Origin of the sequence: Halobacterium yunchengense, assembly GCF_037031165.1 — an archaeon.
Classification (GTDB): domain Archaea; phylum Halobacteriota; class Halobacteria; order Halobacteriales; family Halobacteriaceae; genus Halobacterium; species Halobacterium yunchengense.
Window position 1 is genome coordinate 831,283 of the sequence record NZ_JAYEZL010000001.1, and the last position, 106,843, is coordinate 938,125.

121 protein-coding genes and 1 tRNA gene (2 of these 122 running past the window's edge) are annotated in these 106,843 nt (G+C 71.7%); 65 read left to right on the top strand and 57 right to left on the bottom strand.

Features of this window, described 5'->3' with window-relative positions:
• Positions 1–319 carry the 3' portion of a hypothetical protein gene (locus U5911_RS04210; RefSeq protein WP_336035531.1) on the top strand. It extends 38 nt beyond the left edge of the window, so the window shows 319 of its 357 coding nt (coding positions 39–357); the start codon falls outside the window, past its left edge; the stop codon is at positions 317–319.
• A 20-nt stretch (positions 320–339) separates the two neighbouring features.
• Here the strand turns inward: U5911_RS04210 and hisG are convergent, their stop codons facing one another.
• Positions 340–1,188, bottom strand: a complete 849-nt coding sequence (gene hisG / locus U5911_RS04215) for an ATP phosphoribosyltransferase (RefSeq protein ID WP_336035532.1) — start codon at positions 1,186–1,188, stop codon at positions 340–342.
• Positions 1,189–1,357: 169 nt separating this feature from the next.
• Here hisG and U5911_RS04220 point away from each other — a divergent pair, with 169 nt between their 5' ends.
• The 4 genes from U5911_RS04220 (at position 1,358) to U5911_RS04235 (ending at position 6,089) form a co-directional block, all read left to right on the top strand.
• Entirely contained in the window at positions 1,358–2,647 is a 1,290-nt protein-coding gene (locus U5911_RS04220) for an amidohydrolase (RefSeq protein ID WP_336035534.1), read from the top strand.
• 88 nt (positions 2,648–2,735) lie between these two features.
• The gene (locus U5911_RS04225) at positions 2,736–3,764 is read left to right on the top strand and encodes a hypothetical protein (RefSeq protein ID WP_336035536.1); all 1,029 of its coding nucleotides are present in this window, start codon (positions 2,736–2,738) and stop codon (positions 3,762–3,764) included.
• Positions 3,765–4,244: 480 nt separating this feature from the next.
• Positions 4,245–5,528, top strand: coding sequence for an adenosylhomocysteinase (locus U5911_RS04230; RefSeq protein ID WP_336035537.1), 1,284 nt, complete (start codon positions 4,245–4,247; stop codon positions 5,526–5,528).
• 111 nt (positions 5,529–5,639) lie between these two features.
• Positions 5,640–6,089, top strand: a complete 450-nt coding sequence (locus U5911_RS04235; protein ID WP_336035539.1) for a DUF7979 domain-containing protein — start codon at positions 5,640–5,642, stop codon at positions 6,087–6,089.
• 8 nt (positions 6,090–6,097) lie between these two features.
• Here the strand turns inward: U5911_RS04235 and U5911_RS04240 are convergent, their stop codons facing one another.
• A complete protein-coding gene (locus U5911_RS04240) occupies positions 6,098–6,520 on the bottom strand; it encodes a dCTP deaminase/dUTPase family protein (protein ID WP_336035541.1) in 423 nt (140 codons plus the stop codon).
• A 38-nt stretch (positions 6,521–6,558) separates the two neighbouring features.
• Positions 6,559–7,362 carry a formate/nitrite transporter family protein gene (locus U5911_RS04245; RefSeq protein WP_336035542.1) on the bottom strand — a complete coding sequence of 268 codons (804 nt, stop codon included), beginning with the start codon at positions 7,360–7,362 and terminating at the stop codon, positions 6,559–6,561.
• 111 nt (positions 7,363–7,473) lie between these two features.
• On the opposite strand from U5911_RS04245, the gene hjc reads away from it, so the two are divergent.
• A complete protein-coding gene (gene hjc, locus U5911_RS04250) occupies positions 7,474–7,899 on the top strand; it encodes a Holliday junction resolvase Hjc (protein WP_336035543.1) in 426 nt (141 codons plus the stop codon).
• 58 nt (positions 7,900–7,957) lie between these two features.
• On the opposite strand, the gene U5911_RS04255 is transcribed toward hjc, so the two are convergent.
• Entirely contained in the window at positions 7,958–8,557 is a 600-nt protein-coding gene (locus U5911_RS04255) for an SWIM zinc finger family protein (RefSeq protein WP_336035544.1), read from the bottom strand.
• 154 nt (positions 8,558–8,711) lie between these two features.
• On the opposite strand from U5911_RS04255, the gene U5911_RS04260 reads away from it, so the two are divergent.
• Entirely contained in the window at positions 8,712–8,924 is a 213-nt protein-coding gene (locus U5911_RS04260; protein ID WP_336035545.1) for a DUF7472 family protein, read from the top strand.
• A gap of 22 nt (positions 8,925–8,946) precedes the next feature.
• Here the strand turns inward: U5911_RS04260 and priL are convergent, their stop codons facing one another.
• A complete protein-coding gene (gene priL, locus U5911_RS04265) occupies positions 8,947–10,029 on the bottom strand; it encodes a DNA primase regulatory subunit PriL (RefSeq protein WP_336035547.1) in 1,083 nt (360 codons plus the stop codon).
• Between the two features lie 119 nt (positions 10,030–10,148).
• On the opposite strand from priL, the gene U5911_RS04270 reads away from it, so the two are divergent.
• The 3 genes from U5911_RS04270 to U5911_RS04280 all read left to right on the top strand — a co-directional run bounded on the left by U5911_RS04270 (position 10,149) and on the right by U5911_RS04280 (position 12,036).
• Positions 10,149–10,775: a protein sorting system archaetidylserine decarboxylase gene (locus U5911_RS04270; protein WP_336035549.1), complete on the top strand. Its 627-nt coding sequence runs from the start codon at positions 10,149–10,151 to the stop codon at positions 10,773–10,775.
• 30 nt (positions 10,776–10,805) lie between these two features.
• Positions 10,806–11,486, top strand: coding sequence for an HD domain-containing protein (locus tag U5911_RS04275; protein ID WP_336035552.1), 681 nt, complete (start codon positions 10,806–10,808; stop codon positions 11,484–11,486).
• Positions 11,487–11,595: 109 nt separating this feature from the next.
• Positions 11,596–12,036, top strand: a complete 441-nt coding sequence (locus U5911_RS04280) for a universal stress protein (RefSeq protein ID WP_336035553.1) — start codon at positions 11,596–11,598, stop codon at positions 12,034–12,036.
• 42 nt (positions 12,037–12,078) lie between these two features.
• Here U5911_RS04280 and U5911_RS04285 read toward each other — a convergent pair whose 3' ends face one another.
• The 4 genes from U5911_RS04285 to U5911_RS04300 all read right to left on the bottom strand — a co-directional run bounded on the left by U5911_RS04285 (position 12,079) and on the right by U5911_RS04300 (position 16,592).
• A complete protein-coding gene (locus U5911_RS04285; protein WP_336035555.1) occupies positions 12,079–12,822 on the bottom strand; it encodes a DNA polymerase sliding clamp in 744 nt (247 codons plus the stop codon).
• 195 nt (positions 12,823–13,017) lie between these two features.
• Positions 13,018–14,235 carry a M20 family metallopeptidase gene (locus U5911_RS04290; RefSeq protein WP_336035557.1) on the bottom strand — a complete coding sequence of 406 codons (1,218 nt, stop codon included), beginning with the start codon at positions 14,233–14,235 and terminating at the stop codon, positions 13,018–13,020.
• Positions 14,235–15,638, bottom strand: coding sequence for an APC family permease (locus tag U5911_RS04295; protein WP_336035559.1), 1,404 nt, complete (start codon positions 15,636–15,638; stop codon positions 14,235–14,237). Before U5911_RS04295 ends, U5911_RS04290 begins: the two co-directional genes overlap by 1 nt.
• Positions 15,639–15,872: 234 nt before the next feature.
• On the bottom strand, positions 15,873–16,592 hold the full coding sequence (locus U5911_RS04300; RefSeq protein ID WP_336035561.1) for a helix-turn-helix domain-containing protein: 720 nt from the start codon (positions 16,590–16,592) through the stop codon (positions 15,873–15,875).
• Positions 16,593–16,781: 189 nt separating this feature from the next.
• Between U5911_RS04300 and U5911_RS04305 the strand changes: the two genes are divergently transcribed.
• From U5911_RS04305 to U5911_RS04320, 4 genes are all read left to right on the top strand, one after another.
• Positions 16,782–17,816 (top strand): N-acetyltransferase DgcN family protein, encoded by a 1,035-nt coding sequence (locus U5911_RS04305; RefSeq protein ID WP_336035563.1) that lies wholly within the window; start codon positions 16,782–16,784, stop codon positions 17,814–17,816.
• 173 nt (positions 17,817–17,989) lie between these two features.
• The gene (locus U5911_RS04310) at positions 17,990–19,519 is read left to right on the top strand and encodes a DUF4382 domain-containing protein (RefSeq protein ID WP_336035565.1); all 1,530 of its coding nucleotides are present in this window, start codon (positions 17,990–17,992) and stop codon (positions 19,517–19,519) included.
• Positions 19,520–19,652: 133 nt separating this feature from the next.
• Positions 19,653–20,297 carry an SOUL family heme-binding protein gene (locus U5911_RS04315; protein ID WP_336035566.1) on the top strand — a complete coding sequence of 215 codons (645 nt, stop codon included), beginning with the start codon at positions 19,653–19,655 and terminating at the stop codon, positions 20,295–20,297.
• A 70-nt stretch (positions 20,298–20,367) separates the two neighbouring features.
• Positions 20,368–21,147 (top strand): 23S rRNA (uridine(2552)-2'-O)-methyltransferase, encoded by a 780-nt coding sequence (locus U5911_RS04320; RefSeq protein ID WP_336035568.1) that lies wholly within the window; start codon positions 20,368–20,370, stop codon positions 21,145–21,147.
• Positions 21,148–21,155: 8 nt separating this feature from the next.
• On the opposite strand, the gene U5911_RS04325 is transcribed toward U5911_RS04320, so the two are convergent.
• The 3 genes from U5911_RS04325 to tatC (U5911_RS04335) form a co-directional block, all read right to left on the bottom strand.
• Positions 21,156–21,869 carry a queuosine precursor transporter gene (locus tag U5911_RS04325; protein WP_336035570.1) on the bottom strand — a complete coding sequence of 238 codons (714 nt, stop codon included), beginning with the start codon at positions 21,867–21,869 and terminating at the stop codon, positions 21,156–21,158.
• The gene (locus tag U5911_RS04330) at positions 21,859–22,044 is read right to left on the bottom strand and encodes a CopG family transcriptional regulator (protein ID WP_336035572.1); all 186 of its coding nucleotides are present in this window, start codon (positions 22,042–22,044) and stop codon (positions 21,859–21,861) included. The genes U5911_RS04325 and U5911_RS04330 overlap by 11 nt, the downstream gene beginning before the upstream one ends.
• 88 nt (positions 22,045–22,132) lie before the next feature.
• The gene (tatC, locus tag U5911_RS04335; protein ID WP_336035574.1) at positions 22,133–24,331 is read right to left on the bottom strand and encodes a Sec-independent protein translocase TatC; all 2,199 of its coding nucleotides are present in this window, start codon (positions 24,329–24,331) and stop codon (positions 22,133–22,135) included.
• A 92-nt stretch (positions 24,332–24,423) separates the two neighbouring features.
• Here tatC (U5911_RS04335) and tatC (U5911_RS04340) point away from each other — a divergent pair, with 92 nt between their 5' ends.
• The gene (gene tatC, locus U5911_RS04340) at positions 24,424–25,716 is read left to right on the top strand and encodes a twin-arginine translocase subunit TatC (RefSeq protein WP_336035576.1); all 1,293 of its coding nucleotides are present in this window, start codon (positions 24,424–24,426) and stop codon (positions 25,714–25,716) included.
• Between the two features lie 386 nt (positions 25,717–26,102).
• Here tatC (U5911_RS04340) and U5911_RS04345 read toward each other — a convergent pair whose 3' ends face one another.
• Positions 26,103–27,386: a cytochrome P450 gene (locus U5911_RS04345; RefSeq protein ID WP_336035577.1), complete on the bottom strand. Its 1,284-nt coding sequence runs from the start codon at positions 27,384–27,386 to the stop codon at positions 26,103–26,105.
• A gap of 87 nt (positions 27,387–27,473) precedes the next feature.
• On the opposite strand from U5911_RS04345, the gene U5911_RS04350 reads away from it, so the two are divergent.
• From U5911_RS04350 to U5911_RS04360, 3 genes are all read left to right on the top strand, one after another.
• Positions 27,474–28,136: a helix-turn-helix domain-containing protein gene (locus U5911_RS04350; protein ID WP_336035578.1), complete on the top strand. Its 663-nt coding sequence runs from the start codon at positions 27,474–27,476 to the stop codon at positions 28,134–28,136.
• 78 nt (positions 28,137–28,214) lie between these two features.
• The gene (locus tag U5911_RS04355; RefSeq protein ID WP_336035579.1) at positions 28,215–30,236 is read left to right on the top strand and encodes an endonuclease MutS2; all 2,022 of its coding nucleotides are present in this window, start codon (positions 28,215–28,217) and stop codon (positions 30,234–30,236) included.
• An 83-nt stretch (positions 30,237–30,319) separates the two neighbouring features.
• Positions 30,320–31,444, top strand: a complete 1,125-nt coding sequence (locus U5911_RS04360; protein WP_336035580.1) for an ORC1-type DNA replication protein — start codon at positions 30,320–30,322, stop codon at positions 31,442–31,444.
• A gap of 17 nt (positions 31,445–31,461) precedes the next feature.
• Here the strand turns inward: U5911_RS04360 and U5911_RS04365 are convergent, their stop codons facing one another.
• A complete protein-coding gene (locus U5911_RS04365) occupies positions 31,462–31,977 on the bottom strand; it encodes a DUF7504 family protein (protein WP_336035582.1) in 516 nt (171 codons plus the stop codon).
• A 157-nt stretch (positions 31,978–32,134) separates the two neighbouring features.
• On the opposite strand from U5911_RS04365, the gene rpiA reads away from it, so the two are divergent.
• Positions 32,135–32,809 carry a ribose-5-phosphate isomerase RpiA gene (gene rpiA, locus U5911_RS04370; RefSeq protein ID WP_336035584.1) on the top strand — a complete coding sequence of 225 codons (675 nt, stop codon included), beginning with the start codon at positions 32,135–32,137 and terminating at the stop codon, positions 32,807–32,809.
• A gap of 103 nt (positions 32,810–32,912) precedes the next feature.
• On the opposite strand, the gene U5911_RS04375 is transcribed toward rpiA, so the two are convergent.
• Entirely contained in the window at positions 32,913–33,080 is a 168-nt protein-coding gene (locus U5911_RS04375) for a DUF1931 family protein (protein WP_336035586.1), read from the bottom strand.
• Positions 33,081–33,326: 246 nt separating this feature from the next.
• Here U5911_RS04375 and U5911_RS04380 point away from each other — a divergent pair, with 246 nt between their 5' ends.
• Together U5911_RS04380 and U5911_RS04385 are read left to right on the top strand one after the other, a co-directional pair.
• Positions 33,327–33,476 carry a DUF7563 family protein gene (locus tag U5911_RS04380; RefSeq protein ID WP_336035588.1) on the top strand — a complete coding sequence of 50 codons (150 nt, stop codon included), beginning with the start codon at positions 33,327–33,329 and terminating at the stop codon, positions 33,474–33,476.
• 38 nt (positions 33,477–33,514) lie between these two features.
• Positions 33,515–33,787 carry a GIY-YIG nuclease family protein gene (locus U5911_RS04385; protein WP_336035590.1) on the top strand — a complete coding sequence of 91 codons (273 nt, stop codon included), beginning with the start codon at positions 33,515–33,517 and terminating at the stop codon, positions 33,785–33,787.
• Positions 33,788–33,800: 13 nt separating this feature from the next.
• Here the strand turns inward: U5911_RS04385 and U5911_RS04390 are convergent, their stop codons facing one another.
• Together U5911_RS04390 and U5911_RS04395 are read right to left on the bottom strand one after the other, a co-directional pair.
• Positions 33,801–33,983, bottom strand: a complete 183-nt coding sequence (locus U5911_RS04390; RefSeq protein ID WP_336035592.1) for a hypothetical protein — start codon at positions 33,981–33,983, stop codon at positions 33,801–33,803.
• Between the two features lie 97 nt (positions 33,984–34,080).
• Entirely contained in the window at positions 34,081–34,659 is a 579-nt protein-coding gene (locus U5911_RS04395) for an NADPH-dependent FMN reductase (protein WP_336035594.1), read from the bottom strand.
• 135 nt (positions 34,660–34,794) lie between these two features.
• Here U5911_RS04395 and U5911_RS04400 point away from each other — a divergent pair, with 135 nt between their 5' ends.
• Positions 34,795–36,165 (top strand): phosphoglucomutase/phosphomannomutase family protein, encoded by a 1,371-nt coding sequence (locus U5911_RS04400; protein ID WP_336035596.1) that lies wholly within the window; start codon positions 34,795–34,797, stop codon positions 36,163–36,165.
• A gap of 4 nt (positions 36,166–36,169) precedes the next feature.
• On the opposite strand, the gene U5911_RS04405 is transcribed toward U5911_RS04400, so the two are convergent.
• From U5911_RS04405 to U5911_RS04415, 3 genes are all read right to left on the bottom strand, one after another.
• Positions 36,170–36,634, bottom strand: a complete 465-nt coding sequence (locus U5911_RS04405; RefSeq protein WP_336035598.1) for a GNAT family N-acetyltransferase — start codon at positions 36,632–36,634, stop codon at positions 36,170–36,172.
• Between the two features lies 1 nt (position 36,635).
• Positions 36,636–36,833, bottom strand: coding sequence for a ubiquitin-like small modifier protein SAMP2 (gene samp2 / locus U5911_RS04410; RefSeq protein ID WP_336035600.1), 198 nt, complete (start codon positions 36,831–36,833; stop codon positions 36,636–36,638).
• Positions 36,834–36,899: 66 nt separating this feature from the next.
• The gene (locus U5911_RS04415) at positions 36,900–37,988 is read right to left on the bottom strand and encodes a bactofilin family protein (RefSeq protein WP_336035602.1); all 1,089 of its coding nucleotides are present in this window, start codon (positions 37,986–37,988) and stop codon (positions 36,900–36,902) included.
• 149 nt (positions 37,989–38,137) lie between these two features.
• On the opposite strand from U5911_RS04415, the gene U5911_RS04420 reads away from it, so the two are divergent.
• Positions 38,138–39,109: a replication factor C small subunit gene (locus U5911_RS04420; RefSeq protein WP_336035604.1), complete on the top strand. Its 972-nt coding sequence runs from the start codon at positions 38,138–38,140 to the stop codon at positions 39,107–39,109.
• A gap of 52 nt (positions 39,110–39,161) precedes the next feature.
• Entirely contained in the window at positions 39,162–39,500 is a 339-nt protein-coding gene (locus tag U5911_RS04425; RefSeq protein WP_336035605.1) for a hypothetical protein, read from the top strand.
• A 3-nt stretch (positions 39,501–39,503) separates the two neighbouring features.
• Here U5911_RS04425 and U5911_RS04430 read toward each other — a convergent pair whose 3' ends face one another.
• Entirely contained in the window at positions 39,504–40,004 is a 501-nt protein-coding gene (locus tag U5911_RS04430; RefSeq protein WP_336035606.1) for a TspO/MBR family protein, read from the bottom strand.
• Between the two features lie 40 nt (positions 40,005–40,044).
• Between U5911_RS04430 and U5911_RS04435 the strand changes: the two genes are divergently transcribed.
• A complete protein-coding gene (locus tag U5911_RS04435; RefSeq protein WP_336035607.1) occupies positions 40,045–40,497 on the top strand; it encodes a hypothetical protein in 453 nt (150 codons plus the stop codon).
• 76 nt (positions 40,498–40,573) lie between these two features.
• Here the strand turns inward: U5911_RS04435 and U5911_RS04440 are convergent, their stop codons facing one another.
• Both U5911_RS04440 and U5911_RS04445 read right to left on the bottom strand, forming a co-directional pair.
• Complete coding sequence (locus tag U5911_RS04440; protein ID WP_336035609.1) at positions 40,574–41,557, bottom strand: glutathione S-transferase family protein; 984 nt, start codon at positions 41,555–41,557, stop codon at positions 40,574–40,576.
• Positions 41,558–41,646: 89 nt separating this feature from the next.
• On the bottom strand, positions 41,647–42,966 hold the full coding sequence (locus tag U5911_RS04445) for an outer membrane protein assembly factor BamB family protein (RefSeq protein ID WP_336035611.1): 1,320 nt from the start codon (positions 42,964–42,966) through the stop codon (positions 41,647–41,649).
• 136 nt (positions 42,967–43,102) lie between these two features.
• On the opposite strand from U5911_RS04445, the gene alaS reads away from it, so the two are divergent.
• Both alaS and U5911_RS04455 read left to right on the top strand, forming a co-directional pair.
• Positions 43,103–45,880, top strand: a complete 2,778-nt coding sequence (gene alaS / locus U5911_RS04450) for an alanine--tRNA ligase (protein ID WP_336035612.1) — start codon at positions 43,103–43,105, stop codon at positions 45,878–45,880.
• Between the two features lie 103 nt (positions 45,881–45,983).
• Positions 45,984–46,265, top strand: a complete 282-nt coding sequence (locus U5911_RS04455) for a hypothetical protein (RefSeq protein WP_336035614.1) — start codon at positions 45,984–45,986, stop codon at positions 46,263–46,265.
• Between the two features lie 12 nt (positions 46,266–46,277).
• Here the strand turns inward: U5911_RS04455 and U5911_RS04460 are convergent, their stop codons facing one another.
• The gene (locus tag U5911_RS04460; RefSeq protein WP_336035615.1) at positions 46,278–47,504 is read right to left on the bottom strand and encodes an HD domain-containing protein; all 1,227 of its coding nucleotides are present in this window, start codon (positions 47,502–47,504) and stop codon (positions 46,278–46,280) included.
• 228 nt (positions 47,505–47,732) lie between these two features.
• On the opposite strand from U5911_RS04460, the gene U5911_RS04465 reads away from it, so the two are divergent.
• The 4 genes from U5911_RS04465 (at position 47,733) to U5911_RS04480 (ending at position 51,749) form a co-directional block, all read left to right on the top strand.
• Complete coding sequence (locus U5911_RS04465) at positions 47,733–48,473, top strand: type 1 glutamine amidotransferase (RefSeq protein WP_336035617.1); 741 nt, start codon at positions 47,733–47,735, stop codon at positions 48,471–48,473.
• Between the two features lie 148 nt (positions 48,474–48,621).
• Positions 48,622–49,782, top strand: coding sequence for an acyl-CoA dehydrogenase family protein (locus U5911_RS04470; RefSeq protein WP_336035618.1), 1,161 nt, complete (start codon positions 48,622–48,624; stop codon positions 49,780–49,782).
• Positions 49,783–49,900: 118 nt separating this feature from the next.
• Complete coding sequence (locus tag U5911_RS04475) at positions 49,901–50,818, top strand: phosphotransferase family protein (protein WP_336035620.1); 918 nt, start codon at positions 49,901–49,903, stop codon at positions 50,816–50,818.
• Positions 50,819–50,870: 52 nt separating this feature from the next.
• Positions 50,871–51,749 (top strand): hypothetical protein, encoded by an 879-nt coding sequence (locus tag U5911_RS04480; RefSeq protein ID WP_336035622.1) that lies wholly within the window; start codon positions 50,871–50,873, stop codon positions 51,747–51,749.
• Positions 51,750–51,782: 33 nt separating this feature from the next.
• Here the strand turns inward: U5911_RS04480 and U5911_RS04485 are convergent, their stop codons facing one another.
• Entirely contained in the window at positions 51,783–52,154 is a 372-nt protein-coding gene (locus tag U5911_RS04485) for a thiol-disulfide oxidoreductase DCC family protein (RefSeq protein ID WP_336035624.1), read from the bottom strand.
• An 81-nt stretch (positions 52,155–52,235) separates the two neighbouring features.
• Entirely contained in the window at positions 52,236–52,766 is a 531-nt protein-coding gene (locus tag U5911_RS04490; protein WP_336035626.1) for a cupin domain-containing protein, read from the bottom strand.
• 120 nt (positions 52,767–52,886) lie between these two features.
• Between U5911_RS04490 and U5911_RS04495 the strand changes: the two genes are divergently transcribed.
• Positions 52,887–53,213: a 4Fe-4S dicluster domain-containing protein gene (locus U5911_RS04495; protein ID WP_336035627.1), complete on the top strand. Its 327-nt coding sequence runs from the start codon at positions 52,887–52,889 to the stop codon at positions 53,211–53,213.
• 97 nt (positions 53,214–53,310) lie between these two features.
• On the opposite strand, the gene U5911_RS04500 is transcribed toward U5911_RS04495, so the two are convergent.
• Both U5911_RS04500 and U5911_RS04505 read right to left on the bottom strand, forming a co-directional pair.
• Positions 53,311–53,472 carry a DUF6757 family protein gene (locus U5911_RS04500; RefSeq protein WP_201293081.1) on the bottom strand — a complete coding sequence of 54 codons (162 nt, stop codon included), beginning with the start codon at positions 53,470–53,472 and terminating at the stop codon, positions 53,311–53,313.
• A gap of 85 nt (positions 53,473–53,557) precedes the next feature.
• Positions 53,558–54,358: a PHP domain-containing protein gene (locus tag U5911_RS04505; RefSeq protein ID WP_336035631.1), complete on the bottom strand. Its 801-nt coding sequence runs from the start codon at positions 54,356–54,358 to the stop codon at positions 53,558–53,560.
• A gap of 209 nt (positions 54,359–54,567) precedes the next feature.
• Between U5911_RS04505 and U5911_RS04510 the strand changes: the two genes are divergently transcribed.
• Together U5911_RS04510 and U5911_RS04515 are read left to right on the top strand one after the other, a co-directional pair.
• Positions 54,568–54,852, top strand: coding sequence for a DUF5789 family protein (locus U5911_RS04510; protein ID WP_336035633.1), 285 nt, complete (start codon positions 54,568–54,570; stop codon positions 54,850–54,852).
• Between the two features lie 65 nt (positions 54,853–54,917).
• Positions 54,918–55,091 (top strand): DUF5786 family protein, encoded by a 174-nt coding sequence (locus U5911_RS04515; protein WP_336035635.1) that lies wholly within the window; start codon positions 54,918–54,920, stop codon positions 55,089–55,091.
• Here U5911_RS04515 and U5911_RS04520 read toward each other — a convergent pair.
• The 3 genes from U5911_RS04520 to U5911_RS04530 form a co-directional block, all read right to left on the bottom strand.
• Complete coding sequence (locus tag U5911_RS04520; protein ID WP_336035636.1) at positions 55,079–55,801, bottom strand: DUF7530 family protein; 723 nt, start codon at positions 55,799–55,801, stop codon at positions 55,079–55,081. The genes U5911_RS04515 and U5911_RS04520 overlap by 13 nt on opposite strands.
• Entirely contained in the window at positions 55,794–56,714 is a 921-nt protein-coding gene (locus U5911_RS04525; RefSeq protein ID WP_336035638.1) for an NAD(P)H-binding protein, read from the bottom strand. Before U5911_RS04525 ends, U5911_RS04520 begins: the two co-directional genes overlap by 8 nt.
• A gap of 93 nt (positions 56,715–56,807) precedes the next feature.
• On the bottom strand, positions 56,808–57,677 hold the full coding sequence (locus U5911_RS04530; RefSeq protein ID WP_336035640.1) for a YkgJ family cysteine cluster protein: 870 nt from the start codon (positions 57,675–57,677) through the stop codon (positions 56,808–56,810).
• Positions 57,678–57,736: 59 nt separating this feature from the next.
• Between U5911_RS04530 and U5911_RS04535 the strand changes: the two genes are divergently transcribed.
• From U5911_RS04535 to U5911_RS04545, 3 genes are all read left to right on the top strand, one after another.
• Positions 57,737–57,937 carry a DUF7561 family protein gene (locus tag U5911_RS04535; protein ID WP_336035642.1) on the top strand — a complete coding sequence of 67 codons (201 nt, stop codon included), beginning with the start codon at positions 57,737–57,739 and terminating at the stop codon, positions 57,935–57,937.
• 65 nt (positions 57,938–58,002) lie between these two features.
• Positions 58,003–58,611 carry an urea carboxylase-associated family protein gene (locus tag U5911_RS04540; RefSeq protein ID WP_336035644.1) on the top strand — a complete coding sequence of 203 codons (609 nt, stop codon included), beginning with the start codon at positions 58,003–58,005 and terminating at the stop codon, positions 58,609–58,611.
• Between the two features lie 90 nt (positions 58,612–58,701).
• On the top strand, positions 58,702–60,573 hold the full coding sequence (locus U5911_RS04545; RefSeq protein WP_336035646.1) for an ATP-dependent DNA helicase: 1,872 nt from the start codon (positions 58,702–58,704) through the stop codon (positions 60,571–60,573).
• Between the two features lie 123 nt (positions 60,574–60,696).
• Here the strand turns inward: U5911_RS04545 and U5911_RS04550 are convergent, their stop codons facing one another.
• Positions 60,697–61,776 (bottom strand): class I SAM-dependent methyltransferase, encoded by a 1,080-nt coding sequence (locus U5911_RS04550; protein WP_336035648.1) that lies wholly within the window; start codon positions 61,774–61,776, stop codon positions 60,697–60,699.
• A gap of 1 nt (position 61,777) precedes the next feature.
• Positions 61,778–62,878: a 60S ribosomal export protein NMD3 gene (locus U5911_RS04555; protein ID WP_336035650.1), complete on the bottom strand. Its 1,101-nt coding sequence runs from the start codon at positions 62,876–62,878 to the stop codon at positions 61,778–61,780.
• Positions 62,879–63,212: 334 nt separating this feature from the next.
• Between U5911_RS04555 and radA the strand changes: the two genes are divergently transcribed.
• On the top strand, positions 63,213–64,244 hold the full coding sequence (radA, locus tag U5911_RS04560; RefSeq protein WP_336035652.1) for a DNA repair and recombination protein RadA: 1,032 nt from the start codon (positions 63,213–63,215) through the stop codon (positions 64,242–64,244).
• Positions 64,245–64,280: 36 nt separating this feature from the next.
• On the opposite strand, the gene U5911_RS04565 is transcribed toward radA, so the two are convergent.
• From U5911_RS04565 to U5911_RS04585, 5 genes are all read right to left on the bottom strand, one after another.
• The gene (locus U5911_RS04565; protein WP_336035654.1) at positions 64,281–65,003 is read right to left on the bottom strand and encodes a hypothetical protein; all 723 of its coding nucleotides are present in this window, start codon (positions 65,001–65,003) and stop codon (positions 64,281–64,283) included.
• A 68-nt stretch (positions 65,004–65,071) separates the two neighbouring features.
• Positions 65,072–65,491, bottom strand: coding sequence for an iron-sulfur cluster assembly scaffold protein (locus tag U5911_RS04570; protein ID WP_336035656.1), 420 nt, complete (start codon positions 65,489–65,491; stop codon positions 65,072–65,074).
• Between the two features lie 69 nt (positions 65,492–65,560).
• Positions 65,561–66,805, bottom strand: a complete 1,245-nt coding sequence (locus tag U5911_RS04575) for a cysteine desulfurase (protein WP_336035658.1) — start codon at positions 66,803–66,805, stop codon at positions 65,561–65,563.
• Between the two features lie 94 nt (positions 66,806–66,899).
• Positions 66,900–67,190 carry a DUF424 domain-containing protein gene (locus U5911_RS04580; RefSeq protein WP_336035660.1) on the bottom strand — a complete coding sequence of 97 codons (291 nt, stop codon included), beginning with the start codon at positions 67,188–67,190 and terminating at the stop codon, positions 66,900–66,902.
• Positions 67,191–67,952 (bottom strand): tetratricopeptide repeat protein, encoded by a 762-nt coding sequence (locus U5911_RS04585; protein ID WP_336035662.1) that lies wholly within the window; start codon positions 67,950–67,952, stop codon positions 67,191–67,193.
• 54 nt (positions 67,953–68,006) lie between these two features.
• Here U5911_RS04585 and thpR point away from each other — a divergent pair, with 54 nt between their 5' ends.
• From thpR to ftsY, 6 genes are all read left to right on the top strand, one after another.
• Entirely contained in the window at positions 68,007–68,564 is a 558-nt protein-coding gene (thpR, locus tag U5911_RS04590; protein WP_336035663.1) for an RNA 2',3'-cyclic phosphodiesterase, read from the top strand.
• 124 nt (positions 68,565–68,688) lie between these two features.
• Complete coding sequence (locus tag U5911_RS04595) at positions 68,689–68,841, top strand: 50S ribosomal protein L39e (protein ID WP_059057931.1); 153 nt, start codon at positions 68,689–68,691, stop codon at positions 68,839–68,841.
• Positions 68,841–69,119, top strand: coding sequence for a 50S ribosomal protein L31e (locus tag U5911_RS04600; RefSeq protein WP_336035666.1), 279 nt, complete (start codon positions 68,841–68,843; stop codon positions 69,117–69,119). The genes U5911_RS04595 and U5911_RS04600 overlap by 1 nt, the downstream gene beginning before the upstream one ends.
• Before the next feature lie 3 nt (positions 69,120–69,122).
• Complete coding sequence (locus U5911_RS04605) at positions 69,123–69,788, top strand: translation initiation factor IF-6 (RefSeq protein WP_336035667.1); 666 nt, start codon at positions 69,123–69,125, stop codon at positions 69,786–69,788.
• 197 nt (positions 69,789–69,985) lie between these two features.
• Positions 69,986–70,459 carry a prefoldin subunit alpha gene (gene pfdA / locus U5911_RS04610; RefSeq protein ID WP_336035668.1) on the top strand — a complete coding sequence of 158 codons (474 nt, stop codon included), beginning with the start codon at positions 69,986–69,988 and terminating at the stop codon, positions 70,457–70,459.
• Between the two features lie 4 nt (positions 70,460–70,463).
• On the top strand, positions 70,464–71,585 hold the full coding sequence (gene ftsY, locus U5911_RS04615; protein ID WP_336035670.1) for a signal recognition particle-docking protein FtsY: 1,122 nt from the start codon (positions 70,464–70,466) through the stop codon (positions 71,583–71,585).
• Between the two features lie 29 nt (positions 71,586–71,614).
• Here the strand turns inward: ftsY and U5911_RS04620 are convergent, their stop codons facing one another.
• Complete coding sequence (locus U5911_RS04620) at positions 71,615–72,046, bottom strand: JAB/MPN domain protein-containing protein (protein ID WP_336035672.1); 432 nt, start codon at positions 72,044–72,046, stop codon at positions 71,615–71,617.
• Between the two features lie 193 nt (positions 72,047–72,239).
• Here U5911_RS04620 and U5911_RS04625 point away from each other — a divergent pair, with 193 nt between their 5' ends.
• The 6 genes from U5911_RS04625 to U5911_RS04650 all read left to right on the top strand — a co-directional run bounded on the left by U5911_RS04625 (position 72,240) and on the right by U5911_RS04650 (position 78,215).
• Complete coding sequence (locus tag U5911_RS04625; RefSeq protein ID WP_336035674.1) at positions 72,240–73,628, top strand: signal recognition particle protein Srp54; 1,389 nt, start codon at positions 72,240–72,242, stop codon at positions 73,626–73,628.
• Between the two features lie 87 nt (positions 73,629–73,715).
• Positions 73,716–74,642 (top strand): hypothetical protein, encoded by a 927-nt coding sequence (locus U5911_RS04630; protein ID WP_336035676.1) that lies wholly within the window; start codon positions 73,716–73,718, stop codon positions 74,640–74,642.
• A gap of 93 nt (positions 74,643–74,735) precedes the next feature.
• Positions 74,736–75,308 (top strand): magnesium transporter, encoded by a 573-nt coding sequence (locus tag U5911_RS04635; RefSeq protein WP_336035678.1) that lies wholly within the window; start codon positions 74,736–74,738, stop codon positions 75,306–75,308.
• A complete protein-coding gene (locus U5911_RS04640; protein WP_336035680.1) occupies positions 75,309–75,866 on the top strand; it encodes a magnesium transporter in 558 nt (185 codons plus the stop codon). It begins immediately after the preceding gene.
• A 41-nt stretch (positions 75,867–75,907) separates the two neighbouring features.
• On the top strand, positions 75,908–76,861 hold the full coding sequence (locus U5911_RS04645; protein ID WP_336035682.1) for a hypothetical protein: 954 nt from the start codon (positions 75,908–75,910) through the stop codon (positions 76,859–76,861).
• Between the two features lie 100 nt (positions 76,862–76,961).
• A complete protein-coding gene (locus tag U5911_RS04650; RefSeq protein WP_336035684.1) occupies positions 76,962–78,215 on the top strand; it encodes an MgtC/SapB family protein in 1,254 nt (417 codons plus the stop codon).
• A gap of 21 nt (positions 78,216–78,236) precedes the next feature.
• Here the strand turns inward: U5911_RS04650 and U5911_RS04655 are convergent, their stop codons facing one another.
• Together U5911_RS04655 and U5911_RS04660 are read right to left on the bottom strand one after the other, a co-directional pair.
• Entirely contained in the window at positions 78,237–78,671 is a 435-nt protein-coding gene (locus U5911_RS04655) for an RNA-binding domain-containing protein (RefSeq protein ID WP_336035686.1), read from the bottom strand.
• A complete protein-coding gene (locus U5911_RS04660) occupies positions 78,664–79,281 on the bottom strand; it encodes an AAA family ATPase (RefSeq protein ID WP_336035687.1) in 618 nt (205 codons plus the stop codon). Before U5911_RS04660 ends, U5911_RS04655 begins: the two co-directional genes overlap by 8 nt.
• Before the next feature lie 102 nt (positions 79,282–79,383).
• On the opposite strand from U5911_RS04660, the gene U5911_RS04665 reads away from it, so the two are divergent.
• Positions 79,384–79,458: transfer RNA gene (locus tag U5911_RS04665), tRNA-Arg, on the top strand.
• 411 nt (positions 79,459–79,869) lie between these two features.
• Here the strand turns inward: U5911_RS04665 and U5911_RS04670 are convergent.
• Positions 79,870–80,019: a hypothetical protein gene (locus tag U5911_RS04670; RefSeq protein WP_336035689.1), complete on the bottom strand. Its 150-nt coding sequence runs from the start codon at positions 80,017–80,019 to the stop codon at positions 79,870–79,872.
• A gap of 214 nt (positions 80,020–80,233) precedes the next feature.
• Entirely contained in the window at positions 80,234–81,346 is a 1,113-nt protein-coding gene (locus U5911_RS04675) for an aminopeptidase (RefSeq protein WP_336035691.1), read from the bottom strand.
• Between the two features lie 103 nt (positions 81,347–81,449).
• Between U5911_RS04675 and U5911_RS04680 the strand changes: the two genes are divergently transcribed.
• Positions 81,450–82,472: a threonine aldolase family protein gene (locus tag U5911_RS04680; protein ID WP_336035693.1), complete on the top strand. Its 1,023-nt coding sequence runs from the start codon at positions 81,450–81,452 to the stop codon at positions 82,470–82,472.
• A gap of 7 nt (positions 82,473–82,479) precedes the next feature.
• On the opposite strand, the gene U5911_RS04685 is transcribed toward U5911_RS04680, so the two are convergent.
• Positions 82,480–82,611, bottom strand: a complete 132-nt coding sequence (locus U5911_RS04685; RefSeq protein ID WP_336035694.1) for a DUF7859 family protein — start codon at positions 82,609–82,611, stop codon at positions 82,480–82,482.
• A gap of 170 nt (positions 82,612–82,781) precedes the next feature.
• Between U5911_RS04685 and U5911_RS04690 the strand changes: the two genes are divergently transcribed.
• Positions 82,782–83,429 (top strand): ArsR/SmtB family transcription factor, encoded by a 648-nt coding sequence (locus U5911_RS04690; protein ID WP_336035695.1) that lies wholly within the window; start codon positions 82,782–82,784, stop codon positions 83,427–83,429.
• A 116-nt stretch (positions 83,430–83,545) separates the two neighbouring features.
• Here U5911_RS04690 and U5911_RS04695 read toward each other — a convergent pair whose 3' ends face one another.
• Together U5911_RS04695 and U5911_RS04700 are read right to left on the bottom strand one after the other, a co-directional pair.
• Positions 83,546–84,058, bottom strand: coding sequence for a metallophosphoesterase (locus U5911_RS04695; protein WP_336035696.1), 513 nt, complete (start codon positions 84,056–84,058; stop codon positions 83,546–83,548).
• A 43-nt stretch (positions 84,059–84,101) separates the two neighbouring features.
• The gene (locus U5911_RS04700; RefSeq protein WP_336035699.1) at positions 84,102–84,488 is read right to left on the bottom strand and encodes a hypothetical protein; all 387 of its coding nucleotides are present in this window, start codon (positions 84,486–84,488) and stop codon (positions 84,102–84,104) included.
• Positions 84,489–84,604: 116 nt separating this feature from the next.
• On the opposite strand from U5911_RS04700, the gene U5911_RS04705 reads away from it, so the two are divergent.
• The 3 genes from U5911_RS04705 to U5911_RS04715 all read left to right on the top strand — a co-directional run bounded on the left by U5911_RS04705 (position 84,605) and on the right by U5911_RS04715 (position 86,970).
• Positions 84,605–85,579, top strand: a complete 975-nt coding sequence (locus U5911_RS04705) for a cation diffusion facilitator family transporter (protein ID WP_336035701.1) — start codon at positions 84,605–84,607, stop codon at positions 85,577–85,579.
• 155 nt (positions 85,580–85,734) lie between these two features.
• Positions 85,735–86,274 (top strand): DNA starvation/stationary phase protection protein DpsA, encoded by a 540-nt coding sequence (gene dpsA, locus U5911_RS04710; RefSeq protein WP_336035702.1) that lies wholly within the window; start codon positions 85,735–85,737, stop codon positions 86,272–86,274.
• A 423-nt stretch (positions 86,275–86,697) separates the two neighbouring features.
• Entirely contained in the window at positions 86,698–86,970 is a 273-nt protein-coding gene (locus U5911_RS04715) for a DUF7553 family protein (RefSeq protein WP_336035704.1), read from the top strand.
• 48 nt (positions 86,971–87,018) lie between these two features.
• Here the strand turns inward: U5911_RS04715 and U5911_RS04720 are convergent, their stop codons facing one another.
• Both U5911_RS04720 and U5911_RS04725 read right to left on the bottom strand, forming a co-directional pair.
• Positions 87,019–87,648: a rubrerythrin family protein gene (locus U5911_RS04720; RefSeq protein ID WP_336035706.1), complete on the bottom strand. Its 630-nt coding sequence runs from the start codon at positions 87,646–87,648 to the stop codon at positions 87,019–87,021.
• A gap of 218 nt (positions 87,649–87,866) precedes the next feature.
• Complete coding sequence (locus U5911_RS04725; protein ID WP_336035707.1) at positions 87,867–88,727, bottom strand: sulfurtransferase; 861 nt, start codon at positions 88,725–88,727, stop codon at positions 87,867–87,869.
• Between the two features lie 210 nt (positions 88,728–88,937).
• Between U5911_RS04725 and U5911_RS04730 the strand changes: the two genes are divergently transcribed.
• Positions 88,938–89,720, top strand: a complete 783-nt coding sequence (locus U5911_RS04730) for a sulfurtransferase (RefSeq protein ID WP_336035708.1) — start codon at positions 88,938–88,940, stop codon at positions 89,718–89,720.
• A 26-nt stretch (positions 89,721–89,746) separates the two neighbouring features.
• On the opposite strand, the gene U5911_RS04735 is transcribed toward U5911_RS04730, so the two are convergent.
• Complete coding sequence (locus U5911_RS04735; RefSeq protein ID WP_336035709.1) at positions 89,747–90,775, bottom strand: AI-2E family transporter; 1,029 nt, start codon at positions 90,773–90,775, stop codon at positions 89,747–89,749.
• Positions 90,776–90,976: 201 nt separating this feature from the next.
• Here U5911_RS04735 and U5911_RS04740 point away from each other — a divergent pair, with 201 nt between their 5' ends.
• The 3 genes from U5911_RS04740 to U5911_RS04750 are packed head-to-tail and all read left to right on the top strand — an operon-like array spanning position 90,977 to position 94,975.
• Positions 90,977–92,035, top strand: coding sequence for a thiamine ABC transporter substrate-binding protein (locus U5911_RS04740; RefSeq protein ID WP_336035711.1), 1,059 nt, complete (start codon positions 90,977–90,979; stop codon positions 92,033–92,035).
• Positions 91,996–93,918, top strand: a complete 1,923-nt coding sequence (locus tag U5911_RS04745) for an ABC transporter permease (RefSeq protein ID WP_336035713.1) — start codon at positions 91,996–91,998, stop codon at positions 93,916–93,918. The genes U5911_RS04740 and U5911_RS04745 overlap by 40 nt, the downstream gene beginning before the upstream one ends.
• Positions 93,919–93,955: 37 nt before the next feature.
• Positions 93,956–94,975: an ABC transporter ATP-binding protein gene (locus U5911_RS04750; protein ID WP_336035715.1), complete on the top strand. Its 1,020-nt coding sequence runs from the start codon at positions 93,956–93,958 to the stop codon at positions 94,973–94,975.
• 18 nt (positions 94,976–94,993) lie between these two features.
• On the opposite strand, the gene U5911_RS04755 is transcribed toward U5911_RS04750, so the two are convergent.
• Positions 94,994–95,671: a class I SAM-dependent methyltransferase gene (locus U5911_RS04755; RefSeq protein WP_336035717.1), complete on the bottom strand. Its 678-nt coding sequence runs from the start codon at positions 95,669–95,671 to the stop codon at positions 94,994–94,996.
• Between the two features lie 236 nt (positions 95,672–95,907).
• Between U5911_RS04755 and U5911_RS04760 the strand changes: the two genes are divergently transcribed.
• Both U5911_RS04760 and U5911_RS04765 read left to right on the top strand, forming a co-directional pair.
• Positions 95,908–96,345: a DUF2391 family protein gene (locus U5911_RS04760; protein ID WP_336035719.1), complete on the top strand. Its 438-nt coding sequence runs from the start codon at positions 95,908–95,910 to the stop codon at positions 96,343–96,345.
• Positions 96,346–96,515: 170 nt separating this feature from the next.
• The gene (locus tag U5911_RS04765) at positions 96,516–97,094 is read left to right on the top strand and encodes a DUF7090 family protein (RefSeq protein ID WP_336035721.1); all 579 of its coding nucleotides are present in this window, start codon (positions 96,516–96,518) and stop codon (positions 97,092–97,094) included.
• A 71-nt stretch (positions 97,095–97,165) separates the two neighbouring features.
• Here the strand turns inward: U5911_RS04765 and U5911_RS04770 are convergent, their stop codons facing one another.
• The 5 genes from U5911_RS04770 to U5911_RS04790 all read right to left on the bottom strand — a co-directional run bounded on the left by U5911_RS04770 (position 97,166) and on the right by U5911_RS04790 (position 101,672).
• Positions 97,166–97,957 (bottom strand): DUF7089 family protein, encoded by a 792-nt coding sequence (locus U5911_RS04770; RefSeq protein ID WP_336035723.1) that lies wholly within the window; start codon positions 97,955–97,957, stop codon positions 97,166–97,168.
• A 196-nt stretch (positions 97,958–98,153) separates the two neighbouring features.
• Entirely contained in the window at positions 98,154–99,662 is a 1,509-nt protein-coding gene (locus tag U5911_RS04775) for an MATE family efflux transporter (RefSeq protein ID WP_336035724.1), read from the bottom strand.
• A 172-nt stretch (positions 99,663–99,834) separates the two neighbouring features.
• Complete coding sequence (locus tag U5911_RS04780; RefSeq protein ID WP_336035726.1) at positions 99,835–100,629, bottom strand: OapC/ArvC family zinc-ribbon domain-containing protein; 795 nt, start codon at positions 100,627–100,629, stop codon at positions 99,835–99,837.
• Positions 100,629–101,021 carry a DUF2073 domain-containing protein gene (locus U5911_RS04785; protein ID WP_336035728.1) on the bottom strand — a complete coding sequence of 131 codons (393 nt, stop codon included), beginning with the start codon at positions 101,019–101,021 and terminating at the stop codon, positions 100,629–100,631. The genes U5911_RS04780 and U5911_RS04785 overlap by 1 nt, the downstream gene beginning before the upstream one ends.
• A gap of 6 nt (positions 101,022–101,027) precedes the next feature.
• Positions 101,028–101,672: an Era-like GTP-binding protein gene (locus tag U5911_RS04790; protein WP_336035730.1), complete on the bottom strand. Its 645-nt coding sequence runs from the start codon at positions 101,670–101,672 to the stop codon at positions 101,028–101,030.
• 1,414 nt (positions 101,673–103,086) lie between these two features.
• Here U5911_RS04790 and U5911_RS04795 point away from each other — a divergent pair.
• Positions 103,087–104,565: a Cdc6/Cdc18 family protein gene (locus U5911_RS04795; RefSeq protein WP_336035732.1), complete on the top strand. Its 1,479-nt coding sequence runs from the start codon at positions 103,087–103,089 to the stop codon at positions 104,563–104,565.
• Positions 104,566–104,718: 153 nt separating this feature from the next.
• On the opposite strand, the gene U5911_RS04800 is transcribed toward U5911_RS04795, so the two are convergent.
• Positions 104,719–105,276 (bottom strand): DoxX family protein, encoded by a 558-nt coding sequence (locus U5911_RS04800; protein ID WP_336035733.1) that lies wholly within the window; start codon positions 105,274–105,276, stop codon positions 104,719–104,721.
• Between the two features lie 198 nt (positions 105,277–105,474).
• On the opposite strand from U5911_RS04800, the gene U5911_RS04805 reads away from it, so the two are divergent.
• Together U5911_RS04805 and U5911_RS04810 are read left to right on the top strand one after the other, a co-directional pair.
• Complete coding sequence (locus U5911_RS04805; protein WP_336035735.1) at positions 105,475–105,849, top strand: helix-turn-helix domain-containing protein; 375 nt, start codon at positions 105,475–105,477, stop codon at positions 105,847–105,849.
• Positions 105,846–106,118: a DUF7521 family protein gene (locus tag U5911_RS04810; RefSeq protein ID WP_336035737.1), complete on the top strand. Its 273-nt coding sequence runs from the start codon at positions 105,846–105,848 to the stop codon at positions 106,116–106,118. Before U5911_RS04805 ends, U5911_RS04810 begins: the two co-directional genes overlap by 4 nt.
• A 222-nt stretch (positions 106,119–106,340) precedes the next feature.
• Here U5911_RS04810 and U5911_RS04815 read toward each other — a convergent pair whose 3' ends face one another.
• Positions 106,341–106,843 carry the 3' portion of a S26 family signal peptidase gene (locus U5911_RS04815; protein ID WP_336035739.1) on the bottom strand. 292 nt of this gene lie beyond the right edge of the window, so the window shows 503 of its 795 coding nt (coding positions 293–795); its start codon lies beyond the right edge, outside the window; the stop codon is at positions 106,341–106,343.

The following is a 106,843-nucleotide window of genomic DNA, read 5'->3' on the forward strand; positions in this document are numbered from 1 at the left end:
CCTCACGCTCGCGGCCGCCGCGCTCGCGTACGCCGCCGCCCTCGTCAAGCCGCCCGGTCCCGACGTCGCGGCGGTGTTCGGCATCGCGGCGGTCCTCCTGCTGTCGGCGTACTACGTCTTCGGCGGTCCGCGGCGGCTCGCCGGCGCGTGGGCGTCGCCGACCGTCGCCGCCGTCCTCGCGCTCGCGAGCGCGACCGGCCACGAGCTGCGGCTCGCCGCCATCGCGCTCGCCGCGCTCAGCGTCCTCGGGTTCGTCGCCTACCCCGTCACCGCGGCCGCCGCGCGGCTCGGCGAGCGCGCCGGCGACTACCTCCGGTAGCGGCGCCGCGGACCCGACGGCTACTCCACGAGGCGCTCGATCTCCGTGACGAGGATGCCCGAGGCGCCCTCGGCCTTCAGGTCGTTGACGGCCTCGAAGACGTCGCGCTCCGCGACGACCGCGTGCACCGCCACCATCCCGGGTTCGTCGACGTCGAGGACGGTCGGGCCGCCCAGCCCCGGAATCACGTCCTCGACGGCGTCGAGGTTCTCCTCGGGCGCGTTCAGCATCAGGTAGCGTTTGCCGTCGGCGTCCAGCACCGACCGCAGCGCCGTCCGCACCTGCTCGACCTTCGGGTCCTCGAGGACGTCCTCGCGGCCGAACAGCCGCACGGAGCTCTCCAGCACCTCGTCGACGACCGCGAGCCGGTTCACGCGCAGCGTCGTCCCCGTGGACGTGATGTCGACGATGGCGTCCGCCATCTCCACGTGCGGCGTGAGTTCGGTCGCCCCCGTCACCTCCACGACCTCCGGCGACACCGACGCCTCGGCGAAGTACTCGCGGGTGATCCGCGGGAACTCGGTCGCGACCGTCTTCCCCTCGAGGTCCGCGGGCTCGGTGATGTCGCCGTCCTCGGGCGCCGCGAGCACGAGCCGGCACTTCCCGTAGTCGAGGTCCAGGAGGTCCGCGACGCCGTCCGCGCCGGACTCGCGCACCTGGTCGAGACCCGTGACACCGAGGTCCGCCGCGCCGTCCGCGACGTACTCCGGGATGTCCGCCGCTCGCGCGTACAGCACCGTGATCTCGGGGTCGACGGTGTCCGCGTACAGCTGGCGCTCGGCGCCGTTCTCGACGCCGATGCCCGCGCGGTCGAGGAGTTCCAGCGTCGGGTCGTGCAGGCGGCCCTTGTTGGGCACGGCAATGCGCATACCCGGCCCCTACGTCGGGTGGCGGGAACTAGGTTTTCCCTCGCGAACGCAGCCGACACACGGGGCTGGCGGCGCGCCCGCGCCCCCGTGGTCCTCGAAGACGTCCGCGAGGCGGAACACGAGCGCCGAACCCGACAGACATACGAGGGCGTCAGTCGAAGCCGCCCGCATGAGTACGCTGCGAGTCGCCGGCGGCCGCCTCCTGCACCCGGACCGCTCGGTGACCGAGGGCGACGTGCTGGTCGACCAGGGCGACGGCGAGATTCTCGCGGTGGGCGACGTGCCGGAGGGCGACGAGGTGCTGGACGCCGAGGGGTGTCTGGTGGTGCCGGGGCTCGTGAACGCGCACTGCCACGCGGCGATGACGCTGCTGCGGGGGTACGCCGACGACAAGCCGCTGGACGCGTGGCTGCGGGAGGACATCTGGCCGGCGGAGGGGGAGCTCACCGCCGACGACGTGCGCGCCGGCGCCGAGCTCGCGCTCGTCGAGATGATCCGGTCGGGGACGACGGCGTTCGCGGACATGTACTTCCACGTCCCCGAGATCGCGGCGGCGGTCGGCGAGGCCGGCCTGCGGGCGCGCCTCGGGCACGGCGTCGTGACGGTCGGGAAAGACGACGGGGACGCGTACCGGGACAACGAGGAGAGCGTCGAGGTGGCGCGCGAACTCGACGGCGCCGCGGACGGCCGCGTCCGGACCGCGTACATGCCCCACAGCCTCACGACGGTCGGCGAGGAGTACCTCCGCGAGTTCGTCGGCGAGGCCCGCGAGCACGGGATTCCGCTGCACTTCCACGCGAACGAGACCCGCGACGAGGTCGACCCCCTCGTCGAGGAGCGCGGCGAGCGCCCCCTGGCGTACGCCGACGACCTCGGGATGCTCACCGAGGCCGACTTCGTCGCGCACGGCGTCCACACCGACGCGACCGAACACGGCCTGCTCGCCGAGCGCGGGACGAGCGTCGTCCACTGCCCGGCGTCGAACATGAAGCTCGCGTCCGGGATGGCGCCCGTCCAGGCGATGCGCGAGGCGGGCGTGAACGTCGCGCTCGGGACGGACGGCGCGGCGTCGAACAACGACCTCGACCTCTTCGACGAGCTCCGGGACGCCGCGATGCTCGGGAAGCTCGCCGCGGACGACGCGTCGGCGGTGCCCGCGGCGGCCGCCGTCGAGATGGCGACCGCCGGCGGCGCGCGAGCGCTCGGGTTCGACTCCGGGCGCATCGAGGCGGGCGCGAACGCGGACCTCGCGGTCGTCGACTTCTCGGCGCCCCACCTCACGCCCGTCCACGACCACGTCTCGAACCTCGCGTACGCGGCGACCGGCCAGGACGTCCGGCACACGGTCTGCGACGGCGACGTGCTCATGCGCGACCGCGAGGTCCTGCCCCTCGACGAGGCGGCGGTCCGCGAGCGCGCCGCGTCCCGGGCGGCCGCGGTCGCCGAGCGCGCGGACTGACCGCCGCGGCGGTGCGGCGGCCGCCGGCAGTCGCTGCCCGATTCTGCCCGTTCACTTATCACGGAGGACTGGTAACTAACCGGTCGCAATGCGGCAGCCAGGGCACACGCTCCTGGTCGCTGCGCTCGCGGTCGCGGTCCTCGCAGCCGTCCCGGGTGGGGCAGTGGCTGCGGGCGACCTCGCCGTGAGCGGCGACCAGACAGACGACGGTACCGTCACGGTCACCGTGACGGAGAACGAGTCCGCGGTGGCGAACGCGTCCGTCACCGTCGAAGCACTGAACAACTCGACGTACGCCGGCGAGGGCGACCACTCGACCGGCGAGAACGGCACAGTCGAGCTCCCCGCCCCCGAGCAGAACGTCTCGGTGTCGGTGACCGCCGAGGCGGGCAACTCGACGGCGGAGACGACACTCGACCTCGTCGCGCCGAGTGACGACGAGGCCGACCTCGCGGTGGACGTCGCGCAGGCCGACGACGGCACCGGCACGGTGGCGGTGACGAACGCCAGCGGCGCCGGCGTCGCGAACGCCTCGGTGTCGGTGACCGCGCAGGACAACGCCTCCTACGCGGGCGAGGGCGACTACGAGACCGGCGAGAACGGCACGGTCGGCCTCCCCGCCCCCGAGCAGAACGTCACCGTCGACGTCGTCGCCGAGGCGGGCAACCGGACCGCGTCCACGACGGCGACGCTGACCGCCGTGAACGACACGGACAGCGACGAGGACGCCTCCTTCGGCGAGCGCGTCTCCGCGTTCGTCCACCAGCTGCAGGCCGAGGGCAACGTGAGCGGCCAGGCGGTCGCCGCGTTCGTCGTCGACAACAACCCCGGTGCGGACGAACGCCCCGACCACGTCGACCCCGGTCCGCCCGAGGACGACGAGGACGAGGGTGACGACCGCGGGCCCGACGGCGACCGCGGCAACGGGAACGGCGCCGACGCCAGCGACGACGGCGACGGCGGCGACGAGAGCGGCGAGGCCGGGAACGGTCCCGGCGGCAGCGGGAACGGCGGCAACGGCGCCGGCGGCAACGGCAACGCTGGCGGCAACGGTAACGCCGGCAACGGCGCCGGCGGCAACGGTAACGCCGGCGGCAACGGCGGCGGTCCGCCGTAGCGCCGTTTCGCGACTCGCCCGCGCGGTCGACGATTCGGTCGCTTTCTCGCGGTCGACGATTCGGTCGCTTTCTCGCGGTCGACGGTTCAGTCGCTTTCTCGCGGTCGACGCGGGGCGGCGGTCCGCCGCCGTGGCGTCCCGGGTCCGTCCTCGCGCAGTGACGGGTCCGACGCCCGAGTAGTCAGTTTCCGGCCACCGGACTTTTTCTGGTGGCCGCCGTGCGTCAGCGTGCAGGTCGGCGACCTGCTGCGGCGACGAGCCGGACCGACGGCAGCGACCGTCCCACCGGACACAGCGACGAGTCGGTTCGCCCGCCGCGGTGGCGAGCTCGCGACCCACACGCCGGCGCGCTGCGGGGCGTCCGCGACGGCGCCCACAGGCCATCGGACCCCTCCTCGAATCGCCGTCGTGGGCCGCGCCGCGGGCCGATCAGTGACCGGCTTCGGTAGGGTTTTGAGTCCAGTCGCCCTCGCCCCGGGTATGACAACCGCGTCGCCGATCAGCGACCACCTCGAGGCGGTGGAGTCCGCCCGGGAGTCCGGTCGGAAGAAGATCGACTGGGCGTTCGAGCACATGCCGATCCTGGCGTCGCTGCGCGCCGACTTCGAGGCCGACCAGCCCCTGGACGGCGAGACGGTCGGGATGGCGCTGCACGTCGAGGCGAAGACGGCCGCGCTCGTCGAGACGATGGCGGCGGCCGGCGCCGAGGTCGCCATCACGGGCTGTAACCCCCTGTCGACCCACGACGACGTCTCGGCCGCGCTGGACGCCCACGACGACATCACGAGCTACGCGAAACACGGCGTCGACGACGACGCCTACTACGAGGCCATCGACGCCGTGCTCGCCCACGAGCCGACCGTCACCGTCGACGACGGCGGCGACCTCGTGTTCCGCGTCCACGAGCACTACCCCGAGCTCGTCGACGGCATCGTCGGCGGCACCGAGGAGACCACGACCGGCGTCCACCGCCTCCGCGCGATGGACGACGACGGCGCCCTCGAGTACCCCGTCATCGCGGTCAACGACACGCCGATGAAGCGGCTGTTCGACAACGTCCACGGCACCGGCGAGTCCTCGCTTTCCTCCATCGCGATGACCACGAACCTCTCGTGGGCGGGCAAGGACGTCGTCGTCGCGGGCTACGGCCAGTGCGGGAAGGGCGTCGCGAAGAAGGCCAGCGGCCAGAACGCGAACGTCATCGTCACCGAGATCGACCCGCGGCGCGCGCTCGAGGCCCACATGGAGGGCTACGACGTCATGTCGATGGACGAGGCCGCGGCAATCGGCGACGTCTTCATCACCACCACGGGCAACCGCGACGTCATCGTCGAGGAGCACTTCGAGCGGATGCAGGACGGCGTCGTGCTGGCGAACGCCGGCCACTTCGACATCGAGATCGACCTCGAGGCGCTCGCCGAACTCGCCGACGGCGAGCGCGAGGTCCGCGACGGCGTCCGCGAGTACCGGCTCCCCTCCGGCGAGCGCGTCAACGTCCTCGCCGAGGGCCGCCTCGTCAACCTCGCCACGCCCGTCAGCCTCGGCCACCCCGTCGAGGTCATGGACCAGTCGTTCGGCGTGCAGGCGGTGTCCGTCCGCGAACTCGTCGAGAACGGCGACGACTACGACGCCGGCGTCCACGAGGTCCCCGACCACCTCGACCGCACGCTCGCCGAGATCAAACTCGACGCCGAGGGCATCGAACTCGACACCCTCACCGAGGAGCAGGCCGAGTACATGGACTCCTGGCGGCACGGCACGTAACACACGCGCGTTTTGCGCTGCGGGCGGCCTGCGGCCGCCCTCGGCTCGCGGATGCTCGTTGCGGCTGGAGATGCAGACAAAGCACTTACACGTCCCCTGTCACGACCAGGTATGCCGAAGACAGTCGCCGTCCGCGTCTCGGTCGTCGTCGGCGCCCTGTTGCTCGTCGTCGGCGGTGGTATCTACGCGTACGGCGCGTACGACGCGGCGACGTACGACCGCGAGGCCGGCATCGACGTCGAGCCCGCGCCGGACGCCGACGGGACTGCGACGAACGTCTCCGACCTCCCCCGAGACCAGCAGGCGCTGTTCCTGCTCGCCGTCGACCCCGGCGAGTTCGGCGGCTACGAGACGCCGGACGAGCACCTCCAGGGCGTCGCGTCGGAGATACCGAACCGCGTCCGATACGACGAGGAGACCTACGAAGTCGGAACGTCGCACAGCGACGCCGTCGTCGGAGCGCTGCCGCAACTGCTGGGGGCGGTCGTCGCTGCGGCTGGCGGGGCGACGCTGCTCGGCGCAGCGGCGGCCTCGGTCCTGCGGCGGCTCCGTCGCTCGTAGCGCGCAGCCTACCGGCCGAGCAGCGTCGAGATTCTGGCGTTCGCCTTGAGTTTCACGCCGCCGTCCGCGACCGTCAGCGGCATCGGCCCGAGTTCGGTCGTGGCGACGGAGGGGTGGGAGGCGCCGCGTTCGCGGAGTTCGCGGCGCGTCTGCACGCGCAGCGGCGCGCCCTCGGTGAGCGTCTCGTTGTACTCGACGAGGTACGTGCCGCCGGTGAGCGTCCACCACTCGTAGTCGTCGCCGGGGTTCCGGCAACTGGACGCGAGCGGCCGCAGGTCCGCGGGCTCGAGTTCGCCGCCGCCGAAGTCCACGCGGCCCGGCGACTCCACCGCGGAGACGTCCGCGACAGTGAGGTCGACGCCGTACTCGTGGACCTGGGTGTCCTCGTGGACGATGCCGTCGACGCGGTCGAGGAGGTCGCGACCGGACATGCGGGGGCGTACGGCGACCAGCGGAAAACGACTGGCGGCTAGTCGCCGCCGCGGACGACGTGCCCGTACTTGAGGAGCGAGACGAACACGACGCCGCCGAGGACGTTCCCGGCGGTCGACCACACGAGGAAGCGAGCGTACGCGCTGGGCTCGACGACGCCAGTGAACACGCCCATCAGGACCTCGACGCTGCCGGCGACGCAGTGCGGGAGGTGCGTGAACCCGATGGTGGCCGCGACCAGCCACACGAAGAGCGCGCGGCTCACCGTCTCCTGGGCGGCCGCGACCAGCCAGGACAGCAGCCCCATCAGCCAGCCCGCGAGCACCGCTCCGGCGAACAGCACGGACGAGTCGTGGGCGACCAGGGGCGTCGCGACGGCCTCGAAGGCGGCCGCGTCGGCGATGCCGTACGCGGGCGCGACGACCACCGCGATGCCGGCGAACGCGGCGGCGCCGGCGACGTTCGCGCCGAACACGACCCCCCAGAGGCGGAGCAGCGACCGGACGGACGCGCGGCCGTCGAGCACGGGCAGCACCGCGAGCGTCGTGTGCTCGGTGAACAGCTCCGAGCGCCCGATGACGACGAACAGGAACCCGACGGCGTACGCGTTCGCGAGCGCGAGTTCGAGCGTGGGCTCGCCCCACACGCCCGCGGCGAGCGTGGCCACGACCGCCATCAGCAGCGGCCCGAACCCGATGTCGAGGCCGGCCGAGAGCCCGGAGAGCGCGAGGCCGTCCGCCGGTCGCTCGAGTTCGTTGACGCCCTCCTGGAGCTGGCTGGCGAGGATCCCCGTCGAGGGCGTCTGTCCGTCGGCGCCGGTCGCGTCGGTGGCGTCGCCCATGGAGGGAGTGACGTGACTGCGCGCAAAAGGTCCGGTGGCGGCGCCGTGGCGCAAGCCTCCTATCCCCCCGCCGCGTACGGCCGGACATGACCGCCGGCACGGGGGACGAGCATGTCTAACTCGAACGCGAAGGGCAACAGGCGGGAGCGCGAGCTCGTGAACGCGCTCGACGAGCGCGGGTTCGCGGTGATGCGCGCGCCCGCCTCGGGGAGCGCGACGGAACGGGAGCTCCCCGACGTGCTCGCGGGCGACGGCGACGCGTTCTACGCCATCGAGGCGAAGTCCAGCGCCGGCGACCCCATCTACCTCGACGGCGAGGAGGTCGAGGCGCTCGTGTACTTCGCGCGGAACTTCGGCGCGAAGCCCCGCATCGGCGTGCGCTTCGACCGCGAGGACTGGTACTTCTTCCACCCCGCGGACCTCCACACGACCGACGCCGGCAGCTACCGCGTGAAAAAAGAGCGCGCGCTCGCGGACGGCACCGACATCGAGGAGCTCACGGGCGGCCCCGCGAAGACCGGACTGGACGACTACTGATTCTGGCGGCGCGGCGACTACCGAGTATTGGCGGCGCGGCGACGCCCGTCGCGCCGGCTCACTGGCGGCGCGCGAGCCGGCCGCGCGGGAACGAGTACCGGCGCAGGTCACGCGGCGACACGTCCGCCGGGTCGACGCCGCGCGGCAGCGGGTAGAGGACGTCCACGACGCGGTCCCCGGGGTCGTAGTCGCGGTTCGAGTAGTGGTCGGCGACCGTCCAGCCGCGCTCGGGGACCTCGACCTCGTCGGCTCGGTCGTCGGTGGATTCGACGACGACCACCAGGCTGTCGGTCTCGCGGTCGACGACGGTCTCGCCGGGGTCGAGTTCGCAGTCCTCGCAGTAGACGGGGTCGGCGTCGTCGCTGTCGGCGAACAGCGAGCGGCCGCAGGCGTTGCAGGTCGCCTCGCGCTCGCCGGGCGCGGGGACGTTGCCGAGGGTCACCTCGATGGCGACCCTGCGGAGGTGCTTGCAGCGGACGCCGCGGAAGCGGTGGTCCGGGCACGTGCAGCGACCGGCGTCGAGGTCCACGTCGTAGACGTGGCCCGAGGGCGACCACACCTCGTAGGCGGCGTCGCCGACCTTCCGCACGCGCATCGCCTCGCGGCGGGCGCGGCGGCTCCGGCCGTTCGGACGGCCGTCGGTCCTGGAGGGACTCATACCACGCGATAGGGCGCCAGCGACCCTAAACCCCGCAAATTCCGTGGACACTTCCGCGTGCGGTACGTAGTAGCGTGGACGGAGTCCGGTGCCGGAGACGGCCGGTCACGGTGGCTTCGAAGCGCTTTTGCCCGGGCCGGCGAAAGCCCGGGGTATGTCTGAAGGGCTCGACGCCCGCCTCGAAGCGGGGATCGCGATCTTCGCGACGCTCGTGTTCATCGCAATCCTCGTCGTCGCCGGCACGATGAGCGACGGGTTCGGCGAGACGAGCGGTCTCGCCGTCGTGGGCGGCGTCGTCGCGTTCATTCTCCTGATGGGCGTCGTCGGCTACTGGCTGTCCGGCAAGCAGGGCGACGGCGACGACTAGGCCTCCGCGTCGGTCCCGGCGACTACGCCTCCGCGTCGGTCTCCTCGTCCTCGCGCTCCCGCCAGTCGTCGAGGTCGTCCTCGTCGGCGTCGTCGAGTTTCGCCTCGTAGTACGACAGCGGGTGGTTGATCGCGTCGCAGAGGTCGTCGGGGTTCGTGCAGTCGCCGTAGGCCTTCATCGTCGCGCAGGACGGCGCCGTGTACTCCGTGGGGCTGGACTCGCCGCGGATGTGGTCGGTCTGGTACCGGGTCATCTCCTCGCCGAACCCCGGGTTCACCTTGTAGAGCTCGACGATCTCGTCCGTGGAGAGGCCGACGTTCGCGAGGAACGCCGTGATGGCGAACCGGCTGTGGTGGGGGAGGTGTTCGCCGCGCTGCACCTGGTCTAAGAGGTGCTGCATGCACGGCGGGAACAGCTCGGGGACGACGGTGTCGATCTCGCGCGTGAGGTCCATGTCCGCGAGCACGTCCCGGACCGCGGTCGCCGGGGCCTCCATCGCCTCGGCGATCTCGTCGGGGACGTCCAGCGGCAGGCCCTCGGCGACGCGGTCCCGGACGGCCTGCTGGAGGAGGAGGTCCAGCTCCGGCTCGGAGACCGGGACGCGGCCGTCGTCGAGCGCGCGGTTCACCAGCCGCCAGTCGTCGCCGCGCAGCGACGACGACAGCTGGAGGTACGTGGAGACGTCCACGTCGTAGCCGCCGGGCGTCTCGCGGACGTCGTCGCTGAGGTCGAACTCCCGGAGGAGGTCGCGCCGCGAGAGGCTGGCGTCGTCGCCGACGGACTTCAGCTCGGTGTCGTCGGTCTCGTCGGCCGTGAACCGGTCGTAGGCCGCCCGGGCCTCGGCGTCCGCGTACTTCCGCACGAGCACGTGCTCGTCGACGACGGACACGAGCACGCGCGCCACCGGGTACGAGAGCAGTTCCACGCGGTCCGACCGCGCGCGCCCGCCGACGTCGCCGTCCGTGAGCGCGCCGACGACGCGCTCGCGGGCGCGCTCGACGACCGCGTCGTCCTCGGCGACCACGTCCGCGAGGTCGACGCCCGCGGCCTGGACGGCCTGCCGGGCGTCGCCGAGGAACGGGTAGCGTGCGTGGCGCGCGTTCATCGCGTACACCGTTGCGAGCGGACGCCGATAAACGCCCCGGCTCCCGGCCGGACGCGAGCGAGCGGCGGCCCGCGCCGCCGACCGAAGGGCTATCAGTCCCTCGCACCGACGAGTCGAGTATGTTCGCGCGCGGCGCCTGGAAGTGGACGTACGCCCTGCCGCCGGCGGTGGTCGGCGCGGCGCTGCTGTTCGTCTCGTCGCTGTGGGGCGTGCTCGGGTTCGCGCTCGCGGCGTTCGTCGTGTGGTTCCACCGCGACCCCGAGCGGACGCCCGCCGGCCGCGGCGCCGTCTCGCCGGCCGACGGCAAGGTATCGGTGGTCCGCGAGGACCCGGACGGCCGCGTGCGCGTCGGCGTGTTCATGAACGTCCACGACGTGCACGTGAACCGCGCGCCCCTCGACGGGACCGTCGAGGCCGTCGACCACCGCCCGGGCGGCCACCGGCCGGCCTTCGACAAGGAGTCCGAGCACAACGAGCGCGTGCGGATCGACTGCGGCGACCACGAGGTCGTCCTCATCGCCGGCGCGTTCGCGCGCCGCATCCACCCGTACGTCGAGGCCGGCGACGAGCTCGCGCGCGGCGACCGCATCGGCCACGTCTCCTTCGGGAGCCGCGCCGACCTCGTCCTCCCCCGGGAGTACGACCGCGGGGACGTCCTCGTCGCGGGCGGCGACTCGGTGACCGCCGGCGAGACGGTGCTGGCGCGCCGGGACGGCGGCGACGCGACCCCGACCGGCGGCGCGTGACATTTGTACCGCCGGCCTAGACGCTCGGGTATGACCGCCAGCGACGGCTCGTCGTTCGACCGCGTGGCCGCCGAGGTGGCCGCGCACTTCGACGGGGACAGTTCGGGCCACGACCTCCAGCACGCGTGGCGCGTGAACCGCCTCGGCGTCCGCATCGCCGACGCAGAGGGCGCGGACTCGCGCGTCGTCGGCGTCGCGGCGGTCGTCCACGACCTCCACCGCGTGCGCGGCGACGGGTTCACGCACCCCGAGGAGACGATTCCCGAGATCCGCGAGATTCTCGCGGACGCGGACGTCCCAGCGGGCATCCGCGACCCGGTCTGTCACTGCGTGGCCGTCCACGAGGAGTACGGCTTCGAGGACGACCCGGCGGCCGCCGAGACCCTGGAAGCGGAGGTGCTCCAGGACGCGGACAACCTCGACGCGATCGGTGCGGTCGGCGTCGCACGCGCGTTCCAGTTCGGCGGCGCGCACGGCAACCTCCTCTGGGACCCCGACCGCCCGCTGCCCGACCGCGACGACGCCTACCGGAAGGACGGCCACGACGACCACGACGGGCCCGCGAGCACGTACCACCACTTCCACGCGAAGCTGTTGCGCCTCCGCGAGAACATGAACACCGAGACGGGACGCGAGATCGCCGCGGCGCGTCACGCCATCCTCGAGGAGTTCGCGGAGCGCTTCGAGCGGGAGTGGTACGGCGAAGCCTGAGGCGCCAGGAGCCCGCCGAACGGGCTAGCGCGCCCGGACCGGCCGGGAGCCCGACGCGAGCGCGTTCGGTTCGTGGTACCACCCCACGCAGTTATCGGGGTCCCGGTCGATGGTTCGAGGGATGTACGCGACCATCCTCGTCCCCACGGACGGCAGCGAGGGCGCGGCGGGCGCCGTCACGGTGGCGGTCGCGCTCGCCGACCGCTTCGACGCGGCCGTCCACGCGCTGTTCGTCGTCGACGAGCGGTTCGTCGCCGACGACTACGACCTCGCCGTCGAGGACGCCGAGCGACGCGCCGAGCGCGCGCTGGACCGCGCCGGCGGACTCGGCGCCGACGCCGGCGTCGACGTCGAGAAGCACCTCCGGCGGGGACTCCCCCACGAGGAGATCATCGAGGCCGCCGACGCTTACGGCGCGGACCTCGTGGTCGTGGGGAAACACGGCCGCACCGGCCTCGACCGGTTCCTCCACGTCGGCAGCACCACCGAGCGCGTCGTCCGCGCGTCCCCGACGCAGGTCCTGACCGTGCCGCTGTCCGACGAGGCGTAGGAGGCCGCCGCAGGCGACTCCCCGCAGCGCAAAACGTTGGTTTCAGTCGGACTGGATGCGGGGCGCGAGCATGTACGTGACCCGGCCCTGGGCTTCGGCGATGTCGAAGTGGACCTTGACGGGGTACTCCTCGCCGAGTTCGAGTTCGACCTCGGCGTCCTTCGGGATGGCCTTGTTCATGTCCTTGAGGTAGTCGAGGCTGAACAGGCTGTGGGCGTCGCCCGCCTCCAGGTCGATGAGGTCGTCGCGGGTGAGTTCGAGGTGGACGTCGTCGGTGTCGCCCTCGGCGTCGACGTAGAACAGCTCGTCGGCGGCGTCGACGCCGAGCGCGATGTGGTCGGAGACCATGTCGGCGGCGCGGACGGCGCGGTCGATGTCGGCGCCCTCGACGACGACGTGCGCGGGGAGGTCGAGGTCGGGGATGTCGGGCTCCTGGCGGATGGAGTCCGGGTCGATGAGCGCGAGCGTGTACTCGAGGCCGTCGATCTGGATGTGGAGCTTCCGGGTCTCCTCGTCGAGTTCGAGCTGGACGAGCTGGTCGGTGTCGGCCATGCCGGCGATGTCCTCGAGCCGGGAGAGGTTCACGCCGATGACGCCGCCGTCCGCCTCGTAGGACTCGAACGCGGCGGCACCGAGGTCGAGGTCGACCATGCCGACGTTGGCGGGGTCGACGGCGCGGATGGAGAGGCCGTCCTCGTCGAGGTGGATCTTGCACTCGTCCACCAGCACGCTCACGGAGTCGAGCGTTTCCCGGAGCGTGTCGGCGCTCACAATCGCCTTGAACATATGCCGTTCGCTACGAAATCCGGGAATAAAAAGCCCCACGTTCCGCGTGCGCGCGTAAATCGCCGGACGTCGGCGGGGCGGCCGCGAGGCGGGCCGGGGGCGGCCCGCGGCGTCGTGTCACTTCCGAACGAAGTTCGCGGTGCCGGCGGCGCGAGCGCGCCGGGGCCGGTGGCGGGAGCGTGCACCCGAGCGCGGTCACTCGCCGAGGTACTGGTGGAGGCCGTCGGCCACGACGCGAGCCGTCTCGACGACGTCGTCGGTGTAGACGAACTCGCCGGCCGAGTGGATGTTCTCGCCGTCCGGGCCGACGATGACGGTGGGGAGGCCGGCGCGGTCGCCGAGGTAGTTGAAGTCGCCGACGCTCGCGAAGTAGCCGTAGTCGGGAGGGCGGCCGGCGACGCCGTCGACGGCGTCCGCGAGGGCGGTGACGAGCGGGTGATCCTCGTCGGTGACGTAGGGGCCGTACCTGATGTCGTCGCTCGGGGCCTCGCGGAACCCGACGTCGACGCGGCTGTCGAGGTCGAGGGCGTCGATGGCGGCCTCGGCCTGTTCGCGGACGACGTCCTCGGTCTCGCCGGGGACGACGTGGCGGTCGACCATGAGGTTCGCGGACTCCGGGACGGAGAGGGTCTGGCTGCCGCCCTCGATGCGGAGCGGGCAGACGGAGCCGTCGCCGAGTTTCGGGTGGCTGTCGACGTCGAGGTCGGCGAGCGCGCTCGCGACCTTCCCGGCGTCGACGACGGCGTTGGTTCCCTTCCAGGGCTGCGAGCCGTGGGCGGCGCGCCCGGTGACGTCGATGTCGTAGAGGAAGCGGCCGCGTGCCCCCAGGAGGAGGGCGGGATTGGTGACGTCCTCCTGGGCGAGGATGGGGCCGGGTTCGGTGACGACGGCGGCGTCGCAGTCGTCCGTGTAGCCGTCCCGGACGAGGCGGTCGGTGCCGAGGCCGTACGGGCCCTCCTCGTCGACGACGCACGCGAAGAGCACGTCGCCGGCGAGGTCGTCGCGGGCGGCGAGTTCCTTCGTCGCGACCATCGCGGCGGCGAGGCCGCCCTTCATGTCGCAGGCGCCCTGGCCGTAGAGCCGGCCGTCCTCGATGCGGCCCGAGCAGGGGTCTTCCTCCCAGGCGTCGACGAGTTTGACGGTGTCGACGTGGGCGTTCAGCACGACGGTGGGCGCGTCGGGGTCGTCGCCCTCGACGCGCGCGAGGACGTTCCGGCCCTCGTAGCCAGTGATGTCGGGTTCGCTGACCTCGTGGTAGACGGGGTCGAGGTCGTGGCCGTCGAGCCAGTCGTAGACGAACTCGACGGCGTCCGCCTCCTCGAAGTACGGGGAGGGGATGCGGACGAGGTCCTGGAGCAGTTCGATCGTCTCGTCGCCGTCGACCGCCTCGGAGACCGGTGGCTGGTGGGTCATCAGTCTTGAACGGGGGATTCGCGGATGTCTGGGTCGTACTCGTCGGTCGGGACGCCCGGCAGGGTGTCGAGGATGGCGCGCACGTCGGTGCCGCGTTGTTCGCCGAGGTACCAGTAGACGGCGAAGACGGCGAGGCCGACAGCCAGCCAGGGGACGTAGACCCGGAGTGACCCGCGCCACGCCTGCGTGAGGAGCGCGAACGACCCGAGGGAGGCGACCGCGACGGAGACGTAGATCCAGGCGCCGGGGTCGAAGGCGGCGTGCTTGATGAGGTGGGGTTTGGCGTAGTAGATGTAGCCGACGGTGAGCGAGACCGTGAGGTACGCGACGAGGTAGCTGAACGTCGCGATGGCGATGGCCTGGCTGAGGCCGGTGCTCCAGAAGGTGAGCGCGCTCGCGACGACGTACAGCGTGAGCAGCGAGAAGTGCGGGGTGCCGAAGCGCTCGCTGACCGCCGCGAACCGCTTCGGGAACACCTCGTCCCACGCCCACGAGTACGGCATCTTGATGCCGGCTGCCATGACGGCGTGGACGGACGACGCGGTGGCGAGCAGGCCGCCGAAGGCGACGACCGCCGTGGCGTTGAACGGGAGGAACTCGCCGGCCGCGGTCGCGAGCGGGCGCGCCGAGTCCGCGAGCACCGTGTAGTCGGCGACGACGCCGTAGATGACGGCGGCGGTCCACATGTAGAGGACGATGAGGAACGCAGTCCCGCCGATCATCGCCAGCGGGAGGTTCCGGCTCGGGTTCTTCACTTCCGCGCCGAGCTGGCCGGCGACGGCGATGCCGATGTACGCGTAGAACAGGGGGACGGCGGCCGCGAGGAGGCCGTCGAAGCCGCCCGTGAAGAACGGCGTGTAGTTGTCCGCGCTCACGCTGAACGACCCGGGGACGACGAGGACGAGGATGGCGACGACGAGCAGGCCGAAGATGACGTTCTGCGAGATGCTGTACTGGCGGACGCCGACGAGGTTCACGAGGAACAGCACGGTGAGCAGGCCGAAGCCCGCGAGCGCGGGGTCGACGCCGGGGTAGAAGACGTTGAGGTAGCTCCCGAACCCGATCGCGAGCACGGCGTCGGCCGCCATGTACCCGAGCCACTTCGACCACGTGACGACGAACCCCGGGAGGCGGCTGTCGAACGTCCGCGTGATGTAGCTGTACGAGCCGGCGGCGCCGGGGAAGATGGTGGCGACCCACGAGTAGTTCATCGCGATGGTCATCGCGAGGACGCCGGACAGCGCCACCACGAGGATGACGCTCGGGCCGGTGGTCGAGCTGGCTGTGCCGAGCGTGACGAACAGTCCCGCGCCGAGGGTGCCGGCGACGACCGTGCTGATGGCGCCGAGCGGCCCCATGTCGCGGGAGAGGCTGTTCTCCGACTTCGATGCTGTCGACGACATGTGTGACCAGTGCTCAAGATGGGGGTTAACGCACCCCCCTATCATGTGTGGGGGTGGCCCGTGGCGGTCGCTTTCCGCCGGATTGAGCTGTCCAGCCACCGGTCACGCACCGCCAGCACTCACTCGGACGCGGCCCCTCGTAGACATTCACTCGGTGCGAGGCCCCTCGTAGACATTCACTCGGTGCGAGGCCCCTCGTAGACATTCACTCGGTGCGAGGCCCCTCGTGGACGTTCACTCGGTGCGCGGCTCCTCGTGGGCGGCGAGGAGTTTCGCCTCCGCCTTCCGGAGGTGTTCGAGCAGCGTCGTCTTCGAGATGTCGAGGTCGGCGGCGAGTTCGGACGCGGACACCTCGCGGGGCCACGTGTAGTAGCCGCTGTCGCGGGCGTGCCGGAAGACTTCCCGCTGGCGCTCGGAGAGGTCGCTCCGCGCGAACATCCCCGTTCCGAGCCCGGCGTCGAGGCTCGCGATGTGGTCGACGCGGATCTCGGCGTCCTCCTCGGCGGCGACCTCGTCGAGGGCGTCGTGGATGCGCTCGCGGTCCTCGTGGCAGACGACCGTCCAGTACTCCCGGCCGTCGTACATCCGCACCGGTTCGTCGGGGATGAACCCCCGGGAGACCAGCGCGTCGTTGATGCTGTTCTCGAGGACGTACTCGACGACGATACTCCGCGTGGCGCTCCCCGTCTCCTTGTCGACCTCGAGGTGTGCGGGCTGGTCGACGCCCCAGACGTCGTGGGTGAGCGGCGAGTCCTCGATCCGGTCCAGGAGCGCCTCGAGTTCCGGCGTGGAGTCCGCGTACGCGGTGAACCGGCCCTGTGCGCGACCGTCGACGTCGTGGACGCCGTGGCCGAGCAAGCCGCCGGCTCCGGCGTCCGTGACCTGGAGCGTCCAGCAGTCCGGATGCCAGATGTCGAGTGTGAGCCGCGAGCCGCGTCGGTCGCCTCCTGACACGTGTGCCGCCTCTACCCCCTGTATGCCAGTCGCTACCATAAGCCTGACCTCCTGGCCGTCCGCGACGGAGACCGGACGTCAGGGGGAGTCGAGACACCGACGACGGAAACCGGACTGCCGACCAGGGAAACCGGACCGCCTATGATGGGGAGGGGTGCTTTCCCCCAGTGGCCGCGAGCCACGTACACGATGGACGACAGCGAACCGACCGAGCGGCGACCCGCGGTCGTGCTCGCCGAGGGCGCGTTCGGCGACCCCGCCGGGAAGACAGCGAACGGCGTCGCCCTGGACGGCACGCGCTTCGACGTCCGGGCCGTGGTGGACTCCACTCGCGCCGGCTCGTCCGCCCGGGACGTGCTCGGCCGCGGCCCCGACGTCCCCGTGGTGGCGTCGGTCGCGGACGCACTCGACGCCAGCCCGACAGTCGACGCGCTCGTCGTCGGCGTCGCGCCCGCCGGCGGCGAACTCCCCGAGTCGTGGACCGACGAGATCGCGACCGCGATCCGACGCGGCTGCGACGTCGTCTCCGGCCTGCACACGTTCCTCTCGGAGGACCCCGAGTGGCGCTCGCTCGCCGACGAGTGCGGCGTCAGCCTCGTGGACGTCCGCAAACCCCCCGAGGAGCGCTTCCGGGTCGCCGACGGCAGCGCCGAGGACGTGGACGCGACGGTCGTGCTCACGGCGGGCACCGACTGCGCGGTCGGCAAGCGCACGACCACCGTCGAACTCTACCGGGCCGCCCGCGACGCCGGCCTCGACGCCGGCTGGGTGGCGACCGGCCAGACCGGCCTGATGATCGGCGCGGACGCGGGCGCCGTGATCGACCGCGTGCCGGCGGACTTCGCGGCGGGCGCCGTCGAGTCCCTCGTCGTCGAGGTCGCCGCGGACCACGACTACGTGTTCGTCGAGGGGCAGGCCGCGCTCACCCACCGCGCGTACGCCGGCGTCACGCTCTCGCTCCTGCACGGCGCCAGCCCCGACGCCGTCGTGCTCGTCGACGACCCCGGACGGGCGCGCCGCGACGACTTCGACCAGTGGCCGGTCGACGGCGTCGCGGCCGAACTCGCGGCGATCGACGCCCTCTCGGCGGCGCCCGTCGCCGCCGTGTCGACCTGGGGCGACGAGCGCGAGGTCGCGAGCCTGCCGGCGGCGAACGTCCGCGAGGACGGCGGCCCGGAGCGGCTCCTCGCCGCAGTTCGCGGACGGCTCGAGCGCGAGGAGTGACGCGCGAGGGGTCCGCCGACGCGGACCGCGGCCTCCGGCGGGGGGCGCGTTCGAGCCCAGCGACCGGACGGGTGAACACGGCTTAATCCGGCTTAATCCGGCGCGTGACGGCGCGAAACCGCGTTCACGGCTTCCCCCTTTTAGGTGAGCCCGGGTGCTGGCCTCGCCTGCACATGAGCCGCACCGTAGCCAGCCTGCTCGTGGCGTCGCTCGTGGTGCTCGCCGGGTGCGCCGGCGGCATCAGCGGACAGTCGCCCACGCAGGCCGAGACCGCAGACAGCGGCACAGTCCAGTTCTACGTCAGCGACCAGCCGAACGCCATCGACCAGTTCGAGCACCTGAACGTCACCGTGACGAAGGTCGGGTTCGCGCAGTCCGGCGACGCGGACGCGAACGCGAGTGCGAACGCGTCCGGGAGCTGGGAGGCCGAGTCCGAGAGCGAGGGCGACCTCCGGCTCGACGTCGACGGCGACGTCACCGCCGGCGAGAACGCCACGGTGACGCTGACCCACGACGGCGAGGCCGCCGCGAACGTCACGCTCGACGTCGAGGCCGGCGACGCGGAGACGACCGTGACCACGGACGCGAACGGCACCGCCACAGTCGCCGTGCCGGCCGACGCGGAGGCGGTCTCGGTGGCCGCCAGCACCGGCGCGGACAACGAGTACGGCGAGGGCGAAGCCGAACTCGAGTACGAGTCCGACGGCGAGTCCGACGGCGAGTCCGACGGCGAGTCCGACGGCGAGGACACCGAGTGGGTGGAACACGAGGTCGACGAGCGCACGGTCGACCTGACCGAGCTGCGGGGCGCGAACGCGACGCTGCTCGGGAACCTCACGGTGTCCGAGGGCGAGTACGAGCAGGTGTTCGTCCGCGTCGACGAGGTCGGGGGCACGCTGCAGTCGGGCGAACAGGTGAACGTGAAGCTGCCCAGCGAGAAGCTCCACCTGAACGAGGCGTTCAGCGTGGACTCGGAGTCGAGCGTGGAGTTCGTCTTCGACATCACGGTGTTCGAGGCCGGCGACAGCGGGAAGTACGTCCTGAAGCCGGTCGCCAGCGAGTCCGGCACTGACGTCCCCATCGAGCGCGTGGACACCGAGGCCGAGGTCGAGGGCGACCTGCGCGCCAGCGTCGTCGGCGACGTCACCGCCGGCGAGAACGCGACAGTGCGGGTGACCCAGGACGGCGAACCGGTCGCGAACACGACCGCCGAGGTCGAGGTCGGCGGCGCGGAGACGACCGTGACCACGGACGCGAACGGCACCGCCACCGTCGCCGTGCCGGAGAGCGCCGGCGAGTTCGAACTCGAGGTCGAGACCGGCGCGGACAGCGAGTACGGCGAGGCCGAGGGCGAACTCGAGCTCGAACTCGGCGAGTCCGACGGCGACGACTCGGACAGCGACAGCGCCGACGAGTCCGACGGCGGCGACGCCGAGGCGGACGCGGAGGCCGACCTCGCGGTCGCGCTCGACGGGGCGCTGACCGCCGGCGAGAACGCGACGGTGATCGTGACCGACGGCGACGGCGACGCGGTCGCGAACGCCGCCGTCGAAGTCGACGGCGAGGCCGTCGGCGAGACGAACGCCGACGGCGAACTGACCTTCGAGGTGCCCGCCGACGTCGACGCGGGCAGCGACCTCGCGGTGACCGCCGACGGCGAGACGGTGACCGTGGACGCCTCGACCGTCGCCGCGGCGAACTGACGAGCGCTGACTGCCGCGGCCGTCCGCCCGCCACCGCGGGGCGGCCGAACGGCCGCGTCGCTCGCAACCGACGACCGCGACTTCTGCTCGCCACCGGCGAGTCCTTATCCCGTTCGCGGCCGTCAGTTCGCGTATGCGTACCACCACGAGGCTCGCGGCGTGGACGGTCGGCGTCGGCGCCGCGGCACTGGCGGCGGCGGCCGCGTACGCGACGTACGCCTCCCGGCAGGCCGAGCGCGTCGACTACGAGCGCGTGCTGACGCTGGACGGCGTCGAGCTCCGGCGCTACCCGCCTGCCGTGCTCGTGGAGACGACCGCGGCGACGCCGAGAGGGGCGTTCTCGCGGCTGTTCGCGTACATCTCGGGCGAGAACGAGGGGCGCCGCGACCTGTCGATGACCGCGCCCGTCCGCGTCGACGGCGCGACCGTGCCGATGACCGCGCCCGTCCGCGTCGGCCGCGGCGAGTCCGAGCGCGGCGAGTCCGTGGGCGTGACGATGGCCTTCTACCTCCCCGCGGAGTACACCGCGGAGACCGCGCCCGAGCCGACGGACCCCGACGTCGAACTGGTAGCGGAGCCGGCGCGCACGCTCGCCGTCCGGACGTTCTCCTGGCGGCCGACCGAGGCCCGCGTCGCCGCCCAGCGGCGCCGCCTGCTCGACGCGCTCGCCGACCGCGGCGTCGAGACCGCGGGCGAGCCGTTCTTCCTCGGGTACGACGCGCCCGGCACGCTGCCGTTCCTGCGCACGAACGAGGTCGCCGTCGCGGTCGCGGACTGACCGCGCCGGCGGCGCGCGCGCACAGCGACGGGACTTTCCGTACTCGCCGCTTCAGTGCCGACAACCGACCATGGGGAACCGCAAGGACCACTACTACAACAAGTCCAAGCAGGAGGGGTACCGGTCGCGGGCCGCGTACAAGCTCCAGCAGATCGACGACCGGTTCGACGTCCTGCAGCCCGGGTCGACGGTCGTCGACCTGGGCGCGGCGCCCGGCGGCTGGCTGCAGGTCGCCGCCGAGGCGGTCGGCGCTCGCGGGAAGGTCGTGGGCGTGGACTTCCAGCGCGTCGACGACCTCGAGGGCGTCGACGCGGGCGTGGAGACGATCCGCGGCGACATGACCGAGGCGGCGACCAGGGACGCCATCGTGCGCGCGGCGGCGCCGGGCGGCGTGGACGTCGTGGTGTCGGACATGGCGCCGAACATGACCGGCGAGTACAACCTCGACCACGCGCGCTCGGTCCACCTCGCGCGGACGGCGCTGGACACCGCCCGCGAGGTGCTGCGCGACGGCGGCCACTTCGTCGTGAAGGTCTTCGACGGCCGGGACTTCGCGGACTTCCGCGCGGACGTCGAGGACGAGTTCGCGTTCGTGCAGACGTACACGCCGGACGCCTCCCGGGACTCCTCCTCGGAGGTGTACGTCGTCGCGAAAGAGCGCGTCGACGCTCCCGTCGACGAGGGCGAGACGCTGTCGGTGGACGTCGTCGGCGTCGGCGAGGAGGGCGACGGCATCGCGAAGGTCGAGGGGTACACGCTGTTCGTGCCGGACGCCGCCGAGGGCGAGACGGTCGACGTCGAGGTGACGGACGTGAAGCCGAACTTCGGGTTCGCCGAGCGCCGGGACTGACTCCGGGGTCAGTCGGTCGCGGCGACGGCGGGCGCGTCGCCGCCGGCGAGCGCGCGCCGCACCGCGTACACGAACGGCGTGTCGAGGACGGCGATGGCGAGCTTGAGCGCGTACTGGCCGACGATGAGCGAGAGGATCTGCTCGGTGCCGTAGACGGGGCCGACGCCGAGCACCGAGGGGGCGACGGCGAACGCGACGGTGACGAAGATGACGGTGTCGACGGCCTGACTGCTCGCCGTGGAGCCGACGTTGCGCAGCCAGAGGTACGCGCCGCCGGTGCGCTCGCGGATGGCGTGGAACGCGATGACGTCCCAGTGCTGGCTGACGACGTACGCGAGCAGGCTGCCGGCGACGATGTTCGCGCTCGACCACAGCACCCGGGAGAACGCGTCCTGGCCGACCTCGGAGAACGGCGCGATGGGCGCCTCGATGGTGGTGTACACGAGCGCGAGCATCACGAGCGTCATCGCGAACCCGACGTTGACGAGCGTCCGGGCGGCCCGCCGGCCGTACAGCTCGGAGTAGCAGTCCGACGCGAAGAACGTCAGCGCGTACGCCAGCGCCGCGCCCGGCAGCACGAGCGAGCTCCCCGTGAACGGGAGGCCGAAGGGGATCTGGAACACGAGGAGCTTCGAGGCCGTCAGCTGGGCGGTGACGAGTGCGGTGACGAACAGCCCGACGAGCGCCACCTGGCCGGCGGCGAGGCGGTCGCTACTCGGCATCCTCGCCCTCGTCGAGGCGGCCGTGGCGCTCGTCGATGTCGTCGAGCACGTCGAGGGTCTTCCGGACGGACGCCCGGATGGCGTCGCTGCGGTTCACGAACTTCCCGTCGTCGCCGACGTGGTCGTCGAGGTCGTCGAGCAGCTCCTGGGGCATCTCGACGCTGATCTTGGGCATACCGCGAGAATACTCCGCGATTATCTTAAGGGGTTCGCGTCGCGGCCGGCGGACAGCGGCGCAGCCCCCCGGCGCCGCCCGCGGCGACCTACCCCCGTGACGCCGTCCGGGTCGACCCGCCGCCGCGCCGCCCGCCGAGCGTGAGCACGGTGAGGACGGCGAGCCCGACGAAGTACATCACGACCATCGGGAGCGCGATGACGAGCATCGTGTAGAGGCTGTCCGGCGTGACGAGCGCGCCGAACACGAACGTCGAGATGACGGGGACGCGCCACCGCCGCCGCATCGTGTCGTAGGAGACGATGCCGCCGAGGTGGAACAGCACCATCGTCACGGGGATGTCCACGAGCAGGCCGATGCCCACGGTCAGCAGGAACACCGTCCACGCGAAGTTGCTGACGGTGTAACTGATCTCCATGCCGGCGCTGAGCGCGTCGTACACGAGGTAGGAGATGACCTCGGGCGCGACGACGGCGTACCCGAGCCAGCTCCCGACCAGGAGGCCGCCGACGAGGCCGCCGCCCCAGACGACGATGGCGCGCCGGTCGCCGGTCACCCAGCCGCGGCTCGTCAGCGCCGGCCACAGGTAGTACAGCGCCACGGGGAGGACGCCGACGGCCGCCAGCACCACCGAGATCTTCACCTGGAAGACGAGCGCCTCGACGGGGTGTAGCGTGATCGGCCACTCGACGGCGCCCGCCGGCTGGACGTCCTGGGGGATGCGCGCGATGAAGTCGTCGCGGAGGTCGCCGAACCCGCCGTAGTACAGCCACCCGAAGATGCCGACCATCAGCACCATGAACGAGCCGACGATGCGGAACGCCCGCGACCGCAGGCTCGCGAGGATGAACCGGATGTCGTAGTAGTAGCCGCCGATGTCCTCCTCGGTGGTCTCCTCTTCCGTGAACGCGTCCATCATCCCGGCGGCCGTCGACTGCACGGTGTCCGAGGGGTCCGCGCTCTCGTCCCCCTCGGCGTCGTCGCCCTCGCCGGACGACTCGAGGGACTCCTGCACGTCGTCGTAGCGGTCGAGGATCGCCTGCGCCTTCGCGTCGTCGTCGGCGTCGAGCGCGCGCCCCGCCGCGGCGACGGCCTCGTCCTCGCTCATCGCCGCGAACTTCTCCGGCGGCGCCGCGCGGACGCCCGAGGCGTCGAGCACGTCGAGGTCGATGGCGGCCGGGTCGGTGGGCTGGCCGACGCCGGCGGCGGCGACCTTCGTCGCGGCGCGGTCGATGGCGACGTACACGTAGTAGAGGAGCGCCGCGACGAGCGCCAGCGCCGCGGCGGCGGCGCCGAGCAGGAGGGTGCCGGTCGCCGGGTCGACGCCGACCGCCTCGGCGACGGTCGGCACGCGCACCGACGACCCGATGGCGTCCAGCCCGGCGTTGAACGCCTCGACGCCGCCGTACTGGCCGAACGCGTAGCCCGCCGCGAACCCGACGACGCCGACGCCGAGCACGCGGTTCCAGCGCTCGGCGAACACGCCGCGGACGTCGACGTGCTCGCGGCCGCGTTTCATCGTCACGACGGCCTTCGCGAGGTACAGCGACAGCCCGTAGAGGACGAGCAGGGGGGACGCCCACAGGATCTGCGTGAACGGGTCCGGCGGCGAGAAGAACGCGCCGAACGCGAAGATGCCGACGACCGCGTACTTCCACTTGTCCCGGAACGTCTCGTAGGGGACGATGCCCGAGTACGAGAGCGCGGAGACGACCAGCGGCAGCTGGGCGGCGAGCGCGAACGACAGCGCGAGGAAGAGGATGAACTCCGTCCACTGCACGACGCCGTACTTCGGCGCGAGCCCCGCGCCGACCGCGTTCCCCGCGAGGAAGTCGAACATCAGGGGGAAGAACAGGAAGTACGCGTAGCCGACGCCGAGCGCCCCCAGCCCCACGCAGACGACGCCGACGACGGCGACGTGCAGCCGCCGCACCGACACGTCCGGGATGATGTCGCGGTCCTCCAGGGGCTGTCTGGCGTGGTAGAGCAGGACGGGAATCGCAGTGACCGCTCCCGCGAACAGGCCGATCTTCACCTGCATGAGGATGACGTCGAACGGCGTCTGCGCGATGACCTGCGCGGTCTCCTCGAGCAGGTCGCGCTCGAGCGTCGGCCAGACGTACAGCCGCATCGCGAAGATGCCGCCGACGAGGCCGACGACGAACGCGATGAAGACGTGCTGGAGCTTCGACTGCGCGGTCCGCAGCATCACTCCGACGGTCTGCCGCCCCGAGTCGATGGCGCGAGCCGTCCCGGGGTCGATCATGCCGTCGTCGGAGCTACTCATTGGGCCCGGCTAGCCCGCTCGCGATTATCAATCTTCCCGTCCACCGCCAAAAGAAAGCCTATAACGGACGGGTCGCCAAGGCACGGACAGGAATGGCCGACGAATCGGACGGCGGACGCGAACGCCCGGAGTGGAGTGACCTCGCGTCGGCCGTCCGTCGAGTGGACGCGGACGACGACGGCGCCGCCGCGGCGACGCCGGACGACGAACCGCACGACGAGCCCGCCGTGGGCGACGAACCCGAGGACGGGCCGACGCCCGCGGTCAGACGCGTCTCCGGCGCCGAACCCGCCGAGGCCGACGAGGGGTTCGACCGCCCCGAGCCCGCCGAATCGGACGGCGAGCACCCCGACTCCCCCGAGCGCGTCGACTGGGACGCCCTCGAGTCCGCGGTCCGGCGCGTCGAGACCGCCAGCGGCGCGGGCGGCTGGGACGACGACGACCTCGCGGTCGGCGGCGACCTCGTCGGCGAACAGGCGACCGACCCACAGCTGCTCGCCGACGAGGACCACCAGGCCGACGAACCCGCCGGGGACGGCGAGTCCGTCGAGGCCGACGCGCCGTCCAGCCACGACCCCGACGACGCCCTCGACCCCCGCGAGAACTCCGTCGTCGACGCGGAGGAGACGCCCGAGCCGCCGGACGACGGCCTCGGCATGAGCGCGCCCGAGTCCGACGTCGAGCAGCCGCTGGCCGTCCACGTCGAGGAGATGGTCAAGCGGCTCGCCGTCGTCATCGCCGTCGCCGGCCTCGTCAGCGCCGCCGTCTTCCCCGTCACGGAGGCGCTGATCACCACCATCTGGAACTACGTGCTGCCGGGCGCCGAGGCCGTCGACCCCCGCGTCTACCACCCGCTCGAGCTCATCATCACCCAGCTGAAGGTCGCGAGCCTCGCCGGCCTCGTCGTCGCGCTGCCCGTGTTCGTCTACCAGTCGTACGCGTTCATGCGGCCCGGGCTCTACCGGAACGAGCGCCGCTACTACCTCGCCGCCGTCCCGACGAGCCTCGTCCTCGCCGTCCTCGGCGTCCTCTTCGCGTACCTGCTCGTGCTCCCGTACACGATGGACTACTTCCAGGGGTACACGCAGGACACCGCCGACGTCGCGTTCGCGCTCGGCACCACCTTCAACCTCATCCTCATGGTGATGGGGTACCTCGCCATCGTCTTCCAGATCCCCCTGTTCATCATGCTCGCCATCATGCTCGGCGTCACCACCCGGGCGTGGATGGAGGACCGCCGCCTCCTCTTCTGGGCGGCGTTCGCCGGCATCTCCTTCACGTTCGGCGCCATCGACCCCACGGGCGTCGTCCCCATCATCGTCGCGCTCACCATGATCGCGCTCTTCGAGGGGACGCTCGCGCTGCTCCGGTGGACGGGCAACTGAAACCCACGTTTTGCGCTGCGGGCGGCCTCCGGCCGCCCTCGGCAAAACTTGGGGAGAAAGCGCCGTCGCACCCCCTACGGGGGTGCTCGGCGCCCGCGCCTCCGGCGCGGTGAACCGCTGCCTTCGGGTCCTTCGGACCGCACAGGCCGCGGATGCTCGTCGTCGTTCGCTCGACGGGAGCACGACTCGCGAAGGCCAAGTGCGAGCGGTTGAACCACCGACTGCGAGGCGAGCGAAAGCGATACCGGCTGGCGGCGTCGCGGCGCTGGCCGTGGCCGCGTTCGCGGTGTCGACCGTCGGGTACGGCGTCACGGCGTGGAGAGCGGCGGTGGCGGTCGCCGGTGTCGGTTCGCGTCCGCGGAAGCCCTCGTCGACGGGAGTTCCGTCTAGCGCTCGCGGACGCGCACCTCGACCGGGCCGCCGGGGCGGAGCGTGAGGCCGGGCGCCGGGTCGAAGTCCGTGTCGTCGGTGGCCTCGAAGCGGTAGTCGGCGAGCAGTTCGGCGAGCGCGACGCGGAGTTCCTGCAGCGCGAACCGGCGGCCGATGCACTGGCGCTGCCCGCCGCCGAACGGGAAGTACGCGAACTCCGGGCGGTCGTCGGTATCGTCACCGATGAAGCGCTCGGGACGGTAGGCTTCGGGGTCGTCCCACCAGCGGTCGTCGCGGTGGACGACCCACTGCGGCAGGCCGACCAGCGATCCCTCGGGGACGCGGTAGCCGCCGAGTTCGGTGGGCTCGGCGGCTTCTCGCATCAGCATGTGGACCGGCGGGTAGAGCCGGAGCGCTTCGTCGACGGCGGCGCGGAGGGAATCGGCGTCCGCGGGGTCGTCGGCCGCGTCGAGCGCGTCGCGGACGCGCGCCTGCTCGCCGGGGTTCGTCGCGAGGCAGTGGACGGCAGCGGTGAGCGCGGTGCTGGTGGTCTCGTGGCCGGCGAGCAGCAGCGTCACGAGTTCGTCGCGGAGTTCCTCGCGCCCGAGGTCGGAGTCGAGGATGGCGGCGAGCACGTCGCTGGCGTCGTCGGCGCCGGTGTCCGCGAGGTCGTACGCGACGCCTTCGAGGTCCGTGACCGCCCGCTTGTAGCGCCGGTGGCTCGGCAGGGGGACCCAGTCCGGGACGTAGAACGGGATGCCCTCGTCGTGCGCGAACCGCGCCGCGATGGCGTCCGCGGCGGCCGCGATGGTGTCGTGGTCGTCCGCTACGTCGACGTCGAAGAACGCGTCCGCGAGCACCGACAGCGTCAGCGTCGTCGCGGCGTCGAAGGCGTCGACGGTGTCGCCGTCGCGCCAGTCGCCGGCGACCTGTCGCGTGGCGGCGCGCATCGCTGGCTCGGCGGCTTCGACGCGGCGCGCGTAGAACGCCGGCTGGAGCGCCTGCCGGCGGCGCCGCCACGTCTCGCCGTCCGCAATCAGGGAGCCGTCGCCGAGCAGGCCGCCGAGTTCGCGGCGCTGGAAGTCGCCCTTCGGGAACGCGTCGGCGTCGTCGACGAGCACGCGCTCGATTTCCGCCGGGTGCGCGACGAGCACGCCCGAGTTCCCGGGCATCGACAGCCCGACGACGTCGCCGTGGTCGCCGACGGAGCGTTCGAGGAAGGCGAGCGGGTCGCGGGAGAACGCGAGCGCGTGCCCCAGCACGGGGAGGCCATCTGGTGTCGGTGGCGCTGGCGTAGACATGACGATTCGAGGTTGGTGCGGCGGACGGGTGGACGCACGGCCGAGCGAGCACGGCAATTCAAGTAGTGGGGCGCGAACACTGACGCGATGAAGTACGCTCGCGTGACCGTGCAGGCGCCACCCGAGGCCGCGTCGGCGGTCCACCGCGCAGCGATGGACGAGGGCGCGCTCGGCGACGCCTACCTCCTGTTCGGCGGCATCGAGGAGCGCGAACCGACGCAGTTCTACGCCGTGGAGGGCGACCGCGACCCGCTCGTCGCGGCGCTGGACGGCCGCGACGCCGTCTCCTACCACGACGTCGCGGGCGTGGACGACGACTACGTGTACGTCTACACGCAGGAGACGGCGACCGAGGCGAACCGCCGCCTGCGCGCGACGTTCACGCGGGACTCGCTGGTGACGACGCTGCCCGTGGTGTACCGCGCGGACGGCACGGCGTCGTTCACGGTCGTGGGCGCGGCCGACGACCTGGCGGACGCCGTCGAGGACGCACGGACGGTCGCCGATCTCGAAATCACTCGGTACGGCGACTACGACCCCCGGCAGACCGAGTACGCGGCGGCGATCACGGACCGCCAGCGCGAGGTCGTCGAGGCCGCCGTCGACCTCGGGTACTACGACGTGCCGAAGACCGCCAGCCAGGCCGACGTCGCCGACGCGCTGGACTGCGCGGCGTCGACGGCCGCCGAACACCTCCGGAAGGCGGAGGCGGCGCTGGCGCGGGCGGCGGTCCGGACGCGCCTCGGGTAGGCATCCGGGAGTGGCGGGGAGGGCGGTGCGGTCGCGGTCCGCGTAAGACCTTAGGCGCGGGCGACGTAAGGCCGGCCGATGGACCTAGAGGCGATTCCGGGCGTCGGCGCGAAGACGGCGGAGGCGCTGCGGTCGCTGGACGACCCGGAGGCGGCCCTGGAGCGCGGGGACGTCGCGGCCGTCGCGGGCGCGCCGGGCGTCACCGAGGGCCGGGCGGCCCGCATCGTCCGCGGCGCGATCCGGGCGCGCCACGACGACGACGGCGAGTTCCTCGCGACGGACCGCGCCGAGCAGGTGTACGAGCGCGTGCTCGGGCTCCTCCAGGCGCGCGCCGTCACCGACTACGCGACCCAGCGGCTGCGGACGTTCTACCCGAGCGCGGCCGACTCGCGCATCGCCGAGGTCAACGAGTTCGTCGAGCGCGCCGTCGAGCGCGACCCGAGCGAGGACGTACTGGACGCCCTCGAGGGAGTGACACCCCTCTCGCGGCCGGAGAGCCTCGCGGTCCGCGACCGCTGTCTCGCGACGACGGACGCGGAGACGTACGCCGAGGCGAGGGAGGCGTTCCCAGAGCTCTCCGTGGAGGTCGTCGAGGACGCGCGGGGGCTGGCGGACCTCGCGCGCGGCTACTCGACCGTGGTGGCACTCGACGAGGCGTTCACGGGCGTCGAGGTCGACGGCGACGTGCGCGTGGAGCCGGACGCCCTCGACCGGCCCGGGGAGGTCGTCCCGGAGCGCGTGCTCTCTTTTTTCGCGACGAACCGCGACCGCGTCAGGGCGGCCGTCGCGGTCCACGAGGCCGCCGGCCTCGAGACCGACGTCGACCTCGCGGAGCTGGACGACGCGCTCGCGCAGCTGGCCGCGGACGGCTCGGTGGCGGGCGACGAGGAGCTCGACCGGCTGTCCACCGCCGTCGACGACCTCGACGCCGCCGTCTCGACCGCCGAGTCCGTGGCGAACGACCGGCTCCGCGAGGCGATCCAGGAGCAGGACGTCACCATCGAGGGCGCGGACCTCCTGAGCCTCGTGGAGCGCGGCGCGGGCGTCGACAGCCTCCTCTCCCGGGAGCTCGCCGACGAGTACGAGGCCGCCGTCGACGCCGCCCGCGACCACCTCGTGGACGCCCTCGACCTGCGGGACGGCGAGGCGTCGCTGGCGCGCCGGGCGTTCGGCGACCAGCCGACGTTCCCCGTCGAGCACGACCGGGAGGCCGTCTCGCGGCTTCGCGAGGAGCTGTCGGCGGCGCGGGACCGCCGCGGCGCCCAGCGCAAGCGCGACCTCGCGGCGACGCTCGCTGACCTCCGGGAGCCGACCGAGGGGCTCGTCGAGCGCGCGCTCGAACTCGACGTCGAGCTGGCTGTCGCGCGGTTCGCCGAGGACTTCGAGTGCACGCTCGCGGCGCGCGGCGGCCGCGGCTTCGAGATCGAGGGCGGGCGCTCCCCCGTCCTCGACGTCCCCTTCGACGAGGTGGAGCCGGTCGACTACGGCGTGGACGGCGTCGCGCTGCTGTCGGGCGTGAACTCCGGCGGGAAGACGAGCACGCTCGACCTCGTCGCGGTCGTCGTCGTGCTCGCGCACATGGGGCTGCCCGTGCCGGCCGAGTCAGCCAGGGTGCCCGCGGTGTCGGAGCTGCACTACTACGCGAAGTCCCAGGGGACCCTGGACGCGGGCGCGTTCGAGGCGACGCTGCGGGACTTCGCCGGTCTGACCGAGCGCGTGGCCGAGCGCGGCGAGGCCGCGGCGAGCGCGGGCGGGCCGGCGGGGAAGCTCGTGCTCGTCGACGAACTGGAGTCCATCACGGAGCCGGGCGCGTCCGCGAAGATCGTCGCCGGCATCCTCGAGGAGCTCCACGACGCGGGCGCGTCCGGCGTGTTCGTCTCCCACCTCGCGGGCGAGATCGAAGAGCAATGCGGGTTCGACGTCACCGTCGACGGCATCCGGGCGCTCGGCCTGGCGGACGGCGAACTCGTCGTGGAGCGCTCCCCGGTCAAAGACCACCTCGCGCGCTCGACGCCGGAGCTCATCGTCGAGAAGCTGGCGACCGGGGACGCCGCCGAGTCGCGGGCGGCGTTCTACGGCCGGCTGCTGGAGAAGTTCTAGATTCCCGGCGTAGACCCACTGAGCGGCGATTTCTGCGGCGCGATGGCGAACCATTAAGTGCCTGCCGGAGCGTGGTGAAAGTGATGAGCGACGACCCCGAGGAGGGGATGCTGGGGTGGGACGAGACGGTGTTCCGGGACGAACACGTCTTCGAGATCGACTACGTCCCGGAGGTGTTCCGGCACCGCGAGTCCCAGCTCCAGACGCTGCAGTACGCGCTCCGGCCGGCCGTCCGCGGGTCGCGGCCGCTGAACGTGATGGTCCGGGGGCCGCCGGGCACCGGGAAGACCACCGCCGTCCAGAAGCTGTTCGGCGAGCTCCGCGGCCAGCGCGGCGTCAGGACGGTGCGCGTGAACTGCCAGGTCGACTCGACGCGGTACGCCGTCTTCTCCCGGGTCTTCGAGGAGATCTTCGAGTACGAGCCGCCCTCGTCGGGCATCTCGTTCAAGAAGCTGTTCGGGCAGGTCGCCGAGCGCATCGCCGACGAGGAGGAGGTCCTCGTGGTGGCCCTCGACGACGTGAACTACCTGTTCTACGAGGGCGAGGCCTCGGACACGCTGTACTCGCTGCTGCGCGCCCACGAGACCCACGCGGGCGCGAAGGTCGGCGTCATCGTGGTGTCCTCGGACCTCGACCTCGACGTCATCGAGAACCTCGACGGCCGCGTGCAGTCGGTCTTCCGGCCGGAGGAGGCGTACTTCCCGGCGTACGACCGCTCGGAGATCGCGGACATCCTCCGGGACCGCATCGAGGTCGGGTTCCGGGAGGGCGCGGTGCCGACGACGGTCCTCGACAGGGTCGCCGAGCTCACCGACGAGGCGGGCGACCTGCGCGTCGGCATCGACCTGCTGCGGCGGGCGGGCCTGCACGCGGAGTCGCGCGCGAGCAAGACCGTTGAGCTGGACGACGTCGACGCCGTCTACGAGGAGGCCAAGCACATCCACCTCTCGCGGAACCTCCGCGCGCTCTCGGAGACCGAGCGCGCGCTCGTGGAGACGGTCGCCGAGTACGGCGGCGGGCAGGCCGGTGACGTCTACGACGCGTTCAACGACCGCACCGACCTCGGGTACACGCGGTACACGGAGCTGGTGAACAAGCTCGACAAGCTCGGGCTCATCGACGCCGAGTACGAGCAGCTCGAGGGCAGGGGGCGGTCGCGGACCATCCGGCTGGCGTACGACCCCGAGGCGGTCAAGGACCGCCTGTAGCGGCGGGCCGCGGCGCGTCAGTCGACGGCCACCGCGTCGTCGAAGAGGCCGAGCAGCGAGTCGAGGACGGCGTCGTCGTGGGCGGCGGGGTCGGCGTGGCAGTGGACGGCCCCGTCGGCGGCGCGCACGCGCCCACAGAGCACCTGGAGGAACCGGTAGACGCGCGGCGGATCGCTGTACTGGAGCAGCGTCGTCAGCGAGTCGACGCAGACCGCGGGTTCGGCGTCGTCCGGCAGGCCCTCAAGGAACTCGGAGACGGCGATGCCGACGCCCGTGAGGTCGCGGGGGTCCGCGACGGTGCGGACGCTGTCCTGGTGCGGGCTGGTCGTCACGAACCACGTGGGCGGCGTGGACTCGCGGGCGGCGAGCCAGCGGTCGGGCGGGTGTCGCAGCGACACCGCCAGCGCCGCGTCCGCCCCCGAGAGCAGGTCCGCGCAGGCGGCTGGCTCCCCCTCCGACACCCCCGGTGCGAGCACGAGCGTGACGCCCCCCGGGTCGCCGCGCTCGTCGGTCGTGCGTACGCGCTCCGGCATACCAGCGGGGACGCCGCACACGTCGATAGTTATTGGTCAGCTAATTGCCGTAAGTGGTCGCCTACTGGTCGCGGCCGCGTCGGCGGCGCGAGCCGGCGGTCGCGCCCGGCCGCCGGCAGGCGGTGGTTTTTGGTCGGTGGGGGGCGACGCGCCGAGTATGAAAGACCCGGGCGGACGCGAGGACGCGAAGCGGCGAGCGGGCGAGGCGGCGGCCGAGGCGGTCGAGGACGGGACGGTGGTCGGGCTCGGCACGGGGAGCACGGCCGCCCACGCCATCCGCGCCCTCGGCGAGCGCGGCGTCGACGTCGAGGGCGTGCCGACGTCCTACCAGTCCCTCCAGCTCGCCATCGACGCCGGCGTGCCGCTGACGTCCCTCGCGGAGGCGAGCGTGGACGTCGCCATCGACGGCGCCGACCAGGTGGCGGGCGGCGACCTCGTGAAGGGCGGCGGCGCGGCGCACGCCCGCGAGAAGTACGTGGACGCCAGCGCCGACCGGTTCGTCGTCGTCGCCGACCCCTCGAAGGAGGCGGACGCGCTGGACCACCCCGTCCCGGTGGAGGTGCTGCCGGACGCCGAGCCGGTGGTCGCCGAGCGCGTGCGCGGCCTCGGCGGCGACCCGGCGCTGCGGGCCGCCGAGCGCAAGGACGGCCCCGTGGTGACGGACAACGGCAACCTCGTCCTGGACTGCGCGTTCGGCCGCGTCGACGACCCCGGGGGGCTGGCGGCGTCGCTGTCCGGGATTCCGGGCGTCGTCGAGCACGGCCTCTTCGTGGGACTCGCGGACGCCGTCTACGTCGGCACGGCCGACGGCGTTCGGGTCACGGAACTGTAGCGCTGGCGGCGCTCACGGGCGGACTACTGGCGGCGGCGCGCCGGGCGGCCTCGCGGCTACGGGACGTGGCGCCGCGATAAAACAGCGGGGTCGAGAGACCGGTTTACAGGTCGCGCGGCTGGACGGTCTTGCGACCGTTGGCTTCGGCGCGCCGCGCGGCGTCCTCCAGGAGCTCGGACACTTCGTCGTCGAGCGCCTCGTAGAAGTCGGAGGCAACGTTCTTGTCGTCGAGTTCTTCCTTCACAGCGGCCTTGACGATGAGGTCTGCCATACGAACGGCTTTTTTCCGGCCCTCCTTATAAGGCTTCCCATACTCTGCGGGCGTAGCGGCCGGTCACGGGGCGCTGAGCGGGGAACACGGGAGAATACCGAGGCAAGGTCGTGGAGCGAGCGACCGGCACACGGGGACCCCGAACGGAGATTCGAGTTCGGCGAAATTTTGTTCGAAATTGGGAAAACTCCTTTATTCGCGTGTGGCGTACGTTGCCACACTGGCGCGCCGCGCCAGACAACCCCCATGCCCCGCTGTGACCACTGCGACGCGCACGTCTCCGACCAGTTCGCGCGCGTGTTCGCCGACGAGGACGGTCGCCTGCACGCGTGCCCGAACTGCGCGGCGAACGTCGGCATCGCCGAGGTGTCGAAGGACCGCGCACGCCGAGCCTGACCGAAACGCAGTCCCTTCTCCGCGCCGTCGTCCCGGACGTGCACTACGCGTACGTGGTCGCGTGCAGCGACGACACCTACTACACGGGCTACACCACGGACGTCGCGCGCCGCGTCGCCGAACACGACGCCGGCGACGGCGCGAAGTACACGCGCGGCCGCACTCCCGTCGAGCTGGCGTACGTCGAGCGGTTCGCGTCGCAGTCCGCCGCGATGCGCCGCGAGTACGAACTCAAGCAGCTGCGCCGCGACGAGAAGGAGCGGCTCGTCGCGTCCCAGGACGACCCGTGGGAACGCGCGGACGGCGACTGACGCGACGAGCGAATCAACCGGCGTCGAACAACAGCACCGCCAGCGAGAGCGCCACCGCGACGGCCAGCAGCGGTCGCCAGTCCCCGGTCTGTCCGGCGTGGTAGGCGGCCGCCGCCGCGGCGACGACGCCGACCGCGTAGCCGCCGACCCGGACGCTGTCGGCGACGTCGAACGAGAGTGGAGGCGTTCTCGTCATCACTCGACTTGCTCGAGTGCGTCGGCGTAAACGTGTCGGTCGTCTGTTGGGGCGGTGGCTGTCGGCGGCGGCCCCTCTGGCTGTCGGCGGCGGCCCCTCAGTCGTCGGCGCTCGCGCACGACGCGCCGTCGGCGACCTGTCGGCGGCGCGCGGCCGCGACGACCGCTTCGCCGACGCGGTCGACGCGCTCCGCGACGGCCTCGTCGACGAGGCCGTCGCCGTCGAACTTCGCCGAGGCGTCCAGCACGCCGGCCTGCTCGGGGACGACGTCGGCGTGGACGCCGCGCATCGTCACGCGCATGTGGTCGAGCGTCGACGCGATGGTGCCGCCGCCCGCGACCACCACGAGGCCGACCACGGTGTCCTCGTACTCGTCGAAGCCGCAGTAGTCGTGGAAGTTCCGGAACGTCGACGAGTAGCTGCCGTGGTAGTTCGGCGACCCGACGACGACGCCGTCGGCGCGGCGGACGCGCGCCAGCAGGGACTCGGCGTCGCCGCACTCGCCGGCGTCACGGTCGGGGTGGTACAGCGGGAGGTCGACGCGCCCGAGGTCGATCAGGTCGGTGGCGGCGCCCGCGCGCCCGGCGGCGGCGAGCGCGCGCTCGACGGTGCGTTTCGTGTAGCTGCCGTCGCGGCGACTGCCCGAGACGCCGACGACGAGCGGGCGGGGACTCATTGCCGCCTAGAGGGCGGCCACGGGATAAATCCGCGCCGGTCGCCGACGGAATCACCGCTACTCGGTTTCCGTACGCACGCCGAGGAGTCGACGGCTTCCGCAGGGGTTTTGCCGCGACGCGGCGACGACTCCCCCATGGACGCCATCTCCTTCGGGACCGACGGCTGGCGCGCCACGCTGGACACGTTCACGAGCGACCGCGTGCGCGCCGTCGCGCAGGCGACCGCGGACTACCTCGAGGCGGAGGGCCGCGGCGGCGGGACGGTCGCGGTCGGGTACGACGCCCGCGAGTCCTCGCCGGGATTCGCGGACGACGTCGCAGACGTGCTCGCGCGCAACGGCTTCGACGTCCTGCTGCCCGAGCGCGACTGCCCGACGCCGCTGGTCGCGTACGCGACGCGCGAGCGCGGCCTCGCCGGCGCCGTCGTCGTCACCGCCTCGCACAACCCGCCGGAGTACAACGGCGTGAAGTTCCTGCCGCCGGACGGCGCGCCGGCGCTGCCCGAGGTCACGCGAGCCATCGAGGCGAACCTCCGCGAGCCGGTCGACGCCGAGCGCACCGGCGACGTCCGCGAGGTCGACCTCGTGACCGCGCACGCCCAGCACTGCCGCGACCTCGTGGACGCGGACCTCTCCGGGCTGACCGTGGTGTACGACGCGATGCACGGCAGCGGCCGCGGCGTCACGGACGCGCTCCTCGAGGCCGCCGGCGCCGAGGTGGTCCGGGAGCGCTGCGAGCGCGACCCCGAGTTCGGCGGCGCGTCGCCGGAGCCCGACGAGGCGAACCTCCGGGGGCTGGCGGAGGCCGTCGACGAGCACGGCGCGGACCTCGGCGTCGCGAACGACGGCGACGCCGACCGCCTCGCGGTCGTCACGCCCGATCGCGGCGTCCTCGACGGCAACGAGTGCTACGTCCTGCTGTTCGACTACCTCCTCGAGCGCGACACGGGGCCGGCGGTCAGGACCGTCTCGACGACGTTCCTCGTGGACCGCGTCGCGGACGCCCACGGCTGCGAGGTCGTGGAGACGCCGGTCGGCTCGAAGTGGGTCGCGGCGGCCATCGCCGAGCACGACGCGCTGTTCGGCGGCGAGGAGTCCGGCGGCTACATGATGCGCGGCCACGTCCGGAACAAGGACGGCGTCCTGATGGCGCTGGTCGCCGCCGCCGCGGCGAGCGAGCGCCCGGTCGACGACCGCCTGGACGCCGTCGAGGCCGAGTTCGGCGCGGTCCACCAGGACAAGGTGAGCGTGGACTGCCCGGACGACCGCAAGTCCGCCGTCCTCGACGAGCTCGCCGACCGGCTCCCCGAGGCGGTGGCCGGCGTCGCCGTCGACCGCGTGAACGACGCCGACGGCTTCAAGATCCTGCTCGCGGACGGCTCGTGGCTGCTCGTGCGCCCGTCCGGCACGGAGCCGAAGCTGCGCGTCTACGCGGAGGCCGACAGCCCCGGGCGCGTCGAGGCGCTGCTGGTGGCGGGGCGGGACCTCGTCGAGCCGCTCGTCTGACTCCCTACTCGGCCGCCTCGAACCGCTCGTCCGGCTCCCGCGTCTCGCCGAGCACGCCCCGGTAGCGGTCGCCGCGGCGCTCGCAGTCGAAGCCCAGCGACTCGTAGAACGGCTCGACGGAGCGGTCGAACGCGGCGGTCAGGGGCCGCCACTCGCTGGCGGCGTGGGCGATCAGCGCCGACCCGATGCCCTGCGCGCGGCGGCGGCGCCGCACCGCGACGGCCTCGACGTGCGCGCCGCGCTCGCGCGGCACGGCGACGAGCGCGCCGACGACGCGGTTGTCGACGTCCGCGACCACGACCGTGCCGCCCGCGATGCGGCGCTCGGCGGTGTCCGCGCCCAGTTCGAGGTTCGCGCCGTCCAGGACGCGCATCACGCCGAGGTGGTCGCGGGCCGTCGCGGGACGCACGGTGACCTCCGCTGGCGGGTTCGCGTCGACGGCCGGTTCGTCCGCGGCGTCGGCCGGCACGCTACCCGCCCCGGATGAGCCGCAGGACGCGGACGTGTTCGGCGTCGACCGGCTGGTCCTCCGGCACGGGCGTGCCGTCCACCATCACCGACACCTCGTGCGGGCTGAGGCCGACCGCCCCCAGCAGGTCGGCGTACGTCTCGTCCGTGACCTCGAACTCGTGGGTGTCCTCCCCGACCACCTCGACGGTCACGCGCATGCGCCGGCGTAGACGGCGGCCGGCCTTAGGCGGCGCGGTCCGGCGCCGCAGCGACGCAACCGACCGTCAGGCGGCGTCCGCGCCGCCGCCGGTCTCGTTCCGGCCGCCGTCCGCGTCGCCGCCGCGGCGCCCGCGCACCCACGCGTAGGCGGCGGTGCCGACGCCGCCGAGGCCGACGAGCAACACGAGGAACTCCACGAGGCCGCCGACGACGGGAACGCGACCGAGGAGGTAGACGGCCGCGATGCCCACGGCGAGCGCGAGCAGTCGGCCCTCGCGGTCGGCCACCGAGAGCAGCCACGCGCCGACCGCGTACTCGCCCCAGACGAACGCCAGCAGGACGAGCAGGACGTACAGGAAGACGCCGAGGACGCCGAGCGGGATGCCGACGATGGTGACGAACAGCGCGACGAGCGCGACGGGGACGCCGAACAGGACGAGGAGGCCGACGCCGAGCGAGCGCGCCGGCGACTCCCGGAGGCCGTCGGCGACGGTCCGCGAGACCCCGGGGAACGCGACGAGGAGGACGGCGCCGACGACGAACGTCAGCAGGAAGCTGTACAGCGTGAACACCCAGTCGGCGACCTGCGCGAACCCGGGGACCGGCGACACGGAGATGCTCGGGTCCTCGCGGAGTTCGCCGTCGACGGTCGCGCCGTCGGCGGCGGTGAGGTCGCCGTCGTAGACGAAGTCGCCGCCGACGCGCGCGGTGTCGGCCAGCGAGATGCTGCCCGCGCCGACGCGCGCGGTGCCGTCGACGGTGCCGGCCAGGGCGAACGACCCGGCGCCCGCCTCGAGGTCGCCGCGCACGACGCCGGATTCGGCGACGTCGACGGTGCCGGCGGCGACGCGCACGTCGCCCTCGACGGTGCCGGCGACCCGGACCGAGCCGGCGGCGCCCTCCACGGACCCGGTGACGGTGCCGGTCTCGGCGACGTCGACGCTGCCGGCGAACGCCTGCAGGTCGCCGTCGACGGTGCCGCGGACGACGACGCTGCCGCCGGTCGCCTGGAGGCCGTCGACGGTCTCGCCCTCCTCGACGACGACGGTGCCGCCGACGCGCTCGTCGGCGGCCGCCGTGCCGACGAGAACCGGCGTCGCCAGGAGGACGACGACTGCGAGCAGGACTGCGCTGCGGGAACCACTGCGGAGCATGGTCGACGTGACAGCGGCCGAACGCTTAACTCTGGGTGTGACAGGCGAGCGCATCGCCGTCCCGGGCGGCCGCCAGGAGCCGGGCCGCCGCCGCGCGGCGGTCCCGCCGTCTCGCGGAGTTTAAGTCCGGGTAGCGTCTGTCGGTAACTATGGCAGACGCCGCGGGCGGCCGGCAGGAAATCTGGGTGGAGAAGTACCGACCGGACCGACTGGCCGACGTCGTCGGACACGAGTCCATCACGGAGCGCCTGGAGAGCTACGTCGCCCGCGACGACCTCCCCCACCTGCTATTCGCGGGGCCGGCGGGCACCGGGAAGACGACCGCGGCCGTCGCCATCGCGAAGGAGCTGTACGGCGACGACTGGCAGGAGAACTTCATGGAGCTGAACGCCAGCGACGAGCGCGGCATCGACGTGGTTCGGGACCGCATCAAGAACTTCGCGCGCACGTCGTTCGGCGGCTACGACTACCGCGTCATCTTCCTCGACGAGGCGGACGCGCTCACCGACGACGCCCAGTCGGCGCTCCGCCGGACGATGGAGCAGTTCTCCGAGAACACGCGGTTCGTCCTCTCCTGTAACTACTCCTCGAAGATCATCGACCCCATCCAGTCCCGCTGTGCGGTGTTCCGGTTCTCGCCCATCGACGACGACGCGGTCGCCGCCCACCTCGCGGACATCGCCGACCGGGAGGGCGTCGAGTACACCGAGGCCGGCGTCGACGCGCTCGTGTACGCCGCGGACGGCGACATGCGGCGCGCCATCAACGCCCTGCAGGCGGCGTCGGCGACCGGCGACGTCGTCGACGAGGAGACCGTCTACGCCATCACGGCGACCGCGCGCCCCGAGGAGATCGAGGAGATGGTGACGGAGGCCCTCGACGGGGACTTCACGGCGGCGCGGTCGACGCTGGACGACCTCGTCTCCCACCGCGGCCTCGCCGGCAGCGACATCATCGACCAGGTCCACCGCTCGGTCTGGAGCTTCGACGTCGACGACGAGGCCGCGGTGCGCCTGCTGGACCGCCTCGGCGAGGCGGACTACCGCATCGCCGAGGGCGCCAACGAGCGCGTGCAGCTCGAGGCGCTGCTGGCGTCCGTGGCGCTGCAGGCCGGCGAGTAGGCCGCCCGGCGCGAAGGACAGGGTTCTTCCGGGCCGCCGCGAAGCGTGGGGTATGGCAGACCTCACCGAGTTCCAGGAGAAGGCCGTCGAGACGGTGTCGACGCTCGACGACGTGCCGATGGCGGTGCTGTACCACTCGCCGACCGGCCCGGAGATGTTCCTCCAGAACGACCACCGCGACCGCGGGGACTTCTCGCCGCACGTCGGCCTGCTGGCGGCGTACGTCTACCAGCTCGCCGACGAGATGGACGCGACGACGAACGACGTGTTGCGCGCGGCCGACGAGCAGCTCCGCGAGTGGGGCGAGCGGGGCGTCGGCGTCAGCGCCGAGCACCGCGGCAGCGCGGCGGCGGACAGCGAGGCTGGCGGCGCCGACGCCGAGGACGCCTGACGGTCAGTTCAGCGTCCAGAACGCGTAGTTGAGGTACGCGGCGAACGACACCCACGCGAGGTAGGGGACGAGCAGCGCCGCGGCGGCGCGGCGGACGCGCGCGAACGCCCCGATCGTCGCCGCGATGAGCGCCCACAGCACGGCGATGACGGCGAGCCCGCCCTCGATGTCCTGGCCGCCGAAGAACACGAGCGTCCACGAGACGTTGAGGACGTACTGCGCGACGAACAGGCCGAGGGCGAGCGTCCGCGCGCGGCCGCGGCCGTCCCGGAGCACGAGGTAGGCGGCGACGCCGAGCAGCGTGAACAAGAGCGTCCACACCGGTCCGAACACCCAGTTCGGCGGCGCGAGTTCGGGCCGCGCGAGCGTCTCGTACCACGACCCCGAGCCCGTGGCGGTGACGAGGGCTGGCGACGCGCCCACGACGTTACAGGCGACGACGGCCACCGCGAGCCCCGGCAGGTCGCTGCGCGAGAACCCGCTCGTCGTGCGGCGTGTTGACATCCACCTCGGAGTTTAGGGCTCCGGGACCATAACGTCCCGCATGACCGAGGAGACCGAGTCCCCCGCGGACCGGCGCGGCGCGGGGCGCGCTCGACCGGCCACCGTCTCGCTGTACCTGCTCGGCGCGCTGGGGCTCGGCGTCACCGCGCTGTTCGGCGGCGGGGCGCTGCTCGTCGACCCGACCGGCGAGTCGCTGCGGTTGCCCCTCGAGTGGCTCGACGGCACCCCGTTCTCGGACTACGCCGTCCCCGGGCTCGTCCTGTTCGGCGTGCTCGGCGTGGGGTCGTTCGCCGTCGCCGCCGGCGTCGTGCTCGGCCGGTCGTGGGCGTGGCCGGCGAGCGTCGGCCTCGGCGTCGCCCTGAGCGGCTGGATCGTCGTCCAGGTCCTGCTCGTCCGGCAGGTCACGTGGCTACAGGCCGTCTACGGCGGCCTCGGGCTGCTGCTCGTCGGGCTCGCGCTCACGGCGTCGTTCCGCGCGGCGGTCGCGCGGTGAGCCGCCAGTCGGCAGGCGGACGGCGAGTCACTCGTCGGCAGTCGCGCGGTGACGCGAGACCCGCCGTCGCACCGCGTCACTGCCGCAGCGCCTCGGGCGGCCCGCCGGGGAGGTCGTCGCGGTCGTGTGGCGCGAAGAACTCGGGGTTCGGGCCGGTCGGGACCAGGCGCCCGGGGTTCAGGTCGCCGTGGCTGCGGTAGTAGTGCTGCTTGACGTGGTCCATGTGGAGGGTGTCCGCGACGCCCGGAAGTTGACAGAGCTCGCGGAGGTACGGCCAGAGGTGCTCGTAGTCCGCGACCCGGCGGCGGTTGCACTTGAAGTGCGTGTGGTAGACCTCGTCGAAGCGGTACAGCGTCGTGAACATCGCGACGTCGGCCTCCGTGAGGGCGTCGCCGGCGAGGTAGCGCTGGTCGGCCAGGCGGTCGTCGTAGCGCTCGAGCGCCGCGAACAGGTCGTCGACGGCGTCCTCGTACGCGCGCTGGGTCGCCGCGAACCCGGCGCGGTAGACGCCGTTGTTGATGGGGTCGTAGATGTCGTCGATGACGCGGTCGACCTCCTCCCGGTAGCCCTCGGGGTAGAGGTCGACGTCCCGGGCGGCGAGGTCGTCGAACGCGACGTCGAGCATGCGCACGATCTCCTCGCTCTCGTTGTTCACGATGGTGTCCGCGACAGTGTCGTAGAGGACGGGTACCGTGACGCGGCCGGTGTAGTCGGGGTCGGCGTGCGCGTACACCTCGCGGAGGTAGTCGCTGCCGTGGACGTGGTCGGGCGTACAGCCGGGTTTCTCGGGCGCGAACGCCCAGCCCTGGTCGAAGCGCACGGGGTCGACGACGCTCACCGACACCGCGTCCTCGAGGCCCTTCAGGGCGCGCGTGAGGAGGGTGCGGTGGGCCCACGGACACGCGTAGGAGACGTAGAGGTGGTAGCGCCCGGGCTCGACGGACTCGTCCTCGTCCACCCAGTCGCGGAACGCCGTCGTCTCGCGCTCGAACTCGCCGCCCTCGCCGTGCTCGATCTGTTCGACGTCGGTCCGCCACTCGCCGTCCACCATGCGGCCCATGCCGGGACAGACGCGCGCCGGACGCTTACGGCTTGAGGGAAGCGGCCGTCCTCGCTGCGGCTCGAGGGAAGCGGCCGTCCTCGCTGCCACTACACGTACGCGCGGACGGAGTTGTCGTACGGCGCGCCGGGTTCCTCCTTGATGCAGACGCCCGCGTACATGACGTCGTCGACGACGACTGGCGCGCCGTACGCGCCGTGGTAGACGCCAACCGGGAGGTCGAAGACGACGTCGCCGGAGGCGGCGTCGAGCGCGAACAGCGGCTCGCCGCCGACGTAGAGGGTGCCGTCGGCGAGCGCCATCCCAGACATCTGGGTGCGGTCGTTGGCGGCGCGCCACTCCTGCTCGCCGTCCGCGTCGAACGCGACGATGTCGGCGGCGGTGAGCACGAACAGCCGGCCGTCGCCGTACGTCGGTCGCGTGTAGATGCGGTGCTCGACGGTGCGCGTCCACGCCGTCCCGCCGTCGGGCGTGAGCGCGTACACGGTGCCGTCGCGGCTCGCGAGGTGGACGCGGCCGTCCGCGACCACGGGCGCGACGGGCAGCGAGCCGTCCGTGTCGAACGTCCAGTCCACGTCGCCGGTCTCCGTGTCGAGGGCGTACAGCGTCCCCGCCGTCGAGCCGTCGCTGGCGACGCGCGTCGCGGCGACGTAGACGGTGCCGTCGACGGCCGTCGGCGCGCCCGTGACGTAGCTGCCGGGCGCGTCCGGCACGTCGAAGCGCCAGCCCCGCTCGCCGCTGTCGGGCGCGAGCACCTGCACGAACCCCGTGTCCGCCTCGGTCTGGCCGGCGACGTAGAGGCGGTCGTCCCCGAGCGCGACCGTCGACGTCGCCGGCACGGCCGTCGACCACCGCTGGCCGCCGTCGGCGGGGTCGAGCGCCCGCACCGACCCGGGCGCGCCGCTGTTCACGCCGCTTGCCTCCTTCGCGACCGCGTACAGGGTGTCGTCGTGGTGGGTCGGCGCGAAGTGGTGGGTCATGCCGCCGAGGTCGCGGCGCCAGCGCTGCTCGCCGGACTCGGCGTCGAACGCCCACGTGTAGCGGTTGCTCCCGACGAACACGCGGCCGTCCGCGACCGCGGGCTCGCGGAGCGTGTAGATGCCGGAGACGTCCGAGTTCCAGACGACGCTCGGGTCGTCGGCGGGCCCGGCGGCGTCCGGGTTGTACCCGCTGTGGCCGGGGTCGTAGCCGTACGTCGCCCACGCGGCCTCGCCGGACAGCGAGATGTCGGGCTGGCTCGTCGTCTCGGTGGCGGGGTCGCCGGTCGACTCCTCGCGGGTGGTCGCGGCGCCGCTCGGGGCCGCCGTCGTGCGCTCGGAGTCCGCGGGGGCGGCACAGCCGGCCGTCGCCGCGACGGCCGACCCGAGGCCGGCGAGGAGGGCGCGGCGGGAGAGGCGCCGTTGCTCCATCACGTCGGGGTTACGCGGGACGGGACGTAAGGTTGACGCACCTCGTCGGGGCCGCGGTCCAGCGGCCGAGGACGGCGTTCCGCGCCGCGAGCGCGCCCCGGAACTGTTTTACTCGTCGGTCGGCCATCTACTGGCAATGAGCGACCTCGAGTCGGAGTACCGCCTCGACTACTTCGAGGAGGAGGGATTCGAGCGCAAGGAGTGCGTGGACTGCGGCGCGCACTTCTGGACGCGCGACCACGACCGCGAGACGTGCGGCGAACCGCCCTGCGAGGACTACCAGTTCATCGACGACCCCGGCTTCGACGACGAGTACACCTTAGAGGAGATGCGGGAGGTGTTCCTATCGTTCTTCGAGGAGCACGGCCACGAGCGCCTCGACCCCTACCCCGTGGCGGCGAACCGGTGGCGCGACGACGTGCTGTTGACGCAGGCGTCGATCTACGACTTCCAGCCCCACGTCACCTCCGGCGAGTCGCCGCCGCCCGCGAACCCGCTCGCCGTGAGCCAGCCCTGCATCCGGATGCAGGACATCGACAACGTCGGGAAGACCGGTCGGCACACGATGGCCTTCGAGATGATGGGCCACCACGCGTTCAACGCCGACCCCGGCACGGACTACGCCTACGAGGGCGAGGTGTACTGGAAGGACGAGACCGTCGAGTACTGCGAGGGCCTCCTGGAGTCCGTGGGCGTCGACCTCACCGAGGTGACGTTCATCGAGGACCCCTGGGTGGGCGGCGGCAACGCCGGCCCGGCGTTCGAGGTCATCTACAAGGGCCTCGAGGTGGCGACGCTCGTCTTCATGAGCCTCGAGCAGGACCCCGACGGCGAGTACGAGATGAAAGACGGGAACACGTACTCGCGGATGGACCGCCGCGTGGTGGACACGGGCTACGGCCTGGAGCGCTGGACGTGGATGAGCCAGGGGACGGCCACGGTCTACGAGGCCATCTACCCCGAGATGATCGAGTTCCTCCGGGAGCAGGCCGGCGTCGACTACACCGAGGCCGAAGAGCAGATCGTCCACCGCGCGGCGAAGCTCGCCGGCAACCTCGACATCGACGAGGCCGAGGACGTCGAGGCCGCCCGGGACAACATCGCGGAGCAGGTCGGCGTGGAGACCGAGCGCCTCGTCGACCTCGTCGAGCCCCTGGAGTCCATCTACGCCATCGCGGACCACTCGCGGACGATGGCGTACATGTTCGGCGACGGCATCGTGCCGTCGAACGTCGGCACCGGCTACCTCGCGCGCATGGTGCTACGGCGCACGAAGCGCCTCGTCGACGAGGTCGGCGCGGACGTCCCCCTGGACGAACTCGTGGACATGCAGGCCGAGCGCCTCGGCTACGAGAACCGCGACACCATCCGGAGCATCGTCCGCAGCGAGGTCGAGAAGTACGCCGAGACCCTCGAGCGCGGCGGCCGGCGCGTCCGCCAGCTCGCCGAGGAGTACGCCGAGCGCGGCGAGCCGATCCCCGCCGACGAGCTCATCGAGCTGTACGACTCCCACGGCATCCAGCCGGACATGGTCGCGGACATCGCCGCGGAGGTCGGCGCCGAGGTGCAGGCGCCCGACGACTTCTACTCGCTGGTGGCACAGCGCCACGACACGGGCGGCGCGGTCGCCGACGAAGCGCGCGCGGACGAGCGCCTCGAGGACCTCCCGGAGACGGAGGGGCTGTACTACGACGACCCCTACCGGGGCGAGTTCGAGGCCGTCGTGCTCGACGTCTTCGAGCGCGAGGCTGACGGCGACGCCGTCTACGACGTGGTCCTCGACCAGACGATGTTCTACCCCGAGGGCGGCGGCCAGCCCGCCGACCGCGGGACGCTCTCCACGGACGACCAGACCGTCGACGTGGTCGACGTCCAGGAGCGCGACGGCGTCGTCCTCCACCGCACCACCGAGAACCCCGGGAAGGGCGAGTTCGTGCGCGGCCAGGTGGACATGGACCGCCGCGAGCGCCTGATGGCCCACCACACCGCGACGCACGTCGTCGTCCACGCCGCCCGCGAGGTGCTCGGCGAGCACGTCCGGCAGGCGGGCGCCCAGAAGGGCGTCGAGAGCTCGCGCATCGACGTCACGCACTACGAGCGCCTCGACCGCGAGACGGTCAAGCGCATCGAGCGCGTCGCCAACGAGATCGTCCGCGAGAACACGAGCGTCCAGCGCGAGTGGCCAGACCGCCACGAGGCCCAGGAGAAGTACGGCTTCGACCTCTACCAGGGCGGCATCCCGACGGGCGAGAAGATCCGGCTGGTCCACGTCGCCGAGGACGTCCAGGCCTGCGGCGGCACGCACGTCAACCGCACCGGCGAGATCGGCGCCATCAAGATCCTGAACGCGGAGCGCGTACAGGACGGCGTCGAGCGGTTCACGTTCGCCGCCGGCGAGGCCGCCGTCGAGCACGTCCAGGAGCTCGAGGACGACCTGCTGGCGGCCGCGGACGTCTTCGACGTCACGCCCGGGGAGGTCCCCGCGACCGCCGAGCGGTTCTTCACGGAGTGGAAAGAGCGCGGGAAGACCATCGAGGACCTGAAAGAACAGCTCGCGGCGGCCCGCGCGGCCGGCGGCGCGGCCGGCGAGGAGTTCGACGTCGCCGGCACGACCGCGGTCGTCCAGCGCGTCGACGGCGACATGGACGAGCTCCAGGCGACCGCGAACGCGCTCGTCGACGAGGGGAAGATCGCCGTCGTCGGCTCCGGCGCCGACGGCGCGCAGTTCGTCGTCGCCGTCCCCGACGGCGTCCCCGTGAACGCGGGCGAGGTCGTCGGCGAACTGGCGGGCCGCGTCGGCGGCGGCGGCGGTGGCCCGCCGGACTTCGCGCAGGGCGGCGGCCCCGACGCCGACGCGCTCGACGATGCGCTCGACGACGCGCCCGACATCCTCCGGGAAGTCGCGAGCGCCTGACGGCCGGGCACGCGGCGTCGCGGCCGACCACCGGTGTCCGGACGCGACCGACCCGGCACGGCGGGGAAACGGAGATGTACCTCGCCGTGGTAGTCTCCTCTTCATGCCGGACGACGACCACTCCGAGTCCGAGGAGAACCTCTCGACGGTCGGGTCGGGCGCCGTCGACGCGCTGTTCGACGACATCGAGGCGACGATCGAGGAGTTCGACGAATTCGCCGACGAACTCGAGAACGTGCGGCGGCGCGTCGCGGCCAACGACGGCGAGACGTCCGGGCACGTCCGCAACCGCGTCGCCCAGGACGCCGACCAGCTCGCCGCGGAGGCCGAGGCCGCGACCGAACGGCTCAGGGAGGCGTTACAGAACCTGGAACGGACGGTCTGAGCGCGGCCGGCCTCACTCCGTCGGGTCGCCGACGTCCGCGAGGCCGAGCACGCGCTCGGCGGCGGCGGCGACCGCGGGGACGTGCTCGGCGGGCGCGTAGACGCCGAACCGCCACTGGACGCGCTGGGACGCCTGCATCCCCCGGACGAGTGGCGACTGCTCGGCGAGCGGCCTGACGTCCCCGGCGGCGGACTGCGTGCGACTGCCCGGGGCGCTCCGGGACTCCGTGTTGACGGCGACGCGCACCGACGACTCGGGCATCGAGGGGTGGCCGGGGTTGTCGACGACGACGGCGCGCTCGGGGACGCCCGCTCGCTCCGCGATTCCGGTCTCGAACTCGCGGACCGTCGCGTAGTCGGCGTCGACGACGTCGTCGGGGACGTCGCCGCGTTCCGCCCAGACGGCGCGCTTGTAGAGGTCGCGGTCGGTGACGCGGCGCGCGGTGTCGGCGGTGGCGTCGTGTTCGCGGAGCGCGCCGAGGAGTTCGGCGTCGGTCATGCGCGCGAACGCCTCGGGGTCGACGGCCGCGGTCGCGAGGAAGCGCTCGCCGGCGCGGTCGAGCATCGCGCCGGCGATGCGGGAGACGTGGTGGCGGTAGACGGTCGCGTTCATCAGGGCGCGGCCGACGAGCAGCGACTCGGCGGTGGCGACGTTGCCCGCCGCGAGCACGAGGTCGTCGCCGCGGAACGTGAGCGCGCGCAGCAGGCGGCCGTAGTCGATGGTGCCGTAGGGGACGCCGGTGTGGTGGGCGTCCCGGACGAGGTAGTCCATGCGGTCGACGTCCAGTTCGCCCGCGACGAGCTGGCCGAGCTTGCCGTCGCCGGCGACGGTGGCGGCGACGCGCTCGGGGTCGAGGCCGTGGTCGCGGAGGACGTCGCCGATCTCGCCGTCCACGAGGAGGTGCGCGACGTCGTCGTGGTGGCGGCCGAGGTGGCGCTGGATGATGCCCTCGGTCTGGTGGCCGTAGGGGCCGTGGCCGACGTCGTGGAGGAGCGCGGCGGCGCGGACGGTGTCGGCGCGCGCGCCGGTGACGCCGAGGTACTCGAGCGCGCGGTCGGCGAGGTGGTAGACGCCCAGGGAGTGCTCGAAGCGCGTGTGGTTCGCCGACGGGTAGACGAGGCGGACGGTCGAGAGCTGTTTGACGTGGCGGAGCCGCTGGACGGGCGACGTGTCCAGGAGGGCCTCCGCGACGCCGTCGACCTCGACCCAGTCGTGGACGCTGTCCTTGATTGCGCGCATCCCACCGGCGTGAGGAGCGAGGCCACCAAAGGTGGTTCGGAGGCGTCGCGAACTCTTGCAGGTGTCCGTACGCTTAAGCTGCTCCGTGGCAAAGTGTAGCATGCAGCGCACAGCTCGGGAGACCGTGGACGGGAAAGTCGGAGACGGCAGTCATCCCCGTCTCCGCTGTCACGACACCGCCTGTCGCCTGCGTAACGACCTTTTACTTCCGGCAGCTACGTGGCACCGATGAGCCGGCCGCGCGTCGCACTCCTGAACGCCGCACACGACCCCGCGGACACCACGCGGAACTTCCGCCGCGAACTCGACGCCGACCTCGCGGAGTACCACGTCCAGCGCGGCGAGTTCCCCGCGCCCGTCGGCGACGCCGACGGGAGCGCAGCGACCGGCGGCCCGCCGACCGAGCGGTGCGAGTTCGACGGCGTCGTCGTCACGGGGTCGCGGTCGTCGGTGTACTGGGACGACGACTGGATCCCGCGCCTCCTCGAGTACGTCGCGGACTGCCACGACGCGGGCGTCCCCGTGCTCGGCGTCTGTTTCGGCCACCAGGCGCTCGCGGCCGCGCTCGGCGGCCGCGTCGACGACATGGGCGAGTACGAGATCGGCTACCGCGAGGTCGAGCGCACCGCCGACGACCCGGTCTTCGAGGGCGTCGGCGAGACGTTCACGGCGTTCACCACCCACTCCGACGCCGTCGTCGACCTCCCCGAGGGGGCCGACCTGCTCGCGGAGAACGACTACGGCGTCCACGCGTTCCGCGTCGACCAGTCGGTCGGCGTCCAGTTCCACCCCGAGTACGACCGCGAGACCGCCGAACGCATCACGCGGGAGAAAGACGAGCTGTCGCCGGCGCGCGAGGCGGCCGTCCTCGACGGCATCACGGCCGAGAACTACGACGCCGCCTGCGAGGCGAAGCGGCTGTTCGAGAACTTCACGTCCTCGCTGGGCGAGCCACGGGCCGCCGACTGACCGCAGCTCTCCGTCGGGCCGGCCGCGATTTCGACTGCCACCGTCGCGCAGCACGGCCGCGAGTGCGACCGCCGGGGTCGCCGCGGTCGGCCGCGACGCGTTTGCGGGACTAGGAGGCTTTTTGACCGCTGCTCCCCGAGTACCGCGCATGCTCGACTACGTGGCGCTGGAGGCGGACCTCTCCTCGGAGGAGAAGCTCATCCGGGACACGGCCCGGGAGTTCGTCGCGGAGAACGTCCAGCCCGACATCGCCGAACACTACCTCGACGGCACGTTCCCCACCGACCTCATCCCCGAGATGGGTGACCTCGGCTTCTACGCCCCGAACCTCGAGGGGTACGGCCTCCCGAACGTCAGCGAGACCGCCTACGGCCTCCTGATGCAGGAACTGGAGGCCTGCGACTCCGGCCTGCGCTCGATGGCCAGCGTCCAGGGCGCCCTCGTCATGTACCCCATCCACGCCTACGGCAGCGACGACCAGAAGGACCGCTGGCTGCCCGAGCTGGGCGCCGGCGACGCCGTCGGCTGCTTCGGCCTCACCGAGCCCGAGCACGGCTCGAACCCCTCCGCGATGGAGACCCGCGCCGAGCCCGACGGCGACGAGTACGTCCTGAACGGCTCGAAGACCTGGATCACGAACTCCCCCATCGCGGACGTCGCCGTCGTCTGGGCCCGGGACACCGGCGAGGACGGCACCGTCCGGGGCTTCCTCGTCGAGACCGACCGCGACGGCGTCACTACCAACAAGATCGACGAGAAGCTCAGCCTCCGCGCGTCCATCACGGGCGAGATCAGCCTCCAGAACGTCCGCGTCCCCCAGGAGAACCGCCTGCCCGGCGTCGAGGGCATGAAGGGGCCGCTGTCCTGTCTCACCCAGGCCCGCTACGGCATCGCGTGGGGCGCGGTCGGCGCCGCCCGCGACTGCTTCGAGACCGCCCGCGACTACGCCACCGACCGCGAGCAGTTCGGCCGGCCCATCGGCGGCTTCCAGTTGCAACAACGGAAGCTCGCGGAGATGGCCACCCAGATCACCACCAGCCAGCTGCTCGCCCACCGGCTCGCCGAACTCAAGGAGGACGGCCGGCTGCGCCCCCAGCACGTCTCGATGGCCAAGCGCAACAACGTCCGCATGGCCCGCGACCAGGCCCGCGTCGCCCGCGAGATGCTCGGCGGCAACGGCATCACCACCGACTACTCGCCGATGCGCCACATGGCGAACATGGAGACCGTCTACACCTACGAGGGCACCCACGACATCCACACCCTCATCCTCGGCGAGGACCTCACCGGCATCCCCGCCTACGAGTAGGCGGTCCCCGAACACTTACGGGCGGTCGGCCGCATCGTCGACGCACGTTCTCGCGGCCGTAGCCGCAGCACCGCGCTGTGGGACGGCCGGCCGCCGCACGTGACGCGGCGGAACACCCATGCGACGAGCACTCGACGAACGGCTGGCCGCACAGTTCGACAGCTACCGCGCCGATCGGCGACTCCACGACGTCCCCCCGCACGAGGTCTGGGCGGTGGTCGTGGACGGCGAACGCGCGGTCTGCAAGTACGACACCGGCGCGACCGGGAACGCGGGCCTGGAGGGGCGCGTGCTGGCGTTCGTCGGCGACCACACGACGGTGCCGGTCCCGCGCGTCCTCGCGGTCGGCGGCGACTACTTCGTGGCGGCGTGGCAGTCGGACGCGCCCGGCGCCGACGGCGACGTCCGCGACCCGGACGCGGCCTGGGCGCGCGCTGCGGGCCGCGGGCTCGCGACACTCCACGCGGAGACGGCCGCGCACCTGGACGGGTTCGGACCGCTCGCGTTCGACGGCGGTACGCCGACGGCGCCCCACGACGACTGGCACGCCGGCGCTGTCGCGAACGTCCGCGCGCGCCGCGAGCGGCTGGCGGACTTCGGCCACGGGGACGTCGCGGACGCCGTCGTGGACGCGCTCCGCGAGCGGCCGTCGGTCGTCGGCGGCGCCGGCGACGCGGTGCTGTGTCACGGCTGGTGGACGCCCGACCACGTCGCCGTCCGCGACGGCGAGGCAGCGTGCGTCCTGGACTTCGAGCACGCCGTCGCCGCGCCCGGCGAGTGGGACGCCTGGCGGACCGCGCTGCCCGCGTTCGGCGGCTGGGAGACGCCGGCGGCGCGCGCGTTCCGCGAGAGCTACGAGTCGGTGCGCTCGCTCCCTGGGGGCGTCGCGGGCCGCCGCTCGCTGTACGAGGCGCTGCACGGCGTCTACTTCCTCGAGTCGCTGCACGTCCAGGACCAGCACGACGCCGAGGCGACCGCCGACCGCGCGGCCCTGCTCCGCGAGTCGGTCTTCGACGCGCTCGACGACCTCGCCTGACGGGCGGGGGAGCCCGACAAGACACTTACCGGTCTCGGCGGAACCACGACGCATGGTCTCCCGCAGGGTCGTCCTCCGGACGGCCGGCGCGGCCACGCTCGCGGCGGTCGCCGGCTGCTCGAGCAGCGGCGACGACGGTCCAGCGACGACCGAACGTACCGATGCAGGGGACACCGAGCAGACAACCGACGACGGACCAGCGGCGAGCATCCTCGCCGCCGAGCAGGTGACGCCCTCGTCGGTGCCGGACGGCGCGCGTCTCGGCGTCGCGACGCCGGAACTACACGAGTTGATCGCTGACGCCGCGAGCGCCGACGAGCGCGTCGACCTCGAACCGAGCGGGAACGCCGATCCCGACGTGACGCTCGCGCTCGGGCAGTTCGAGTGCGTCGAGTTCCGTGGCGAGACGTACGAGCCGACGGCGTCGTTCGCTCGCGCCGAGTCCACCGAGGAGTTCTCCCTCGAACCCGTCGACGACGGCGACGTCGACGAGGGCGACGAGGTCGTGACGTACGAATCGCTGAGCGATACCGAGCAGGCGGTCGCCGACCGCCTGCGCAACGAATCGATCACCGTCGGTCCCCACGAGCAGGGCAGGCCAGACGGCGTCAGTGGCGTCGTGGCACCCGAGTATCTCCGCGTCGGGAACGACACGTACCAGCCGCGCATCGTCATCGGCGACCACCCGCCGCATCACGCGCTCCGACTGGACAGCGCGGAGCCGCCTGCCGACGCGCAGGTCGTCGTCCTCGCGGACCGTCGGCCGGAGCTGGCTTGGAAGGACACGCTCACGTCGGCACTGCCGGACGGGAGCGCCGAACTACCCGACACCACGAGCGGCGAGAGTCTCCGTACGTACGTGGCGGACGTCGACTACCTCGCCGGCGTCGCGGCGGTCGCCGAAGTCGGCGTCGTCGAAGAGGTCGCTTGACGACCTGGTATCCGGGGAGTGTCGGCGGTCGCCCTACCGCTTCGCCGGCGGGTCGTCGCGGACGATGTTCCCGAGGAGCACGCGGTTGTCGGCGCCCCAGCGGTACGTGCGTTCGCGGAGGCGCTCGTAGCCCGGCACGCGGCGGAGCGCGTCGAAGACGGGTTCGAGTTCCGGGAAGTCGACGACGAGCGTGCGTTCGATGGCCTCGCCGGCGGAGTAGACGGCGTCGTCGGTGAGCAGGTGCGCCGAGCGCTCGTAGTCCTCGGGGAGTCGGGCGAGCTGGTCGGGCGAGAGCTCGTGGAACCCCACGAGCTCGACGTCGCCGTGCCGCGCCGCGAAGTTCGCACACCACGTGCAGAAGCCGCACTCGTCGTCGAAGACGAGCCGCGGCGGATGCTCGGCCATACGCCCCGTTTGACGGGCGAGCACAAGAAAGGCGTCGACTCCGGCGTCGGGCGGCCTGGCGGGCGCCGCGGCACCGCCGCCCTACTCGAAGCGCCCCGTGACCGCGCCGCAGGCCTCGCAGACGGTGCGGATCTCCGAGCGGTCGTCGGCGAGTTCGAGGTCCTGGGTGGTGGGCTCGCCGCAGGCCTCGCACTCGCGGAGGATCTCGGTGTCGCCGGCGTCCTGGGGGGCGCCGACGGCGAGCGCGCGGACGCGCTCGCTGCCCTCGTTGACGCCGCGCTGGAACTCCCCGGGCGCGAACCGCGCGAGCTCGCCGGCGCTCACCTCGCGCTCGCCGTCCTCGAGGCGGGCATCGACGTCGCCGTCGTTCCGGGGCGTCTCCGACGCCTCCCAGTCGACGTCGAGCGTGTGGAACGTGACGGTGCCGTCGACCACGTAGAACACCTCCTCCTGGTCGGCGTGGGCGTGGACGCCGTACGCGAAGCTGTCGCCGGGGTCGAGTTCGTAGTAGTTCAACGCGAGGTTCGCGGCGCCGAGCGCGTCCGTCAGCGGCAGGCTCAGGTCGGCCGGCCCCATCCGGGAGTCGAGGTCGTCGAGGCGTACCGTTCGCATACGCGGTGGGAGGCGCGGCCGCCGCTTAAGCCTGCCCGTCGCCGGGACGGCGCGACCGCCGCGTCCGCCGTCCGTCCCGGACCCGGGGACTTGATACCGCCGGACGACGGAGCCTCACGCATGGCGATCGACCCGCAGTTCGACGCGAACCGCGAGCAGGCGGACACCCACGAGGGCCACGACGTCTGGGGCCCGGTGGACGAACCCGAGAAACTGGGCATCCACGGCACGCACGTCGCCGTCGACTTCGACATCTGCATCGCCGACGGCGCCTGCGTCGAGGACTGTCCCGTCGACGTCTTCGAGTGGGTCGACACCCCCGGCCACCCCGAGTCCGAACTCAAAGCCGACCCCGCCAACGAGAGCCAGTGCATCGACTGCATGCTCTGCGTCGACGTCTGCCCCGTCGACGCCATCGACGTCGACGCGGGCCGCGCCGGCGACTGACCGGGCGGCGCGGTCGCTGTGCGCGCGGCGTCGCGGAGAACGGAGGGCGGTGGTTCGCTGGCGGGGACTGGCGCGTCGACGGCCCGGGGTGCGACCGCTACGACCGTTCGATCTCGAGTTGCTCTCGGAGCTGCTGGAGCGCCTCGCTGTCCGAGAGTTCGTCGAGCCGCTCCTGGAAGTGCTCCTCGCAGACGGCGACCTTCAGCCCGCCCTTCTCGACGGTGAGGTCGGCGTCCCGGTCGCAGTAGTGACACTGCATACGGCCTCGTTGCACCTCGGGCTACCTGAACCTCACGGCATCGGCACGCGGTCGCGTCGGGTCCACGGCCCGTGGCGCCGGCCGGTCAGAGCCGCCGGCGGACCGCGTCCCAGTCGTCGGCCCCGAGGCCCGCGGTCCCGAGCGTTCGGCCGTGGGCGTCGCTGCCGCCCGTGGGGAGGAGGTCGTAGTCCTCGATGGCGGCGTCGACGAGCGCGTCGCCGTCCGCGGACGGGTCGCCGCCGACGGGGCGGTCGTAGGGGTAGTGGCGTTCGACGGCGTCGAGGTCGCTGCAGCGGGCGAGCGCGGCCGCAGGGTCTGCGTACCGCAGGGGGTGTGCGAGGCCGACGAGGCCGCAGGCGTCCCGGAGGAGGTCGACGCCCGTCTCGAAGTCGGGGACGTCGCGCGCGACGAAGCACGGCCCGCCGTCGCCGATGAGGTCGGCGAACACGGCGTCGATCGTCTCGTAGTCGGTGTCCGGGTGGTCGACGACGCTGCGCGCGACGTGGGGGCGGCCGAGGCCCTCGCGCGGTTCGAGGTCGAGGTCGACGCCGAGTTCGGCCTCGACGTTCTCGATGATGCGGCGGCCGCGCTCGACGCGGTCGCGCTGGACGCGCTCGCACTCGGCGGCGAGCGCGTCGGTCCGCTCGACGCCGTACCCGAGGAGGTCGACGCGCTGGTCGCCGGCGTCGACGCGGAGTTCGACGCCGTGGACGACCGTGACGCCGTCCAGTTCCGCGACCGGCCGGTCGAGGCCGGGGTGGAGGCGGTCGTGGTCGGTGACGGCGACCGCGCGAACGCCCGCCGACCGGGCGGCGTCGGGGACCTCCTCGAGGACGAGCGTGCCGTCGGAGTTGGTGGTGTGGACGTGGAGGTCCGCGTAGACCATACTGGTGGCGCGCGGCGCCGCCACCTAAACGCCGCGGTCCGCAAGCGACGCCGCGGTCCGCGAGCGGCCGGTCGCCGGGACGTCCGGCGGCGGCGTTCGGGTGGCGGCCCCGTGCGAAGGTGTGACGAGGGCACGTCCTTAATGAATTTTAATTCTTCACAATCGTTCATGGGAAACGTACTTGTGTGCGAGCGTGGTTCGTGACGGTGATGACACTCCGTGAGACCGCCGACCTGCTCGCGTCCCAGAACTACCCGCTGACCGCCGACGAGCTCGCCGACGCCGTCGGCGACCAGGAGCTTGACCACCCGGACGGCGCGGAGTCCCTCGAGGCGGTCATCGAGCGCTGCGGCGAACAGCGCTTCGAGTCCGTCGAGGACGCCACGTTCGCGGTGTACGGCGCGCTCGGCGCCGGCGCGGTCGGCCGCGTCGGGTACAGCGACCGCGACCCCACGCCGATGGGCGTCGACGGCCCCCGCCAGGTTTCGTTCTGACGGCGAATCGCGTGAACATCCGTTACATTCTTAACCACCTACCGCAAAGCTTGGGTGTGGTTGCCATGTCAATGGGTGCCTATGACGAGGACGAGCACGAGCGCCGCGAAGCGAAGAACAACAGCGTCGAGGTGAGCGACGACGACACGCGCACGACCTACGAGGGGTCCGTCGAGTTCGACTCCGGCGACTCCACCGAGGAGCTACTCGACAAGTTCCAGCAGATTCAGTCCAACTGACGCCCCCGTTCTACCGCGACCAGTGACGCCGCAGTGACGACCACCACGGCCGCCACGTGGCCGGCGACCGCGACGGCCAGCGGCGGGTGCGTCCAGACGAACGGCAACAGCACGGACTGCAGGGCGCCGAACGCCAGCGTCCGCCGGTCGACTGCGCGGACGGTCGCCGCCGTCTCCGCGTCGAACTCGTAGGCCAGCGACCGCCACAGCGACACCACCGACGCCCACCAGCAGGTGCCGACGCGGTAGCAGACGTCCCAGAGCACGAGCAGCGCGAACGCCGCCGGCACCAGCGGCGGCCGCTCCCCCAGCAGGGCCGCGAACAGCGTCGCGCCGTCCCGCGGGTCGTAGACGAACACGTACGTCAACAGCACCACGTACGCGACGACGCCCAGCACCACCTCGATGCTGGACGCGAACAGCAGCCGCCGGTACCGCACCGGCACGCCCGGCTTCCGGGCCTGCGCGCCGATGGAGAGCATGAACGCGCTCCCCGCTGCGGCGACGAGGACCGCCGCCGTCCCCGGCAGCACCGCCCCCGGGAGGCCGTAGGCGGCCGCGAGCGCGAGCAGCGCCGCCTCGAACCCGAGGAACTGGACGGCGACCGCGAACCGGTCGCTGACGTCGACGCCCGGAATCGCGCCGACGAGGCTCTCGTACACCCACGCCTCGCCGTAGACGTCGCGCTGGCCGCCGACAGCGTCACCCATCCGCCGCCTCCGGCGCGGCGACCGGTTCGCCGTACTCGCGGAGCGCGCGCCGCGCCGCCTCGTCGAACGGCGTCAGCTCGATCGGGAGGACGTCCCGGATGCTGTCGTCGCTCACCACGACGGGGTTCTTCAGGCCGTAGATGAGGGGGTGGACGACCGACCGCGGCACGTCGGTCACGAGGTCCACCCAGTACGTCGACAGCTTCGGGGTGAGCACCGGCACCGGCACCACGTAGAGGCGCTTGCCCGCGAGGGCGGCGACGCGCTCGAGCATCGCCTGGTAGGAGAGCACGTCCGGGCCGCCGACCTCGTAGGTCTCGCCCGCCGTCTCGGGGTGGTCGAGCACGCCGACGAGGTACGCCACGACGTCCGCGACGGCGATGGGCTGGCAGGGCGTGCGCACCCACTTCGGCGCCACCATCACGGGGAGCTTGTCCACGAGCTGGTAGACGACGTCGAAGCTCGCGCTGCCGGCGCCGACCACGACCGCCGCGCGCAACACGGTGAGGGCGAAGTCGGCGTCCGCGAGCACGGCCTCGACCTCGCGGCGCGACGCCAGGTGGGCGGAGAGGTCGTCGCCCGTCTCCCCCAGCCCGCCGAGGTAGACGACGCGGCCGACGCCGGCGGCGTCCGCGGCGTCGGCGAAGTGCCGCGCCGCGCGCCGGTCGCGCTCCGCGAACCCCTGGCCGGCGCCCATCGAGTGCACGAGGTAGTAGGCGGCGTCGACGCCGTCGAAGACGCCCGACAGCGACGCCTCGTGGAGCAGGTCGCCCTCGACGGCCTCGACGCCCTCTGGCGGGTCGTAGCGGTCGGCGTCCCTGACGAGCGCCCGCACGTCGTGGCCGGCCGCCACCAGTTCGGGGACGAGGCGGCTGCCGACGAACCCGGTCGCGCCGGTGACGAGTACGCGCATGGGAAGAACGTGGACGCGTAGCCGGTTAACTGTCGACCCCTGCGGCGGCGCGACCGGTCAGCCCTCGGCTGCGTCCCAGCCCGGCGCGACCGGTCAGTCCTCGCCTGCGTCCCAGCCCGGCGTGGACGGCGCGCCGCGGTCGGCCTCGACGCTCTCGCCGAGCGCCGGGTCCGGGTCGTCGCTGGCGGCCCGCGACGCCCACTCCCGGACGGCGGCGCCCACCCAGGAGTCCGCGTCCAGCGCCGTCTCGAAGTACTGCTCGCGCTTCGTCGGCTCGACAGCGGTCGTCCCTGGCGCGCTCGCGGCGGCGACGGCGACGAAGCGCGCGCGGTCCTCGTCGGTGAGACTGCCGTCGACCAGGCGGTCGAGGACGCCGTCCGCGAGGTCGTCGGGGTCCGGGTACGCGAACACCTTCTCGCCGACCGCCTGCGGGCCGAACAGCAGTCCGGACAGGTCCCCGGGGGGGTCGCCGTCGAGGAGGCGGTCGCCGCCGACGTGGCGCTCGACGCGCTCGCACTCCGTGTCGACGCCGAGCGCGAGGTTGTGGCCGGGGTACTCCGCGCACTCCTCGGGGTAGACGTCGCTGTCGTGGACCCGGCACTGCAGGGTCTCGGGGTCGAGGAACGCACAGGCCGGCAGCCAGTGCGGGTCGGCGTCGAACGGCGCGACGGGCTTCGGCGGCTTCCGGAGGCCCACGAAGAACGCCGGCTTCCCCGCGACGGCGGCGACGTCGCGGCCGTCCACCTCGACGCTCGGGCCCGCCTCGGCTTCCCAGAGGCGAGGAGTCAGGGCGTCCCCGAGCTCGGCCTCGAGGAAGCCCCGGACGTCCTCGCGCGTCAGCGGCACGAGGTTGTACGTGTCGTCGAGGGGCTGCTGGGGGCCGCGGCGCTCGTGCTCGGGGACGTCCGCGAGCGCGCGCCAGTCCACGCAACAGCCCGCGCAGCCCTCGCAGTCGACCTCCATGCGCGCGAGTTCGGCACGCGAGCCGAAAGCGTTTGCCCGCTCGACCCGAAGCGGGGGGCATGAGCGAGCGCTGCGAGGGCTGCGGCGACGACGTGCGCGTCGCCGGCGGCATCGGCGACATCTGGACGCTGGACCCCACCCACACCGGCGGCATGACCCTCGAGTTCGTCGACGACTCGGAGTTCTTCCTCTGTTTCGACTGCATCGACGCGCTCCCGGACGACCCCCGGGCGGCGGACGTGGCGGCGCTCGGCGAGTGACGGCCAGGCCGGCGGTCCGGCCGCGAACCCTTTATTCGCCGGCGGTCCGTGGGACAGACCGAGTCATGCTAACGCAACGCATTCCGGAGAAGCGCGGCCTGGCCTTCGAAGTCGCGGCCGGCGACGCCTTCGAGGTCGTCGACCCGGAGGGCCAGCAGGTCGCCGACCTGGTCGCGTTCGACGCCGGCGACCCGACCGTCCGGTTCTCGACGAAGTACAGCTACCGGCGCAACGGCAAGGTGCGCGTCACTGACGGCGACACCCTCTACGCGACCGACGGCGGCGAGATCCTCTCCATCACGGCAGACGACTGCGGCGTCCACGACCTCCTGTACGCGCCCTGCAACGAGTGGGTGCTCGAGGACTACTACGACCAGCCCGGCGAGAACGGCTGCCGGGAGAACCTCGGCGAGGCCATCGCGCCCCTCGGCGTCGACGAGTCCCTCGTCCTCGACACGCTCAACGTCTTCATGAAGTCGACCATCGCCGAGCAGACGTACGTCGACATCCGCGAGCCGCCGTCCGAGCCCGGCGACACCGTGCGGTTCCGCGCCGAACGCGACTGCTACGTGGCGGTGTCCTCGTGTGCCGGCGAGTCCGTCGTGAACGCCGGCGAGACCAACCCAATCGACGTCCGCGTCCCCGACGGCACCGTCCTGCACAAGAACTTCTGACGCGCGCCGGCCAGCGCGCCCGCGGCGGCCGCCGCCCCGCGCCGACCGCGAGCGGTGGGGTTAACCCACCGGCGCGCCTGCGGTCGGACAGTGAACCCCGAGCGCATCCACGCCGAGTTCCCCGCCCCGGAGTACCGGGGCGCACAGGAACAGGCGCTCGCGGACGTCCGGGACGCCTTCCAGGCGGGCAACGACGTGGTGCTGGTGCGCGCGCCCACCGGCAGCGGGAAGAGCCTGATCGCGCGCGCCATCATGGGCTGCGCGCGGCAGGTCGAGGAGGCCGACCCCGTGGACGCGACCGGCGCGTACTACACCACGCCGCAGGTCAGCCAGCTCGACGACGTCGCGGAGGACGACCTGCTCGAGGACCTCAAGCTCATCCGCGGGAAGTCCAACTACACGTGCATCCTCCCGGGCGAGGAGTCGACGCCGGTCGACCGCGCGCCCTGCTCGCGCGAGCGCGGCTACGACTGCGCCGTCAAGCACCGCTGCCCGTACTTCTCGGACCGCGCCATCGCGTCCGCCCGGGAGCACGCCGCGATGACGCTGGCGTACTTCATGCGCACCGCCGGCTCGGAGGTGTTCCGGAAGCGCGACGTCTGCGTCGTCGACGAGGCCCACGGGCTCGCGGAGTGGGCGGAGATGTACGCCACCATCGACCTGGACGACCGCACGGTCCCGGTCTGGGAGGACGTCCGCGTCCCCGACCTCGACGGCGACGTCGACGCGACCGCGGACTTCGCCGAACACCTCGCCCGGGTCTGCGAGGGCGCGAAAGACGACCTGCTCGGCCGGGACGAACTCACGCCCGAGGAGGCCGCCAGGCGGGACCGCCTCCAGGAGCTGATCTCGGAGCTCCAGTGGTTCCTCGAGGACTACGAGGACCCCGAGTCGGGGACGACGTGGGTCGTCGACGCCGACGGGAACGGCGTGACCATCAAGCCGATGGACCCCGAGCGGTACCTGAAACACACGGTCTGGGACCGCGCGAACAAACACGCGCTCCTGTCCGCGACCATCCTGAACAAGGAGGCGTTCTGCCGGAGCGTCGGCCTCGACCCGTCGAACGTCGCGCTCGTCGACGTCGAGCACACGTTCCCCGTCGAGCACCGGCCGCTGTACGACGTCACCCGGGGGAAGATGACCTACGAGCACCGCGAGACGACGCTGCCGAAGATCGCGGAGACGGTAGTGCGCGTGATGGCCGAACACCCCTCGGAGAAGGGCATCGTGCACGCTCACTCCTACGACATCGCCGAGTCGCTCGCGAGTCGCCTCGAGGACTACGGGGTCGGCGACCGCGTGCGCACCCACGACTCCGACACCAGGGACGCGGAACTGGAGCGCTGGAAGGAAAGCGGCGACCCCGAGGTGTTCGTCGCGGTGAAGATGGAGGAGGCGCTCGACCTCGCGTACGACCTCGGGCGCTGGCAGGTGCTCTGCAAGGCGCCGTTCCTGAACACGAACGACTCCCGGGTGGCGGCGCGCCTCGCGGACGGCCAGTGGTCGTGGTACTACCGGACCGCCCTGCAGACCGTCATCCAGGCCTGCGGTCGCGTGGTGCGGGCGCCCGACGACCGCGGCGCCACGTACGTCGCCGACACTAGCATCCTCGACCTCTTCGAGCGCGCGCGCTCCGACATGCCGCCGTGGTTCGCCGAGCAGGTCGACCGCATGACGACGCCCGACCTCCCCGCTGTCGACGCGGCCGCCGCGCTCGGCGACACGACCGGCGGCGTCGAACAGGTCGACACACCGGCCGCCGCGGGCGGCGGCGCAGCGAACGGCGGTACAGGCGACGGCGGCGCAGCGAGCGGCGGCGGCGCGACCGACTCGGGCGGGACCAGCGGCACGAGCGGCGGTGCGTCGACGACTGCCCGGGACGGCGACGGGCGCAGCGAGCGCGAGGACGCTCGCCGCGAGCGGTCGAGCCCGGTCGCGGACGTCTGGGACGCCGAGTAGGGCTACGCGTACGAGGCGGCGTACGCGAGCCCGGAGAACAGCATCAGGCCGACGAGGAACAGCGCCAGCACCTGTTCGCGGTCCATACTCGCCTCGAGGGCCCGCCGCGCAAAAGGCGTATCGCTACTCGACGCGCGCGTCCAGCACGACGTGGTCGACGCCGGCGCTGTGGGACTTCACGACGCGGCGGTCCGCGACGGTCACGGCGCGGCCGGCGCGCTCGCAGCCGGCGCGCAGCCGCGACTCCGGGCGCTCCCAGCGTTCGGCCTCGGGGACGGCGCTGTGGACGTGGACCACGCCGCCGGGGACGAGCGCGTCCAGCGCCGCGTCGAGGTAGCCCGGGCCGCCCGCGGCCGGCTCCGCGTCGTCGACGGGGCCGCCGCCGAGCGCGTCGTAGTACCCCATGACGACGCGGTCGGCGGTCGCGTCGACGTCCCGGCAGTCGCCGAGCACGCAGTCCAGGTCGTCGGCGACGCCGTTCAGTTGGGCGTTCTCCGCGAGGAAGCGGAACGCCTCGGGGTTCTTCTCGACGGCCGTGACGCTCGCGCCGGCGCGCGCCATCGGGACCGCGAAGTAGCCGACGCCCGCGAACATGTCGAGCACGCGCTCGCCCTCGTCGACGACCTCGCCCATGCGGGCGCGCTCGGCCTTGTTCCCGGGCGCGAACATCACGCGCGAGAGGTCCAGCGCGTACCGCGTGCCGTGCTCGGTGTGGACCGTCTCGGTGTCGCCCGCGCCGGCGACGACGGAGACGTCGGGTTCGCGGTGCTCGCCGCTGACGCCGCCGCGCGCGAGCACGGTGTCCGCCTCGCCGTGGAGGTCCAGCAGCGCCTCGCCGACTTCGGCGCGTCGCGGGCAGTCCGTGAAGTCCGCGAGGACCACGGTGCCGACGACCGCCCACGACGACGGCGCGTGCTCGAGTTCGTCGCCGGTCCAGCCGCGCTCGCGCAGCAGGTCCGCGAGGCCGGGCGCGCGCAGTTCCGGGTCGGCCTGCTCGACGACTCTGCGGTAGTCGGTCACCGCCGGTTCGGCCGTGACGGGGAGTTCCAGCGTCTCCGCGTCGTGCTCGCGAACCCGGCGGTCGTCGTCGTAGACGCCCTCGGCTTCGAGGGCGGCGATCCGCGTCTCGGACTCGCGCTTCGGGACGACCACCGCGAGCGCTTCGGCCGCGCCGTCAGTCGGAGCGGCGTCGTCGGCGGGCATCTCAGGCCTCGGGGAGGACGTGCAGGCCGGCGCGGGATTTCAGCGCCGGGACCGTGCTGGCGTCGTCGTCCACGTAGTCCGGGCGGGGCACCGTCTTCGACTCGTAGGTCTCCGGGTCGAGCACCTGGATGGAGTGCTCGTCCTCGACGGTGACGACGGTCGCATCGGTGGCGTCCTCGCGCGTGCCGAGCTTCCGGGCGTCCGGCGAGTCGCCGTCCTCGTAGCTCGCCTCGTAGGGGTCGCCGGTCGTCACGCGCACGCCCTTGAGATTGCCGTGGACGGACCGCACCAGCACGGGGCCGCCGTCGTCGTCCGCGAGGTCGATGACGTCGCCCGGCCGGAACGCCGGCAGGCGGACGGCGTACGTCACGCGGTACACCTCGTTGCCGTCCTCGTCCTCCGTGACGAGCTTCTCGTGGTCCTCGAAGCTGCCGCCGAACTCCTCGACGAGCTTCCGGGCGAGCTTCAGGCCGATCTTGTTCGTGGAGAGTTTGAGGTCGATGCCGGACTCCGCGGGCGAGACGTCCGTCACGAACGCGTTCCGGTCGCCCGTCTCCTCCATCTCCGCGACGATGCGGTGGGCGAGTTCGGTGGCGCGCTCGGTCTCCTCGCTGGAGGGGTCGCGGCCCTCGGCGCGGACCTGCACGATGGACGCGAAGGAGTCGCCCGCGATGCGGCCACAGCGCGTGCACGTCTGCCGGCTGATCTTCACCGGGACGGTGACCTCCGCGGTGCGGGGTTCGCCGCGCACGACGCCCGAGAACCGGCAGTGCATCCGGATGGTGTTCTCGTCGACCTGCTCGGGGCGGACCTGCCAGTCGACGTCCTCGGCGTCGACGTGGACACCGAGCGCCTCGCTGGTCGCCTCGACGGCGACGTCCGTGTAGTCGTCGGCGTCGACGTCCACCCAGCGGTTGCCGCGGTGGACGGCGCCGCAGCGCGCGCACACCCGCACCTCGACGCGGTCGGGCGCGTCCACGAACGCGAAGTCCTCGAAGTAGCAGGCGTCGCACAGCGACCGCTCGCGGCGCGTGCCCCCGCCGTCGCCGTCCGCGTCGACGGGGTCGCCGCAGCGCGGACAGAACGTGCCTGCCTCGGTCATACACCGCGGTAGACCGCCGAGCATGTTAAGCACCGCGTCACGGGCCGGACACTGCTCCGGGACCGCCGGTCGTCGCAGTCCCGCGGCCGACGCGGCACCGGTCCACGACTGCGTCGCGGTGTCGGCCCACGGAGTCCGCAACTGCGTCGCGGTGTCGCCCCACCGCCCTCTCGCGACACCGGGCCACGGCCGTCTCACGGCACCGCCCACCGGCCCTCTCGTGGAACCACCCACGGCCGTCTCGCGGCACCGTCCCGCGGACTGCCGCCCCAGTTTCACTTTCACTACGGTGTTTACGAGGGTTTATGGGGTGGAGGGGACAAGCCAGGTGTACATGCCCGAAGCAGACCTCGAGGAACTCCCCGGCGTGGGGCCCGCGACCGCCGAGAAGCTCCGAGAGAACGGATTCGAGTCGTTCCAGAGCATCGCCGTCGCGTCGGCCGGCGAGCTCTCGAACACCGCCGACATCGGCGACAGCACCGCCGCGGACGTCATCCAGGGCGCCCGCGAGGCCGCCGACGTCGGCGGCTTCGAGACCGGCGCGGCCGTCCTCGAGCGCCGCGAACAGATCGGGAAGCTCACGTGGAACGTCCCCGAGATCGACGAGATGCTCGGCGGCGGCGTCGAGACCCAGTCCATCACGGAGGTGTACGGCGAGTTCGGCGCCGGCAAGTCCCAGGTCACCCACCAGCTCGCGGTGACCGTCCAGCTCCCCGGCGAGCAGGGCGGCCTCCACGGGCGCGCCGTCTTCATCGACTCCGAGGACACGTTCCGGCCCGAGCGCATCGACGACATGGTGCGCGGCCTCAGCGACGAACAGATCCAGGCCGCGATGGACGACCGCGAGATCGAGGGCAGCCCCGACGACGAGGAGGCCATGGAGGCGCTCGTCCAGGACTTCCTCGACAAGATCCACGTCGCGAAGGGGTTCAACTCCAACCACCAGATGCTGCTCGCGGAGAAGGCCCAGGACATCGCCAGCGAGTACGAGGACGACGACTACCCCGTCCGCCTGCTGTGCGTCGACTCGCTGACCGCGCACTTCCGCGCGGAGTACGTCGGCCGCGGCGAGCTCGCGGACCGCCAGCAGAAGCTCAACAAGCACCTCCACGACCTCGACAAGGTCGGCAACCTCTACAACGCCGCCGTCGTCGTCACCAACCAGGTGCAGTCCAACCCGGACTCGTTCTTCGGCGACCCCACCAAGCCCATCGGCGGCAACATCCTCGGTCACAAGTCCACGTTCCGCATCTACCTGAAGAAGTCCAAGCAGGACAAGCGCATCGTGAAGCTCGTCGACGCGCCGAACCTCGCCGACGGCGAGGCCGTCATGCGCGTCGAGGGCCGCGGGCTCAAGCCCGAGTAGGCGCGGCCGCGACCGGCGGCGGCGCGCGACCCGCCGTCACGGGTCGTTCGGGACGTTCTCGTCCGGCCCGTACACGACCACGTCCGGCGGCGAACCGCCGTGAACGCCGAGTTTCGCGCCGGCGTCCGTGAGGACGAGCGTCCGGTTCGTCCAGTCGCCCTCGATGCCCTGGACTTCGACCCGGTAGACGCCAGCGCCCTCGAGGTCCGTCACCTCGAACGGCGCCGTGTCCTCCCTGGCGACCGTCGTGTCCACGACGCGCTCACCCTCGTGGGTCACGCGGAACGAGTACTCCACGGGTTCGGGAATCCGCTTGTCCAGGACCAGCGCGCCGCTGGCGTCGTCGCCCGCGCGGTAGGTCGTGACGCTCGGGTCCTGGTAGTTCATCGTCACGACGGTGTCGTTGCCGAGCGCGCCGTCCACGGTGAACGACTCGTGCATCGTCTCGCCGCCCGGGTCGGGCAGCGACGTGTTCACGGTGACCGTGTACTCGCCGCTCTCGTCGAAGGACGCGACGTCGACGTACGTGCCGGTGCCGTCGCCGGACAGCTGGACGTCCTCGACGACGTCGCCGTCGCGGCTCACGGTGAGCGTGCCGTTGTAGGGCGCGCCGCCCGTGTGCGAGTAGAACGCGAGGTCGTGCGTGCCGGACGCTTCGGTCGTGTCCCGGGGCGAACTCCCGCCGCCGGGGAGCGCCGAACACCCGGCGAACAGTACCATCGCTGCCAGGGCGGCTGCGAGCAGTCGCTTGGAGGGCATGCGGGCTGTGCGTCGCTAGCACGCGCCAAAACAGTTTCGCCGGTCGTGGCCGCCGCGTCCCGCCGCCGTCAGTCCTCGGTGGACGTCCGGTCGACGTCCGCCTCGCCCTCGTAGATCTTCGCGCCGTCCTGGACGACCTTCTCCGCGAGCACCGCGCACTTGATGCGCATCGGCGTCACCTCGACGCCGAGCAGGTCGAGGACGTCCTCGCGGTCCAGGGCCTTCACCTCCTCGAGGGTCATCCCCGGGAGCTCCTGGGTGAGCATGCTCGCGGACGCCTGGCTGATGGCACAGCCCTCGCCGCGGAACGCCACGCGCTCGACGGTCTCGCCGTCCGCGGCGAGTTCCACGTCGAAGGCCAGTTCGTCGCCACAGGAGGGGTTGTAGCCCTCGTGGGTGAACGTGGGGTCCGGCAGCTCACCGGTGTTCCGGGGGTTGCGGTAGTGGTCGAGGATCTGCTGTCGGTACATGTCCGAGCCCATGCTCATGTTGGCTCTCGGTAGGGCGGACGCGCAGAAAAGCGTTCCGCGGCGGGCGAACGCTGCGCTCCGAGACGGCTACGCGAAGATCTCGCGGGCGGCGTCCAGCGAGTCGACGAGCGCGTCCACCTCGTCCACCGTGTTGTAGAGGTAGAAGGACGCGCGGACGCTCGCCGCGACGTCGAGTTTCTGGTGGAGCGGCTGCGTGCAGTGGTCGCCCGCGCGGATGGCGACGCCGTGGTCGTTGAGGATGGACGCGACGTCGTGGGCGTGGATGCCGTCGACGTTGAACGCGACGACGCCGCCGCGGTCGTCCGCGGGCGGCCCGTAGATCTCGACGTCGTCGAACTCGCCGAGGCGCTCGCAGGCGTACTCGGTGAGGCGCTCCTCGTGGGCCTGGATCGCGTCCATGCCGACGTCGTCGAGGTAGTCCGCGGCTTCCGCGAGCGCGATGCCCTGCGCGATGAGCGGCGTGCCGGCCTCGAACTTCCACGGGAGGTCGTTCCACGTCGTCTCCTCGAAGGTCACGCGCTTGATCATGTCGCCGCCGTAGAGGAACGGCTCCATCGCCTCCAGGATCTCCCGCTTGCCGTACAGGCAGCCGATACCCGTCGGGCCCGCCATCTTGTGCCCGGAGAACACGTAGAAGTCCACGTCGAGGTCCTTCACGTCGACGGGGCGGTTCGGCACTGCCTGCGCGCCGTCGCCGAGGATCAGGGCGCCGTTGTCGTGGGCGAGGTCGGCGAGTTCGCGCATCGGCGTGACGGTGCCGAGGACGTTCGACGCGTGCACCATCGACACCATCGCCGCGTCCTCGTCGATGAGTTCGGCGGCGTGGTCCACGTCGAGGTAGCCGTCGTCGTCCACGCGGACGTACCGCACCTCCGCGCCCGTCCGCTCGGCGATCTGCTGCCACGTGACGAACGACGAGTGGTGCTCCATCTCCGAGAGCACCACCGCGTCGCCCTCCTCGAGTTCGTTCAGCCCCCACGCGTACGCCACGAGGTTGATGGCCTCCGTCGTGTTCTTCGTGAAGACCAGCTCCTCGCGGCCGTCCGCGCCCACGAAGTCGGCGAGGCGGTCGTGGGCCTCCTCGTACGCGATCGAGGCCTCCTGGCTCAGCTGGTGGATGCCGCGGTGGACGTTCGCATTGTACCCCCGGTAGTAGTCGCCGAACACCTGAATGACGGACTCCGGCGTCTGCGTGGTCGCCGCGTTGTCGAGGTAGACCAGCGGCGTGCCGTCGCCGACCTCCCGGTCGAGGATGGGGAAGTCCGCCCGGATGGACGCGACGTCCAGCGGGTCCTGTTCGGTTGCTTCCATTGCACGCAGGTAGGGTTCGGGGACACTACTGTTCTTCGGTGGGCCCGGGGACTGCCGGCACCGCGGACGCCGCGGGAACGAGGGGGGAGACCGGCTACAGCCGCACGAACTGGGCGTGGACGGTGCCGTCGAGGTCGAGGACGTTCGCCTCGTCGACGTACCCCTCCTCGACGGCGAGGTCGACCACGTCGACGCCGACGAGGTTCGCGACGTTCGCGCGCGCCAGCGCGTCCCGGACGGCCTCGCGCTCGTGGTGGTCGCCGTCGTAGAACGACTCCTCGACGGTGAACTCGACGTCGCCGTGCTCGAAGGTCTCCCCGAGGACGTCCGGGTCGCAGACGGTGACGAGCAGGCCGCGTTCGGTGTGGCGCTCGGTGACCAGCATCTATCGCTCGCGCTCGACGAGGTCCCGCTCCTGGGCCTCGCGGATGTCCTCGGCCTGCTCGGCGACCGCCTGCGCTTCCTCCTCGCGGCCCAGCGCCTCCAGCGCGCGGCGCTTCTCCTCGTAGACGTCGGCCTGCTGGAACCCCAGGCGGACGGCGTTGTCCAGCGCGTCGAGGGCCTGCTCGTGTCGCTCGCGCTCGTTCTCGATGAACCCGAGGTTGTACCACGCCTGCGGCAGCCGGTCGTCGCTCCGGACGGCTTTCTCCGCGTGGTAGAAGGCCTCCTCGTCCTCGCCGAACTCCCAGAGCGCGTACGCGAGGTTCGTGTGCGCCTCCGCCTCGAAGTCGCCGTCCTCCGCGACGAACAGCGCCTCGCGGTGCGCGCCGACCGCCTCGTCCCACTCCTCGAGTTCGCCGTGCGCGATGCCCTTGTTCACCCACGCCTCCTGTTCGAGGTCCTCGTCGTCAGTGAACCGGGCGGCGCGCTCGAAGGCGTCCGCCGCCTGCTCGTGGCGGTTGATGCCCATGTAGCTGAGGCCGACGTCCACGAGCTCCGAGGCGTCGACGTCGTCGTCGTTGATGGCGCGCTCGTCGAGCGTGTCCGCGACGACCCGGGAGTCCACCGGGTCGACCTCGTCGGGGTCGACGGCGAGTTCCGGCGGGTCGAGGTCGAACCCCTCGTAGGGCTCCTCGAAGCCCTGCCCCTCGGAGAACTCGTGGTCCGCGGGGTCGCGAGCCTGGTCGCGGTCCTCTCGGTCAGTCATACGCCCGGCTAGCGCGGCCGAGAGGTTAAGGGCAACGCACCGGGAACTCGTGGTATGCGGCTGTTCGTCAGCGTCGACCTCCCGGACGACCTCGCCGACGACGTGGCGGCCCTCCAGGAGGAGTTCGCGGCCGCCGGCGGCCTCGACTTCGTGGACCCGGCGCAGGCCCACGTCACCCTGAAGTTCCTCGGCGACGTCGACGGCGACCGCGTCGACGAGCTCGCCGACGGCCTCGACGCGGCGGTCGCGGACAGCGGCGTCGCGCCGTTCGACGCCGAGCTCGCCGGCCTCGGCGTGTTCCCGGACCTCGAGTACGTCTCCGTGCTGTGGCTCGGCGTCGGCGCCGGCAGCGCCGAGCTCTCCCGGCTCCACGACGCCGTCGAGTCGCGGTTCGTGACCGAGCACGGCTTCGACCCCGAGGACCACGAGTTCACGCCCCACGTCACGCTCGCCCGCATGAAACACGCCGGCGGCAAGGAGCTCGTCCAGGAGCTCGTGCGCGAGCGCCACCCCGAAGTCGGGACGGTGCGCGTCTCGGCGGTCCGTCTCACCGAGAGCACGCTCACCGCCGATGGCCCCGAGTACGAGACCGTGCGCGCCGTCGACCTGTAGCCGCGGGCGCACCGAACGCCGTCGCGGAGCGCCCCGGCCCGTGCGCGGCCGTCCCGGCCGTCAGTGCCCGAGCCGACGGCAGAAGAACAAGGTTTTAACGACGGCGGTGGTACCGGCGAACACTATGGGCAAGAAATCGAAGGCGCAGAAGAAGCGACTGGCGAAACTCGAGCGCCAGAACAGCCGCGTCCCGGCGTGGGTCATGATGAAGACGAACCGCGACGTCCAGCGCAACCCGAAGCGCCGCAACTGGCGGCGTAACGACACCGACGAATAATGTCCGCCAGCGACTTCGAGGAGCGCATCGTCACGGTGCCGCTCCGCGACGTGACGAAGGTGCCGAACCACGAGCGCGCCGGCCAGGCGACGACCATCGTCCGCGAACACCTCGCGAAGCAGTTCGCGGTCGACGAGGGCGACGTCCGCCTCGACCCCTCCATCAACGAGGCCGTCTGGGAGCGCGGCCAGAAGAACCCGCCGCGGAAGCTCCGCGTGCACGCCGCGCGCTTCGTCGAAGACGGCGAGACGGTCGTCGAAGCCGAGTACGAAGAGTAAAGCTTGCTTCGCGCTGCCTTCCTCGGGTCTCCGTACGTCGGCGTCTTCGCACGCGCGACCGGCGACTGCGTCCTCGTCCGCCCGGACCTCTCCGAGGACCTCGTTGAGTCGGTCGCCGGGGAACTCGACGTGCCGGCGGTGCCGACGACCGTCGGCGGCTCAGCGACCGTGGGGTCGCTGGTCGCCGGGAACGCCAACGGCCTGCTCGTGAGCGGCCGCATCCGGCAGCGCGAGCGCGACCGCATCCGGGACGCCGTCGACGTGCCCGTCGGCGAGCTGCCGGGCCGCGTGAACGCCGCGGGGAACGTCGTGGTGGCGAACGACACGGGCGCGTACGTCCACAGCGAGCTCTCCCGGGAGGCCGTGCAGGCCGTCGAGGACGCCCTCGACGTCCCCGCCACCAGGGGACGGCTGGCGGGCGTGAACACGGTCGGGACCGCCGCCGTCGCGACGAACAGCGGCGTGCTCTGCCACCCGAAGGCCACGGACAGCGAACTCGACGCGATCGAGGACGCACTCGGCGTCTACGCCGACGTCGGCACCGTGAACTACGGCGCGCCGCTCGTGGGGTCGGGCCTGGTCGCCAACGACAACGGCTACGTCGTCGGCGAGGACACCACCGGCCCGGAGCTCGGCCGCATCGACGACGCGCTGGGCTACATCGACTGACGCGTCGAGACCGACCGGACGCCGCGACGCGGCCCGAACGGAACTGTAGTTTCTCCACTTTTTCCCGCCATTCGATGGTCTTCTCCCAACTACACGCCCGATAGCCTGGTGGAATCCCCAAGGGCGAGCGCTCGCCGCAGGCGCCCGCGAGGGCCTGGATGGGAAGATACTTCCCGCTCGCTCTCGGATTTCGGACCATGAGTCTTGGAGGCGGCGGCGGTCAACAGCAGCTCCAGCAGTTGTCACAGGAAATCCAGGCGCTCGAGGAGGAGAAAGCGGAGCTCGAGGCGGAGGTCGAGGAGCTCCGGGCGGAGAAGACCGAGATCGACGAGGCCCAGGAGGCCCTCGACGTCCTCGAGACCGGCTCGACGGTACAGGTGCCGCTGGGCGGCGACGCGTACGTTCGCGCCGAGGTCGAGGACATCGACGAGGTCGTCGTCGGCCTCGGCGGCGGGTACGCCGCGGAGCAGGACGCCGACGACGCCGCCGACGTGCTCGACGAGAAGCAGGACGCCCTCGACGACCGCATCGACGACGTGCGCTCGGAGATCGCGGAGCTCGAGGAGGAGCAGTCCCAGCTCGAACGGCAGGCCCAGCAGGCCCAACAGCAGATGATGCAACAGCAGATGCAGGCCCAGCAGCAACAGCAGGAGCCGCAGGGCGACGAGTGAGGACATGTTCGACGGGCTGAAGGACAAGCTCTCGAGCTTCCGCGAGGACGCCGAGGAGGTCGCCGAGGAGAACGCGGAAGCGATCGACAGCGACGACGGGGACGCCGCCGAGACCGGAGCGGAAGCCGACGCACCAACAGACGCCGACTCCTCCGCAGCCGCCGACGGGGAGTCCGCGGCCGACGCCGCCGGGGCGGCGGATTCGGACGCGGTCGACGACGAGCCCGAGGCGTCGAGTTCCGGCGGCTTCGTGAGCCGGGCGTCCTCGCTCGCTCGCGGCCGCGTCGTCATCGACGAGGACGACCTCGAGGGGCCGCTCCGCGAGCTGGAGTTCGCGCTCCTGGAGAGCGACGTCGAGATGAGCGTCGCCGAGGAGATCCTCGACCGCATCCGCGAGGACCTCGTCGGCGAGGAGAAGAAGTTCACGCAGTCGACTGGCGCGCTCGTCGAGGCGGCGCTCCGCGACGCGCTGCTGGCGGTCATCGACGTGGACGGCTTCGACCTCGAGGACGCCATCGCCGCGTCGGCGAAGCCCGTGACGGTCGTGTTCACGGGCGTCAACGGCGTCGGGAAGACGACGACCATCGCGAAGCTCGCGAAGCGCCTCGAGGACCAGGGGTACTCGGTCGTGCTGGCGAACGGCGACACCTACCGCGCCGGCGCGAACGAACAGCTCCAGGAGCACGCGGACAACCTCGGGCTGAAGCTCATCAGCCACGAGCAGGGCGGTGACCCGACCGCAGTCGTCTACGACGCCGTCGAGTACGCGAAGGCCAACGACGTCGACGTGGTGCTCGGCGACACGGCGGGCCGCCTGCACACGTCCAGTGACCTCATGCAGCAACTGGAGAAACTCGACCGCGTCGTCGACCCCGACTACACGGTCTTCGTCGACGAGGCGGTCGCCGGCCAGGACGCCGTCAACCGCGCCCGCGAGTTCGACGAGGCGGCGTCCATCGACGGCACCATCCTGACGATGGCCGACGCCGACAGCCAGGGCGGCGCCGCCATCTCCGTGGCGCACGTCACCGGGAAGCCCATCCTGTTTTTGGGCACCGGCCAGGGGTACGACGACCTCCAGAAGTTCGACCCCGAGGGCCTGGTCGACGACCTGCTCGCGGACTGACCGCCCGGTTCGTCTCGACTCCTCGCGGCCTACACCGGCGTGTCCGGCTGTTCGGCTTCCGCGTCGACGAGCACGAGGTCCAGCCGCGTCCCGTTCCGGTCGTACGCGCGGACGTCCGCCGGCGTCCACGGCGGCACGGCGACGAGCACCGTCGCGTGCAGGTCGTCGGTGACGGACACCGAGGGGTCGCAGTCCGGGTGGGAGACGAACCGGCCGGCGGTCTGGCCGGCGGGCGCCGCGAGGTCCATCCCGAAGACGCCCGACAGCGACGCGCCGGCGTCCGGGAAGTAGAAGTCCGAGAGCACGGGCGTCGCCGCGTCGATGCCGCTCAGCGGGCCGTCCGTCGGCTCCAGCTCCCCCGCCGGCGTCGCGGCGAGCCGCACCGACACCGAGTCCGGGTCGGCGTCCGCGGCGAGCTCGCAGAGCACGGACACCAGCGCCCGGGTCGCGTACGTGGACACGCCACCGGCTACGGCGTCGACGCGGTTAGCCGTACCGGCTGTTCTCGCGTCCCGCTCGCGATAGCGTGCTCGCCTCCCGGCGAGCACGCGGCTCGCGCATCGCTGCCGCTCCGCGCTCGCGTAAACCTGCCGGCCTGGCGGCCGGCACGCAGATAAAGGCTCTTACGGGCCGACCGCCTATCGGTTGCCAACAATGGTACTCGACGACCTCGGGAGTTCCCTGCGGGGCACCCTCGACAAGCTCCGCGGGAAGTCCCGCATCTCCGAGGAAGACGTCGACGAGATCGTCAAGGAGATCCAGCGGTCGCTGCTCCAGGCGGACGTCGACGTCAGCCTCGTGATGGACCTCTCGGACTCCATCAAGGAGCGCGCCCTCGAGGAGGAGCCGCCGGGCGGCACGTCCGCGCGCGACCACGTCCTCCGCATCGTCTACGAGGAGCTCGTCGACCTCGTCGGCGACTCCACGGAGATCCCCCTCGAGGAGCAGACCATCATGCTCGCCGGCCTCCAGGGCTCCGGGAAGACGACCACCGCGGCGAAGATGGCGTGGTGGTTCTCGAAGAAGGGCCTGCGACCGGCGGTCATCCAGACGGACACCTTCCGCCCGGGCGCCTACGACCAGGCCCGGCAGATGGCCGAGCGCGCCGAGGTGGAGTTCTACGGCGACCCCGACGAGGACGACCCCGTGAAGATCGCACGGGAGGGCCTCGAGGCCACCGCGGACGCCGACGTCCACATCGTCGACACCGCCGGCCGGCACGCCCTCGAGGACGACCTCATCAGCGAGATCGAGGAGATCGAGGCCGAGGTCCAGCCGGACCGCAGCCTGCTCGTGCTGGACGCCGCCATCGGCCAGGGCGCGAAAGACCAGGCCCGCGAGTTCGACGACGCGGTCGGCATCGACGGCGTCGCCATCACGAAACTCGACGGCACCGCGAAGGGCGGCGGGGCGCTGACGGCCGTCGACGAGACGGGCTCGACCATCGCGTTCCTCGGGACCGGCGAGACCGTCCAGGACATCGAGCGCTTCGAGCCCGACAGCTTCATCTCGCGGCTGCTCGGCATGGGCGACCTCAAGCAGCTCACCGAGCGCGTCGAGCGCGCGATGGAGGAGACCCAGGCCGAGGAGGACGACTGGGACCCCGAGGACCTGATGAAGGGGGAGTTCACGCTGAAGGACATGCGCAAGCAGATGAAGGCCATGGACAACATGGGCCCCCTCGACCAGGTGATGGACATGATCCCGGGGATGGGCGGCGGCCTCATGGACCAGCTGCCCGACGACGCGATGGACGTCACCCAGGAGCGCATGCGGAACTTCGACGTCATCATGGACTCGATGACCGAGGCGGAACTGGAGAACCCGCGCTCGATCGGCGCCTCGCAGGTGCGCCGCATCGCGCGGGGCTCGGGGAAGAGCGAGGACACCATCCGCGAGCTGCTCGACCAGCACAAGATGATGGCGCGGACGATGAAGCAGTTCCAGGGGATGGGCGACGGCGACATGCAGCGCATGATGAAGAAGATGCAACAGCAGGGCGGTGGCGGCGGCGGTGGCGGCGGCTTCGGCGGGATGTTCTGACGGCCGCCTCCGAGCGGCCGACCTGGCGGGACGGCAGTTCGGCCGACCAGTACAGTTTTCCTGCTGCTCGCGGAACCCGGGTGCAGCATGCGGGGCGGCGCGCGTGGGTCGGCCGTCGGTCGCGTCCGGCGAGCGGCGCGCGTGCCCGCCGACAGCGTCCCGGACGAGTACCCGTGGCGCGTCGACGCGCGGGACGCGCTCGCGCTCGAGGTCGCCCTCGGTGACGGCGCGGCGGCCGACGGCGGCGACGCCGAGGCCGTGCCTGCGTTCGAGACGTGGCCGAGCGGTGGCCACGCCGGGAGTCGCGTCGCGCGCCTGCTCGACGCTGCGGCGGACGGCGCGACCGACCCGGCCGCGCTCGCCGGCGAGCGCGTCGTCCTCGAGGCCCGGGACGGCCACTACCGCGTGGACGTGGCGGCGACGCGCGGGGACCGCGAGCGGGCCGCCGCGGCGAGCGCGGACGCGCACTCGCTGACCGAGGTCGCCGTCGCGGTCGGCGCGCTCGCCGGCTTCGCCGGCGGGTTCCTCGCGATCGCCTGGTCGCTGGCCGCCGGTTCGGTGGCGCTGGCCGCCGCCGCGGCGACGCTCGCCGCCTCCCTCGGCGTGGACGCACGCCACACCGCGGGCGAGTCCTGGCGGCCGCGCGCGACGGCGTGGGCGGCCGGCGGCGCCGTCCCGGTCGTGAACGTCGCAGTGGGCGTCGCGTACCTCGTCAGGAAGGCCGTCGCTGTCAGCGACCCCGACCACGCGGACCGCGTCTGGCGGGACGTCCTCGTCGCCGACGCCGCGCTGTTCGCCGTCGCGCTCGCGGCCGCCGCGGTCGGCCCCCTGTCCGCCGCGGCGGTGGCGGTGTTCGCGCACGCGTGGGTGCTCGCGCCGGTCGCCGTGCTGCTGGACGGCCGGTCGGCGCGCCACGAGCGCGGCCCCCCGAACCGCCTCGCGTGGGTGGCGGGCGCCGCGGTGCTCGGCGGCGCCGGCGCGCTCGTCTACCTCCTGCGGACCGACGGCGTCTGAACGCCTCGGCGGCCTCGCGAGCGTGACGGCCGCGCGGCCGGCGCGAGACGGCCGCCGGCGGGTTTTTTCCCGGGCGCACTCGTGAACTCGCGCATGTCCATCCGCGGGGTCGCCGTCGGCGCCTACCGGGAGGCCGTGCCCGCGCTGGCCGCGAGCGTCGTCGGCGGCCTGTTCGCGGGCGTCGTGCTCGGCGGGATGCGCGCGGAACTCCGCGCCGTCGACGGACTGCTCGTGCTCGTGCCGGCGCTGCTGGCGACCCGGGGGAACGTCTACGGCGCGTTCGGCGCGCGCCTCGCCACCGGCCTCCACCAGGGGGTCGTCGAGCCGCGCGTCGCGGTCGGCGACCGGCGGCTGCGAGCGGCGGTGGCGGCGGCGACGGCGAACGGCCTGCTCGCGAGCGTGTTCGCCGCCGTCGTCGCGTTCGGCGTGCTCGCCGCCCTCGGCCGGCCCGTCGCCGGCGTCTGGACGCTCGTCGGCGTCGCGTTCGTCGCCGGCCTGCTCTCCGGGCTCGCGCTCACCGCGGCCGTCCTCCTGGTCGTCTTCGAGGGGTTCCGGCGCGGCCGCAACCCCGACACGCTCGTCGGCCCGCTCGTGACGACCACGGGGGACGTGTTCGGCGTGGCGTTCCTGCTGCTGGCGGTGCGGCTGGTCGCGGGGGGCGCGTGAATGCGCCGCGAGTGGACCGTCGCCGCCATCACGCGCGCCACGCTGCCCGTGCTGCTCGCGCTCACCGTCGTCGAGGTCGGGAGCGGCCTCGTGCTCGGGTCCTTCGAGGCGACGCTGCTGCGGTACCCGTCGCTGCTCGTGCTGGTCCCCGTCACCGTCGGCACGGCCGGCAACCTCGGCAGCATCCTGGCGTCTCGGCTGTCGACGTCGTTCCACCTCGGCACGCTCTCGTTCGACCCGCGCGACGACGAGCTCGCCGGGAACACCGCCGCCACCGTCGCGCTCGCGCTGTCGCTGTTCCCGCTCGTCGGCGCGGGCGCGTGGGCGCTCACCGCGCTCACGGCGGGCGCGGCGCTCTCGCTGCCCACCGTCGTCGCCGTGGCGTTCGCGTCCGGCGCCGCGCTCGCGGTGCTCGCCGTCGCCGTCACGCTCGCCGCGACGTACGCCGCCTACCGGTTCGAACTCGACCCCGACGACGTCGTGATCCCCGTCGTCACGAACGTCTGCGACGTGCTCGGCGTGGTCGTCCTGTTCGCCGCCGTCCAGGTGCTCGTGTAGCGGACCGACAGCGATAATCCGCGCGGCGACCAACGCCCGCCGTGCAACTCCCGGCCCTGCTCGCGGACGTCCTCCCGCGCGTCGCCGTCGTCGCCGCCGCCATCGCGGTCGGCCTCACGCTCGCGAACCTCGCGGTGGCGTTCGGCGCGGTGCGCTACGTCGCCGGCCTCGCGCGCCCCCTCACGGGGCCCGCGAACCTCCCCGACGAGGTCGGCACCGCGATCCTCGCGACGACGGCGTCGCCCACGGCGGGCTACGGCATGCTCAAGGAGTACCGGGACGCCGGCGTGCTCGACGACCGCGCGACTCTCGTCGCCGTCACCATCAACACGTTCTTCGGGTTCGTCCAGCACATCTTCACGTTCTACGCGCCCGTCCTGATCCCGATTCTCGGCCTCAAGGTGGGGCTCATGTACGTCGGCGCGCGAGCCGCCGTCAGCCTCGCCATCACGCTCGCCGGCGTCGCGGCGGGCGCGCTCGTCCTCTCCGAGCGCAACGTCGGGTCGCCAGCGGACGCCGACGTTGACCTGCCCGGCGGCGACGACCGGCCGCGCCGCGAGGCCGTCCGTGACGCGCTCGCGAAGACCGCCGGAAAGCTGCGGACGCTCGTGCCGCGGCTCGCGGTCGTCTACGCGCTCGTCGTCTACCTCACCACGCGCTACGACGTCACCGAGTACACGGCCTTCGCGCGACCCATCACGGACGCGGTGGGGCTGCCCTCCGCGAGCGTGCCGGCCGTGGCGACGTTCGCCGTCGACACGACCACGGGCGCCATCTTCGTCGCCCCCCAGATCCCCGGGACGTTCACGTCCCGGCAGGCCGTCGCGACGATGCTCGTCGGCGGTATCGTCTCGTTCGCCGTCTCCACGTTCAAGCGCTCGATCCCCTTCCAGTACGGCATCTGGGGCGCGCGCTTCGGGTCGAAGGTCATCGCGGTCAACGTCGCCGCGAAGGTCGCGTTCATCGGCGCCGCCGTCGTCCTGCTGCTCGCGTGACCGCGGCGACCAGCGGCGACGGCCGCGGTGGTTCGACACCCGCGTTTAAGTCCGCCAGCGGAGTAACGACGGACGAGATGCCAGGGACGGGTGCGAGGCGATGACCGGACTGGACGCCGCGCCACTGAGCGACGTCCTCCTCCGGCTGCTCGTCGCGGTCGCGCTCGGCGCGCTCGTCGGCCTCGAACGCGAGCACAGCGAGTCCGGCGGGTCGTTCGCCGGGAGCAGGACGTTCCCCCTGTTCGCGCTCTACGGGGCGCTCGTCGCCGCGTTCTTCCCGGAGGCGCTCCCGGTGGCGCTCGCCGTGCTCGTCGTCCCGCTCACGGCCGCGTACGCCGCGAAGGTCTGGTTCGAGCGGGACATCGGCCTGACGACGCTCACGGCCGCGCTCGTCACCACCGTGCTGGGCGCGGCGACGATGCACTCCTGGCGTGGCGTCCTGGTCGCCGTCGTCGTCGGCGGCGCAGTCACCGTGTTGCTGTCCGCGAAAGACCCCGTCCACGAGTTCGTCGACCAGATCGACGAGACGGAGCGCCGGGCGTCCGCGAAGTTCGTCCTCGTCGTCCTCGTCGTCCTGCCGGCGCTCCCGGACCGGTCGCTGCCCGCCCTCTACGGCCTCAACCCCCGGTTCGTCTGGCTGATGGTCGTCTTCGTCACGGGCCTGGGGTTCGCCGCGTACCTGCTCGGCCGCGTGCTCGGCCCGGAGCGCGGCATCGCGGTCACCGGCGTCGTCGGCGGGTTCGTCTCCTCGACGGCGACGACCGTCTCGATGGCCGAGAAGGCCACCCAGAACCCGGCGCTCCACCACGTCTGCGCGTTCGCGGTCGTCACGGCCTCCATCGTGATGTTCCCCCGGGCGCTCGTCGAGGTCGCCGTCGTCAACCCGCGGCTCGCGCCGAGCGTCGCGGTCCCGCTGGGCGCGATGACCGTCGTCGGCGCGGCCGCGGCCGTCGCGCTGTACTGGCGGTCGGCGACCGACGAGGCCGTCGAGGTCGAGGAGGTGAAGAACCCGTTCCGGCTGCGGCCGGCGCTCGCCTTCGGGGCCGTGTTCGCCGCCGTCCTGCTGGTCTCGGAGTCCGCCAACGAGTGGTTCGGCGCGTCCGGCGTGTACGCGACCGCGTTCGTCTCCGGGCTCGCGGACGTCGACGCGATGACCATCACGCTGAGCCGCCTGGCGGCGGAGGGCGCGGTGTCGCGGTCGGTCGCGACGACCGGCATCGTCGTCGCGGCCATCTCGAACACGTTCGTGAAGGTCGCGCTGGCGTGGCTGCTCGGCACTCGGCGGCTCGGGTGGCTGGTGACGGTCGTGCTCGGCGCCGTGGTCGCCAGCGGCGTCGTGCTCCTCGCAGTGTGACGCCGCGCGCGACGGCGCGGACTACTCGGGCGGGTCGACCGGCTGGCCGTCCTCGGTCTCGGGCGCGAGGTAGTCGATGAACGACTCGACGCCCGGCTCCCGGACCCGCACGTCGACGTGGACGTCGCCGAGTTCGTCGGGGCTCCCCACGGAGAAGTTCACCTTCCCCTCGTAGGCGGCCTGCTTCTTCAGGTCGAAGCTGAAGCCGTCGGCGGTCGCGTTCCGCAGGAACTCCGTGCGCGCCGTATCGAGGATGCGCTGCTCGAACAGCTGTTCGCGGAGCGTCTCGACGTCGTGGGCCGTCGCGGTCACGCGGCTGCCGTGCGTCTCCACCGCGGCGGACGGGAAGAGGCCGGTCACCGCGTCGACGACGCGGTCGGTGACCTCGGTCGGCCGCACGGGCGCCGAGATCTCGACGTCGACGCTGTAGACGACGCCGCGTCCGTCGTCACTCACGGGTCGACGCCTCCGTTCCGGCGTCCGCGGTCCCGGGTCCGCCGTCCCCGCCGCCGCAGTCGTCGGCGTCGCGGGCGTCCGCGAGGAGGTCGGCGACGCGCTCGTGGAACGCCTCGAGGCTGCCCGCGTTCTCGATGCGGACGTCGGCCTCCGCGATGGCGTCCTCCATGCCGAAGCCCCGCTCGCGTTCCTCGCGGTCCGCGAGGGACTCCCCCTCGACGTCGCCCGGGCGGCCGCGCCCCTCGATGCGCTCGCGCCGGAGGTCGTAGGGCGCGTGCACTTCCACGAGCGTGAACGCGCCGTCGAACGCCTCGCGGAACGCCTCGACCTCGACGCCCGACCGGATGCCGTCGACGAGCACGACGTCGCTGTCCGCGAGGTGGTCGCGGATGACCGGCAGCGACCGCTCTGCGATGGCGCCCGGGCCGTTCTCCTCGCGGAGCGCCTGCGCGATGCGGCCGTGGTGCTCGGCGGGGTCGAGCCCGCGGTCCCGGCACTCCTGCCGGATGACGTCGCCCATGACGACGACCGGGACGCCGAGTTCCCTGGCGACGGCGGCGGCCTCGCTCTTGCCGCTGCCCGGCATCCCCACGGTACCGATGACTCTCATTGCTAGGGGGGAGGCGACGGCGCTACGTGTGTGCTTCGACTTCCACGCGGCGCCACAGCCAACCCGTCGGTTTTTACTCGCGGCGGCGCTATCTCCCCTCGAGGGCACGTAGCTCAGTTCGGACAGAGCGACGGGCTTCTAACCCGTCGGTCGGGGGTTCAAATCCCCTCGTGCCCGTGAGTTCTGCCGAGCGTCGGCGAGGCTGACGAACGGCGAGAGCGGATTTCAACCCCGGCAGTCGCAGCGCCGAGCGAAGCGAGGCGACCGTCTGCCTCCGGTTCAAATCCCCTCGTGCCCGTGCAGCGAGGAGGAAAGCGACGAGCGAAGCGGCACGAGGGATTCCGAAGCAGGCCAGGCGCGCGCAGCGAAGCGAGCGCGTCTGGCCGTGGTTCAAATTCCGGGAGACCTGCGGTCTCCCGGCGTCCCGCTCGCGTCGCTCGCGGGACTCCCCTCGTGCCCGCATGCTGTCGCGAGCGAACGCGAGCGACGAGTTCGGGAGAACGTCGCCACTCCACAGTCTTCGTGGTCCGGTGACGAATCCGTACCCGCACGCCGTGTCGAGTTGGTCGTCGCGACTCGCGGTCGCAGCTACATGAGCTGGGCGACTTCGTCGAAGTCGGCGCGGCAGAACGGGCAGCGGTAGCTCGTCTCGAATCCCGTGGTCTGTGCGACGGTTCGCGTCTCGAGTTCGTGCATCGCGATGTCGCGACCACAGTCGGGGCAGTCGAGCTTTGGCACGTGTCACGAGTAGACACGCCGTCGACTTAAAACGAGGGTTGGTACGTGGTAGCACGCCGGCGTCGGAGCGTCGCGCTCCCGCCGACTGGCGGGCGTTCCACCCCCACGACGGCACACGACCGCCGATAAACGTCTTGTGGCAGCGCCAGCGCCGGCCGCGACCGCCGCTGCGTCACGACCACCGGCCCCAGACACTCCGGCGAGCCCGGACGCCTTACGCGTCCTCGAAGCCGTCCTCGAAGGCGAACGTCCCGTTCCGCTGGACGACCTCGCCGTCGACTTCGATGTAGGAGTCCTCGCTCATGTCCACGATCATGTCCACGTGCTTCGCGGAGTCGTTCTGCTCGACGCCCTCGCCGACCGTCGCCGGGTACGCGCGGCCGAGGGCCATGTGGACGGTGTCGCCCATCTTCTCGTCGAAGAGCATGTTGTACGTGAACCGGTCGATCTCCCGGTTCATCCCGATGCCCAGCTCGCCGAGCCGCCGCGCGCCGTCGTCCGTCTCCAGGATGCCCTCGAGGACGTCCTCGTTCTGGTCGGCGCTGAAGTCGACGACCTCGCCGCCCTCGAAGCGCAGCCACGCCCCCTGGATCTCCCGGGCCTGGTGGTAGACCGGCTTGTCGAACAGCACCTCGCCGTTCACGGAATCGGGGACGGGCGCGGTGAACACCTCGCCCGCCGGGAGGTTGTTCGTCCCGCTGTCGTTCAGCGTCTGCATGCCCGCCACGCTCATCGTCACGTCCGTCGTCTCCCCGGAGACGATGTGGACCTCGTCGGCGTCGTCGAGGATCTCCACCATCTGCTGTTGGTGTTCCTCGACGGCGTCCCAGTCTTTCAGCATCGCGTCGAAGACGAAGTCCTCGTAGGCCGCCGTGCTCATCTCCGCGAGCTGGGCGTCCGCGGGCGCCGGGTAGTGCGTGAGACACCACTTCGTCGCGAGCCGCGCGTTCAGGACCTCGCGGTACGCGGCTGCGAACGCGGACCCGACCGCCGTCGATACGTCGCTCTGCTCGCTGACGTTCTCGTGGGGGCGCGCGACCACGGCGGCGTCGGCGTGCTCGAACAGCTGCAGGAGGTGCTCGGGCTCCGAGAGGTCCTCGGGGTCGACCTGCCGGAGGTACGCGCGGGCGGCGCGGTCGGTGCCGATGCCGCGGTCGCCGCGCGCCAGCATCACGGGGTTGGCGCCGACCTTGCCGATCTCCTCGTAGAGGGCGACGCGGAGGTCCTCCGCGACGGGTGGCATGCTCACCACGACGTTCTCGCCGGGCTGGAGGTCGATGGCTCGGTCGACGATGATCTCGGCGTGCCGCTGGACGCGGGAATCCATACGGGACCGTTCGCGCCAACGCCCGGAAGGCCTTTTCGGAACCGCGGGCCCCGGGCCTGCCGGGACGGTCCCACTTTTGCCGCTGTAGCACCGACACCGAGGCGTGATCGACCTCCGCAGCGACACCGTCACGAAACCCGGCGACGAGATGCGGCGGGCGGCCGCCGAGGCCGCCGTCGGCGACGACGTCTACGGCGAGGACCCGACCGTGAACGAACTCGAGGCCGCGGCCGCCGACGCGGTCGGCAAGGACGCGGCGCTGTACGTCCCCTCGGGCACGATGGGCAACCAGATCGCGGCCCGCGTCCACACCGACCGCGGCCAGGAGGCGCTCGTGGAGCGCGAGAGCCACGTCTACCGGTACGAGCTCGGCGGGTTCGCCCAGCACGCCGAACTGCAGGTGCGGACGTACGACGGCGGCGCGGACGGCTGCCCGACGCCCGAGCAGGTCCGCGAGGGGTTCGTCGAGGAGTCCCTGCACCGGCCGGGCACGGGCCTGCTCTGCCTGGAGAACACGCACAACGTGAACGGCGGCGTGGCGGCGCCGAGCGAGGACGTGGCTGCCGCGGCCGAGGCCGCACACGACCTCGACGTGCCCGTGCACGTCGACGGCGCGCGCGTGTTCAACGCCGCGACGGCGCTCGACGTCGACCCGGCCGACCTGCTCGCGCCCGTCGACTCCGTGATGTTCTGCCTCTCGAAGGGACTGGGCGCGCCCGTGGGCTCGATGCTCGCGGGCACCGAGTCGTTCGTCGAGGACGCGCGCCGCGTCCGCAAGCTCCTCGGCGGCGGGATGCGACAGGCCGGTATCGTCGCCGCGCCCGGACTGGTGGCGCTCGGGAACCGCGACCGCCTGCACGTCGACCACGAGCGCGCCGAGCGGCTGGCCGCCGGGCTGGACGCGCTGGGGGACCTATCCGCCCCGGAGCCGGACACGAACATCGTGCTCGTTGACACGACGGCCGCCGGGCTGACGGCCGCCGAGTTGCTGGACCGCTGCGAGGACGAGGGCGTCCAGGGGTCCGAGTTCGGCGAGTACACCGTGCGGTTCTGCACGCACCTCGACGTGGACGACGAGGACGTCGAAGCCGCCGTCGACGCCGTCGAGCGCGCGCTCTCGCGGTAGCGACGACCTAGTCGCGTTTCCCGCTCTCCACGCCTTCCTTGAAGCCCGTGAGCGTCCGGCGGACGAACAGGAACAGGAAGAACACGAACAGGAGGATGAGGCCGGCGACGACGTAGAACTCGGGACCGAACTCCACCATACGTGACAGTCCGGCCGACGGCAGATAGTCGTTTCGTCCAGTCGGCGACCAGACGCCGAGCGGAACGTCCGGCGGCTGCCCCGCCTCACGCACCCGGTGACGGCGCGAGGCGGTCGCATTCCCTGCGTGTCAAGATAAAACTCATTGTACTCCAATCCTAAACGGGTGTTATGTCCGGCCTGCTGCCCTCCACGTCGGAGGCCGACCCCGAGGGCGAGCCTCGCGTGGTCGGCGTGGACTCCGACGACGCCGACCAGCTGCTGTCCGCGCTCTCCTCCGGGACGGCACGCGACCTGTACGCCGCCCTCCACGACCGGCCCGCCACGCCCTCCGAGCTCGCCGAGGACGCCGACACGTCACTGCAGAACGCCCAGTACCACCTCGGGAAGCTCGAGGACGCCGACCTCATCGAGGAGTGCGACACGCGCTACTCCGCGAAGGGCCGCGAGATGAGCGTGTACGCGCCCGCCGACGCGCCCGTGGTGCTGTTCGCCGGCGACGAGGAGGAGAGCGAGAGCGTCCGGACGGCGCTCACCAGCCTGCTCGGCGCGCTCGGCGTGCTCGGCGTGGCGAGCCTCGTCGTCCAGTGGCTGTTCGGCACGGGACTGCAGGCGCCCGGCAGCGACGTCGGGACCGCTGGCGGCGGGCCGTCCACGAGCGAGGTGTCGGGGCTCGTCGCGGAGGGCGACCAGGTGACCCAGACGGCCGCGGACGCCACCGCGACCGGCGTGGCGGCGCTGCCGGCGGGCGCGCTGTTCTTCCTCGGCGGCGTCGTCGTGCTCGCGCTGGTCGCGGCGGCGTGGTACGTCCGCGAGTGAGCGCGAGAGGGCGCGTTCCAGTGGCTAAAATCGCTCTTTGAGCCAACGTCGTCTACTTGATACCCGGTGTCGTACCCCGTGGTACAGGCTGGCGAAGCCTGGTGCTCTCGCTGACGCTACCGGCCCTCCACCTCGAACGCTCCGAGCACGCGCCCGTCGCGCGCCCGGAGCTCACCCCGCAGGCCGTCCGCGGTGCCCTCCACCTCGGCGTGCGACGCCGGGTTGCCGCGGGGGTCGGCGTGACTCCCCGGGTTCAGCAGCGTGACGTCGTCCGTCTCCGTGACCGACGGCTGGTGCGTGTGCCCGGAGACGACCACGTCCGCGCCGCGCTCGCGACCGAACAGCGACAGCCCCGTCGCGCCGCCGCGCTGGCGGTGGGTGACCGCCCACCGCAGGCCGGCCGCCTCGAACGTCCGCGCCGCCGGGAGGCGGTCGGCGACGGCGGCGTCGTCGGCGTTCCCGTGCACGGCGAACAGCCGGTCGCTGGCGTCGGAGAAGGCCTCCAGCGCGGCCTCGCTCGTGAAGTCGCCGGCGTGCACGACGAGGTCGGCCTCGCGGACGGCGGCGAGCGCGCGCCCCCGGAGTTCGTGGCCCGAGCTGCTGTGCGTGTCCGACAGCACGGCGATCATGCGTGGTCGTTCCGGGTGGGCGCCCGTGACTGTTTGGGTCGGCTCACAGCGCGACGGCGCCGACGGCGTACACGCCGAGCGCGCACGCCGTCGCGGCGGCGAGCGCCTGCAGCGGGAGGACGATGGCCCGCTTGCGGTCGGCGCGCTGGCCGCTCTCCGGCGCCACGCGGCGCCTGCCGCCGGCGTCGCTGACGTCGTAGACGCCAGCCATCGCGAACCCCACGCAGAACCCGGCGCGAGCCTGCATGACGCCGAGGAAGCCGCCGAACAGGGGGAGCACTGTCGCGAGCAGCCAGAACGCGGGCGCGTCGACGAGGAGGACCGCGACGACCAGCAGGGCCGCCGCGGCGAAGCTCGCGACGCCCGTGCGGTAGCGCTTCCGTCGCTCCGCGGCCCCGATGTTGCACGCGCCCGGCTGGTAGTCGGCCATGCGGCGTGGTTGTCGGGCAGCCACCGTGTACGTACCGGTCGTCGCGGTGGGAACGACCTCGTGTGCTGTCGTCGCGGTGGGAACGACTTTGTACGCGCCCCGGGAACTGGGAGGCGATGGCCGGAAGCAAGACCGTCGTGCTCGCCGCGCTGTTCGCCAACGGCGCGATCGCCGTGCTGAAATTCGGGGGGTTCCTGCTCACGCAGAGCCCGGCGATGCTCTCGGAGACGTACCACTCGATCTCGGACACCGGCAACCAGGTGTTCCTCCTGATCGGGCTGCGGTACGGCGGGAAGGACCCGACGCGGTCCCACCCCTTCGGGTACGGGAAGGCGCAGTTCTTCTACTCGTTTCTGGTGAGCGTGATGCTGTTCGGCATCGCGGGCTGGGAGTCCGCGAAGCACGGCTTCGAGGCGCTCACCGGCCACGGCCGCGTGCTGTCCCGGCAGGCGTCACTCCTGGGCTACCAGTTCCCGGGCGTCTGGGTGAACTACAGCGTGCTCCTGGGGGGTATCGCCTTCGAGTCGTACGCGTTCGCGAAGGCGTACGCGGAGATGAAACGCCAGATCGACCGGCACGGCTGGAGCGGGTTCCGGGAGGCGTTCAGCCGGACCAGCGACACGACGACGCTGACCGCGCTCACGGAGGACACCGTGGCCCTGCTGGGGCTGGTGTTCGCGCTCGTGGGCATCTTCCTCACCGAGCAGACCGGCGACCACGTCTACGACGCGGGGGCGGCCCTGCTCATCGGGTTCCTGTTGATGGGGTTCGCGGTGGCGCTGGCGTGGGAGAACAAGCGCCTGCTGCTCGGCGAGAGCCTCCCGAAGGCCGACGAGAAGGAGCTGCGTCGGGTCATCGCCGAGTGGCCCGAGGTCTCGGAGGTCGTCGACTTCCGGACCGTCTACTTCGGGCCGAACGACGTGGTCGTGACGGCGGACGTGGCGTTCCGGTCGGAGCTGGACACGGCGTCGATGGACGAGGCGATCTCGGCGCTGGAGGACGCGCTCCGGGAGGCGAACCCGGCGCTGTCGAAGGTGTACGTCGAACCGGAGACGGGCGTCGACCGGGGCGAACGGGGGACCGCCGACTGACACGAGCCGGGAGGGAAGCGCCGACCGGCCCGGGCCGGGAGACGAGCGCTCCCTGACAGGATCTCACGGAATCAGGAAGTTGTGTTTTCGATTCACGAATTATCTTTTCTTCGTGGCGAATCTTTAAGTGGCTGGCCGTCGAACACGTAACTGCCATGAGCACCCAGAAGCACGTGCTGAAGCACGCCGGCGACGTCGAAGGCTCCGAGGGCCTCCGCATGGACGAGGAGAAGGCCGAACAGGTCGTCGACGCGCTGAACACCGACCTGGCGGCGACGTACGTCCTCTACCACCAGCTCCGCAAGCACCACTGGAACGTGGAGGGCGCCGAGTTCCGCGACCTCCACCTGTTCCTCGGCGACGCCGCCGAGAACGCCGAGGAGTTCGCGGACGAGCTCGCGGAGCGCGCGCAGGCGCTCGGCGGCGTCCCTCACGCCAGCATGGGGACCCTCGAGGATGCGTCGCCCGTCGAGCCCGAGGACGAGGACGTCTACGACATCCGCACGTCCCTCGAGAACGACCTCGAGATGTACGGCGACGTCATCGAGACGCTGCGCGAGCACGTCGACCTGGCCCAGAACCTCGGCGACCACGCGACCGCCGAGATCCTCCGCGAGAACCTCGTGCAGGTCGAGGAGGACGCCCACCACGTCGAGCACTACCTCGAGGACGACACGCTCGTCGTCACCGAGTAGACGCGCTGGGAGCGCGCAGTCCCGGCGGAGTAGGCCGCTCGGCCGCCGCTGTCCCCTCGTCCCGGGACGGGACGTCCCGTCCGTTCGAACACCGTGTTTTTGCCGCGTGTGCCGACCGCGTAGCCGTCGGCTCGGCGGGCTGGCGGCGTCGCTGTCGGCGGCAGCGTCGGCGTCACTCTCACCGCCGGCGTCGACGTCGGGTCGCCTCCACCGGCAGCGTCGACGCCGTCGGTCCCGACAGCAGTGGCCTCACTGGACTACACCGACGCCGGTAGCGTCACCGGGACCACACCGACGCCGGTAGCGCCACCGGAACCACATCGACGCCGGTAGCGTCACTGGACGCCGGTGACCGCGCCGCCGCACGGCTCGGTCGGCCAGTTCGAGCCTAGGTATTTCCCGGAGTCTGCTAGACGTTCACGTATGGTTCGCGAGGAACTGCGCGCTGCGAGCGACCACCTGCGCGCCGCGGCGGTCGCCGCCAGCGACTCAGACCACGAGGAACGGCTCTACGACCACTCCGACGCGCTCGCCGAACTCGCCACCGCCGACCACGGGCCGGACCACGGCCGGCTCGCGCGCATCACCGCGAAGCTCGACGACATCGCCGGCGAGACGACCGAGGACGCGGCGGAGAGCATCCGGGACGCCCAGGACAGCATCCGCGCGTACCGCGAGACCGTCGACGGCGTCTAGGCCGCGTTTTGCCGCGTCCGGGTGGCGCCGTCGCTCGGAAAACGTGGCTCAGCAGACCGGCTTCGGGTTGACGCCCATCGACTCGAGCTGTTCGGTGTACTCGTCGTAGGCTGCCTGGACGGCGGCGTCGGCGGCGTCCCGGGCGGTCTGCCAGTCGGCGTCGGTCTCACAGACGGTCTCGAGGAGCCCGAGTGCGGCGTCGCGCTGGTCGTCGAGGTCCGCCTTGAGCTCCCGGAAGAGACTCGCCGTCTGGGGGTCGGCCTGCCCGGTGAAGAACGCGGTGAGCTGTTCTTTGGACTTCTCGGTGGCGAGGACGCGGCCGAGGAGCGCGCCGGCGCGTTCGACCGTGTCCTCGCGGTCGCGGAGGGACGCCTGCATCGCCGAGGGCGTCTCGTCGGGGTCGTAGTCGTCGAGTTCCGCGGCGACTGCCTCGTAGTGGTCGCGCTCGTCGCGGGCGGCGTCGGCGAAGACGCGCTGGGCGCGGTCGTGGGGCTCGTCGTCGGCCCACGACTGGAAGGTCTCGGCGGCGACGTGTTCGGCGTCGGCGGCGGCCTCGAGGACGTGCCGGGCGTCGAGCTCGCCGCCGGTCGCGGCGTACAGGGACTTCGAGGAGCCCAGACGGGACAGCGCCGTCTCGTTGTCCTCGCGGACGGCCTCGAGGAACTCGCTGGGTGTCATGCGTGGACGTACGGTCGGCTCCTGCTTGTAAGCTGTCGTCGCGGCGAAAGGGGAGAGGGGGGGACGTCGGTGGGTGCCGACCGACGATGGGGGTAGTGGGGCGAGTGCGCTCGCCCACGAGCGGGGGGACGTGCGGCGCGAATAAACCGCTTGTGGCCGTTTGTGGAGTCAGTGCCTGTGGCCGTTCGTGGAGTCAGTGCCTGTGGCCGTTCGTGGAGTCAGTCGCCGTCGCCCGTCTCGATGGGGGCGTCGACGAGGTTGCCCCACTCCGTCCAGGAGCCGTCGTAGTTGGTGACGTCGTCGTAGCCGAGGAGCTCGGAGAGCGCGAACCACGCGATCGAGGAGCGCTCGCCGATCCGGCAGTACGCGACGACCTCCTGGTCGTTCGTGACGCCCTCGGACTCGTAGAGCTCGCGGAGCTCGTCCGCGCTCTTGAACGTGCCGTCGTCGTTGACGGTGGCCGCCCACGAGATGTTCGCTGCGCCCGGGATGTGGCCGCCGCGCTGTGCGGTCTCCTGGAGGCCCGGCGGCGCGAGCACGTCGCCGCGGTACTCCTCGGGCGACCGGACGTCCACGAGGGGGATGCCGCGGTCGATGGCGGTCTCGACGTCGTCGCGGTACGCGCGGATGCCGTCGAAGGGGCCGCGGGCGTCGTAGTCGACCTCGGGGAACTCCGGCACCTCGTCCGTGGTGGGGTAGTCGTGTTCGAGCCAGTAGTCGCGGCCGCCGTCGAGGAGTTTGACGTCCCTGTGGCCGTAGTACTTGAACTGCCAGTACGTGTACGCGGCGAACCAGTTGGAGTTGTCGCCGTAGAGGACGACCGTGGAGTCGTCGCTGATGCCGTGGCTGCCCAGGAGGTCCGCGAAGTCCTGCTTGTCGAGGATGTCCCGCTGGACCTGGTCCTGGAGCTCGGTCTCCCAGTTGAACCCGATGGCGCCGGGCGCGTGCTCGTCGTCGTAGGCCTCGGTGTCGACGTCGACCTCGACGAGCCGGTACGCGGGGTCGTCGCTCTGGAACTGGTCGAGGTGGTCCTCGACCCAGTCGGCGGTGACGAGTACGTCGTTGGCGTATTCTGCCATGGGAACGTGTAGGGCAGCGGCCACCATAACTGTCGGTCACGCCGGCAGGTACCCCCGGCCGTCGAGCGTAGCGGCGACGTTCGCCGCGACCGGTCTGGCTGGCGCTCGCGGGGCCGGCCTTCGGCCGAGAGAACCGGCAGTTGTCGCCGGTATCTCGGAGCCGCGGCGACGGCCGGGAGGCTAAGGGCCGGGCCGCCGTAGCCGGACGCGATGAGCGCCGAATGGGTCGCGTCCGCGGACTGGCTCGCCGACCACCTGGGGGACGACGACGTCGTCGTCGTCGACGTCCGCGACGCGTGGGAGTACGACGGCATCGGGCACGTCCCGGGCGCCGTGAACGTGCCGTTCGACTCGTTCCGCAGCGAGGGCGGCCCGGAGGGGATGATGCCAAGCCCCGGGGAGTGGGCGACCTTGCTGGGGGAGGCGGGCGTCGAGAACGGCGACACGCTCGTGGCCTACGACGACACGCACGGCGTGTTCGCGGCGCGGTTCCTGGTGACGGCGCTGTACTACGGCCACGAGGACCTCCGGTTGCTGGACGGCGACTACAGCGCGTGGATCCGCGGCCACGAGGCGTCCACGGAGTCCGTGGCGGCGGCGCCGACCGAGTACGAGGCCGGGGAGCCGCGCCGGGACGTGTTCGTCGACGCCGACGCCGTGTCCGGCGCGCTCGACGACCCCGACGCGGTGGTGGTGGACACGCGCGAGCCGTGGGAGTTCGAGGAGGGCCACCTGCCGGGCGCGGTGAACGTCGACTGGAAGGACGTCGTCGACGACGAGACGCGCGGCCTGAAACCCCGCGAGGACGTGGCGGCGTTGCTCGCCGACCGCGGCGTCACCGGGGACCGGCGCGTGGTCCTGTACTGCAACACCGCGCGCCGCATCAGCCACACGTTCGTCGTGCTGAAGTGGCTGGGCTTCGAGGACGTCGCGTTCTACGAGGGGAGTCTGACGGACTGGGAGGAGCGTGGACGTCCCGTCGAGACGGAGTGAAGCGGCGCGGCGGGGACGCCGCAGCGTCACTCCTCGCGGGCCTCCCAGTCGTCGGGGAGCAGCGACTGCGTGCTGTCGCGGTGTTCGGCCGCGAGCAGGCTGGCGGCCTCCACGAGGAGCGCGACGACGAGCGGGCCGGCGATGACGCCGACGGGCCCGACAGTGAGCAGGCCGCCGGTGAACCCGACGAAGTAGAGGCTGCCGGGGAGGTCTGCCGTCTGGCGGGAGAGCCGCGGCCGCACGAGGACGTCCGGCAGCCAGGCGACGAGCACGCCGGCGACGAGGAGGACGACGAGCGCGCCGGTTGTGTCGCCGACGCTCACGCGGTAGAGCGCGACCCCGGCGACGACCAGCGACGGGCCGACGATGGGGACGAACTGGAGGACGCCCGCGGCGACGGCGAGCGTGACGGTGTAGGGGACGCCCAGCGCGAGGAAGACGGGGACGGCGATGGCGGTGGTGGCGATCGCGGTGACCGCCTGGAGCACGTAGATGGCGTACAGGGTGGCTCTCGCGCGGTCGGCGAGCGCGCGCGCCACGTCGTGGTAGGACTCGGGGATGGTCGCGATGAGCGCGCGCTCGGCGTCCTCGTGGGCGAGCAGCAGGCCGAACACGAGCACGCCGAAGAGCGTGAGCTTCAGCGCGAGTTCGGGGAGCGCGCTCGCCACGTCGACGGCGACCGTCGCGAGGTAGGAGACGACGACGTCGGTCGCGTCGCCGACGTCGAAGACGTGCGTGTAGCCGGCGACAGTGACGGGGAACGTCTCCGGGGCGTTCTCGATGGCGTCGACGAGGTCGCCGACGCGGTCGCCGGCGACGTACAGCGCGACGCCGAGCGGGACGACCGCCGCCAAGGACGCGAGCGTGGCGGTCGTGGCGCTGGCCCACCACGCCGGGAGGCCGAGGCGCTCGACGCGGCCGTGCAGCGGGATGAGCAGGTACGCGACGGTGACGGCGAAGAACACCGTCGCGAAGACGGCGCCGAGCAGCGTCGCTGCCGCCGCGAGCAACGCGACCAGCAGCACGGCGAGCACGTTCGAGCGGGAGCGGGCCACGCCGGGACGTACCGAGAGGAGTGGCAAAAACGTTCGCTCGCCGGCTCGCCAGGCGGCCGAACGCCCGACGGCGGGGCGAGACGCGTGGCCAGGCGGACGAACGTTTAACTCCGAGGCGAGACGCGTGGCCAGGCGGCCGAGCGCCCGACGGCGGGACGCGGAGCGACGGGCTTTTCAATTACCGGGCGAAACAACCGAGTGATGAGACGTCGGGCGTACCTCCGAGCCGCGGGAGCGACCGCGGTCGGCCTGTCGACGGCCGGCTGCCTGGAGTTCGGCGGCAGCGGCGGTGCCAGCGGCCCGCTCACCATCGCCACCTACGACTCCTTCTTCGGCGACGACGGGACCGCCGGCGAGTGGCTGCGGTCGGCGTGGGAGGACGACCACGACGTCGACGTCGAGTTCGTCGCGCCGGACGCCGGCGTCAACGAGTACATCACGCGCAAGCAGGACGGCGCGAGCATCGACCCCGACCTGTTCGTCGGGCTGAACACGCCGGACCTCGTGCGCGTCGACGAGGAACTCCCCGACACCGACCTCTTCGACGACCTGCGCGCGGACCTCGAGCACGCCGACGACGTGAAGCCCGAACTCGAGGTCGACCCCGAGAACCGCGCGGTCCCCTACGACACGGGGTACATCTCGCTCGTCTACGACGGCACCGAGGTCGAGAACCCGGAGACGTTCGACGCCCTGCTCGAACCGGAGTACGAGGGCGCGCTGCTCGCGCAGAACGCCCAGTCCAGCGACCCCGGACTCGCGTTCCTCCTCTGGACGGTCCACGAGCACGGCCCGGAGGACTACCTCGACTACTGGGAGGGGCTCGTCGAGAACGACGTGCGCGTGCTCGACGACTGGCAGCCCGCGTACAACGCGTTCCTGGAGGGCGAACGCCCCGTCGTCGTCTCGTACTCCACCGACCAGGTGTACTACAACGACGAGGACGAACTCCCCCACCACCAGGTCGGCTTCCTGAACGACCAGGGCTACGCCAACCCGGAGACGGTCGCGCGGTTCGCCGACGCCGACCGGCCCGAGGACGCCGCGGCGTTCGTCGACTTCCTGCTCACCGACGAGGCCCAGCGGAACGTCGCCGTGAAGAACGTCCAGTTCCCCGCGACGACGACCGCGTCACTGCCCCCCGAGTACACCCAGTACGCCTACGAGCCGCCGGAGCCGGTGACGTTTACGTACGAGGAACTCGCAGGCAACGTCGAAGGATGGACCGAAGCGTGGGCCCAGCTGGTCGCGAGCAACTGACGCGCGTGGCCGACGCCACCGCCGCCGCGCGCTCCGCGCTGGTCCGCGCCGCCGACCGGTACGCGCTCCCCCTCGTCGGCGCGACCACGCTCGTCGTGCTCGCCGTCGTGTTCTACTACCCGGTCGCGACCGTGTTCGCCGAGGCGTTCGCGAACGCCGCGGCGCCCGTCCGCGACGTCCTCGCGAGCGAGTTCTACATGGGCGCCGCACACGGCCTGTTCGCGCACCCGGCCGCAGTGCCCGGCGACGTGCTGGCGTGGCTGGCGGCCGTCCGCCTGCACGCCGCGTGGGCGGTCGCTGGCGTCGACGCCGCCCGTCCGTGGACCTGGCTGCGCGTGCTGCCGAACGTCTGGGTGTCATACCCGGAGGTGCGGAAGGGACTGTTCGGGTTCACCGCCTACCAGGCGGCGCTGTCGACGCTCGCGAGCGTCGCGCTCGGCCTGCCCGGCGCGTACGTGCTCGCGCGATTCGAGTTCCCCGGCCGGCAGACCCTGCGGTCGCTGACCATCCTGCCGTTCGTGCTGCCCTCGATCATGGTGGTCGTGGGGTTCGTCGCGACGTTCGGCTCGAACGGCACGCTGAACGCGGTGCTGACGGCGCTCGGCCTCGACCGCGTTGAGTGGCTGTACACGCTGCAGGTGGTGGTCCTGGCGCACGCGTTCTACAACGCGCCGCTCGTGACGCGGATGGTCGGGTCCGCGTGGGAGAACGTCGACGCGAGCGCGGTCGAGACCGCGCGGTCGCTGGGCGCGCCGCCGCTGACCGCGTTCCGGGACGTCGTCGCCCCCCAGCTGCTGCCCGCGCTGGCGGCGAGCGCGGTGCTCACGTTCATCTTCACGTTCATGACGTTCCCCATCGTGTTGGGGCTGGGCGGCCTCCAGCTGGCGACCGTGGAGGTGTGGCTGTACGCGCGCGTCCAGCAACTCGACTACGAGAGCGCGGCCGCGCTCGCCGCCCTCGAGACGGTGGTCTCGCTGGCGCTGACGTACGTCTACCTCCGGTACGAGGCGCGGCGGGCCGCCAGCGGCACCGGGAACCCGCTCCCCCGGCAGCGGCTGTTCTCGGTGGCGGGCGGCGTCCGCGAGCGGGCCGTTCGCGCCGGCGTCGGCGTCTACGGCGTCGTCGTCGCGCTCGTGTTCCTCGCGCCGCTGGCGTCGATGGTGCTGGCGAGCGTCGGCGGCGCCACCGACCCCACGCTGGAGTGGTGGCGGTTCCTCCTCGAGCGGCAGGGCAGCCGCACCGAGCCGACCGTCGCGGTCCGGAACTCGCTGCTGTTCGGCGTCGGCGCGCTCGCGCTCGCGCTCCCGATGGGGGTCGGCATCGCGGCGTTCTCCGCGAAGGGCGGCCGCGGCCGCAAGGTCGCGGACGCCGTGCTGATGGCGCCGCTGGCGGTGTCGGGCATCGTCGTCGGGTTCGGGATGTTGCGCTCGCTCGTCTTCGGCGTCGAACTCGGGGCGACTCGCGTGAGCGTCGTCGGCCCGGCCGTGGTGGTCGCCGCGCACGCCGTCGCGGGCTACCCGTTCGTCGTGCGGAACGTCGCGCCGATGCTGACCGCCGTCGACGAGCGCCTCGTGGAGTCAGCTCGCGCGCTCGGCGCGACGCGCGCGCGAGCCCTCTGGGACGTCGAGCTCCCCCTGGTGTGGCCGGGCGTGCTCGCGGGCGCGGCGTTCGCGTTCGCCATCAGCGTCGGCGAGTTCGACGCCACCGTGCTGCTGGCGGGCGACCGGGCGTACACGATGCCGGTCGCGCTGAAGCGCTACCTCGTCGACCGCACCGCCGGCCCGAGCGTCGGCCCCGCGGCGGCGATGGGCACCGTCCTGCTCGTCGTGACGGCCGCCAGCTTCCTCGTCATCGACCGCGTCGGCGGGAGGTACCGGCCGTGAACTGGGTCGCCGGCGTTGTCGGCGGGGAGGGGCGGCGATGACGCGCCTGGAGCTGGACGGCGTGACCCGCGAGTTCGGGGCGACGACCGCCGTCGACGACGTGTCGCTTTCGGTCGAGGACGGCGAGTTCTTCACGCTCGTCGGGCCGTCGGGCTGCGGGAAGACGACGACGCTGCGCCTGATCGCTGGCTTCGAGTCGCCGGACGGCGGCGACGTGCGGTTCGCGGGCGCGTCGATGACCGGCGTGCCGCCCGAGGACCGGGACGTCGGCGTCGTGTTCCAGTCGTACGCGCTGTTCCCGCACATGAGCGTCGCGGAGAACGTCGCGTACGGGCTGCGGTTCCGCGAGCCGCCGGGCGACCGGTCCCGCGAGGAGCGCGTCTCGGAGTTGCTGGAACTGGTGGACCTCGCCGGGTTCGGGGACCGCGAGCCCGACGAGCTCTCGGGCGGCCAGCGGCAGCGCGTGGCGCTCGCGCGGGCGCTCGCGCCGGGGCCGAGCGTGCTCCTGCTGGACGAGCCGATGAGCGCGCTGGACGCGCGGCTGCGCGAACGACTGCGCGTCCAGGTGAAGCGGATCCAGTCCGAGCTGGCGATCACGACCGTCTACGTCACGCACGACCAGGAGGAGGCGCTGTCGGTCTCGGACCGGCTGGCCGTGCTGAACGGCGGCCGCGTCGAGCAGGTGGGAACGCCCGAGGCGGTCTACCGCGAGCCGGCGTCGCGGTTCGTCGCGGAGTTCGTGGGGGACAACAACGTCTTCGACGCCGAGACTGCAGTAGAAACAGAGGGGTGTTCCGTCGTAGTCGACGGCGAGGAATTCGACGTCGAGAGTTCGTCTAGAGAGTGGAACGTGCTCTGCGTCCGCCCGGAGAACCTCAGTTTCGACTGCGAGTCGAACCGGTTCCCGGTGCGCGTCGAGAGCGTGGAGTTCCTCGGGGACGCCTACCGCGCGCACTGCGACTGGGACGGCCGCGACGTCCTCGTGAAGACGCGCGAGCGCCCGCCGACCGGCGAGGCGACGGTCGGGTTCCGGCCCGGGGACGCGACGCTGCTGTGACCGGCGTACTGCTCCGCGTCAGGGCCCCACGCCGACCGTCAGCAACGTGCCGAAGGTCCGGTAGCGCTCGACCATGTCCTCGCGCGTCTCGAAGCCCTCGTGGGGGAACGCGCTCGCGGGCGGGATCTCCACCTCGCGGTCCGGGACGTTGTCCTGCTCGGCGACGTACAGCCCGGCCTCCCGGAACGCCGCGCGGTACTCCGAGCGGTCCCAGCGCGTCATCTCCACGCTAATGCTGTCCTGCCAGTCGTGGCTGTGGACGTTCTCCTCGTAGTAGTTCACCGCGCAGTAGAACGTCCCGCCCGGCGCGAGCACTCGCCGGACCTCCTCGAGGGTCTCGATGGGGTCGCTGGCGTAGTAGAACGCCTCCATCGAGAACACGTGGTCGACCGCGTCGTCGGCGAACGGCAGGCTCCCGAAGTCCCCGACGACGTAGCCGACGCGGTCGTCGTCCGTGTAGCTGCTGGCGTTCCGTGTCATCTCCGGCGCGCCGTCCAGACCGTAGCCGCGCGCGACGCCGCGCTCGCGGAGCGCCCGCAGCGCGTACCCGCTCCCCGTGCCGAGGTCGAGCACGTAGTCGTCGGCCTCGACGGGCATCCGCGCGAGCACGTGCTTCGCCGTGTGCCAGTGTCGCTCTTCCATACCCCTGTCGCGGCCGGACGCCGCCCACTCGTCGAACTCCTCGCGAACGCTCATGCTCGACGGCACGCGGCGGGCCGCAAAAACCCCAGCGAAGGTGGTGTCCGACACGGCGAGTGGGTGTCCGACACAGCGAGGAGGTTCGACACGGCGAGTGGGTGTCCGACACAGCGAGGAGGTTCGACACGGCGAGAGGGTCCGACACGGCGAGAGGGTGTCCCTCACACTCCGGGGGCGGCCGGGACGCCTCACACACCGCAGCGGTTTTGGCGCTCGTCCACGAGCGTGCCGGCATGGTCGGCCGGCGCCGCCGCTACCGGTTCGCGGACACCGCCCAGCAGGTCGTCGGCGGCTTCCTGCTCGCTGGCCCGTTCGTCGTCACCGAGGAGGTCTGGCTGCTCGCCTCGCAGATGGCGTGGCCGCACACCCTCGCGACCACGCTCGTCGTGTTCGGCATCGGGTACGGCGCGCTCTACGAGGCCGACGTGGACCGCGACCCCGACCGCGAGGCCGACGTCGCCGGCGTCCCCGTCCGCTTCGTCTCCCTGATGGCGGTGGCGTTCGGGTCCGTGCTCGTGCTCGCGCTCGCGCTCAACGCGCCGTGGACGTTCGCGACGCAACTGGACCTCGGCACAGAGACGCCGGTACTCGTGCCGCTCACCGCGAAGGCGACCGCCGTCGGCGCCATCTTCAGCGTCGTCGGCGCCGCCACCGCCGACAGCGTGTTCTGACCGCGGTCGAACGCGAGTGCTTCGTCAGCGGTCGAACGCGAGTGCTTCGTCAGCGGTCGAACGCGAGTGCTTCGTCCGCAATCGGTCGCGAGTACTCCGTCCGCGGTCGGGCGAGCGCGCGGAACCACTCAACCCGGAAGGTTAAGACGGCGTGGGCGCTTGCCTGCGGTATGGACTACGACCTCGCCATCGACGGCGCGCCGGACTCCGTCCCCGGCGGCACCGTCGTGCTGTTGCTCCACCCGAGCACCGGCGAGACCGACCGCGTGGACACCGACTTCCTGAAGACCGACACCGACAACTTCCTCGTGGTGTCCACGCGCACCACCGCCCGCGAAGTCACGCAGAAACTCGAGTACTACGACGTCGACGAGGACAGCGCGGAGATCCTGGACACGCTCTCCGTCGACCGCGGATACTCGCGTCGCGGCGCCAGCCACGTCCACTACGTCTCCGCGCCCGACGACGTCGACGGCATCCTCGCCGCCGTCGAGCAGTTCCTCACCGACAACCCCGGGAAGCGCCGCATCAGCCTCGACTCACTCACCGAGCTCGCGTACTACGCCGACGAGGACCGCGCGCTCGACGCCCTCTCGCGGCTCGGCGACCTGCTCGACGAACACGACGCGGTGGCGCTCGTCCACGTCTCCGACGAGGTCCACGACGCCGACACCATCGAGGCGTTCCGCGCGGAGAGCGACGTCGTCGTCGAACTCGACGAGGACGGCAACCTCGTCGCCGACTACTGAACCACAGCGCCGACCACTGGCCGGTTTCGACTGTCGACGCCCACCGTACGACTGCCGCACCCCTGTACCGTCTACGAGTCGTCGACGTCGGACGCCTCGAAGACCTTCTCCGCCCACGTCACGGCGTAGTCGGCGCCGTGGCGCCGGTACGCGAGCGTGTCCAGCGCCGCGAACGGCGCGGGCACGTCGACGTCGTGTTTCACCGCGCCGCAGGCGAGTTCCGCGGCGTCCGAGAACGACGTCTCGCCGCGCGCGACCTCGCCGCTGAGACCGGCGAGACGGCCCGTGAGGCGGTCTCCGGCGTCGGTCCACGCGTCGTAGAGCGCCGGGTAGTCGTCGGCCCACGTCTCGAACTCCGCTCGCGTGTGGACGCCGCGGTAGGCGTCCAAGCAGGCGGCGGCGAGCTGGTAGACGGTCGCGGGGGCGGCGTCGACCGCGGCGTCGAAGTCCCGGTACCGCTCGCGGAAGAACCCGAGGAACTGCTCTGGGAGGTCGAGGCCGGCCTCCACGAGCGCCTCGGCGACGAGGAAGTCCGCGAACGCCTCCGGCGTCCCCTCGACTCTGGCTTTCACGAAGACGACCGGCGGGTCGGTCTGGGTCGTCCACGCGACCGCGCCGTCGCCCGGCGTGCCGACGACGAGGTCCCCGGACGCGAGCCGGTGGAGAATCTGTGGCGCGTCCGCTGGCAGCCACTCCGCGCTGTACTCGTGGGGCGTGATGGCGTCCGTGAGGAGCGCGAGGTCGTCCCGGTGCTCGGGCGGCAGCGTCTGGAAGTCCCGCTGGCAGTCCAGGACGAGCGCGCCCGGCGCGTACGCGTCGCGGACCGCGTCGAGGTCCCCCGAGAGCGTCCGCTCCGAGAACATCTACGCGACGTTCGCGACGATAATCAGGGAGACGACGACGGCGATGCCGAGCGTGCCCATGACGACTTTCGTTGCCGTGCTCATGGACGGAGATTCGGCCGCTGTGACTTAAATTGGTGTCGTTCGGCGCGCCGCCACGCAGTCGATTCGACGTGCTGTGCGCACTCGATCCGCCGCGAACGCGCTGGCCTCGCTGTCAGTCCGCGTCGGTCGGCGTGCGAGCGCCGTACGCGCGCCACGCGCCCGAGCGGAACCGCAGGAAGTTGACCGCGGCGCGCGCGTACATGTCCCCCAGGATGGCGGCGAAGACGGCGGCCAGCCCGAGGCCGAGCCCCGGAGAGACGGCGGGGACCGTGACCGCGCCGAGGGCGAACGGCCCGACGGCGAAGCCGACCGGGAGCGCGGCGAGTGCCAGCGGCAGGCGGACGACGTAGGTGCCCAGCACGCCGCCGTAGAACGGCCAGCGCGTGTCGCCCGCGCCCCGCAGGCCGCCGCGGAGCGTCCGGGAGACCGAGAACGCGGCGACGCTCAGGCCGAACAGCCGGATGAACGTCACCGTGAGCGCGAGGTTGCTCGCGCCGAACAGCCGCGCAATCGGGGGCGCGGCGACGACGAGCGCGGCGCCGATGAGCAGCTGCGTGACGAGCGCGATGCGCAGCGTCTGCCAGCCGTAGTCGGCGGCCTCGTCGGGGTCACCGGCGCCGAGGCGCTGGCCGACGAGCGTCGAGGACGCCGTCGCGTACCCCCACGCCGGCATCAGCGCGAGCAGCATCACGCGCCGTCCGATGGCGTAGGCCGCGACGACGTGCGTGCCGAGCACGCCGAGCACGAACAGGAACGGGAATCGGCCGAACGTCCGCGAGAGCCGCGTGCCGGCGAGTGGGAGCGCGACGCGCACGATCTCCCTGGCGACGCGCCAGTCCCACTGCTTGCCGCCGAGTCGGAGCCGGACGCTCCACCGCCCGGACAGGAGCACGCCGAAGAAGACCACGCCCGCGACCGTGTTCGCGAGGGCGGTCCCCCACGCGGCGCCGACGACGCCGAGCTCCGGGAACCCGAGCAGTCCGAAGATGAGCACGGCGTTCAGCAGGATGTTCGTCGGGAGCGTGACGAGGCGGACGTACATCGGAGTGCGCGTGTCGCCCGCGCCGGCGAGCGCGCGGGCGGCCGTCATGCTCCAGAACCGGAAGGCCACGGAGAGCATGACGACGCGGAGGTAGTCCGCGCCGAGCGCGGTTGTCCGCGGGTCGCCCGCGAGCAGGCCGACGAGCGGGTCGGCGTACAGCCACGCGCCGGCGGTGATGGGGACGGAGACGAGCAGCGACAGCCACAGCGACTGCTTGATCGCGAAGTCGGCCGCCGCGTCGTCGTCGGCGCCCTTCAGCCGGGAGACCACGCTGATGGTGCCGGATGTAAGCGCGAGCGCCAGACCGAACGGGACGAAGTAGAACTGGAACCCGAACTCGAGGGCGGCGACCGCGACCTCGCCGGCCGCGACGCTCACCATCAGGAAGTCCGTCGTCCGCAGCACCGTCCGCAGGCCGCCGGTCACCATCGCCGGGAGCGCGAGGTCGAACGCCTCCTCGCCCTTCCGCCGGTCGACCAGCCCGAGCCGCGCGAGCACCGCCGGGAACGCCGCGACGACGGCCTCGACGCGGCGCCGGAGCGCGGCGAGGACGGCCAGCGCGTGGCCGCGAAGCGTCATCTACCGGACTGGACGGGCCGACCGGGAAAACAACTTCGACACTCGGTGAGGGGGCGGGTTCGACTGGAAACGGTGGGCGGACAGACCGGGACCACTGGAGTGTCGCCGACGTGGAACTGACGGGAACGCGAGGAACTCGTCGACGAACGAGGAGAGGGGACTGTTCGCTGACTCACTCGTCGACGGTGTCGGCCTCCCAGGCGTCCGGCACCTCGATGACGTACTGGCCGTCCTCCTGGAGTGCGATGATGTACTCCTGGCGGTCGTACAGCTCCATGAGGTTGAGCTCGTACTGGCCGGGCGCGACGATGCGGATGGACTCGAACTGGTCGTTGAGTTCGTCGCGGAGCTCCTCGAGGTCGGGGCGGTCGTCGGGGTCGTCGGGCTCCTTGACGACGCGGCCGTCGCTGGGGGCGTCCGGCAGCGAGTCCCGGTCGACGACCTCGCTGCGGGCGGACGCCTGCGCGGTGTCCTCGGTGTCCGCCGTCGCCGCGTCGACGCCGCCGCTGGAGACCTCGGCGTCCGTCGCGTCGGCCGTCGACTCCGGGCTCGGCCGGTCGGCGGTCGCCGCACTGTCGCCCCCGGTTTCGGGTGCGTCGCTGTCGTCGTCGAGTGCGTCGCTGTCGTCCGTGCCGACGTCGGCCGACGACGCCGCCGTCACCGCGTCGGCTGTCGTCGACGCCGTGGACGCGTCCTCGTCGCTGCGCTCGCCGCCACCGGTACGTTCCGCGGGCGCCGCGTCGTCGCCGGTGACCGCGTCCCGGACCCTGTTGGCGGCGCGGCCGACCGCGCCAGTGACCGAGCCGCCCGTCTGCTCCGGCGGCTCGGCGTCCGTCGACGGCTGGTCGTCGGGGACGTCGCCGGGGTGGTACTGGAACTTGTTGCCGCCGCAGTCCGGGCACCCCGACAGCATCTCCTTGGAGCCGTCCTCGAAGACGTGCCCGCAGTTCGTACACTGGTGTGGCATTACTTGCGTGAGATGAGCGCGCTGATGAGGGTCTCGTCCTTGTGCAGCGACTGGATCTGGTTCGCCGGCCCGATGACCGTCAGCTTCGACGTCGACTGCTTGCCCATCAGGCGCCCGAGCAGGCTCGTGTCGCTGGCGTCGGACTGCGGGAAGCTCTCGATCTCGATGCCGGAGAACCCGTCCGGGTTGATCTCGGTCATCGTCACCTCGATGAGCTTCGACTCCTCGTCCGGCGTCAACCCCGCCTCCAGGACGACGATCTTGCCGTCGCGGACGCTGTCGAGGATGGTGCGGATCTTCTCCATCGAGGTCTGCCCGGACATCCGCTCGGCGCTGATGAGGTCGATCTGGACGCCGTCGGGCGAACCGCCTTCGCTTGTCGTTTCAGGCATGGTGGGTCACCCGAAGTACTCCGCGATCTTCGCGTAGACCTCGTCCATGTTGTCGCCCTCCAGCGCGGAGAGCGGGATCGTCTCGTGCTGGGGGAACGCGTTCGAGACGCGCTTGATGCTCGCGTCCTCGAGGTCGGTCTTGTTCGCGAGGATGAGCACGGGGAGGTCCCGGCTCTCGATGATGCCGATGAGCATCGTGTTCACCTGCGTGAACGGGTCCTCGGTGGAGTCGAGGACGTAGATGACGCCGTCGACGTCCTCGCGCAGCCAGTGCATCGCCTCGGCGACGCCCTCGGTCGCCTCGCGGGAGCGACGCACGGCCTCGTCTTTCTCCATGTCGTGCTCGAGGAACTCCGAGTAGTCGACTTTCGTCGTGACGCCCGGCGTGTCGACGATGTCGATGTTGACGGTCTTGCCGTTGCGCTTGATCTCGACGTTCTCCTTTCTGCGTGCGCGACGCGTCTCGTGGGGGATGTGGCTCTCCGGGCCGACCGCGTCGCCGGTCCAGTCGCGGGCGATGCGGTTCGCGAGCGTCGTCTTCCCGGCGTTAGGCGGTCCGTAAATCCCGATTCGTTTCGGCTCCGAGTCGTCGGCGAACAGACTCGCCGTGACTCGAGAGATGCTGTCTCTGAGTTCTGCGAACAGTCCCATCCTTGGCCTCCATACGCACCCCGCGCCTTGTATGCTTGACGCAGAGCACGGACGGTTGGGAGGGTAGAGCCGGCCTAGCGACTTAAACCTACGTCAGACGTGCGATTCGGGTGGGAGAGCACGGTACGGGCGTCGAGACGGGGCGAGAGGGATCCCGGGCAGCGGCGATCGGGACGTATCCGACCGTGGTCGGTGCGGTTTCGAGGGAGGCACACCACCGAGATCGATCGCCGACAGATCGGAGGCGATCGAACGAAACGCCAGCCGGGCGAGTACACCACCGACCGGTAGATTGGTTCGGTACTCGGCAGCTCGAGCAGCGAGAGTAAGCGAATCTTACCGCGACTGGCAGGACAAGAGTTCACTGTGGGAGGGAGTTACCGAGAGTTCATGCTGGGAGTGAGACTTGAAAGAGTGGAGACGACACAGAACTCCGGGGTCGAGGAGGTCAGCAGCCGCGTCCCACGAGGCCCCCACCCCTTCGTTTCGAGTGGAGTGGGAGGGAGCCACGGGCGGGTCCGACGACGAAAGAGCAATCGGACCGAACGAGAATTCTCCTAGACCAATCACCGAATACAATGAAGTTGCCGGAGTAGTTTGCGGTTATTGTTTTCACAGCTTGCACTTAGTCTTTTGCATCGCGTAACTGCGTTTCTCGCCCACCTCTCCCCTCGGCGTTCCAGTTGAAACGAAGGGGTAGGGGGCGTCCCCCTCACCCTCATCCTAACCCCTCCGTTTCCCCTGGAACCCTAGGACAGAAACCGAGGTACTCGACGAGCCAACGCTCTTTAACCGCCAGGGAGTCTCCGAGCACCGTCGGCATCGACCCTCTCACACGACGGCGATCGTGTCTGCCGCTTCCGCTCGCACCGTCGGTCAGTGGCTCCGGCGATGACGCCGTTCCCGCTCTCGTTCCCCTTCCCGTCAACCCAGCGCAACTCCATCCAAACTCGTCGCTGCCATCCCACGATTGCCAGCATTCCGCGACTGACTCCCCGCGACTGTCTCAGGCGGGACCTCACACGAGTTACCTCACACGAGTTACCTCACACGAGTTACCTCACTCGAAGTGCGTCAGAAACTGTCTCGCAGTACCGTCTCTGAACTCACAGCGCCGGTGACTTTCGACAAACCCGGTCGAACCGATCCGTGGAGCGCTCCGAGCTCGGATCTAGGACGACCCTACTGTTCGAACCCCAGAAACTCTCCGCCGGGACCCCCGCTGCAGGTGGAGGAGCCTCTCCGGTTCGGCACCATCGAAACTTATTAGTCACTCTCGTTTCCATTGGTTCATCTGCATCAACTGGAGCGCCCCGTCACAGAACCGCTCTGAACGCCGGGTTCTCGACGGTCTGTGGCGTTCTCTCGACGCGCGGCGCTCTCCACTCGAAACGAGGGGGTTGCAACTCGACACATGCCAGACGAACCGCAAACGGACGGTCGACGCACCGCCGACCGGGACTTCGAGGTCGACCTCGACGACGTCCTCGAGGACGACGAGGGCGATGAGGGGCTCTTCGACGACCTGCTCAGCGGCGAACCCATCTTCGAGAACAAGGAGGTGTTGCGGCCGTCGTACACGCCACACGAGCTCCCGCACCGCAAAGACCAGATCAACAACATGGCGACGATCCTCGTCGCCGCGCTGCGCGGCGAGACGCCGTCGAACATTCTCATCTACGGGAAGACGGGGACGGGGAAGACCGCGAGCGCGAAGTTCGTCAGCCAGGAACTCGAGAAGACCTCCCAGAAGTACGACGTCCCCTGCGAGGTCGAGTACATCAACTGCGAGGTGACGGACACCCAGTACCGCGTGCTCGCGCAGCTCGCGAACACGTTCATCGAGCAGAACCGCGGGTTCGTCGACGACCGCGTCGAGGAACTCCAGGACCTCCGCAACGAGGCCGAGAGCGACCCGGGCGCGCTCGCGGCCGGCGACGCGGACTTCGACTCCGTGGACGCCGTCGACGACCGCATCGAGGCGCTCCTCCAGGAGAAATCCGAGATGGAGGACGTCCCGATGACGGGGTGGCCGACCGACCGCGTGTACACGCGGTTCTTCGAGGCCGTCGACTACGTCGAGCGCGTCGCGGTCATCATGCTCGACGAGATCGACAAGCTCGTCGAGAAGTCCGGCGACGACACCCTCTACAACCTCTCCCGGATGAACTCCGAGCTGGAGAACTCCCGGGTCTCCATCATCGGCATCTCGAACGACCTGAAGTTCACCGACTTCCTCGACCCCCGGGTGAAGTCGAGCCTCGGCGAGGAGGAGATCGTGTTCCCGCCGTACGACGCGAACCAGCTCCGGGACATCCTCCAGCACCGCTCGGACGTGGCGTTCAAGGCGGACGCGCTCTCCGAGGACGTCATCCCGCTCTGCGCGGCGTTCGCCGCCCAGGAGCACGGGGACGCGCGGCGCGCGCTCGACCTCCTGCGGACGGCGGGCGAACTCGCGGAGCGCGACCAGGCCGAGGGCGTCACCGAGGAGCACGTCCGGCGCGCGCAGGACAAGATCGAACTCGACCGCGTCGTCGAGGTCGTCCGCACCCTCCCGACCCAGTCGAAGCTCGTGCTGTACGCCATCCTCCTCCTGGAGGACAACGGCGTCCACAACGTGAACACCGGCGAGGTGTACAACATCTACAAGACGCTGTGCGACGAGCTGGACGCCGACGTCCTCACGCAGCGCCGCGTCACCGACCTCATCAGCGAACTCGACATGCTCGGCATCGTGAACGCCGTCGTCGTCTCGAAGGGCCGGTACGGCCGCACGAAGGAGATCTCGCTGTCGGTGCCAGTCGACGAGACGGAGGCCGTCCTCGAGGCGGACTCCCGGCTCAGCGACATCGAGAACGTGACGCCGTTCGTCCAGGCGCGCTTCGACAACTGACCGGCGCCACACTCTCGCCAACGGTCACTGCACACTCCCGCCACTCACTCCCTCCGACTGTCGCTACACGCCCCACTACCACCCCCTTCGTTTCAAGTCGAGAAGGTGTGGCTGCGTACCGGTCCTCCTCCACGCGAAACCACGGGGGCGACGCTACCCGAGGAGGTAGCGCAGCCAGCCGTTCCGTCGGACGAATTCTGCCTCCTCCAGCCAGGCGTCCACGCCGAGGATGCGGCCGGCGCCGAACGCCGCGACCGCGAGGAACGTGAGCATGTACGCGAAGTCGCCGTTCACGTACCCGTGGCCGACACTCCAGTTCCCGAAGTAGAACAGGAGCATCATGAACGCGCCCCAGAACGCGGCGAACCGCGTCACCACGCCGAGCAGGAGCGCGAGTCCGATGAGCGTCTCCCCCCAGGGGACGGCGACGTTCACGAAGTCGAGGAACCACGGCGTGTTCGCCATCCACGCGAACATCCCCTCGAGGGGGTTGCCGTTCGTGGACGCGACGTTCGCGAGGTAGCCGCCCGCGCTGAAGCTCCCGGACAGGACCTTGTCCACGCCGGAGGAGAGGAACGCGTACCCCATCATCAGCCGGAGCGCGAGCACGAACCACGCGCTGAGGCTGTGGGCCTGCCCGCGGACTGTGACGCCGCCGAGGCGGGACTCGAACACGTTCGCGTCCGTCGTCCCGGCCGTCGTTTGGGTCATTGTCTGTCACCCAGGTGGACCTACCGCACACCGGTAGGTAATACGTGCCCGCGATTCCAGCGCGGTAGGACTCGTTCCCAGCGACCGAGAATCGGGCGCTTCGACGCTCCCAACGACTGTCGGCGCGGCGGTTCGACGTTCCCAGAGGCTGGGAACGTGAGCGGCTGTTAACCCGCGGCATCACCGAGAGTAGGGGTGATGCGTGCTCCGCTCGGGATGGACGACGCGCCCGACCTCCAGGCCGTCCTGGACGCGCTGGACGACGAGGGCTGCAGACGCATCATCGAGGCGCTCGGGGAGCCGTCGACGGCGAAGGAGCTCGCCGAGGAGTGCGACATCCCGCTGTCGACGACCTACCGGAAGCTGGAGCTGCTGACGGACGCCGCGCTCCTCGAGGAGCGCGCGGTCCTCCAGCCGGACGGCCACCACACGACCGAGTACGACCTCGTGTTCGAGGAGGTGGTGATCCGCCTGGACGACGACCGGACCCTGGACGTCGGCGTCACGCGGCCGACGGCGTCGACGGACGAGCGCCTCGAGACGCTCTGGGCGGAGGTGAGCAAGGAAACATGACACACTACACGGCGCTGGTGGCGTTGAAGTCGATCACGCTCCTGCTGGGCGGCGCGGTCACGTACTTCGCGGTGAAGGCGTGGCAGCGCACCGGGTCCCCGGCGCTGCGGTCGCTGGCGGTCGGGTTCGGGTTCGTGACGCTCGGGTCGCTGCTCGCCGGCATCGCGGACCAGGCGCTGGCGGTCCAGCGGACGAACGCCGTGCTCATCGAGAGCGCGCTCACGGTCGTGGGCTTCGCCGTCATCGTCTACTCGCTGTACGTCGAGTGACGCTGCGTCGAGCGGCAGGACGTCGAGTGACGCTGCGTCGAGTGACGCTGCGTCGAGCGGCAGGACGTCGAGTGACGCCGCGTCGAGTGACGCTGCGTCGAGGAAACGAGAGCTCCGGACGGCCGGGCGTCGAAACGGCTCGTCGAAGACGACGTAGGTTCGCGACGAGCGGACGCGTCCGTCTCCGTGCAGCGGTCGCGTACGGCAGCGGCCAGCGAACGGCTACGTCAGCGGCGCGACCGCGACTCCGACGTCGCCGCCCGGGCCGTCACCAGGGCTCGGTCCCGGGTCGGATCGAACGGTCGTCCCGGAGTCCGACTGCACGGCCGTTCCCGGGTCGGACGCGTCGGCGGCGACGGCGCTCCCGAAGGTCAGCCGCACCCAGCCGAGGTGGGGGATGCGGTACTCGGCGGTGCCGCGGATCCAGTCGGGCTTCACGGGCGAGGAGATGCCCCGGGCCTGGTCGTAGTAGTCGTTGGTGACCTCGTTGTCGCCTTTCGTGATGAAGCCGGCGTGGGGGGCGGGACAGTTCCGGAGTTCCTCGCAGCTGTCCGCGCTGACGTAGTCGGGGTCGGCCTCCTCGTACCAGTTCTCGCCGTCCTCGACCCAGAAGTGCGCGCGGTGGATGACCGGCGTCGCCCTGCCGTTCCCGCCGGGTTCGTAGACGACGACGTCGCCGTACCCGCCGAACTGCCGGTAGCCGTAGTCCTCGGCCGCACGCAGGG

Excerpts from the sequence above, each read along its gene's own strand:
- U5911_RS04760 (WP_336035719.1), top strand. The coding sequence starts at position 95,908 with ATGGTCGGCCGGCGCCGCCGCTACCGGTTCGCGGACACCGCCCAGCAG.
- hjc (WP_336035543.1), top strand. The coding sequence starts at position 7,474 with ATGTCTAACTCGAACGCGAAGGGCAACAGGCGGGAGCGCGAGCTCGTG.
- U5911_RS04705 (WP_336035701.1), top strand. The coding sequence starts at position 84,605 with ATGGCCGGAAGCAAGACCGTCGTGCTCGCCGCGCTGTTCGCCAACGGC.
- tatC (WP_336035574.1), bottom strand. The coding sequence starts at position 24,331 with ATGAGTAGCTCCGACGACGGCATGATCGACCCCGGGACGGCTCGCGCC.
- U5911_RS04425 (WP_336035605.1), top strand. The coding sequence starts at position 39,162 with ATGGCAGACCTCACCGAGTTCCAGGAGAAGGCCGTCGAGACGGTGTCG.
- U5911_RS04575 (WP_336035658.1), bottom strand. The coding sequence starts at position 66,805 with ATGGAAGCAACCGAACAGGACCCGCTGGACGTCGCGTCCATCCGGGCG.
- U5911_RS04285 (WP_336035555.1), bottom strand. The coding sequence starts at position 12,822 with ATGTTCAAGGCGATTGTGAGCGCCGACACGCTCCGGGAAACGCTCGAC.
- U5911_RS04640 (WP_336035680.1), top strand. The coding sequence starts at position 75,309 with ATGCGCCGCGAGTGGACCGTCGCCGCCATCACGCGCGCCACGCTGCCC.
- U5911_RS04650 (WP_336035684.1), top strand. The coding sequence starts at position 76,962 with ATGACCGGACTGGACGCCGCGCCACTGAGCGACGTCCTCCTCCGGCTG.
- U5911_RS04465 (WP_336035617.1), top strand. The coding sequence starts at position 47,733 with ATGAGCCGGCCGCGCGTCGCACTCCTGAACGCCGCACACGACCCCGCG.
- U5911_RS04535 (WP_336035642.1), top strand. The coding sequence starts at position 57,737 with ATGAGCGAGCGCTGCGAGGGCTGCGGCGACGACGTGCGCGTCGCCGGC.
- U5911_RS04530 (WP_336035640.1), bottom strand. The coding sequence starts at position 57,677 with ATGGAGGTCGACTGCGAGGGCTGCGCGGGCTGTTGCGTGGACTGGCGC.
- dpsA (WP_336035702.1), top strand. The coding sequence starts at position 85,735 with ATGAGCACCCAGAAGCACGTGCTGAAGCACGCCGGCGACGTCGAAGGC.
- U5911_RS04580 (WP_336035660.1), bottom strand. The coding sequence starts at position 67,190 with ATGCTGGTCACCGAGCGCCACACCGAACGCGGCCTGCTCGTCACCGTC.
- U5911_RS04310 (WP_336035565.1), top strand. The coding sequence starts at position 17,990 with ATGAGCCGCACCGTAGCCAGCCTGCTCGTGGCGTCGCTCGTGGTGCTC.
- U5911_RS04490 (WP_336035626.1), bottom strand. The coding sequence starts at position 52,766 with ATGCGAACGGTACGCCTCGACGACCTCGACTCCCGGATGGGGCCGGCC.
- U5911_RS04765 (WP_336035721.1), top strand. The coding sequence starts at position 96,516 with ATGGACTACGACCTCGCCATCGACGGCGCGCCGGACTCCGTCCCCGGC.
- U5911_RS04470 (WP_336035618.1), top strand. The coding sequence starts at position 48,622 with ATGCTCGACTACGTGGCGCTGGAGGCGGACCTCTCCTCGGAGGAGAAG.
- U5911_RS04390 (WP_336035592.1), bottom strand. The coding sequence starts at position 33,983 with ATGACGAGAACGCCTCCACTCTCGTTCGACGTCGCCGACAGCGTCCGG.
- thpR (WP_336035663.1), top strand. The coding sequence starts at position 68,007 with ATGCGGCTGTTCGTCAGCGTCGACCTCCCGGACGACCTCGCCGACGAC.
- U5911_RS04555 (WP_336035650.1), bottom strand. The coding sequence starts at position 62,878 with ATGACCGAGGCAGGCACGTTCTGTCCGCGCTGCGGCGACCCCGTCGAC.
- U5911_RS04475 (WP_336035620.1), top strand. The coding sequence starts at position 49,901 with ATGCGACGAGCACTCGACGAACGGCTGGCCGCACAGTTCGACAGCTAC.
- U5911_RS04635 (WP_336035678.1), top strand. The coding sequence starts at position 74,736 with ATGTCCATCCGCGGGGTCGCCGTCGGCGCCTACCGGGAGGCCGTGCCC.
- U5911_RS04380 (WP_336035588.1), top strand. The coding sequence starts at position 33,327 with ATGCCCCGCTGTGACCACTGCGACGCGCACGTCTCCGACCAGTTCGCG.
- U5911_RS04630 (WP_336035676.1), top strand. The coding sequence starts at position 73,716 with ATGCGGGGCGGCGCGCGTGGGTCGGCCGTCGGTCGCGTCCGGCGAGCG.
- U5911_RS04275 (WP_336035552.1), top strand. The coding sequence starts at position 10,806 with ATGACCGCCAGCGACGGCTCGTCGTTCGACCGCGTGGCCGCCGAGGTG.
- U5911_RS04780 (WP_336035726.1), bottom strand. The coding sequence starts at position 100,629 with ATGCCACACCAGTGTACGAACTGCGGGCACGTCTTCGAGGACGGCTCC.
- U5911_RS04225 (WP_336035536.1), top strand. The coding sequence starts at position 2,736 with ATGCGGCAGCCAGGGCACACGCTCCTGGTCGCTGCGCTCGCGGTCGCG.
- U5911_RS04805 (WP_336035735.1), top strand. The coding sequence starts at position 105,475 with ATGCGTGCTCCGCTCGGGATGGACGACGCGCCCGACCTCCAGGCCGTC.
- U5911_RS04695 (WP_336035696.1), bottom strand. The coding sequence starts at position 84,058 with ATGATCGCCGTGCTGTCGGACACGCACAGCAGCTCGGGCCACGAACTC.
- U5911_RS04690 (WP_336035695.1), top strand. The coding sequence starts at position 82,782 with ATGTCCGGCCTGCTGCCCTCCACGTCGGAGGCCGACCCCGAGGGCGAG.
- U5911_RS04755 (WP_336035717.1), bottom strand. The coding sequence starts at position 95,671 with ATGAGCGTTCGCGAGGAGTTCGACGAGTGGGCGGCGTCCGGCCGCGAC.
- U5911_RS04375 (WP_336035586.1), bottom strand. The coding sequence starts at position 33,080 with ATGGCAGACCTCATCGTCAAGGCCGCTGTGAAGGAAGAACTCGACGAC.
- U5911_RS04520 (WP_336035636.1), bottom strand. The coding sequence starts at position 55,801 with ATGGGTGACGCTGTCGGCGGCCAGCGCGACGTCTACGGCGAGGCGTGG.
- ftsY (WP_336035670.1), top strand. The coding sequence starts at position 70,464 with ATGTTCGACGGGCTGAAGGACAAGCTCTCGAGCTTCCGCGAGGACGCC.
- U5911_RS04350 (WP_336035578.1), top strand. The coding sequence starts at position 27,474 with ATGAAGTACGCTCGCGTGACCGTGCAGGCGCCACCCGAGGCCGCGTCG.
- U5911_RS04700 (WP_336035699.1), bottom strand. The coding sequence starts at position 84,488 with ATGGCCGACTACCAGCCGGGCGCGTGCAACATCGGGGCCGCGGAGCGA.
- U5911_RS04810 (WP_336035737.1), top strand. The coding sequence starts at position 105,846 with ATGACACACTACACGGCGCTGGTGGCGTTGAAGTCGATCACGCTCCTG.
- U5911_RS04600 (WP_336035666.1), top strand. The coding sequence starts at position 68,841 with ATGTCCGCCAGCGACTTCGAGGAGCGCATCGTCACGGTGCCGCTCCGC.
- U5911_RS04305 (WP_336035563.1), top strand. The coding sequence starts at position 16,782 with ATGGACGACAGCGAACCGACCGAGCGGCGACCCGCGGTCGTGCTCGCC.
- U5911_RS04330 (WP_336035572.1), bottom strand. The coding sequence starts at position 22,044 with ATGCCCAAGATCAGCGTCGAGATGCCCCAGGAGCTGCTCGACGACCTC.
- U5911_RS04775 (WP_336035724.1), bottom strand. The coding sequence starts at position 99,662 with ATGACGCTTCGCGGCCACGCGCTGGCCGTCCTCGCCGCGCTCCGGCGC.
- U5911_RS04485 (WP_336035624.1), bottom strand. The coding sequence starts at position 52,154 with ATGGCCGAGCATCCGCCGCGGCTCGTCTTCGACGACGAGTGCGGCTTC.
- U5911_RS04220 (WP_336035534.1), top strand. The coding sequence starts at position 1,358 with ATGAGTACGCTGCGAGTCGCCGGCGGCCGCCTCCTGCACCCGGACCGC.
- U5911_RS04355 (WP_336035579.1), top strand. The coding sequence starts at position 28,215 with ATGGACCTAGAGGCGATTCCGGGCGTCGGCGCGAAGACGGCGGAGGCG.
- alaS (WP_336035612.1), top strand. The coding sequence starts at position 43,103 with ATGAGCGACCTCGAGTCGGAGTACCGCCTCGACTACTTCGAGGAGGAG.
- U5911_RS04255 (WP_336035544.1), bottom strand. The coding sequence starts at position 8,557 with ATGAGTCCCTCCAGGACCGACGGCCGTCCGAACGGCCGGAGCCGCCGC.
- U5911_RS04725 (WP_336035707.1), bottom strand. The coding sequence starts at position 88,727 with ATGGCAGAATACGCCAACGACGTACTCGTCACCGCCGACTGGGTCGAG.
- U5911_RS04570 (WP_336035656.1), bottom strand. The coding sequence starts at position 65,491 with ATGAGCATGGGCTCGGACATGTACCGACAGCAGATCCTCGACCACTAC.
- U5911_RS04325 (WP_336035570.1), bottom strand. The coding sequence starts at position 21,869 with ATGCCGAGTAGCGACCGCCTCGCCGCCGGCCAGGTGGCGCTCGTCGGG.
- U5911_RS04745 (WP_336035713.1), top strand. The coding sequence starts at position 91,996 with ATGGACCGAAGCGTGGGCCCAGCTGGTCGCGAGCAACTGACGCGCGTG.
- U5911_RS04315 (WP_336035566.1), top strand. The coding sequence starts at position 19,653 with ATGCGTACCACCACGAGGCTCGCGGCGTGGACGGTCGGCGTCGGCGCC.
- radA (WP_336035652.1), top strand. The coding sequence starts at position 63,213 with ATGCCCGAAGCAGACCTCGAGGAACTCCCCGGCGTGGGGCCCGCGACC.
- hisG (WP_336035532.1), bottom strand. The coding sequence starts at position 1,188 with ATGCGCATTGCCGTGCCCAACAAGGGCCGCCTGCACGACCCGACGCTG.
- U5911_RS04295 (WP_336035559.1), bottom strand. The coding sequence starts at position 15,638 with ATGTCGTCGACAGCATCGAAGTCGGAGAACAGCCTCTCCCGCGACATG.
- tatC (WP_336035576.1), top strand. The coding sequence starts at position 24,424 with ATGGCCGACGAATCGGACGGCGGACGCGAACGCCCGGAGTGGAGTGAC.
- samp2 (WP_336035600.1), bottom strand. The coding sequence starts at position 36,833 with ATGCGCGTGACCGTCGAGGTGGTCGGGGAGGACACCCACGAGTTCGAG.
- U5911_RS04505 (WP_336035631.1), bottom strand. The coding sequence starts at position 54,358 with ATGGTCTACGCGGACCTCCACGTCCACACCACCAACTCCGACGGCACG.
- U5911_RS04685 (WP_336035694.1), bottom strand. The coding sequence starts at position 82,611 with ATGGTGGAGTTCGGTCCCGAGTTCTACGTCGTCGCCGGCCTCATCCTC.
- U5911_RS04540 (WP_336035644.1), top strand. The coding sequence starts at position 58,003 with ATGCTAACGCAACGCATTCCGGAGAAGCGCGGCCTGGCCTTCGAAGTC.
- U5911_RS04345 (WP_336035577.1), bottom strand. The coding sequence starts at position 27,386 with ATGTCTACGCCAGCGCCACCGACACCAGATGGCCTCCCCGTGCTGGGG.
- U5911_RS04750 (WP_336035715.1), top strand. The coding sequence starts at position 93,956 with ATGACGCGCCTGGAGCTGGACGGCGTGACCCGCGAGTTCGGGGCGACG.
- U5911_RS04595 (WP_059057931.1), top strand. The coding sequence starts at position 68,689 with ATGGGCAAGAAATCGAAGGCGCAGAAGAAGCGACTGGCGAAACTCGAG.
- U5911_RS04675 (WP_336035691.1), bottom strand. The coding sequence starts at position 81,346 with ATGGATTCCCGCGTCCAGCGGCACGCCGAGATCATCGTCGACCGAGCC.
- U5911_RS04790 (WP_336035730.1), bottom strand. The coding sequence starts at position 101,672 with ATGGGACTGTTCGCAGAACTCAGAGACAGCATCTCTCGAGTCACGGCG.
- U5911_RS04550 (WP_336035648.1), bottom strand. The coding sequence starts at position 61,776 with ATGCCCGCCGACGACGCCGCTCCGACTGACGGCGCGGCCGAAGCGCTC.
- U5911_RS04440 (WP_336035609.1), bottom strand. The coding sequence starts at position 41,557 with ATGGGCCGCATGGTGGACGGCGAGTGGCGGACCGACGTCGAACAGATC.
- U5911_RS04260 (WP_336035545.1), top strand. The coding sequence starts at position 8,712 with ATGTCTGAAGGGCTCGACGCCCGCCTCGAAGCGGGGATCGCGATCTTC.
- U5911_RS04435 (WP_336035607.1), top strand. The coding sequence starts at position 40,045 with ATGACCGAGGAGACCGAGTCCCCCGCGGACCGGCGCGGCGCGGGGCGC.
- U5911_RS04460 (WP_336035615.1), bottom strand. The coding sequence starts at position 47,504 with ATGCGCGCAATCAAGGACAGCGTCCACGACTGGGTCGAGGTCGACGGC.
- pfdA (WP_336035668.1), top strand. The coding sequence starts at position 69,986 with ATGAGTCTTGGAGGCGGCGGCGGTCAACAGCAGCTCCAGCAGTTGTCA.
- U5911_RS04480 (WP_336035622.1), top strand. The coding sequence starts at position 50,871 with ATGGTCTCCCGCAGGGTCGTCCTCCGGACGGCCGGCGCGGCCACGCTC.
- U5911_RS04240 (WP_336035541.1), bottom strand. The coding sequence starts at position 6,520 with ATGTCCGGTCGCGACCTCCTCGACCGCGTCGACGGCATCGTCCACGAG.
- priL (WP_336035547.1), bottom strand. The coding sequence starts at position 10,029 with ATGAACGCGCGCCACGCACGCTACCCGTTCCTCGGCGACGCCCGGCAG.
- U5911_RS04515 (WP_336035635.1), top strand. The coding sequence starts at position 54,918 with ATGTCAATGGGTGCCTATGACGAGGACGAGCACGAGCGCCGCGAAGCG.
- U5911_RS04280 (WP_336035553.1), top strand. The coding sequence starts at position 11,596 with ATGGTTCGAGGGATGTACGCGACCATCCTCGTCCCCACGGACGGCAGC.
- U5911_RS04715 (WP_336035704.1), top strand. The coding sequence starts at position 86,698 with ATGGTTCGCGAGGAACTGCGCGCTGCGAGCGACCACCTGCGCGCCGCG.
- U5911_RS04730 (WP_336035708.1), top strand. The coding sequence starts at position 88,938 with ATGAGCGCCGAATGGGTCGCGTCCGCGGACTGGCTCGCCGACCACCTG.
- U5911_RS04365 (WP_336035582.1), bottom strand. The coding sequence starts at position 31,977 with ATGCCGGAGCGCGTACGCACGACCGACGAGCGCGGCGACCCGGGGGGC.
- U5911_RS04720 (WP_336035706.1), bottom strand. The coding sequence starts at position 87,648 with ATGACACCCAGCGAGTTCCTCGAGGCCGTCCGCGAGGACAACGAGACG.
- U5911_RS04785 (WP_336035728.1), bottom strand. The coding sequence starts at position 101,021 with ATGCCTGAAACGACAAGCGAAGGCGGTTCGCCCGACGGCGTCCAGATC.
- U5911_RS04290 (WP_336035557.1), bottom strand. The coding sequence starts at position 14,235 with ATGACCCACCAGCCACCGGTCTCCGAGGCGGTCGACGGCGACGAGACG.
- U5911_RS04455 (WP_336035614.1), top strand. The coding sequence starts at position 45,984 with ATGCCGGACGACGACCACTCCGAGTCCGAGGAGAACCTCTCGACGGTC.
- U5911_RS04740 (WP_336035711.1), top strand. The coding sequence starts at position 90,977 with ATGAGACGTCGGGCGTACCTCCGAGCCGCGGGAGCGACCGCGGTCGGC.
- U5911_RS04795 (WP_336035732.1), top strand. The coding sequence starts at position 103,087 with ATGCCAGACGAACCGCAAACGGACGGTCGACGCACCGCCGACCGGGAC.
- U5911_RS04565 (WP_336035654.1), bottom strand. The coding sequence starts at position 65,003 with ATGCCCTCCAAGCGACTGCTCGCAGCCGCCCTGGCAGCGATGGTACTG.
- U5911_RS04395 (WP_336035594.1), bottom strand. The coding sequence starts at position 34,659 with ATGAGTCCCCGCCCGCTCGTCGTCGGCGTCTCGGGCAGTCGCCGCGAC.
- U5911_RS04245 (WP_336035542.1), bottom strand. The coding sequence starts at position 7,362 with ATGGGCGACGCCACCGACGCGACCGGCGCCGACGGACAGACGCCCTCG.
- U5911_RS04510 (WP_336035633.1), top strand. The coding sequence starts at position 54,568 with ATGACACTCCGTGAGACCGCCGACCTGCTCGCGTCCCAGAACTACCCG.
- U5911_RS04625 (WP_336035674.1), top strand. The coding sequence starts at position 72,240 with ATGGTACTCGACGACCTCGGGAGTTCCCTGCGGGGCACCCTCGACAAG.
- U5911_RS04500 (WP_201293081.1), bottom strand. The coding sequence starts at position 53,472 with ATGCAGTGTCACTACTGCGACCGGGACGCCGACCTCACCGTCGAGAAG.
- U5911_RS04660 (WP_336035687.1), bottom strand. The coding sequence starts at position 79,281 with ATGAGAGTCATCGGTACCGTGGGGATGCCGGGCAGCGGCAAGAGCGAG.
- U5911_RS04430 (WP_336035606.1), bottom strand. The coding sequence starts at position 40,004 with ATGTCAACACGCCGCACGACGAGCGGGTTCTCGCGCAGCGACCTGCCG.
- U5911_RS04800 (WP_336035733.1), bottom strand. The coding sequence starts at position 105,276 with ATGACCCAAACGACGGCCGGGACGACGGACGCGAACGTGTTCGAGTCC.
- rpiA (WP_336035584.1), top strand. The coding sequence starts at position 32,135 with ATGAAAGACCCGGGCGGACGCGAGGACGCGAAGCGGCGAGCGGGCGAG.
- U5911_RS04495 (WP_336035627.1), top strand. The coding sequence starts at position 52,887 with ATGGCGATCGACCCGCAGTTCGACGCGAACCGCGAGCAGGCGGACACC.
- U5911_RS04360 (WP_336035580.1), top strand. The coding sequence starts at position 30,320 with ATGAGCGACGACCCCGAGGAGGGGATGCTGGGGTGGGACGAGACGGTG.
- U5911_RS04415 (WP_336035602.1), bottom strand. The coding sequence starts at position 37,988 with ATGCTCCGCAGTGGTTCCCGCAGCGCAGTCCTGCTCGCAGTCGTCGTC.
- U5911_RS04400 (WP_336035596.1), top strand. The coding sequence starts at position 34,795 with ATGGACGCCATCTCCTTCGGGACCGACGGCTGGCGCGCCACGCTGGAC.
- U5911_RS04585 (WP_336035662.1), bottom strand. The coding sequence starts at position 67,952 with ATGACTGACCGAGAGGACCGCGACCAGGCTCGCGACCCCGCGGACCAC.
- U5911_RS04235 (WP_336035539.1), top strand. The coding sequence starts at position 5,640 with ATGCCGAAGACAGTCGCCGTCCGCGTCTCGGTCGTCGTCGGCGCCCTG.
- U5911_RS04320 (WP_336035568.1), top strand. The coding sequence starts at position 20,368 with ATGGGGAACCGCAAGGACCACTACTACAACAAGTCCAAGCAGGAGGGG.
- U5911_RS04420 (WP_336035604.1), top strand. The coding sequence starts at position 38,138 with ATGGCAGACGCCGCGGGCGGCCGGCAGGAAATCTGGGTGGAGAAGTAC.
- U5911_RS04525 (WP_336035638.1), bottom strand. The coding sequence starts at position 56,714 with ATGCGCGTACTCGTCACCGGCGCGACCGGGTTCGTCGGCAGCCGCCTC.
- U5911_RS04445 (WP_336035611.1), bottom strand. The coding sequence starts at position 42,966 with ATGGAGCAACGGCGCCTCTCCCGCCGCGCCCTCCTCGCCGGCCTCGGG.
- U5911_RS04270 (WP_336035549.1), top strand. The coding sequence starts at position 10,149 with ATGTTCGCGCGCGGCGCCTGGAAGTGGACGTACGCCCTGCCGCCGGCG.
- U5911_RS04230 (WP_336035537.1), top strand. The coding sequence starts at position 4,245 with ATGACAACCGCGTCGCCGATCAGCGACCACCTCGAGGCGGTGGAGTCC.
- U5911_RS04770 (WP_336035723.1), bottom strand. The coding sequence starts at position 97,957 with ATGTTCTCGGAGCGGACGCTCTCGGGGGACCTCGACGCGGTCCGCGAC.